The 100,016-nt window shown below is 60.9% G+C and carries 95 protein-coding genes and 9 pseudogenes; 40 read left to right on the top strand and 64 right to left on the bottom strand.

Annotated elements, in window-relative coordinates:
• Nucleotides 1–239, bottom strand: a 239-nt coding sequence (locus AC3WWH_RS27940) for a dihydrodipicolinate synthase family protein (protein WP_492377342.1), incomplete at its 3' end; no start/stop codon positions are given.
• Between the two features lie 299 nt (nucleotides 240–538).
• Here AC3WWH_RS27940 and AC3WWH_RS27935 point away from each other — a divergent pair.
• On the top strand, nucleotides 539–1,327 hold the full coding sequence (locus AC3WWH_RS27935; RefSeq protein WP_113398486.1) for an NAD-dependent epimerase/dehydratase family protein: 789 nt from the start codon (nucleotides 539–541) through the stop codon (nucleotides 1,325–1,327).
• 92 nt (nucleotides 1,328–1,419) lie between these two features.
• Nucleotides 1,420–2,157: a FadR/GntR family transcriptional regulator gene (locus AC3WWH_RS27930; protein WP_058322658.1), complete on the top strand. Its 738-nt coding sequence runs from the start codon at nucleotides 1,420–1,422 to the stop codon at nucleotides 2,155–2,157.
• Between the two features lie 23 nt (nucleotides 2,158–2,180).
• On the opposite strand, the gene AC3WWH_RS27925 is transcribed toward AC3WWH_RS27930, so the two are convergent.
• From AC3WWH_RS27925 to pcaD, 5 genes are all read right to left on the bottom strand, one after another.
• Complete coding sequence (locus tag AC3WWH_RS27925) at nucleotides 2,181–3,236, bottom strand: 3-carboxy-cis,cis-muconate cycloisomerase (protein WP_113398485.1); 1,056 nt, start codon at nucleotides 3,234–3,236, stop codon at nucleotides 2,181–2,183.
• An 89-nt stretch (nucleotides 3,237–3,325) separates the two neighbouring features.
• A complete protein-coding gene (gene pcaG, locus AC3WWH_RS27920; RefSeq protein ID WP_058322596.1) occupies nucleotides 3,326–3,940 on the bottom strand; it encodes a protocatechuate 3,4-dioxygenase subunit alpha in 615 nt (204 codons plus the stop codon).
• Nucleotides 3,940–4,689 carry a protocatechuate 3,4-dioxygenase subunit beta gene (pcaH, locus tag AC3WWH_RS27915; protein WP_058322597.1) on the bottom strand — a complete coding sequence of 250 codons (750 nt, stop codon included), beginning with the start codon at nucleotides 4,687–4,689 and terminating at the stop codon, nucleotides 3,940–3,942. Before pcaH ends, pcaG begins: the two co-directional genes overlap by 1 nt.
• A 12-nt stretch (nucleotides 4,690–4,701) precedes the next feature.
• Nucleotides 4,702–5,106 carry a 4-carboxymuconolactone decarboxylase gene (pcaC, locus tag AC3WWH_RS27910; protein WP_057251697.1) on the bottom strand — a complete coding sequence of 135 codons (405 nt, stop codon included), beginning with the start codon at nucleotides 5,104–5,106 and terminating at the stop codon, nucleotides 4,702–4,704.
• A complete protein-coding gene (pcaD, locus tag AC3WWH_RS27905; RefSeq protein WP_113398484.1) occupies nucleotides 5,099–5,911 on the bottom strand; it encodes a 3-oxoadipate enol-lactonase in 813 nt (270 codons plus the stop codon). The genes pcaC and pcaD overlap by 8 nt, the downstream gene beginning before the upstream one ends.
• A gap of 93 nt (nucleotides 5,912–6,004) precedes the next feature.
• Here pcaD and pcaQ point away from each other — a divergent pair, with 93 nt between their 5' ends.
• Nucleotides 6,005–6,931, top strand: a complete 927-nt coding sequence (pcaQ, locus tag AC3WWH_RS27900; RefSeq protein ID WP_058322659.1) for a pca operon transcription factor PcaQ — start codon at nucleotides 6,005–6,007, stop codon at nucleotides 6,929–6,931.
• Between the two features lie 79 nt (nucleotides 6,932–7,010).
• Nucleotides 7,011–7,532, top strand: coding sequence for a GNAT family N-acetyltransferase (locus tag AC3WWH_RS27895; protein WP_113398483.1), 522 nt, complete (start codon nucleotides 7,011–7,013; stop codon nucleotides 7,530–7,532).
• A gap of 15 nt (nucleotides 7,533–7,547) precedes the next feature.
• Here AC3WWH_RS27895 and pobA read toward each other — a convergent pair whose 3' ends face one another.
• A complete protein-coding gene (gene pobA / locus AC3WWH_RS27890; protein WP_113398482.1) occupies nucleotides 7,548–8,720 on the bottom strand; it encodes a 4-hydroxybenzoate 3-monooxygenase in 1,173 nt (390 codons plus the stop codon).
• 112 nt (nucleotides 8,721–8,832) lie between these two features.
• Between pobA and AC3WWH_RS27885 the strand changes: the two genes are divergently transcribed.
• A complete protein-coding gene (locus AC3WWH_RS27885) occupies nucleotides 8,833–9,720 on the top strand; it encodes a helix-turn-helix domain-containing protein (protein ID WP_093236478.1) in 888 nt (295 codons plus the stop codon).
• A gap of 29 nt (nucleotides 9,721–9,749) precedes the next feature.
• Here the strand turns inward: AC3WWH_RS27885 and vapC are convergent, their stop codons facing one another.
• Nucleotides 9,750–10,157 carry a type II toxin-antitoxin system tRNA(fMet)-specific endonuclease VapC gene (gene vapC / locus AC3WWH_RS27880; RefSeq protein WP_057251702.1) on the bottom strand — a complete coding sequence of 136 codons (408 nt, stop codon included), beginning with the start codon at nucleotides 10,155–10,157 and terminating at the stop codon, nucleotides 9,750–9,752.
• Nucleotides 10,157–10,390: a type II toxin-antitoxin system VapB family antitoxin gene (vapB, locus tag AC3WWH_RS27875; RefSeq protein WP_057251703.1), complete on the bottom strand. Its 234-nt coding sequence runs from the start codon at nucleotides 10,388–10,390 to the stop codon at nucleotides 10,157–10,159. Before vapB ends, vapC begins: the two co-directional genes overlap by 1 nt.
• Nucleotides 10,391–10,639: 249 nt before the next feature.
• Between vapB and AC3WWH_RS27870 the strand changes: the two genes are divergently transcribed.
• Nucleotides 10,640–12,088 (top strand): NCS1 family nucleobase:cation symporter-1, encoded by a 1,449-nt coding sequence (locus AC3WWH_RS27870; protein WP_058322602.1) that lies wholly within the window; start codon nucleotides 10,640–10,642, stop codon nucleotides 12,086–12,088.
• Nucleotides 12,089–12,137: 49 nt separating this feature from the next.
• Here the strand turns inward: AC3WWH_RS27870 and olsE are convergent, their stop codons facing one another.
• Both olsE and AC3WWH_RS27860 read right to left on the bottom strand, forming a co-directional pair.
• Nucleotides 12,138–13,079, bottom strand: a complete 942-nt coding sequence (gene olsE, locus AC3WWH_RS27865) for an ornithine lipid hydroxylase OlsE (protein WP_113398481.1) — start codon at nucleotides 13,077–13,079, stop codon at nucleotides 12,138–12,140.
• Entirely contained in the window at nucleotides 13,079–13,390 is a 312-nt protein-coding gene (locus tag AC3WWH_RS27860; RefSeq protein ID WP_156433110.1) for a hypothetical protein, read from the bottom strand. The genes olsE and AC3WWH_RS27860 overlap by 1 nt, the downstream gene beginning before the upstream one ends.
• A 279-nt stretch (nucleotides 13,391–13,669) precedes the next feature.
• Between AC3WWH_RS27860 and AC3WWH_RS27855 the strand changes: the two genes are divergently transcribed.
• Nucleotides 13,670–13,897, top strand: a complete 228-nt coding sequence (locus tag AC3WWH_RS27855; protein ID WP_492377341.1) for a hypothetical protein — start codon at nucleotides 13,670–13,672, stop codon at nucleotides 13,895–13,897.
• Here the strand turns inward: AC3WWH_RS27855 and AC3WWH_RS27850 are convergent.
• Together AC3WWH_RS27850 and AC3WWH_RS27845 are read right to left on the bottom strand one after the other, a co-directional pair.
• Nucleotides 13,882–14,544, bottom strand: a complete 663-nt coding sequence (locus AC3WWH_RS27850) for a sulfite oxidase-like oxidoreductase (RefSeq protein ID WP_492377340.1) — start codon at nucleotides 14,542–14,544, stop codon at nucleotides 13,882–13,884. The two genes, AC3WWH_RS27855 and AC3WWH_RS27850, sit on opposite strands and share 16 nt — an antisense overlap.
• Nucleotides 14,545–14,633: 89 nt before the next feature.
• The gene (locus AC3WWH_RS27845) at nucleotides 14,634–15,389 is read right to left on the bottom strand and encodes an IclR family transcriptional regulator (protein WP_058322606.1); all 756 of its coding nucleotides are present in this window, start codon (nucleotides 15,387–15,389) and stop codon (nucleotides 14,634–14,636) included.
• 176 nt (nucleotides 15,390–15,565) lie between these two features.
• Between AC3WWH_RS27845 and AC3WWH_RS27840 the strand changes: the two genes are divergently transcribed.
• From AC3WWH_RS27840 to pcaF, 3 genes are read left to right on the top strand one after another with little or no spacing between them, the layout of a single operon-like run.
• Nucleotides 15,566–16,426 carry a CoA transferase subunit A gene (locus AC3WWH_RS27840; protein ID WP_058322607.1) on the top strand — a complete coding sequence of 287 codons (861 nt, stop codon included), beginning with the start codon at nucleotides 15,566–15,568 and terminating at the stop codon, nucleotides 16,424–16,426.
• A gap of 12 nt (nucleotides 16,427–16,438) precedes the next feature.
• Entirely contained in the window at nucleotides 16,439–17,221 is a 783-nt protein-coding gene (locus AC3WWH_RS27835; RefSeq protein ID WP_058322608.1) for a CoA-transferase subunit beta, read from the top strand.
• On the top strand, nucleotides 17,221–18,426 hold the full coding sequence (gene pcaF / locus AC3WWH_RS27830; protein ID WP_058322609.1) for a 3-oxoadipyl-CoA thiolase: 1,206 nt from the start codon (nucleotides 17,221–17,223) through the stop codon (nucleotides 18,424–18,426). Before AC3WWH_RS27835 ends, pcaF begins: the two co-directional genes overlap by 1 nt.
• A 93-nt stretch (nucleotides 18,427–18,519) precedes the next feature.
• On the opposite strand, the gene AC3WWH_RS27825 is transcribed toward pcaF, so the two are convergent.
• From AC3WWH_RS27825 to AC3WWH_RS27765, 13 genes are all read right to left on the bottom strand, one after another.
• A complete protein-coding gene (locus AC3WWH_RS27825; RefSeq protein ID WP_492377339.1) occupies nucleotides 18,520–20,532 on the bottom strand; it encodes a beta-galactosidase in 2,013 nt (670 codons plus the stop codon).
• 126 nt (nucleotides 20,533–20,658) lie between these two features.
• Entirely contained in the window at nucleotides 20,659–21,693 is a 1,035-nt protein-coding gene (locus AC3WWH_RS27820) for a LacI family DNA-binding transcriptional regulator (RefSeq protein WP_058322611.1), read from the bottom strand.
• Between the two features lie 29 nt (nucleotides 21,694–21,722).
• A complete protein-coding gene (locus tag AC3WWH_RS27815; protein ID WP_492377338.1) occupies nucleotides 21,723–23,429 on the bottom strand; it encodes an amylo-alpha-1,6-glucosidase in 1,707 nt (568 codons plus the stop codon).
• Between the two features lie 4 nt (nucleotides 23,430–23,433).
• Nucleotides 23,434–24,246: a carbohydrate ABC transporter permease gene (locus tag AC3WWH_RS27810; RefSeq protein ID WP_058322613.1), complete on the bottom strand. Its 813-nt coding sequence runs from the start codon at nucleotides 24,244–24,246 to the stop codon at nucleotides 23,434–23,436.
• Nucleotides 24,239–25,195, bottom strand: a complete 957-nt coding sequence (locus tag AC3WWH_RS27805; protein WP_058322614.1) for a carbohydrate ABC transporter permease — start codon at nucleotides 25,193–25,195, stop codon at nucleotides 24,239–24,241. The genes AC3WWH_RS27810 and AC3WWH_RS27805 overlap by 8 nt, the downstream gene beginning before the upstream one ends.
• Nucleotides 25,196–25,214: 19 nt before the next feature.
• Nucleotides 25,215–26,444: an ABC transporter substrate-binding protein gene (locus AC3WWH_RS27800; protein WP_113398477.1), complete on the bottom strand. Its 1,230-nt coding sequence runs from the start codon at nucleotides 26,442–26,444 to the stop codon at nucleotides 25,215–25,217.
• Nucleotides 26,445–26,464: 20 nt separating this feature from the next.
• Nucleotides 26,465–27,613, bottom strand: coding sequence for a sn-glycerol-3-phosphate ABC transporter ATP-binding protein UgpC (locus tag AC3WWH_RS27795; protein ID WP_113398476.1), 1,149 nt, complete (start codon nucleotides 27,611–27,613; stop codon nucleotides 26,465–26,467).
• 195 nt (nucleotides 27,614–27,808) lie between these two features.
• The gene (locus tag AC3WWH_RS27790; RefSeq protein ID WP_058322617.1) at nucleotides 27,809–30,841 is read right to left on the bottom strand and encodes an aminotransferase class III-fold pyridoxal phosphate-dependent enzyme; all 3,033 of its coding nucleotides are present in this window, start codon (nucleotides 30,839–30,841) and stop codon (nucleotides 27,809–27,811) included.
• A gap of 13 nt (nucleotides 30,842–30,854) precedes the next feature.
• On the bottom strand, nucleotides 30,855–31,517 hold the full coding sequence (locus AC3WWH_RS27785) for an SDR family oxidoreductase (RefSeq protein WP_113398475.1): 663 nt from the start codon (nucleotides 31,515–31,517) through the stop codon (nucleotides 30,855–30,857).
• 10 nt (nucleotides 31,518–31,527) lie between these two features.
• On the bottom strand, nucleotides 31,528–33,183 hold the full coding sequence (locus tag AC3WWH_RS27780; protein ID WP_113398474.1) for an amino acid ABC transporter permease: 1,656 nt from the start codon (nucleotides 33,181–33,183) through the stop codon (nucleotides 31,528–31,530).
• An 80-nt stretch (nucleotides 33,184–33,263) separates the two neighbouring features.
• Nucleotides 33,264–34,010, bottom strand: a complete 747-nt coding sequence (locus tag AC3WWH_RS27775) for a transporter substrate-binding domain-containing protein (RefSeq protein WP_057251726.1) — start codon at nucleotides 34,008–34,010, stop codon at nucleotides 33,264–33,266.
• A 19-nt stretch (nucleotides 34,011–34,029) separates the two neighbouring features.
• Nucleotides 34,030–35,103, bottom strand: a complete 1,074-nt coding sequence (locus tag AC3WWH_RS27770; protein ID WP_058322620.1) for a LacI family DNA-binding transcriptional regulator — start codon at nucleotides 35,101–35,103, stop codon at nucleotides 34,030–34,032.
• A 194-nt stretch (nucleotides 35,104–35,297) separates the two neighbouring features.
• Nucleotides 35,298–36,053: an SDR family NAD(P)-dependent oxidoreductase gene (locus tag AC3WWH_RS27765; RefSeq protein WP_058322621.1), complete on the bottom strand. Its 756-nt coding sequence runs from the start codon at nucleotides 36,051–36,053 to the stop codon at nucleotides 35,298–35,300.
• A gap of 329 nt (nucleotides 36,054–36,382) precedes the next feature.
• On the opposite strand from AC3WWH_RS27765, the gene AC3WWH_RS27760 reads away from it, so the two are divergent.
• The 6 genes from AC3WWH_RS27760 (at nucleotide 36,383) to AC3WWH_RS27735 (ending at nucleotide 40,481) form a co-directional block, all read left to right on the top strand.
• Nucleotides 36,383–36,970 carry a L,D-transpeptidase gene (locus tag AC3WWH_RS27760; RefSeq protein WP_058322622.1) on the top strand — a complete coding sequence of 196 codons (588 nt, stop codon included), beginning with the start codon at nucleotides 36,383–36,385 and terminating at the stop codon, nucleotides 36,968–36,970.
• Between the two features lie 186 nt (nucleotides 36,971–37,156).
• On the top strand, nucleotides 37,157–37,288 hold the full coding sequence (locus tag AC3WWH_RS27755; protein ID WP_082640836.1) for an ABC transporter: 132 nt from the start codon (nucleotides 37,157–37,159) through the stop codon (nucleotides 37,286–37,288).
• Nucleotides 37,289–37,435: 147 nt separating this feature from the next.
• Nucleotides 37,436–38,008, top strand: coding sequence for a hypothetical protein (locus tag AC3WWH_RS27750; RefSeq protein ID WP_058328106.1), 573 nt, complete (start codon nucleotides 37,436–37,438; stop codon nucleotides 38,006–38,008).
• Nucleotides 38,009–38,225: 217 nt separating this feature from the next.
• Nucleotides 38,226–38,813 (top strand): protein-S-isoprenylcysteine O-methyltransferase, encoded by a 588-nt coding sequence (locus AC3WWH_RS27745; protein ID WP_058322624.1) that lies wholly within the window; start codon nucleotides 38,226–38,228, stop codon nucleotides 38,811–38,813.
• 10 nt (nucleotides 38,814–38,823) lie between these two features.
• A complete protein-coding gene (locus AC3WWH_RS27740; RefSeq protein ID WP_113398489.1) occupies nucleotides 38,824–39,606 on the top strand; it encodes a hypothetical protein in 783 nt (260 codons plus the stop codon).
• A complete protein-coding gene (locus tag AC3WWH_RS27735) occupies nucleotides 39,603–40,481 on the top strand; it encodes an SDR family NAD(P)-dependent oxidoreductase (RefSeq protein WP_113398473.1) in 879 nt (292 codons plus the stop codon). The genes AC3WWH_RS27740 and AC3WWH_RS27735 overlap by 4 nt, the downstream gene beginning before the upstream one ends.
• A gap of 76 nt (nucleotides 40,482–40,557) precedes the next feature.
• Here the strand turns inward: AC3WWH_RS27735 and AC3WWH_RS27730 are convergent, their stop codons facing one another.
• The 4 genes and pseudogenes from AC3WWH_RS27730 to AC3WWH_RS27715 all read right to left on the bottom strand — a co-directional run.
• Nucleotides 40,558–41,082, bottom strand: coding sequence for a DUF930 domain-containing protein (locus tag AC3WWH_RS27730; protein WP_492377337.1), 525 nt, complete (start codon nucleotides 41,080–41,082; stop codon nucleotides 40,558–40,560).
• Between the two features lie 327 nt (nucleotides 41,083–41,409).
• Complete coding sequence (locus tag AC3WWH_RS27725) at nucleotides 41,410–44,265, bottom strand: DNA translocase FtsK (RefSeq protein ID WP_058322626.1); 2,856 nt, start codon at nucleotides 44,263–44,265, stop codon at nucleotides 41,410–41,412.
• Nucleotides 44,266–44,824: 559 nt separating this feature from the next.
• On the bottom strand, nucleotides 44,825–45,760 hold the full coding sequence (locus AC3WWH_RS27720; protein ID WP_113398472.1) for a nucleotidyltransferase and HEPN domain-containing protein: 936 nt from the start codon (nucleotides 45,758–45,760) through the stop codon (nucleotides 44,825–44,827).
• Between the two features lie 324 nt (nucleotides 45,761–46,084).
• Nucleotides 46,085–46,317 (bottom strand): annotated as a pseudogene (locus AC3WWH_RS27715) (hypothetical protein); the annotation flags it as partial.
• Between the two features lie 381 nt (nucleotides 46,318–46,698).
• On the opposite strand from AC3WWH_RS27715, the gene AC3WWH_RS27710 reads away from it, so the two are divergent.
• Nucleotides 46,699–47,667 (top strand): EamA/RhaT family transporter, encoded by a 969-nt coding sequence (locus tag AC3WWH_RS27710; protein WP_113398471.1) that lies wholly within the window; start codon nucleotides 46,699–46,701, stop codon nucleotides 47,665–47,667.
• An 87-nt stretch (nucleotides 47,668–47,754) separates the two neighbouring features.
• On the opposite strand, the gene AC3WWH_RS27705 is transcribed toward AC3WWH_RS27710, so the two are convergent.
• The 7 genes from AC3WWH_RS27705 to AC3WWH_RS27675 form a co-directional block, all read right to left on the bottom strand.
• On the bottom strand, nucleotides 47,755–49,380 hold the full coding sequence (locus AC3WWH_RS27705) for an FGGY-family carbohydrate kinase (RefSeq protein ID WP_113398470.1): 1,626 nt from the start codon (nucleotides 49,378–49,380) through the stop codon (nucleotides 47,755–47,757).
• Nucleotides 49,381–49,390: 10 nt separating this feature from the next.
• Nucleotides 49,391–50,062, bottom strand: a complete 672-nt coding sequence (locus AC3WWH_RS27700; RefSeq protein WP_113398488.1) for a dihydroxyacetone kinase subunit L — start codon at nucleotides 50,060–50,062, stop codon at nucleotides 49,391–49,393.
• Between the two features lie 4 nt (nucleotides 50,063–50,066).
• On the bottom strand, nucleotides 50,067–51,068 hold the full coding sequence (locus AC3WWH_RS27695) for a dihydroxyacetone kinase subunit DhaK (RefSeq protein ID WP_113398469.1): 1,002 nt from the start codon (nucleotides 51,066–51,068) through the stop codon (nucleotides 50,067–50,069).
• Between the two features lie 23 nt (nucleotides 51,069–51,091).
• Nucleotides 51,092–52,126, bottom strand: coding sequence for an ABC transporter permease (locus tag AC3WWH_RS27690; RefSeq protein WP_113398468.1), 1,035 nt, complete (start codon nucleotides 52,124–52,126; stop codon nucleotides 51,092–51,094).
• Nucleotides 52,123–53,691, bottom strand: a complete 1,569-nt coding sequence (locus AC3WWH_RS27685; protein WP_113398467.1) for a sugar ABC transporter ATP-binding protein — start codon at nucleotides 53,689–53,691, stop codon at nucleotides 52,123–52,125. Before AC3WWH_RS27685 ends, AC3WWH_RS27690 begins: the two co-directional genes overlap by 4 nt.
• 75 nt (nucleotides 53,692–53,766) lie before the next feature.
• Nucleotides 53,767–54,777, bottom strand: coding sequence for a substrate-binding domain-containing protein (locus AC3WWH_RS27680; protein ID WP_113398487.1), 1,011 nt, complete (start codon nucleotides 54,775–54,777; stop codon nucleotides 53,767–53,769).
• Nucleotides 54,778–54,806: 29 nt separating this feature from the next.
• Nucleotides 54,807–55,829 carry an ABC transporter permease gene (locus tag AC3WWH_RS27675; protein ID WP_113398466.1) on the bottom strand — a complete coding sequence of 341 codons (1,023 nt, stop codon included), beginning with the start codon at nucleotides 55,827–55,829 and terminating at the stop codon, nucleotides 54,807–54,809.
• A 196-nt stretch (nucleotides 55,830–56,025) separates the two neighbouring features.
• On the opposite strand from AC3WWH_RS27675, the gene AC3WWH_RS27670 reads away from it, so the two are divergent.
• The 3 genes and pseudogenes from AC3WWH_RS27670 to AC3WWH_RS27660 form a co-directional block, all read left to right on the top strand.
• Nucleotides 56,026–57,111, top strand: a complete 1,086-nt coding sequence (locus tag AC3WWH_RS27670; protein ID WP_058328094.1) for a LacI family DNA-binding transcriptional regulator — start codon at nucleotides 56,026–56,028, stop codon at nucleotides 57,109–57,111.
• A gap of 17 nt (nucleotides 57,112–57,128) precedes the next feature.
• The gene (locus tag AC3WWH_RS27665; RefSeq protein WP_492377336.1) at nucleotides 57,129–58,190 is read left to right on the top strand and encodes an aldo/keto reductase; all 1,062 of its coding nucleotides are present in this window, start codon (nucleotides 57,129–57,131) and stop codon (nucleotides 58,188–58,190) included.
• A gap of 15 nt (nucleotides 58,191–58,205) precedes the next feature.
• A pseudogene (locus AC3WWH_RS27660) lies at nucleotides 58,206–58,547 on the top strand (IS1595 family transposase); the annotation flags it as partial.
• Here AC3WWH_RS27660 and AC3WWH_RS27655 read toward each other — a convergent pair.
• The 3 genes from AC3WWH_RS27655 to AC3WWH_RS27645 form a co-directional block, all read right to left on the bottom strand.
• A complete protein-coding gene (locus AC3WWH_RS27655) occupies nucleotides 58,509–58,883 on the bottom strand; it encodes an HVO_A0114 family putative DNA-binding protein (RefSeq protein WP_113398367.1) in 375 nt (124 codons plus the stop codon). The pseudogene AC3WWH_RS27660 and the gene AC3WWH_RS27655 sit on opposite strands and share 39 nt — an antisense overlap.
• Nucleotides 58,880–59,161: a toxin-antitoxin system TumE family protein gene (locus AC3WWH_RS27650; protein ID WP_113398383.1), complete on the bottom strand. Its 282-nt coding sequence runs from the start codon at nucleotides 59,159–59,161 to the stop codon at nucleotides 58,880–58,882. Before AC3WWH_RS27650 ends, AC3WWH_RS27655 begins: the two co-directional genes overlap by 4 nt.
• 110 nt (nucleotides 59,162–59,271) lie before the next feature.
• Nucleotides 59,272–59,571, bottom strand: a complete 300-nt coding sequence (locus AC3WWH_RS27645; protein WP_162752481.1) for a hypothetical protein — start codon at nucleotides 59,569–59,571, stop codon at nucleotides 59,272–59,274.
• Between the two features lie 619 nt (nucleotides 59,572–60,190).
• On the opposite strand from AC3WWH_RS27645, the gene AC3WWH_RS27640 reads away from it, so the two are divergent.
• Nucleotides 60,191–60,619 carry a hypothetical protein gene (locus tag AC3WWH_RS27640; RefSeq protein ID WP_113398369.1) on the top strand — a complete coding sequence of 143 codons (429 nt, stop codon included), beginning with the start codon at nucleotides 60,191–60,193 and terminating at the stop codon, nucleotides 60,617–60,619.
• Between the two features lie 384 nt (nucleotides 60,620–61,003).
• On the opposite strand, the gene AC3WWH_RS27635 is transcribed toward AC3WWH_RS27640, so the two are convergent.
• From AC3WWH_RS27635 to AC3WWH_RS27610, 6 genes are all read right to left on the bottom strand, one after another.
• Nucleotides 61,004–62,173 (bottom strand): alpha-hydroxy acid oxidase, encoded by a 1,170-nt coding sequence (locus AC3WWH_RS27635; protein ID WP_113398370.1) that lies wholly within the window; start codon nucleotides 62,171–62,173, stop codon nucleotides 61,004–61,006.
• Nucleotides 62,174–62,304: 131 nt separating this feature from the next.
• A complete protein-coding gene (locus tag AC3WWH_RS27630; RefSeq protein WP_058322630.1) occupies nucleotides 62,305–63,813 on the bottom strand; it encodes a tripartite tricarboxylate transporter permease in 1,509 nt (502 codons plus the stop codon).
• 10 nt (nucleotides 63,814–63,823) lie between these two features.
• Nucleotides 63,824–64,288, bottom strand: a complete 465-nt coding sequence (locus AC3WWH_RS27625; RefSeq protein ID WP_058322631.1) for a tripartite tricarboxylate transporter TctB family protein — start codon at nucleotides 64,286–64,288, stop codon at nucleotides 63,824–63,826.
• Nucleotides 64,288–65,244: a tripartite tricarboxylate transporter substrate binding protein gene (locus AC3WWH_RS27620; protein ID WP_058322632.1), complete on the bottom strand. Its 957-nt coding sequence runs from the start codon at nucleotides 65,242–65,244 to the stop codon at nucleotides 64,288–64,290. The genes AC3WWH_RS27625 and AC3WWH_RS27620 overlap by 1 nt, the downstream gene beginning before the upstream one ends.
• 154 nt (nucleotides 65,245–65,398) lie before the next feature.
• Nucleotides 65,399–66,082 (bottom strand): RraA family protein, encoded by a 684-nt coding sequence (locus AC3WWH_RS27615; RefSeq protein WP_058322633.1) that lies wholly within the window; start codon nucleotides 66,080–66,082, stop codon nucleotides 65,399–65,401.
• A gap of 46 nt (nucleotides 66,083–66,128) precedes the next feature.
• A complete protein-coding gene (locus AC3WWH_RS27610; RefSeq protein ID WP_113398371.1) occupies nucleotides 66,129–67,118 on the bottom strand; it encodes a hydroxyacid dehydrogenase in 990 nt (329 codons plus the stop codon).
• A gap of 180 nt (nucleotides 67,119–67,298) precedes the next feature.
• On the opposite strand from AC3WWH_RS27610, the gene AC3WWH_RS27605 reads away from it, so the two are divergent.
• Complete coding sequence (locus tag AC3WWH_RS27605; RefSeq protein WP_058322635.1) at nucleotides 67,299–68,180, top strand: LysR family transcriptional regulator; 882 nt, start codon at nucleotides 67,299–67,301, stop codon at nucleotides 68,178–68,180.
• A 249-nt stretch (nucleotides 68,181–68,429) separates the two neighbouring features.
• Nucleotides 68,430–68,783: an HU family DNA-binding protein gene (locus AC3WWH_RS27600; RefSeq protein ID WP_492377344.1), complete on the top strand. Its 354-nt coding sequence runs from the start codon at nucleotides 68,430–68,432 to the stop codon at nucleotides 68,781–68,783.
• A 231-nt stretch (nucleotides 68,784–69,014) separates the two neighbouring features.
• On the opposite strand, the gene AC3WWH_RS27595 is transcribed toward AC3WWH_RS27600, so the two are convergent.
• The 4 genes from AC3WWH_RS27595 to AC3WWH_RS27580 form a co-directional block, all read right to left on the bottom strand.
• Nucleotides 69,015–69,281, bottom strand: a complete 267-nt coding sequence (locus AC3WWH_RS27595) for a type II toxin-antitoxin system Phd/YefM family antitoxin (RefSeq protein WP_058322637.1) — start codon at nucleotides 69,279–69,281, stop codon at nucleotides 69,015–69,017.
• Nucleotides 69,282–69,417: 136 nt separating this feature from the next.
• Complete coding sequence (locus AC3WWH_RS27590; protein ID WP_058322638.1) at nucleotides 69,418–70,509, bottom strand: nucleotidyltransferase family protein; 1,092 nt, start codon at nucleotides 70,507–70,509, stop codon at nucleotides 69,418–69,420.
• A 441-nt stretch (nucleotides 70,510–70,950) separates the two neighbouring features.
• Entirely contained in the window at nucleotides 70,951–71,355 is a 405-nt protein-coding gene (locus tag AC3WWH_RS27585; RefSeq protein ID WP_113398372.1) for a transposase, read from the bottom strand.
• Nucleotides 71,356–71,395: 40 nt separating this feature from the next.
• Nucleotides 71,396–71,974 (bottom strand): DUF938 domain-containing protein, encoded by a 579-nt coding sequence (locus tag AC3WWH_RS27580; protein ID WP_113398373.1) that lies wholly within the window; start codon nucleotides 71,972–71,974, stop codon nucleotides 71,396–71,398.
• 535 nt (nucleotides 71,975–72,509) lie between these two features.
• Here AC3WWH_RS27580 and AC3WWH_RS27575 point away from each other — a divergent pair.
• Complete coding sequence (locus AC3WWH_RS27575; RefSeq protein WP_113398374.1) at nucleotides 72,510–72,662, top strand: DUF1059 domain-containing protein; 153 nt, start codon at nucleotides 72,510–72,512, stop codon at nucleotides 72,660–72,662.
• On the opposite strand, the gene AC3WWH_RS27570 is transcribed toward AC3WWH_RS27575, so the two are convergent.
• On the bottom strand, nucleotides 72,618–72,986 hold the full coding sequence (locus AC3WWH_RS27570) for a hypothetical protein (protein ID WP_162752479.1): 369 nt from the start codon (nucleotides 72,984–72,986) through the stop codon (nucleotides 72,618–72,620). The genes AC3WWH_RS27575 and AC3WWH_RS27570 overlap by 45 nt on opposite strands.
• A gap of 729 nt (nucleotides 72,987–73,715) precedes the next feature.
• Between AC3WWH_RS27570 and AC3WWH_RS27565 the strand changes: the two genes are divergently transcribed.
• From AC3WWH_RS27565 to AC3WWH_RS27535, 7 genes and pseudogenes are all read left to right on the top strand, one after another.
• The gene (locus AC3WWH_RS27565) at nucleotides 73,716–75,602 is read left to right on the top strand and encodes an adenylate/guanylate cyclase domain-containing protein (RefSeq protein WP_058322641.1); all 1,887 of its coding nucleotides are present in this window, start codon (nucleotides 73,716–73,718) and stop codon (nucleotides 75,600–75,602) included.
• Between the two features lie 514 nt (nucleotides 75,603–76,116).
• Nucleotides 76,117–76,356, top strand: a complete 240-nt coding sequence (locus AC3WWH_RS27560; protein WP_058322642.1) for a DUF982 domain-containing protein — start codon at nucleotides 76,117–76,119, stop codon at nucleotides 76,354–76,356.
• Between the two features lie 225 nt (nucleotides 76,357–76,581).
• Nucleotides 76,582–76,773, top strand: coding sequence for a hypothetical protein (locus tag AC3WWH_RS27555; RefSeq protein WP_162752480.1), 192 nt, complete (start codon nucleotides 76,582–76,584; stop codon nucleotides 76,771–76,773).
• Nucleotides 76,710–77,204 (top strand): annotated as a pseudogene (locus AC3WWH_RS27550) (caspase family protein); the annotation flags it as partial. The gene AC3WWH_RS27555 and the pseudogene AC3WWH_RS27550, both read left to right, overlap by 64 nt.
• A gap of 77 nt (nucleotides 77,205–77,281) precedes the next feature.
• Complete coding sequence (locus tag AC3WWH_RS27545; protein ID WP_162752483.1) at nucleotides 77,282–77,812, top strand: peptidoglycan-binding domain-containing protein; 531 nt, start codon at nucleotides 77,282–77,284, stop codon at nucleotides 77,810–77,812.
• Nucleotides 77,813–78,291: 479 nt separating this feature from the next.
• Nucleotides 78,292–78,516, top strand: a pseudogene (locus tag AC3WWH_RS27540) (ferritin-like domain-containing protein); the annotation flags it as partial.
• Between the two features lie 227 nt (nucleotides 78,517–78,743).
• Nucleotides 78,744–79,025: a hypothetical protein gene (locus tag AC3WWH_RS27535; RefSeq protein WP_063891487.1), complete on the top strand. Its 282-nt coding sequence runs from the start codon at nucleotides 78,744–78,746 to the stop codon at nucleotides 79,023–79,025.
• A gap of 793 nt (nucleotides 79,026–79,818) precedes the next feature.
• On the opposite strand, the gene AC3WWH_RS27530 is transcribed toward AC3WWH_RS27535, so the two are convergent.
• Nucleotides 79,819–80,226, bottom strand: coding sequence for a type II toxin-antitoxin system VapC family toxin (locus AC3WWH_RS27530; RefSeq protein ID WP_058322647.1), 408 nt, complete (start codon nucleotides 80,224–80,226; stop codon nucleotides 79,819–79,821).
• A complete protein-coding gene (locus AC3WWH_RS27525) occupies nucleotides 80,226–80,480 on the bottom strand; it encodes a type II toxin-antitoxin system Phd/YefM family antitoxin (RefSeq protein WP_058322648.1) in 255 nt (84 codons plus the stop codon). The genes AC3WWH_RS27530 and AC3WWH_RS27525 overlap by 1 nt, the downstream gene beginning before the upstream one ends.
• Nucleotides 80,481–80,781: 301 nt before the next feature.
• Here AC3WWH_RS27525 and AC3WWH_RS27520 point away from each other — a divergent pair.
• Nucleotides 80,782–81,782 (top strand): annotated as a pseudogene (locus tag AC3WWH_RS27520) (IS30 family transposase).
• A gap of 841 nt (nucleotides 81,783–82,623) precedes the next feature.
• On the opposite strand, the gene AC3WWH_RS27515 reads toward AC3WWH_RS27520, so the two are convergent.
• The 4 genes from AC3WWH_RS27515 to AC3WWH_RS27500 all read right to left on the bottom strand — a co-directional run bounded on the left by AC3WWH_RS27515 (nucleotide 82,624) and on the right by AC3WWH_RS27500 (nucleotide 84,402).
• A complete protein-coding gene (locus tag AC3WWH_RS27515) occupies nucleotides 82,624–82,860 on the bottom strand; it encodes an integrase core domain-containing protein (protein ID WP_492377343.1) in 237 nt (78 codons plus the stop codon).
• Between the two features lie 13 nt (nucleotides 82,861–82,873).
• Nucleotides 82,874–83,416 (bottom strand): IS3 family transposase, encoded by a 543-nt coding sequence (locus AC3WWH_RS27510; RefSeq protein ID WP_113398379.1) that lies wholly within the window; start codon nucleotides 83,414–83,416, stop codon nucleotides 82,874–82,876.
• A gap of 328 nt (nucleotides 83,417–83,744) precedes the next feature.
• Nucleotides 83,745–84,023, bottom strand: coding sequence for a homocysteine S-methyltransferase family protein (locus AC3WWH_RS27505; protein WP_492377335.1), 279 nt, complete (start codon nucleotides 84,021–84,023; stop codon nucleotides 83,745–83,747).
• 43 nt (nucleotides 84,024–84,066) lie between these two features.
• Nucleotides 84,067–84,402 carry a hypothetical protein gene (locus tag AC3WWH_RS27500; protein WP_492377334.1) on the bottom strand — a complete coding sequence of 112 codons (336 nt, stop codon included), beginning with the start codon at nucleotides 84,400–84,402 and terminating at the stop codon, nucleotides 84,067–84,069.
• Nucleotides 84,403–84,775: 373 nt separating this feature from the next.
• Between AC3WWH_RS27500 and AC3WWH_RS27495 the strand changes: the two genes are divergently transcribed.
• Nucleotides 84,776–85,591 carry a PDZ domain-containing protein gene (locus tag AC3WWH_RS27495; RefSeq protein ID WP_113398380.1) on the top strand — a complete coding sequence of 272 codons (816 nt, stop codon included), beginning with the start codon at nucleotides 84,776–84,778 and terminating at the stop codon, nucleotides 85,589–85,591.
• On the opposite strand, the pseudogene AC3WWH_RS27490 reads toward AC3WWH_RS27495, so the two are convergent.
• The 6 genes and pseudogenes from AC3WWH_RS27490 to AC3WWH_RS27465 all read right to left on the bottom strand — a co-directional run bounded on the left by AC3WWH_RS27490 (nucleotide 85,576) and on the right by AC3WWH_RS27465 (nucleotide 93,177).
• A pseudogene (locus AC3WWH_RS27490) lies at nucleotides 85,576–86,310 on the bottom strand (IS6 family transposase). The gene AC3WWH_RS27495 and the pseudogene AC3WWH_RS27490 overlap by 16 nt on opposite strands.
• Before the next feature lie 167 nt (nucleotides 86,311–86,477).
• Entirely contained in the window at nucleotides 86,478–87,377 is a 900-nt protein-coding gene (locus tag AC3WWH_RS27485; RefSeq protein WP_058322650.1) for an NAD(P)-dependent oxidoreductase, read from the bottom strand.
• A 95-nt stretch (nucleotides 87,378–87,472) separates the two neighbouring features.
• The gene (locus AC3WWH_RS27480) at nucleotides 87,473–88,792 is read right to left on the bottom strand and encodes an MFS transporter (RefSeq protein ID WP_113398381.1); all 1,320 of its coding nucleotides are present in this window, start codon (nucleotides 88,790–88,792) and stop codon (nucleotides 87,473–87,475) included.
• A 95-nt stretch (nucleotides 88,793–88,887) separates the two neighbouring features.
• The gene (locus tag AC3WWH_RS27475; RefSeq protein ID WP_058322652.1) at nucleotides 88,888–90,318 is read right to left on the bottom strand and encodes an aldehyde dehydrogenase family protein; all 1,431 of its coding nucleotides are present in this window, start codon (nucleotides 90,316–90,318) and stop codon (nucleotides 88,888–88,890) included.
• Nucleotides 90,319–90,345: 27 nt separating this feature from the next.
• On the bottom strand, nucleotides 90,346–91,554 hold the full coding sequence (locus AC3WWH_RS27470; RefSeq protein ID WP_058322653.1) for a mandelate racemase/muconate lactonizing enzyme family protein: 1,209 nt from the start codon (nucleotides 91,552–91,554) through the stop codon (nucleotides 90,346–90,348).
• An 18-nt stretch (nucleotides 91,555–91,572) separates the two neighbouring features.
• Nucleotides 91,573–93,177, bottom strand: a complete 1,605-nt coding sequence (locus AC3WWH_RS27465; protein WP_113398382.1) for a GMC family oxidoreductase N-terminal domain-containing protein — start codon at nucleotides 93,175–93,177, stop codon at nucleotides 91,573–91,575.
• A gap of 128 nt (nucleotides 93,178–93,305) precedes the next feature.
• Between AC3WWH_RS27465 and AC3WWH_RS27460 the strand changes: the two genes are divergently transcribed.
• The 7 genes and pseudogenes from AC3WWH_RS27460 (at nucleotide 93,306) to AC3WWH_RS27430 (ending at nucleotide 99,192) form a co-directional block, all read left to right on the top strand.
• Nucleotides 93,306–94,184 (top strand): LysR family transcriptional regulator, encoded by an 879-nt coding sequence (locus tag AC3WWH_RS27460; RefSeq protein WP_058322655.1) that lies wholly within the window; start codon nucleotides 93,306–93,308, stop codon nucleotides 94,182–94,184.
• 611 nt (nucleotides 94,185–94,795) lie between these two features.
• Nucleotides 94,796–95,176, top strand: coding sequence for a hypothetical protein (locus tag AC3WWH_RS27455; protein WP_058322656.1), 381 nt, complete (start codon nucleotides 94,796–94,798; stop codon nucleotides 95,174–95,176).
• Between the two features lie 637 nt (nucleotides 95,177–95,813).
• Nucleotides 95,814–96,110 carry a DUF1059 domain-containing protein gene (locus AC3WWH_RS27450; RefSeq protein WP_492377333.1) on the top strand — a complete coding sequence of 99 codons (297 nt, stop codon included), beginning with the start codon at nucleotides 95,814–95,816 and terminating at the stop codon, nucleotides 96,108–96,110.
• Between the two features lie 40 nt (nucleotides 96,111–96,150).
• A pseudogene (locus tag AC3WWH_RS27445) lies at nucleotides 96,151–96,425 on the top strand (SAM-dependent methyltransferase); the annotation flags it as partial.
• A 183-nt stretch (nucleotides 96,426–96,608) separates the two neighbouring features.
• The gene (locus tag AC3WWH_RS27440; protein ID WP_113399496.1) at nucleotides 96,609–97,622 is read left to right on the top strand and encodes a methyltransferase; all 1,014 of its coding nucleotides are present in this window, start codon (nucleotides 96,609–96,611) and stop codon (nucleotides 97,620–97,622) included.
• A gap of 60 nt (nucleotides 97,623–97,682) precedes the next feature.
• Nucleotides 97,683–98,122, top strand: a pseudogene (locus AC3WWH_RS27435) (IS66 family transposase); the annotation flags it as partial.
• A gap of 767 nt (nucleotides 98,123–98,889) precedes the next feature.
• Nucleotides 98,890–99,192 (top strand): DUF982 domain-containing protein, encoded by a 303-nt coding sequence (locus tag AC3WWH_RS27430; protein ID WP_058325136.1) that lies wholly within the window; start codon nucleotides 98,890–98,892, stop codon nucleotides 99,190–99,192.
• Between the two features lie 615 nt (nucleotides 99,193–99,807).
• Here AC3WWH_RS27430 and AC3WWH_RS27425 read toward each other — a convergent pair.
• Nucleotides 99,808–100,016, bottom strand: a pseudogene (locus AC3WWH_RS27425) (hypothetical protein); the annotation flags it as partial.

Below are 100,016 nucleotides of genomic sequence, written 5' to 3'. Positions count from 1 at the left end.
GCCGTTTCGCCGGCAACCTCCTTGGCGGCGGCGACGATGCCGGGGATTTCATCGGGTTTCAGCGAGAAGAACTCGCCGGTGCCGCCGGCCGCAAACAGCACCGGCGCCTTGTAGCCGGCCAGCCACTCGACATGCGCCTTGTAGCTTTCCGGCGCAAAGCGACCGTCCTTGTCGAAGTGCGTGACCGGGAAGGAAAGGAGGCCCGATCCAAGCGCGGCCTTGATCTGTTCTGGGGTCATTTCGCGCGGGTCCTCCCTAATAATCGACGCGCCCTACTAAGCAAGTCATCACATACATGTCAATATGTCATAATACAGGTTATCATATGACCTTCGAAATTCAATGACCCCGCACCTTTGGCACCGAATCTCGTTTCATCTTGCCACGCAACACAGAACCCGAGCCAGATAGGGTATTCAAACGCGCAAGCTCTCCATTCATGTTGCAGTAAACATGTATTATATGTTAGCCAGTATTGTATGATGTGATTGACTGATGACCGACGGGACCCCACCCGCCGACATGAAGGAGATGGGCGATGGAACGACTTCTGATCACCGGCGCAGCAGGCCAATTGGGCCGCGTCATGCACAAAAAGCTCGCCCCGATGGCAAAGGTGATCCGACTTTCCGACCGTTCGCCGCTCGACCCACCCGGCGAGAACGAAGAATGCATTCAGTGCGACCTCGCCGATGCCCGCGCTGTCCATGACCTTGTTGCCGGCTGCGATGCAATCCTGCATCTCGGAGGCATATCCGTCGAACGACCCTTTTCAGAAATCCTCGACAGCAACATTCTCGGCCTCTACAATCTCTACGAAGCTGCGCGCGCCAACGACAAGCCGCGCATCCTGTTCGCCAGCACCAACCACACGATCGGCTACTATCCGCAAAACGAGCGGCTCGGCCCGAATGCCCCCTACCGGCCGGACGGGCTCTACGGTGTGTCGAAGTGCTTCGGCGAAGCACTTGCCCGCATGTACTTCGAGAAGTTCGGCCAGGAGACGGCGCTGGTGCGCATAGGCTCGTGCCTGCCGGAGCCCATCAACTACCGCATGCTGTCCACCTGGCTTTCGCATGACGACTTCGCATCCCTGATCGAAGCCGTCTTCCGCGTCCCGGTTCTCGGCTGCCCGGTCGTCTGGGGCGCGTCTTCCAACGACGCCGGCTGGTGGGACAATTCGCACATTGGATGGCTCGGCTGGCGACCGAAGGACAATGCCGAAGTCTTCCGCGATAAGATTGCCGCAAGCAGCCCGAAGCCGGACCCGGGCGGTTCGCTCGTGCGGTATCAGGGCGGCGCCTTCGTCGATGATCCGATCTTTTAGAAGTAGGCCCTACGCCTTGCCAATGGATTGCGCCCTTGATCGGCAATGGCGTATCCAGAAACTCACACCAAGTCCCAGAAACGGCCATGCCCATGAGCAACGTCACCGCCCCCGACAACACAACGCCACAAGGCAAGACGCTGGTGGCCAGGGTGACCGACGCACTTGGCGGACAGATCGCCGGCGGACACTATAAGCCGGGCGATCGCCTGCCATCGGAGGCGCAGCTTACCCAGGAGTTCGGCGTCAGCCGCACGGTCGTGCGCGAAGCGATCGCGGCCCTACGCTCCGGCGGGCTGGTCGAAGCGAGACACGGTATCGGCGTTTTCGTGCTGGAACCCACGCCAGTGGCTCCGCTGCCTTTCCATGGTGTCGATCTCGCGCGCGTCTCTTCGCTGATCGAAATGCTGGAACTCAGGACCGCCGTCGAAGGTGATGCCGCCGCCCTTGCCGCCCTGCGCCGCTCGCCGGCACAGGAAGAAAAGATCGTCGAAGCCTTCGACAGCTTCTGTGCGAGTGCTGCCGAGGGTCGCCCCACGGCGGAAGCCGACTTCAATTTCCACCTGGCGATCGCCCAGGCGACCAACAATCCGCGGTTCAGCGAGTTCCTGCAGATGCTGGGCACCGCGCTTATTCCCCGCCGCGCGGTTTCCGAAAGCGGCGAGGAAACCGTGCTGGCGGCAGCGGAACTGTCGCGATTGATCTCGGAACACGAGGCCATTCTAATCGCGATCCAGGATGGCGACGAGGAACAGGCGCGCGGCGCCATGCGCCAGCACCTCAAGAACAGCCAAGTGCGCTATCGCTCGATGTTGCGCGCGGCCCGCTGAAGAACCGCGCGGCTGCCGCGGGCTCAGTCGCGGCCAAGCCGGCGTATGTTGCTCGCAAGCTCGGCCGCCAGGCGAAGTGCGGCCGCCGTCGCGCCGGCCATCTGCGGCATGATCAGCCATTCGAGCGTCCAGGCGGCACCAGACCGCTCCTGCTCGTGTATCAGCGCATGGTGCATGCCGGAGAGCTGGGTCGCGTTGAACCGCGCCAAGGACACCAGAACCTCCGCCGCTACGGGGTTCTGCTTGTGCGCCATCGCCGAGGAACCACCGCCGCCGGCAAGCTCGATCTCATCGCCTTGCTGCGCCATCAGCGCGACATCCTGACCGAATTTGCCGAGGCTGCCGGTCACCAGCGACAGCGCGCTGGCAAAATCCGCAACCTCCGAGCGCTGGCTGTGCCACTGCGGAAAATCGGCAAGGCCGAGCTCTTCGGCAAGCGTGGCGCGCACTTCGTCGGCTCGATCGTCAAGTTTATCGAGCGTCCCCGCGGCGCCGCCGAACTGCACGGCGAAGAGATCACGGTGCATCGCCTCGAGCCGATCGATATGATCGAGCAGCGGCTCGATCCAGCTGCGCAACCGATCGGATACGGTGATCGGGATTGCCGCCTGCATGCGGGTACGCCCCATCAGCGCGCGATCCCCCCATTCGCTGTCGCATTCTTCGAGCACCGAGACGACATTGCCGAGGCGCACGGCGAAAAGCTCGGCGACCGCCTTCATCCGCAACATCAGGCTGGTGTCGATCACATCCTGGCTGGTGGCGCCGAAATGCACGTATTCCGCCGCCTCGCCACCGACGGCGGCGCGCAATTGCCGGACGAGTTCCGGCACGACCACGCCATCCACCGCCATGACGCGCTTCAGTGCGATGACATCGGGCGAAAAGGCGCGACAGGCCTCGGTGATACGGTCCGCAGCGCTCGCTGGGATGATGCCGTGCACGGCTTCCGCCCGCGCAAGCGCCGCCTCGAAGGCGAGCATCGCATGGATGTCGGCGGAGGCCGAAAACTCGGCGGCAACCGCCTCATCACCCAGAAGCCCGGAGAGATAAGGATGGTCGAAGGCGGAATAGGTCATGGGTTCCCCGTTTCTGCTTGCCGAACGAAATGCCACCTGCTGCATGGGGGTATCAATCACCGCCCCATGTCCAGGCGTGACATTCCTGTTCAGATGTCGAGGAAGACCGTTTCCTTCTCACCCTGCAGGTGAATGTCAAAAACATAATTAGGCGCCGCTCCCGTCGCGACAAGCGTCGCGACGCGATGACGATGTTCAATCCGCGCAAGCAGCGGATCGGCGGCGTTGGCTTCCGCCTCGTCGGGAAAATACATGCGCGTCTGCAGGCCGACATTGATGCCACGCGCCACGATCCAGAAGCTGATATGCGGCGCCATCTTCCGGTCACGGCTGTAAGGCACGACCCCGGGCTTCACCGTTTCGAACGTGAAGACACCATCCTCGGCACCGGTCGCACAACGCCCCCAACCGGAGAAGTTCGGGTCGGCGGAGCCACGAATTTCGGTCGGCGAATTGTAGAGGCCGGCAGCATCTGCCTGCCAGATCTCAACGAGCGCGTCCCTGAGCGGCACGCCGGCGCCGTCGATCACGCGGCCAGTAATGGTAATGCGCTGCCCTTTCGTCTGCTCATTCACCATGCACGATCCGAGGTCGGCTTGATAAACGCCGCCGATCCCGCAGAAGTTTGGCGTCAGTCCGATGTGCACGTAAGGGCCGGCCGTCTGCGACGGCGTTTCCTTGAGGTAGTTCAGCTGCTGCACCATCAGTTGCCCTCCAGCCGGTTCTCGAACAGGGTCGAGCGGCGACCGCGCAGTACGATGTCGAATTTATAGGCGCGCGCATCAAATGGGATCGTGTTTGCCCAGTCGAGCGGCGCGATCAGTTGCTCGATCGCCTGGCGATCCGGGATCGTGTTGACGATCGGACACTTCCAGATCATCGGATCACCCTCGAAGTACATCTGGGTGATCAGGCGCTGTGCAAATCCGTGGCCGAAGACCGAGAAATGGATGTGGGCTGGCCGCCAGTCGTTGACGCCGTTCGGCCAGGGATAGGGGCCGGGCTTGATCGTGCGGAAAGCATAGAACCCCTCCTCATCGGTGATCGTGCGGCCGCAACCGCCGAAATTCGGGTCGAGCGGCGCGAGGTAGCTTTCCTTCTTATGGCGGTAGCGGCCGCCGGCATTGGCCTGCCAGAATTCGAGCAGCGCGCCCGGCACGGCGCGGCCGCGCTCGTCGAGCACCCGACCATGCACGATGATGCGCTCGCCAATGGCGCTTTCGCCTGCCCGCGCGAAATTGTGGATCAGGTCGTTGTCGAGTTCGCCGACGACAGAATGGCCGAAGACAGGGCCGGTGATTTCCGAGATCGTGCCGTCGAGCGACAACAATGCCTTCTGTGGTGAGCGCAGCACCGAGGTCTTGTAGCCCGGCGTCAGCGCCGGCGCATGCCATTGCCGGTCGCGGGGGAAAAAGGCACCCGTCTCCGGCTTTCCGTTCGTTCTGTCGGTCATCATCTTCCCCCGTCAGGCAGCCTTGCCGGCATCGATCTCGGCAAAGACCTGCTTGGCGATCTTGATCGCGTGATTGGCCGCCGGCACGCCGGCATAGATCGCCACATGCAGCAGCGCCTCGCAGATATCGTCGCGGCTGGCGCCCGTGTTGACGGTCGCGCGCACATGCATGGCCACCTCGTCATCCTGACCAAGGGCTGCGAGCAGCGCGATCGTCACAATCGAACGCTCCCGCTTCGTCCAGGTCGGCCGCGACCAGACGTGGCCCCAAGCAGCCTCAGTGATCAGATCCTGAAACGGGCGATCGAAATCGGTGGAAGCCGACTGGGTCCGGTCCACATGATTGTCGCCCAGAACGGCCCGGCGCGTGGCCATGCCCTGGCGATAACGGTCCGAGGGCGTGAAGGCATCACTCATGCGGCTTGTCTCCATGCATTGCGATTTCGAAGAAGGCGCGAAGCACCGCGGTCAAAGCCTCCGGGTTTTCGACGCAAGGAATGTGGCCGGCGTCGCGGATGACTTCGTAGCGCGCGCCGGGAATGAGACGAGCGGTCGTAAGCACGACGTCGGGCGGCGTCGAACCGTCCTGGTCGCCGACGACGCAGAGTGTCGGCACCGCGATGCGGGCAGCCGCCTCGGTATAGTCGGCATCGCGGATGGCGGCGCAGGTGGCGACGTAGCCGGTTACCGGCTGGCGCACCAGCATGTTGCGATAGCCGGCATAGGCGGTGTTTTCCGGCCGGCGGAAGGCCGGCGTGAACCAGCGCTCAAGCACGCCGTCGGCGATCCCCTCAATGCCATGTTCCTCGATGGCCGCGATACGTGCCGCCCACATCTCGGTGGTGCCGATCTTGTGCGCCGTGTCGCAAAGAACCAGCGCACGCACGAGATCGGGCCGCCGCTGATAGAGCGACTGCGCGATCAACCCACCGACCGATAGGCCGCAGACGATCGCCTGCTTGACGGAGAGCATGTCGAGCAGGCCGGCCAGGTCGTTGGCGTGATCCTCGATCGCGTAAGGGATCGGCCCGATATCGGAAAGGCCATGGCCGCGCTTGTCATAGAGGACGATGGCATAGTCGCCGGCGAGCCGGACGACGACGTCGCGCCAGATGCGAAAATCCGTGCCGAGCGAATTGGCAAAAACCAGCACCGGCCGGTCGCCGGTCGCGCCGATCACCTGATAGTGGATCGTGATGTCGTTGATGCGGGCAAACTGCACGGGCTCTCTCCTCCATCACCAAATTGGATATTTAATCTGGTTAGGTAAAATGATATTTCATGGCATTTCATTAACTTGAGGGTTATGAATTCCATGGTCGACGCCCGGGTTAAGTTTCGCCATCTGCAGACTTTTGTCGAGGTCTCCCGGCAGAAGAGCGTGATGAAGGCGGCGGAGCTGCTGCATGTCAGCCAGCCGGCCGTGACCAAGACGATCCGCGAGCTGGAAGAGGTGCTTGGCGTCGCGGTTTTCGAGCGCGACGGGCGCGGCATCAAGATAACACGTTACGGCGAGGTCTTCCTGCGCCACGCTGGCGCAGCGCTGACGGCGCTGCGGCAAGGGCTCGATTCCGTGTCGCAGGAACGCGCCGGCGACGGTGTACCGGTCAGGGTCGGAGCGCTGCCGACAGTGTCGACCCGGATCATGCCGCACGCCATGACGCTTTTCCTCCAGGAGGATACCGGCGCGCGCATCAAGATCGTCACCGGCGAAAACGCAGTTCTCCTCGAACAGCTGCGCGTCGGCGATCTCGATCTGGTCGTCGGGCGGCTTGCGGCACCGGAGAAGATGGCTGGCTTCTCCTTCGAGCACCTCTATTCCGAACAGGTTGTCTTTGCCGTCCGGGCCGGCCATCCGCTGCTTGCGGGCTCGCATTCCACGTTTGCGCGGCTCGCAGATTTCCCTGTACTGATGCCGACGCGCGCCTCGATCATCCGCCCCTTCGTCGAGCGTTTCCTGATCACCAACGGCATCGCCAGCCTGCCGAACCAGATCGAAACCGTGTCCGATGCCTTCGGCCGTGCCTTCGTCCGGGCGAGCGACGCGATCTGGATCATCTCCGCCGGCGTCGTCGCCAGCGACGTCGACGACGGAACGATCGCGATCCTGCCGATCGACACCAGCGAGACGAAGGGCCCCGTCGGCCTCACCATGCGCGCCGATGCGGCACCGTCACCGGCTCTCTCGATCCTGATGCAGACCATCCGCGAGGCAGCGACCAGCGTCGCCACCAAACTCTGAGGGCGCATGCCGGGAATTCGCGGCTTTACAAGCCCCGGCCAGCGACCGAGATTGCGAGTTCCGACAGACTGGTGATCCCATGCCGACCGCTCCCTTCCTCGTTGAAGCCTTTTCCCAAAAGCGCATTCCCGAAATGCTCGACTGGTTTTCGAACCTCGAAGCGCTAGTGCAATGGGGCGGCCCCGGCCTCTCGTTTCCACTGGAGGCCGCACAGCTCGAGGCGATGCTCGCAGAGACAACGGCTGTCGAGCCCGCGCGCTCCATGTTCGCCGGCCTGGTCGACGGCAAGCTCGCCGGCCATGCGCAGGTGGCGCTCGATTGGCAGAACGGCGTCGGCCGCCTCAGCCGGGTTGCCATTAATCCGCGCATGCGCGGTCGCGGCCTCGCCCGGCCGTTTCTCCGTGAGGTGACCGAGCGCTTCTTCGCCGATCCCGCCTTCGAGCGGCTGGAGCTCAACGTCTACACCTTCAACGAGGCGGCGATCCGCACCTACCGCAGCCTCGGCTTTCGCGAGGAAGGTGTGCGCCGGTCGTCGGCCAAGGTCGGTGACGTCAGATGGGACACGGCGATCTACGGCCTGCTCCGGAATGAATGGAACTGACCGCGCGGCGAAGCGTCAGAACGGCAGCCCGACATAGTTCTCCGCCAGCGCCGTCTCGGCGGCGACCGAATGGGTCAGGTAGTCGAGTTCGGCCTCCTGGATGCGCTGGTCGAAATCGCCGGTATCCGGGAAACGATGCAGCATCGTCGTCATCCACCAGGAGAAACGCACCGCCTTCCAGACACGCGCGAGCGCCCGTGCCGAATAGGCATCGACGCCGGCATTCGAGCGATCCTGATAGTGTTCAAGCAGTCCCTCGAAGAGATAGTGCACGTCGCTGGCGGCAAGATTCAGCCCTTTCGCCCCGGTTGGCGGCACGATGTGGGCGGCATCGCCGACCAGGAACAAGCGACCGAAGCGCATCGGCTCGGCGACGAAGGATCGGAGCGGCGCGATCGACTTCTCGAAGGACGGTCCGGTGACCATCGCCTCGGCATGATGCTGCGGCAGCCGCCGGCGCAGCTCGTCCCAGAAGCGCTCGTCGGACCAGTCCTCGATCTTTTCGTTCAGCGAGCATTGAATGTAGTAGCGGCTGCGCGTCTGAGAGCGCATCGAGCACAGTGCGAAACCACGCGGATGGTTGGCGTAGATGAGTTCGTGATCGACCGGCGGCACGTCGGCGAGGATGCCGAGCCAGCCGAAAGGATAGACCTTTTCGAAGGTGTGCAGGGCCTTTTTGGGAACTGACTTGCGGCTGACACCGTGAAAGCCGTCGCAGCCGGCGATGAAGTCGCAATCGATACGCCGGGTCGCACCATCCTTCTCAAAGGTGACGTAGGGTTGATGGCTGTCGAAATCATGCGGTTCGACATTGGCAGCTTCATAGATCGTCGTCGCCCCGGAGTGCTCGCGATGCTCCATCAGATCGCGCGTCAGTTCCGTCTGGCCATAGACCATGACGCGCTTGCCGCCGGTCAGATGCAACAGATCGATGCGGTGGTCGCGGCCGTCGAAGGCAAGCGAGAAACCGTCATGCGGCAGCCCCTCCTTGTGCATCCGCGCGCCGGCCCTGGCGCGATCCATCAATCCGACCGTGCCTTCCTCAAGCACGCCGGCGCGCACGCGGCCAAGGATGTAATCCTGGCTGACGCGGTCGAGAATGACGTTGTCGATGCTGGCTTCCGTCAGCAATTGCCCAAGCAAGAGCCCTGATGGGCCTGACCCGATGATGACGACCTTGGTGCGCATGCTCTCCTCCAGAATTGTCTTTTGACAAAATCTGCGCCGAGCGGGCTTCGCTCTCAATGGACAAATCCGCCATGAAATTGCACAAATCGAACATGACTTCAGGGAACGTGATATGAAGAAGACGGTTCCGACCTATGAGCTTTACGGCGAACGGACCGGCGAACGGCCGGATTTCTGGCTGCATTGCGAGACTATTCCGTCACGAAGCAGCCTCTACCACTGGGAGATCGGGCTGCACCGCCACGAAAGCTTCTTTCAGATCTTGTACATTGCCGGCGGCTCCGGCGACGCGGTCTTTGGCAACGCGGTGCACACGATCGAGCCGCCTATGGTTATCACCGTTCCGCCAGCCCTCAGCCACGGCTTCCGCTTCTCGCGCGACATCGACGGCTTCGTCTTCACCATCCTGGCGTCGCATCTGAAGACAACTCCCGGGGAACGCAGTCGTCTCGGCTCCTTTCTTGCGACCCCGCATCTGACCCGGCTCGATGGCCGCGAGGATGCGGCCTATGTCGCAGCAACCCTCACGCGTCTGGCCAGGGAATGGGAAACCAACCGCAGCAATCGCACCGACCTGTTGGATGCCTACCTTACCTCCGTGCTGACGCTGGCGGCACGTCTCGACGAGGCAAGCGACAGCCGAGACGATACAGCCGATAGCGAAAACGAACAGCGGGTCCAGCGCTTCCAGGCTCTTTTGCAGCAGCACCACCGCTCGCATCGGCCGGCCGCCGCCTATGCCCGCGAACTCGGCCTGTCGCTGACGCATCTGAACCGGATAACGCGTATCATCATGGGGCTCAGCGCCCACGAGATGATCTCGCGAAAGCTCATCGGCGAAGCGAGGCGCGAACTCGTTTTCACCAGGGCCAGCGTGCAGGAAATCAGCTTCCGCCTCGGCTTTGCCGATCCCGCCTACTTCTCCCGCTTCTTCCTGCGCCAGACGGGCATGACACCGCGCGCCTGGCGCATGGCTGAGCGGGAAAGGCTCGGCGCATAGAAGCTCCGCCGACGCAATAGACGCTGGGATTAAGGAGCGGTCGTCCAATCCTCGACCCGCAGACCGGGCACACGATCGAATTCCCGCCTGTTGTTTGTCACCAGTATCAGGCCCTGCGATCGCGCGTGACCGGCAATCAATTGATCGTAAGGGCCTATCGGCGTCCCACTGCGCGCGAGTTCGGCGCGCAACTGGCCTGTATGGGTCGCTGCTGCCTGATCGTAGTTGAGAACCTCAAGACGCGCAGAAAAGCCTTCTATGACGGAAAGGTTGCGCTCGGGCATGGCGGATCTTTCCGCGCCATAGATCAACTCCATGAGACTGATCGAGCTGATGCATAGTTGGCCGTGGTGCCTGTTGAACGCCTCGCGAACCTGCTGTGGCCGGTTCTTCACCGTAAAAATACAGATATTGGTGTCGAGCATATATTTCAGCATCAGAGAGCCTCGCGCTCCTGTGGCGCCGGCTGCTCTCTCTCTGTCATGAAATCGGTCGTTACGGACTCGCCATCGAACCAACTGTCCCAGGCTTCGCCTGCGGGCGCAATGATCCGCGTTCGCCCCACCGCGACGATATCGACGCGTTTGACATCCTCTGGAAGTGCGACGGCCTTCGGCAGCCGGATCGCCTGACTACGATTGCTGAGGAAAACAGCGCCTTGCTCCGACATCTCTATCTCCGGGATATGCTTTACGTATATCCAAGATGGTATCGGTTGCGGGATATGTCAACGGGATATACAAAATCACTCGCAGCGATAGCATCTTCATCGACGTTGGCAGGGGCCGCGTGGCCCACCGCTGGTCGCCATAGGCCCGCTCGCCTTCCCACGGTCAAAAAGATTTTTGCAACGACTCAAAACAGGAGCAGAATCAATACTCGGGTCCGAGGGGGACCCGGAGGATATACGGAGGAAGACATGGCAGTACGCGATCCGTCGCCCTCGTTGTATAACGAGGATCTGGCACCGGCCGAGGAACGCCGGTGGGGCGCTTTCAGCATCTTCAATGTGTGGACATCCGACGTGCATAGCCTGTGGGGCTATTACCTCGCAGCAAGCCTGTTTCTGCTCTGCGGCAGCTTCGTGAACTTCGTCATCGCGATCGGCATCGGATCGCTGGTGATCTTCTTCCTGATGAGCCTCGTCGGAAATGCGGGCGTGCGCACCGGCGTGCCCTTCCCCGTGCTCGCGCGCGCCTCCTTCGGCACGTTCGGCGCCAACGTCCCGGCACTCGTACGCGCGGTCGTCGCCTGCTTCTGGTACGGCGCACAGACGGCCGCCGCGTCCGGCGCAATCGTCGCCCTTCTCATCCGCAACGAAGGCATGCTGGCCTTCCACCAGAACAGCCACATGCTCGGCCATTCGACGCTTGAGGTCATCTGCTACGTCGTCGTCTGGTCGCTGCAGCTGCTGATCATCCAGCGCGGCATGGAGACCGTTCGCAAATTCCAGGATTGGGCAGGCCCTGCGGTCTGGGTCATGATGCTGATCCTCGCCGTCTATCTCGTCGTCAAATCGGGAACCTTCTCCTTCGGCTCGGAAATCCCGCGCGACGTCCTCATCGAGAAGACCAAGGACGCGGGCGTTCCCTGGGAACCAGGCACCTTCCCGGCACTCGCGGCGGTCGCTGCCACCTGGATCACCTATTTCGCCGCGCTCTACCTGAACTTCTGCGACTTCTCGCGCTACGCGACGGATGTAAAGACGCTGCGCAAGGGCAATCTCTGGGGCCTGCCGATCAACCTGCTCGCCTTCTGCCTGGTCGCCGGCGTGACGACGACGGCGGCCTTTGCCGTCTATGGCGAAGTGCTGCTGCATCCGGACCAGATTTCGGCAAAGTTCGACAGCTGGTTCCTGGCTCTGCTTGCAGCGCTCACCTTCGCGGTCGCCACCCTCGGCATCAACGTCGTGGCAAACTTCGTGTCCCCGGCCTTTGACTTCGCCAACGTCTTCCCGCGGCAGATCAACTTCAAGCGCGGCGGCTACATCGCGGCCCTCATCGCTCTCATCCTCTATCCGTTCGCACCGTGGGAAACGGGTGCGGCCCATTTCGTCAACTTCATCGGCTCGACGATGGGGCCGATCTTCGGAGTGATGATGGTCGATTACTACCTCATCCGCAGGGGCCAGCTCGACGTCGAGGCGCTCTACCACGAGGATGGCGAATTCCGCTTCCAGGGCGGATGGCATGGCAGCGCCTTCATCGCCTTTGCGATTGGGGCGCTGTTTTCGTCGATCCTGCCGACGTTCACGAACATCCTGCCGGCCTGGTGGGGAACCTACGGCTGGTTTTTCGGCGTCGCGATCGGTGGGGCGATCTACTACGTCTTAAGGATCGGCGCACGCAAGCCGGCCTTTGCCTCCTAGTCGTTCAATGCCGTACCCGGTCGGACGATCGGGTACGGCATCCGCGCCATCACGAGCCTCGGCTTGGGCGGCCGAGAATTTGGCGGACACCTTCTTTGGTGAAGGGCTGAGCCAGTTGCTTTAGAAATCCCGGTGCGATCTGTCCCTTGATGCCGATATCGATCGAGGATGGACGGTTGGGGTTGTAGTAGGTCCTGAAGATCAAATCCCAGATCACGACGTTTTCGCCGTAGTTCATGTTGCCTTCGCGAAGGTCCTTCGAATGATGCCAGCGGTGAAGGCGCGGCGTGCTGAAGACGAAATCGAAAATGCCGGTGCGCATATCGACGTTGCAATGGGTGAGGATGCCCATGAAGGCCGTAACCGCCCCAAGCCACCAGAAAACGTGGAGCGGCGCACCGAGGCAATAGAGCGGGATCTGGCTCATCGCGAGCTTGAAGAGCGAATCGGCAACATGGAAGCGGCCGGTATTGATGACCCACAGCCGGACGACACTGTGGTGCAGGGCGTGGAAGCGCCAGAAGAACAGTTTTTCATGGGCAATGCGGTGCGCCCAGTAGAGTCCCAGTTCGGCAATCACCACTGCCAACGCCACCTGAACCACCATCGGCCAATCCGAGGGCCACAATCCAAACTTCAGCGCGGCAAGCGGCTGCAGGATGTTGGCGGCATACATGGGGAAGACGGCGGCGACCAAGCCTGCCAGTTGCAGCAACCCCTTCGTCGCCAGCGTATGTCCGATATCGTTCACCGCCTCGCCATCCGACAACAACCAGCGTCGCTCGTAGGGGATGTAGCGTTCGAGAAGGAAGAGGAAGAAGACCGCGGCGGCATAGACCGTCGCGAAGGCGATCATCGGGTGGGTGCTTGCGAAGGCAAAATGAGAACCCAACAGTCCAGAGAAGAACACCAAAGGCCAGGACAGATATCGCAGTATAAGCTTTAGCAGATACCTGGCCTTCGAAAGGGCGCGGAGGCGCTCTGAAATCATCAATGACGCTCCATCCATTCCAGCAACTCGCGGCATGTGCGCGGACGGCCATCACTGACGCGCCCATCCGAACATGCATCCAGGCGAAGGTCCGGCTCCGGCCAATCGCCCCATCTCTTGCCGCCATACATGCGCCTGATCTCGGCACAAGTGCGTGGCTTTCCGTCACTTAGACGACCATCACGACAGGGATCGTACAGGTGCTGTGCTGTGCGTTGCGGATCGTCCGCAATCCACAGTCCTTTGTCGTCGGCATGCCCCGAACCCGCGCCGAACAGCAGCATCCACATTGGCAAGACGACCAACCGCATCGACAACCGTCCTTGTTTGAAACGTTATTGCCGAACTTTGGGGGGAGCGGATTACACGAGCATTGCGGGAAGCCGGAGGATGCAACCTGATGCGTCCCGAAGCAACCCTTCATTGACTGACGGCAGATGCCGGGGCTCGGAGCACGCGCGCGCCTTGCTGGCGTCTGGATCGAACAGCGGCTCGTCGTCCTCACCTTGCTTCGCGGGTCCGAAGGCACCCATTATGCCCACGTCAGAGGCGTGATGGTCCGTGCGATGACCCGGCTTGCGTGGCGATACATGACCGAAATACAGGGCGAGGCAGCGCTGTCGCCGCTGATGCCCTTCGTGCTGGAGCGCACCTTTACTCGAACCATCGACACCATTGCCGACACGCTCGGCCAATATGGGGACGGACCATCCATTCAGGCGGCGATCGACCTCGTCGGGCGCTACCAGCTGGCAGGGCTCCTCATGGCTCCCAAGCATCGAGGTCAGGGTGGGCCACGCTCTCAGTCGTCCGAATAACGCTCCTCGCGCCACGGGTCGCCGCGCATGTGATAGCCGTTCTTCTCCCAGAACCCGGCGGCATCACCAGCGCGAAAATCAATCCGCGTGAGCCATTTGGCGCTCTTCCACAGATAGAGATGCGGAACGACGAGCCGCATCGGTCCGCCATGGGTGCGGCTGATCGGCTGCCCCTCCCAGTCCGTCGCGAGGATCGCATCCTCGGACGCGAAGTCTTCAAGCGGCAGGTTGGTGGTGTAGCCGTCATAGCTCGTCAGCATGACGTGGCTCGCCTCGGGCTTCGGCATCACATGATCCAGCAGGTCGCGGGTCGCGACACCCTGCCAGCGGTTGTCATAGCGCGACCAGGTGGTGACGCAGTGCATGTCCGAGAGCCTGTCGCTTTGCGGCAGCACCTTGAAGGCGGGCCAGCCGAGCGACAAAGGATGCTCGACAAGGCCGGTAACATCGAGCCGCCAGCTTTCCGTCCGAATGATCGGTTGCTGGCCGAGGTCGAGCACTGGCCAATCCTTGACCAGGTGCTGGCCGGGCGGCAGGCGTTCGTCTTCCGGCCGGGCGATCCGTCCGGTCAGGAACTTGCCGTCTGCGGCCCAGCGTCGCTTCGTCGTCGTGAGTTTGGTTTCCGGCGGATGCGTGTCGTCGGTCATGAATCGTTACTCCCCGGCCCGAATTCACTCGCCAAGCGGAAATAAGAAGGGCGCTGCTGCAGAACGTCAAGCGCAGGAGCGCGAAGTTGCTATCTCAGGACCAAGCGCAAGGCAGCTTGCGTTTCCTTGAGCAGCGGCAGGTAACGCTCCACCATCTCCGCTGCGGCTATGTGCGCGGCCGGCGCACCGATGTTCAGCGCCGCAACGATCCGGCCGCGGTCGTTCTCGAGCGGGACGGCGATGGAGCAGAGGCCAAGTTCCAGTTCCTGATCGATGAGGGCATAGCCCTGATCGCGCACCCGACGAAGCTCGGCGATCAAGTCCTCCGGATCGGTTTTCGTATGGGGCGTGTTCGCCTTCAGGTTCGAGCGCGCCAGGATCTCGCGCGCCTCGTGCTCCGGCAGTGCCGCGAGCCACACGCGCCCCATCGACGCGCAATAGGCCGGCAGACGCGAACCGGTCGTCAGGTTGATCGACATCACCCGCTTTTGCGAGGCCCGGGCAATATAGACGATTTCGGTACCATCGAGCACCGAGGCCGAAGCGCTCTGCCCGGCGCGGTCCGAAAGCTGGTCGAGATAGGGCTGTATGATTGTCGGGAGCGGCGTCGCCGAGAGATAGGCATGGCCCAACCGCAGGATCTTTGGCGTCAGCGCGAAGAACTTGCCGTCGTAGTCGGCATAACCGAGCTCGGAGAGCGTCAGAAGCGACCGTCTGACGGTCGCCCGGTCGAGACCCGTGATCTTCGACGCCTCGGCGATCGACAGCTTCGGACGTGTTTCGTCGAAGGCTTCGATCACCGTCAGCCCCCGTGCAAAGCCGCTGACGAAATCCGTCTCTCGCATCTTTCATCCCTCGGTTTATCCATCGCATTTTGTGCGATATACGAACAAAAGTCAAATATCGCACAAAATATTTGACGGTTCGGTTCGATCGGCGCTTATTGGCATGCGGAAGAGAGCAAGCCGCCCCGCCGCCCGACAGGCCGCAGGCGCAACAAACAGCAGCGAAGAGAGGAAACATGGCGAAGATCGTTTCGCTCGCCGAGGCCGTCGGCGACAATGTCAGGGATGGCGATACCGTCGCCATGGAAGGCTTCACCCATCTGATCCCCTATGCCGCGGGCCATGAGGTGATCCGCCAGGGCCGCAAGGACCTCTATCTCGTGCGCATGACGCCCGACATTCTCTACGACCAGCTGATCGGCGTGGGCGCGGCGCGCGGCATGAAATTTTCCTGGGGCGGCAATCCCGGCGTCGGCTCGCTGCACCGCTTCCGCGACGCGGTCGAAAACCAGTGGCCGCGGCCGCTGGAGATAGAGGAACACTCCCATGCGGCCATGGCCAACGCCTATGAGGCCGGCGCCGCCAACCTGCCCTTCGCGACGCTGCGCGGTTACATCGGCGCGGACCTGCCGAAAGTGAACCCCAACATCAAGTCGGTCACCTGCCCCTTCACCGGCGAAGTGCTCGCCGCCGTGCCGGCGATCCGCCCGGATGTGACGATCATTCACGCCCAGCGCGCCGATAAAAAGGGCAACGTGCTGATCGAAGGCATCGTCGGCGTGCAGAAAGAAGCCGTTCTCGCGGCCAAGCGCTCGATCGTCACGGTCGAGGAGATCGTCGACGAACTCAACCCGCCATCCCCCAACTCCCTCGTGCTCCCGAGTTGGGCGGTTACATCTGTTGCCCAAGTTCCGGGCGGCGCCTTCCCATCCTATGCGCACGGCTACTACTCGCGCTCCAACGCCTTCTACATCGGCTGGGACGAGATCGCGCGCGACCGCGACAGCTTCACCGCCTGGATCAAGGAAAACGTGCTCGACGCCAAGCCGGAAGACTTCGCCAAGCATGCCGGCAGCAAGCCGGCAAGAGCGGCCTAAAGGGAGGATAGGATGAGCGACTTCACCCCCACCGAAATGATGACCATTGCCGCCGCGCGGGCGCTCTCCAATGACGATGTCTGCTTCGTCGGGATCGGCGCGCCTTCTGCCGCCTGCAACGTCGCGCGGCTGACGCATGCGCCGGATATCACGCTGATCTACGAGAGCGGCACGGTCGGAACCAAGCCGGATGTGCTGCCGCTTTCGATCGGCGACGGTGAACTCTGTGACACAGCCCTTTTCACCGTCTCCGTGCCGGAGATGTTCCGCTACTGGCTGCAGGGCGGCCGCATCACCACCGGCTTCCTCGGCGGCGCCCAGATCGACAGGTTCGCCAACCTCAACACCACGGTCGTCGGCCCTTACGACCATCCGAAGGTCCGTCTGCCGGGTGGCGGCGGCGCACCGGAGATCGCCTCCAATTGCGGCCGCATCTTCATCACCATGGCGCTGTCGAAGCGCGGCTTCGTCGAGAAGCTGCCGTTCATCACCTCCATGGGCCATGGCGAAGGCGGCAACCATCGCGAGCGGCTCGGCATGAAGACCAAGGGGCCGACCCGCGTCATCACCGATCTCTGCATCCTGGAACCGGATCCCGAGACGAAAGAACTGACGGTCGTTTCGATCCACCCGGGCGTGACCCGCGAGCAGATCGTCGAGAACTGCGGCTGGGCGATCAAGTTCGCCGATCATGTGATCGAGACGCCAGCGCCGACGGAACTGGAGCTGACAACCCTTCGTGACATCAATGCCCGCACCAAGAAGGCGCATCAGGGCGACAAGGAGGCTGCGTAATGGCCGAGGCTTTCATCTGCGACTACATCCGCACCCCGATCGGCCGCTTCGGCGGTTCACTCTCCTCGGTGCGAGCCGACGACCTCGGCGCGATCCCACTCAAGGCACTCCTCGAACGCAACACCGATGTCGACTGGGACGCGGTCGATGACGTAATCTTCGGCTGCGCCAACCAGGCGGGCGAGGACAACCGCAACGTCGCGCGCATGTCGCTGCTTCTGGCTGGCCTGCCGGTCGGCGTATCCGGCACGACGATCAACCGGCTCTGCGGTTCCGGCATGGATGCGGTGATCGCTGCGGCGCGGGCAATCAAATCCGGCGAAGCCGAACTGATGGTCGCTGGCGGTGTCGAGAGCATGTCGCGTGCACCCTTCGTCATGCCGAAGGCAGATGCCGCCTTCTCGCGCAACGCCGAGATCTACGACACCACCATCGGCTGGCGCTTTGTCAACCCGCTCATGAAGAAGCAGTACGGCGTCGACTCGATGCCCGAGACTGGCGAGAACGTCGCGGCGGATTTTCGCGTCGGCCGCGAAGACCAGGACGCCTTTGCCGTCCGCAGCCAGGCCAAGGCCGCCGCAGCGCAAGCGAACGGTCGGCTGGCGAAGGAAATCGTCTCGGTGACGATCCCGCAGCGCAAGGGCGAGCCTGTCGTCGTCGACCGCGACGAGCACCCGCGCGCAACGACGATGGAGGCGCTCGCCAAGCTCGGCACGCCCTTCAAGAAGGAAGGCGGTACGGTGACGGCCGGCAACGCCTCCGGCGTCAACGATGGCGCGACCGCCCTGATCATCGCGTCGGAAGCCGCAGTGAAGAAATATGGGCTGCGACCGATCGCCCGCATTCTGGGCGGCGCGACCGCCGGCGTACCGCCGCGCATCATGGGCATGGGCCCGGCCCCCGCATCGAAGAAGCTGATGGCGCGCCTCGGCCTGAAGCAGGCGCGTTTCGACGTCATCGAACTGAACGAAGCCTTCGCTTCGCAGGGCCTTGCCGTGCTGCGCGATCTCGGCATCGCCGACGACGATGCGCGCGTCAATCGCAACGGCGGCGCCATCGCACTCGGCCATCCGCTCGGCATGTCCGGCGCCCGCATCACCGGCACGGCGGCGCTCGAACTCCATGAGACCGGCGGGCGCTATTCGCTGTCCACCATGTGCATTGGCGTCGGCCAAGGCATTGCCGTGGCTTTGGAGCGGGTCTAGGCCCGTCCGAACTATCAAAAGAGAAGAGCCCGGCCGTTCAACGGCCGGGCTCTTCTCTTTCAATCAACCGGATTGGAGGGCAGGCGCTCCCAATCATTCCGACCAGATCGCAACGTCGACGGGACCGAGCTTGCGGCCGCCAACATGGAACGTTGCGCCGGCCGGCGCCGGTACATCAACGGCCGTCTTGCCGTAGTTGAAGGCAAAGCTGAGCTTGCCGCGGCGGGTGATGCGCAGATCTCCCAGATCCGCGAGCGCCTCGACCGAAGCCCAGCCTAATGCATCGCCGATTACCTTGCTCAAGAATTCGCCCCGCGCGCCGGTTGCGAGATAGCGCACCTTGTCGTTGCCGACGAGCGCCGGCGCACCGTTGCGATAGTCGCCCTCGAAGGTCGCAAGCACGGCTTCGCTTGACCTGACCGTCTCGCGCCAGACACCGGCCGGATAGGTCTCGTTGCCATAGAGCACACTTTCGGCGTGGAACTCCGGCAGGGATTCGACGCGGGCGACGCTCAGGTCGATCAGCGAGGCAAGCGGACCCGGCGGCAGACCTTCGGGGATATGCATGTCCTCGGTCTTGCTGCCGCTGCGCGGCCCGAACAGGACCTTGGCGCCCGACGCAGCAAGCTTTTCGACGAAGGCCTGATCCGGGATGACCAAGTCGGGCGCCAGCACCAGCTGGTAGCCATCGAGATCCGAGTGCTGGCCGATGATGTCGACATCGACGCCGAAGCGGGCAACGGTCGAATACCAGTCGAGAGCAATCTGCGACGCCAGATAGGTGCGGCCCTGTGGCAGCGCACGGGTCGCCCAGCGCGAATTGTAGTCGAGCACGATCGCGACCTTGGCCTTCTCGCGGCGTTCGCCCTTCGGCAGACGCTTCATCTCCTCTGCGACCTGCGCCACTTCGAGATAGCCCTGGTCCGCCTCGCTGTTCGGCAGGAGCAGACCCGCATGGAACTGCTCCTGCGCGAACGGCACCTGACGCCAGCGGAAATAGGAGACCATGTCGACGCCATGGGCATAGGCGAGCCAGGTCCAGAGGCGGACCATGCCGTCTGCCGGCGACTGGTTGTGCGAAGCCCAGTTCACCGGGCCCGGCTGCTGCTCCATCACCCAAACGCGACCGTTGCCGACGGCGCGGTAAAGGTCGTGGTTGAAGGCCGGCTGGTCCGGATCGCCGACACGGAGGTAGCGTCCCTTGTCTTCCGAGGAGAGACGGCCGTTGAGCAGTCCACCCATCGGATAGACGTCCCAGGAGGCGATATCGATGTCCTCGCCGACCTTGTAGTGATCGAAGTCGGTGTTCTGCGACATGAAGTTGTGCGTCACCGGGCGGCCCGGCGAGTGCTTGCGGATGATGTCGACCTGCGCCTTGTTGAAACTCTTCACCTGGTCGGAGGAGAAGCGGATGTAGTCGACGATATGAGTCGGGCTCGGTTCTTCGACGAGATTGTTGGGAAGTTCGACTTCGTCGAAGCTCAGATAGTTCATCGCCCAGAAGGCCGTGCCCCAAGCCCGATTCAGTTCCTCGACCGTGCCGTAACGCTCCGCCAACCATTTGCGGAAGGCGCGCAGCGCCTCGTCGGAATAGCTGTAGATCGTGTCGTGGTCGCCGTACTCGTTGTCGGTCTGCCAGGCATGCACGAAGGTGCTTTTGCCGTAGCGCTCGGCCATGGCTTCGGAAATGCGCGCTGCCTCGATGCGGTAACGGCGGCTGGAGAAGCAGTAGTGTCGGCGGGCACCGAACTTGCGCACCACGCCCTTGACGTCGACGGGCAGGATATCCGGATAGCGGTCGATCAGCCACTTCGGCGGTGCGGCGGTCGGCGTGCCCAGAATGACCTTAAGGCCGGCATTGCCGAGCACCTCGATCGCCTCGTCGAGCCATTCCCAATGGAACTCGCCCGACCGGGGCTCGATCTTCGCCCAGGCGAATTCACCGATGCGCACCCAGGCAAGCCCGAGCTCGACCATGCGGCGCGCATCCTCTCCCCACTTCGCGCGCGGCCACTGCTCCGGATAGTAGCAGACGCCGAGTTCCAGCATGTCGGTCTGCTGCTCTTTGGCGTTGAAGCGGTTTGATCTCGTCAGGGGCATGTGCACGGGTCCGGTCCTTCGTCATTTCATTCGGCCGGTTGGTTCCAGCCTCGGGTTTTGTCTGTCTCGTCTTAGATATAAACGTTTATATTCAAGAACATGAAAGGGCGCCCTAATCGGGCGAAAAGTTCGTCAACGGTTCGGGTTCAAGCGATCGTCGCAGCGTTCGATGAGGTTTGGCATCAGGAGCGTCTGCAGCGCCTCCGGCGGCTCGCCCTCCATGCGCCTCAGGATATAGGCACCGAGCAGGCTGCTCGGTTCGCTGATCGGCAGGTAATAGGTGGTGATCGGCGGCGCGAAATACTGGCTGACATTGAGGTCGTCGGTGGCATTGATCACCGCATCACGCCCATGCACTAGCCCGCGCTCGTGAAAGCCGGAGAAGGCGCCGAGCGCCGAGGCTTCATTGGCGCAGATATAGGCGGTCGGCGCATTGCTGAGCTCCGACATCGTCAGCACGTTTTCGCGCCCGAAGGCCGGCGTCAGCCGGCCATGGGCAATGAGGGCCGGATCATAGGGAAGGCCAGCGACTTCAAGGGAACGCCTGTAAGCTTCGAGCCGGGTGATGCCATAGCTCAGGTCCGAGAGCGGGTTGAGCAGCGCGATACGGCGATGGCCGCGCTCGACCAGGCGTGCCATCGCCACCCGGATCATCTGCTCGTTGTCCGCGTCGACGTAGGCGTGCGGCGCATTGTGGATGCTGGTGCCGTAGGTGACGAAAGGAAAGTCCGCCGCCTGCATGGTGCGGATGCGCGGATCGTCGGCGCGGGTGCCAGAGATGATGATGCCGTCGGCCTTCTTCAGCGACACGATCTGCTTGATGACCGCCTGGCTTTCCTCGAAATTGCGGACGGCATAGAGCGAGACGCGATAGGGACTGTCTTCCAGCGCCCAGGAAATGCCGCTCAGGAGCTGGGCGTATTCGACGCCTTCCCATTCGTTCTGTTTCGGGCCCGGCGCCGTCATGATCGCGGCGACCTGGTAGGTCTTGCCGGTGCGCAACTGCACGCCATGCATGTTGAGTTCATAGCCGACGCGTTCAGCCGCCTCGATCACGATCGCGCGCGTCTCCGGGCGAACCTGAGGCGAATGCTTCAGGGCCTTGGACACGGTGGCGATGGAAAGCCCCGTCTCCTGCGCGATGGTCTTGATCGTCGGTCTCTGCATGGCGTCTCGACTTGTCACGGGTTGCTAGATCACGATGATTTGGGTCGGCTGAGCGATGCCGCCAGCTGAAGATAGACTGCGGATGTCCAGGCGAATGCCCGATCGCGAAGGCCCCTCCCCGAGCGCGCATCGAAGTTTTCGGCCATACCGCTTTTGCTGGCAAGTGAACAGAACTTTTCCGCGACTTCATGCGCAAGTTCAATCTGCCCTTGCCGGCGAAGACCGTCCCAGAGAAGCAGCGTGGTCGGCGCCCAGATCGGCCCGCGCCAATATCCGTCGTCCTCGTAGAAGGAACTGAGCGGGCTCTCCGTCGCCGGTCCCCATTCGGTGATGAAACCGCCCGAAACAAGCCGCGCGACGAGCTTTTCGCGCATGTCGGGCGTCAGCCGCGCGCCCAAGAGCAGCGGCATGAACTGGATGAGGTTGTCTCCCGGCAGGATCCGCTCCGGATCGACGGCAAGCCGCGCGCCAAAAGTCTCGCCGGTCCACAGACGTTCGAACAACATGGTCTGCAGCTCATCCGCCTTGCGGCGCCACATCGCCTGACGCTCCGCGTCGTCTTCCAAGAGGGCCGTGAGCGTCTCGCAGGCAAGGATCAGGAAAACAGGTAGATCCGGCGAGATCACAGGGCCGCCCTCAGCAAAGAAGGTGGCGTTGTCCCAGCCGCTGTCGTTGCCGTGGAAATAGGACGGCAGGCTCGCCGCATCCTTGCGGCCATGAGTCAGCCAGTAGTCGACCTGGCGGCCGATGGCATCACGCAGACAACTCTTGCGCTCCGTCGTCAGGAAAGACGGGTCGGCGGCAGCGATCAGCGACACTGCCCAGCCGTGCACCGGCGGCTTGGTAAAGGCGAAGAGCACGTCGCGGTCGTTGATATAGTCCGGCAGCAGGCCGGAGGCGTCCTGATGGTCGAAGATCACTGCCAACTGGTCGAAGGCGAGATCCTGATCGAAGGCCGCAACGCCGAGGGCGGAAAAGGCGTTGTCCCAGCTCCAGATGTTGATCATGTGGTTCTTGGACATGTAGATCGCCGGCCGCGTCAGCGCGCCGCCGACGGGCACGCCGTTTGCCCAGAGCAGATAGCTTGCGAGACGATGCGCCTCGTCCTGACCTTGAACACCCTTCGGAACGCGCGCGTACCATTCGGCAAATTCGGCAACAGCACCCGAAAGAGCCTCGGCGAAACGGCCGGGCCGATCAACAGGCGGTACGGTGCGGAAGAAATCGACATTGCCCTCGAAGGCTCCGTCACCAGAGAAGGCGAAGGACACGTCTTCCGAATGATCGCGCTGCCAGGCGCCGGTGACCTTCAGCTCGCCAGCAATCGCCCGCGGGATGAACTTGACGTTCTCGACCGCGGCCACCAGGCAATCCTCGCCCTTGGGCGTGCGGTAGACATAGTCGTAGCGCGATCCTTCAAGATGGAAGCGCACGCCGGTCTTTTTGCCGGCGACGTGCAGCCTTTCCCCTTCACCGATGACGAAGGTGATCTCGCCTTCGCCGACGCGGGCGTCGAGCCGTTCCGGCGAAAGCACGAATACGGGCGTCACGGTTTCGCCTGCCGCATCGAGAAATTCGACACGGCAGAGGCGGCCGAGCGACGTCCGTTCGTCGCCGCCGGCCACGTGGCGCAGATAAAGCGCGCGCTCACCGTCATGGCCGGGCACCCGCATCATCGAGAGCGTCAGGAACCGGCCCCTGCGGCTGAAGGGCACGAAGTCGATATCGAACAGCATGCCGTTATCCCTTCACCGACGATCCGACCGCGCCATCCATGATGTAGCGCTGGGCGACGAAGAAGAGCGCGAGCGGCGGCAGGCAGAGGATGACGGTGATTGCGGCAATCGACGTCACGTCCACCTCGTGCAGGCCCTTGAACATCGAGAGGCCGAGCGTCAGCGTGTACTTCGACTGGTCGTTGAGGAAGATCAACGGGCCGAGATAGTCGTTCCAGGCGTTCATGAAGTGGAAGGTTCCGACCAGCACCAGCGCCGGCATCATCAGCGGCAGATGGATGCGCCAGTAGATGTCGAAGGCGTTGGCGCCATCCATGCGCGCGGCCTCGTCGATCTCCATCGGTACGGTCATGATGTACTGGCGCAGCAGGAAGACGAAGAATGCGTCGGCAAAGTAGGCGGGCACGATCAAGGGCTTCAGCGTGTTGATCCAGCCGAGCAGGTTGAACTCCATATAGAGCGGGATCATCTTTACGTCCCACGGGATCATCATGGTGGCGAGCAGCAGGATGAACAGCGGATCGCGACCGGGAAAGCGGAAGCGGGCAAAACCATAGGCAACCAGCGACGAGGAAATGAGCTGGCCGATCGTCGACAGCACCACGACGATCAGTGAGTTGGTGAGGTAGGTGCCGAATGGCTGCTTGTTCCAGGCGGCGGCAAAGTTCTCCCAATGCCATTCGGACGGCCAGAAGACCGGCGGGAACTGGTAAAGCTCGGCGGTGCTTTTGATCGCCGTCATGAAGGTCCAGTAGAACGGCGCGATGAACAGCGCCGAGAGCAGGATGAGCGCGGAATAGAGCAGCGTCTTACGCATTGTTCTCTCCATCGTTCTGGCGAACTTCGCCTTCGTAATAGACCCAGGCGGCCGACCAGCGCATGACGCCGAGGCTGAGCATGAGCACGATGATGAACATCACCCAGGAGCCGGCGGCGGCGTAGCCCATGTCGAAATATTTGAAGGCGTTGTCGTAGATGTACATGGCGAAGAAATAGGTGGAGCCGAGCGGTCCGCCCTTGGTCAGGAGAAGCGCGATCGTCAGCTGCTGGAAGGCCGAGATGATCGAGGTGATGAAGGTGAAGAGCAGCATCGGCCCGAGCATCGGCAAGGTGATGAACACCATCTGCGCCCAGCCGGGAACGCCGGAGACGGTCGCCGCCTCGTATAGTTCCTTCGGGATGGCTTTCAGGCCGGTAAGAAGGATCAGCATGGTGCCGCCAAGGCCCCAGAGGCTGGCGATGATGATGGCGACGATCGCAAGGTTCGGATCGCCGAGCCAGTTCGGCCCCTCGATGCCGACGAAGGACAGCATGAAGTTCAGAAGGCCGTATTCCCTGCTGTAAATCCAGCTCCAGATCGTCACCAGCGCGACGCCGGAAATGACGCTCGGCAGATAGAAGGCGGTGCGGAAGAAGCCGCTGGCAAAGGTGATGTGATGCAGCATCAGCGCCAAAAGGAACGACATGACGATATTGAACGGCACGTAGATCGCCGCGAACTTCACCGTGATCCAGAGGCTCTCCCAGAACTGCGGGTCCTCGAACAGCATGGAACGATAGTTTTCGAGCCCGACGAAGCTGCGTTCACCGACGACCGGCCAGTCGTAGAAGCTCATCGTCAGCGAGAAGACGAGCGGGCCGAGCGTAAAGAACAGGAACCCGAGGATCCACGGGGAGATGAACAGATAGGGCGCTGCATAGCGCGCGATGGCGGAGCGCTTGCGCCTTGCCACCTTTGGCTCTGCGCCGGCATAGGTCATATCCATCTCCCCGTACTCCCTTTTCTTACTTCATCAGACGCTTCGAGCGGTTGACCGCATCGTCGAGATGCTGCTTGGCATTGCCCTGGTCGATCATCGTCGCTTCGATGGCGCGGGCGAGATTGTCCTGGACCTTGCCCCAGTTGGCGTTCTTCAGGAACGCGTGGGTCTCGATGTTCGAGGTGGCGAGAATGTCGAAGAAGGGCTTGTAGATCGGGTCCTTGGTCATGCCCTTTTCTTCCGCAACGCTGGTGCGCACCGGCAGGTCGTTGACGCGCATGGCGACGGCTTCCGGCGAGGAGAAGAACTTGACGAATTCCCAGGCGAGATCCGGGTGGGCCGCGTCCTTGGCGATCGAGATCGCCGAGACGCCGAGTGCGGAATGGGCGGTCTTGTCGCCGAACTTCGGCAGCGGCGCGACGCCATACTTGATGCCTGAAGCATCGATGCCGGACTTCGACCACATGGCGCTCTGGAACATGGCGATCTTGCCGCCCTTGAACAGGGTGCTGCCGGTTGTGTCGTCGCCGAGGTTCAGCGTGATCGCTTCCTGCTTCTTGGCCATGTTGCCGAACATGTCGAGCACCTGAGCGGCGGCATCGCTGTTCATGTAGCCGTCGATCTTTTTGCCGTCGTCGGAGATGTATTTGGTACCGTTCGACCAGAGGAACTGCTCGAAGTCATAGGGATCGGGCTTGGCGTCGACGGCAAAGCCATAGACCTTGTTCGGCTCATCGCGGAACTTTGCCGCCTTGGCGCGCAGGTCGTCCCAGGTCCAGCCGTCCTTCGGCTCCTCGACGCCGGCCTTGGCGAACATGTCCTTGTTGTAGAACACCACCTGGGTGGTGAAGCCCGACGGCATCCCGTAAGTCTTGCCTTCGACACGAACAGTGTTCATCAGGCCCTTCGGAAAATCGTCGGGCTTCAGCTCGGCCGCATCCTTGGCGATCAGATCATCGAGCGGCTTCAGCGATGTGTAGTACTGCGGGAAGTTCCACATATACATGACGTCAGGCGGGTTGCCGGCGCCGAAGGCGGCGATCAGCTTCTGATCGTAGCCGTCCGCATAGGGTTCGACCTGGACCTTCACGCCCGGGTGCTTTTCTTCGAACTTCTTGGCGATTTCCTGCTGGATCGCCAGGCTTTCGTCCGTGTCCCAGGTCGCAAAGCGCAAGGTCTCTTCCGCGCGGGCCGTCGCGGTTCCGGCCATGGCCAGAACCATCAGCGAGCCGATGATCGACTTCCTGTTGAGCATGCTTCTCCTCCTCATTCGGGTTACGCGACCCGTTTTGCCTTTTCCTGATTGATGAGCGCCTGCGTCTCGACATCGAGCCGCCGCGCGACCGCCTGGCCGTCGCCATCAAACAGATGGCAATGCTCGGCCGGCAGGCGCAGATACACGCGCTCGCGGGCGGAGACCGGGTGCGTACCACGCACGACAGCGGTCATGTCGCTGCCATTCTGCAGGCTGATATGGACGTGGCTCTCGGTGCCGAGCCGCTCGACCAGACGCACGTCGCCGACGAGATGGCCCTCTTCAGCCGAGACCAGCTCGATTTTGTCCGGGCGAATGCCGAGCGTCACCGACTTCGCCTTGGCGATCGGCGCTGCCGCCGGCATCTCGAGCGTCAGCGGATGGGCGAGACCACCGCCATTGAGCGTCACTGACGTATCGACCTGCCCGGTGACTTCGGTCGTGATGAAGTTCATGCGCGGCGAGCCGATGAAACCGGCGACGAACAGGTTGGCCGGCTGATAGAAGAGCTCCAGCGGCGTACCGAACTGGCTGACCTTGCCCTTGTCGAGCACAACGACACGGTCGGAGAGCGTCATCGCCTCGACCTGGTCATGGGTCACGTAGATCATCGTCACGCCGAGACGCTCGTGCAGTGCTGCAAGTTCAACGCGCATGGTGACGCGCAGGCCGGCATCGAGGTTCGACAGCGGCTCGTCGAGCAGGAAGAGTTTTGGCTCGCGCACGATCGCACGACCGATCGCCACGCGCTGGCGCTGACCGCCCGAGAGCTGGCGCGGCTTGCGGGCAAGCAGTTCCTTGATGCGCAGGATGTCGGCGGCATTGTCGACACGGCGATCGATCTCGTCCCGCTTCATGCCGTTCAGCGCGAGGCCGAAGGACAGGTTCTTGCGCACATTCATGTGCGGGTAGAGCGCATAGTTCTGGAAGACCATGGCGATGTCGCGCTTGGCCGAGGCCACCTCGGTTATGTCGCGATCGCCAAGACGGATCGAGCCGCCGTCCAGATCCTCAAGACCGGCGATCGAGCGCAGCAGCGTGCTCTTACCGCAGCCGGATGGACCGAGGAAGCAGACGAACTCGCCGTCGGCGATATCGAGGTTGATACCCTTCAAGACTTCGAGCGAACCAAAGCCTTTGCGCAAATTTTCGATACGGATCGCTGCCAACGGGCCCTCCCTGCCGGCAAGCGCTTAGCAAAGGCCACCGGCACGAGCTATGCGCTTAGTTAAACGTTTATATGCACGATAAAAACGTTTAACTTTGTTGTAAAGGGGAAATTCGTATCGATCCGATTTTGCTGTTGAAGGCCGTGAGCAATAAAAAAAGGCCGCTCGGGGGACGGCCGTTTTTGATCTTTTATCTCAGGCGCTTAGACGTCCGAGCGTTTCATCGAGCGCGTTGAGGAAATAGTCGCAATCCTCGGCGCTGAAGGGCGCCGGCGGCTTCACCTTCAGTACATTGTGGTGCGGCCCCTCGCTGCTGAGCAGAATGCGGTGCTTGCGCTTCATCTCGGCAATGACGAAATCGAGTTCGCGGGCTGCCGGCTCCAGCGTCTGGCGATCGCGCACCAGTTCGATGCCGTTGAAGAGGCCATGGCCCCTGACATCGCCGATGATCGCATGTTTTCCGGCAAGCGCCCGCGCGCCGTCCATCAGCCGGTCGCCGACGACCCGGCAATGATGCATCAGTCGCTCGTCGCGGATGACGTCGAGCACGGCAAGGCCGATTTCGGCAGAAACCGGATTGCCGCCGAAGGTGTTGAAGTACTCCATGCCGTTGGCAAACGAGGCGGCGATCGCCTCTGTCGTGACGACGGCTGCCATCGGGTGGCCGTTGCCGATCGGCTTGCCCATGGTGACGATGTCGGGTGTAACACCCTGCAGCTCGTGCGCCCACATATGGCTTCCGACGCGGCCGAAGCCCACCTGCACCTCGTCGGCAAGGCAGAGGCCGCCGGCTGCGCGCACATGGGCATAGGCTTCGCGAAGATAACCTTCCGGCAGCGACAGTTGTCCGCCGGTTCCGAGGATCCCCTCGCTGAAGAACAGCGCCGGACGGCGGCCATCGGCGGCAAGCTCTGCGACCTGGCTGCGCACGTCCTCGGCATATTTGCGGCCCGCGTGCTCATCACCGTAGCGATAACGCCCGCGATAGAGATCCGGCATCTCCGCGACCTTCACATGCGCCGCCTGCCCTTCCCCGCCCTTGCCGGCGAACTTGTAGGGGCTGACGTCGATCAGGCTCGACAGATGGCCGTGATAGGCATGATCGACCGTGATGATGTCCCGATTGCCGGTATAGGCACGCGCAAGCCGGATCGCGAGATCGTTCGCCTCGCTGCCGGAATTGACGAAGAAGCAGACGCTCAAGGGATCAGGGAACTGCGCGGCAAGCCGACGGGAATATTCGACCAGCGAATCGTGCAGGTAGCGCGAATTGGTGTTGAGTTTCTGCATCTGCGTCTGCGCCGCCTTGACGACGCGCGGATGGCAATGGCCGACGTGGCAGACATTGTTGACCATGTCGAGCCAGCGCGTGCCCTCCTCGTCGATCAGGTGCGCGCCCTCGCCGCCGACAATTTTCAGGGGTGCTGAGCTGTAGGCGATGCTGAGCGACCGGCCGATGCGGCGGTGACGCTCGCGCACCAGGAATTCCTTGTCGCGCTGCACGATCACCGAAACTGGCACTGAGAGGCCAAGCACCACGCTCGGGTCCGGGCTCACTTCGCGCCACACCTGCCACTGGTCTCGCACGCCGACGCCGTGCATCTGGCCGCCGAGGCCGAGATGATCGGTGACGATCTGAAAATGCAGATGCGGCGCCCAGTTGCCATTTTCCTCAGCCGCGCCGAAGGTGGTGAAGACCTCGCCCTTGGCGATCGCCTGCCCCATAGAGAGGCTTGCGACGCTTTCGCGCGAAAGATGCCCGTAGAGCGTCCAGAACCGTACGCCACCATCGATCTCATGCTCGAGCAGCACGGTCGGGCCGAAACCGTAGGGGACGGCGTCGTCGTGAATGAAGGCGACCTTACCGGCAAAGGGTGCCGAAACCGGCTCTCCTGCCGGCGCGAAGATATCGACACCGAGATGCACCGAGCGACGCGCACCTTGCACGGATGTTTCGTAGGCGTCGCCCTGGTAGATGCTGCGGTCCTCGCCATAAAGCCCGATGCCGAAAGCTGCGCACTCGCTGCCGATCTGCGCGGCTATGCGCGCCTCGGCTTCTGCGGCATCGAGGCTCGCCCATTTCTCCGCCTCCGGTCCGGAGGCGGAGAAATCGAAGACAGCGACCTTCGGCCTGGCGACGCCGGGCCGAACGATCGGTGCAAAATCATGCGCGTTCTTCTCGAGCCAACGGACGACCGCGGCCGCATGTGGAAGCGGCGCCAAACCGCAGGCATCGCGGATGCGGGCAATGGCGATCGCCCGGTTCTCGCTCCGCAGACGCTTCAGTTCGCGCCAGACATCCTCCTGGCTGACGAGCAGGTAGGTATTCTCGGGGTTGTCGCGGATCTGCTTGGCCGCCAGGCACATGCTGACGGCGTAGCGGGTAAGCACCAGATCGAAGACCAGCTCGACTTCGACTTCACTCAAGCGGTTGACCTGATGATAAGCACCGGCAAGTGCAGCGATGGTTCCGACCGGATCGGCCGATCCAATCAGCGCATAGGCCGCGGCGACCGCGATTTCGATAACGCGCCAGGTCTCGACCATGTCGCCGAAGTCGAGCAGACCACTGACCTGGCCTTGGCCGTCGAGCAGCACATTGTAGTCGTTGGCGTCGTTGTGAATGACCTGCATCGGGCAGGCCGCCAGGCGCGGCAGCACCGTTGACGCAAAATGATCTAGGATCGCGGCGACTGCCGCACGCTTGTCGGTGCCGTCGATCAACTCCACGTGCTTGCGATGCATGTCGGCCCGGCCGATATCCCAGGCATAGAGCCGCTTGGCGCCGGCATGGGAAAAGCCTTCGAGGCTGCGGTCGAGGCCTGCCAGCAGGCGGCCGAGGCTTTCGGCACTGGCGGCGTTGCGTATCGGCGCTTTCGCCCAGATATCGCCCGGGAGCCAGGAGAGTAGCCGTGCCGTGCGCGGGCCGCGAAGCTCGATCTTGCTGGTGACGGCGCCGGAGCGATCGCGAAACGCGCGCGAGACCGACAGATCGGATGCCTTGGCGGCAAGATGTTCCAGCACCGCCACCTGCATGTCGAGCTCGTCGGCGTCGCCGGTCGCGTGCAGCTTCAGCAGGAACTCCTGGCCATCGGCGGCCGAGACCCGGTAGTTGAGATCGTGCTCGCCCGGCAGCGGCGAGAGGCTCGCCTCGATGCCGTAGGTGTCGCTGAGCCAGGCGCGGATCGTCGCCAATTCCGGCTCGGTTCTCAAATCTCTCTCTGCCATTTTCTCTGTCCTGTCACCACGAAACCTGCCGCCTGTCAAAGGCGCGAAAACTGCCGCTATCGGCCAAATCTGCCCTGTCGATGATCGCCTTCAGCCCGGCCGCACTGGACGCGACGGAAACGACGGCGTCGCTGCCGCCCATGTCCGTCTGCACCCAGCCGGGATGCAGCGACAGCACCGAAATCCCGTCGCCCTTCAGATCCTGGGCGAGCTTGACCGTCGCCATGTTCAGCGCCGCCTTCGAGCAGCGATAAGCGTAGTCGCCGTCGTCGTCGTCGAGCGTGCCCTCGGCGAGTGAGCCGGCGCGGCTGCTGATATTGGCGACGACGCGCCGCGCGCCGGCACGCAGGTTCGCAAGGAGCGCCCGCGTCACCAGCAGCGGCGCCAGCGCATTCACCCGCATAACGTCGAGAAAGCCGTCCGGCTTCAGCGTATCCAGACCGCCGGTATCGCCGCGCACCGCGGCATTGTTGATCAGCAGGTCGATCGCCACGCCCTGGAGCGCTTGCCCCAGAGCATCGATCGAGGCGGGATCGGCGACATCGAGCGGTAGCCGGTCGACCACGCCTTCGGCCGGAACGGCACCGCGCTGGCAGGCGATGACGCGCCAGCCATCCTCGGCGTAGATCCGCGCCAGTTCTGCCCCGAGCCCGCGGGAAGTGCCTGTAATCAGCACGGTCGGATGTCTAGCGGTGCTTGATGTCATATTTCCGCTCGATCATGTTGACCAGGCTGGCCGCCGCCAGCGTCAGGAAGATGTAGAAGATTGCAGCCGAGTTATAGGGTGCGAACGGCAGGAAGCTCGCCGACTGGAACTCGCGCATGCGTTGGGTGATGTCGCGGATCGACAGGATCGACAGCAGCGACGTGTCCTTGAGGATGGCGATCAGTTCGTTGCCGAGCGGCGGAATGATGATGCGGAAGGCCTGCGGCAGCACGACGAGGCGTGCCGTCTGCCAGCGGTTGAGGCCGATGCTGCGCGCCGCCTCGACCTGACCGACGGGAATGGCATTGATGCCTGAGCGGAAGATTTCGGCGAGATAGGCCGAGTAGGCAAGCGCCATGGCGACGATGCCGCGCATCAGGTTCGGCGGGTCGAGCACGCCTTGGGTCGCATCCTTGAGCGCGCCGCTCAAGGGCAGGCCGACATAGAGCACGATCACCAGCATGGGGATGCCGCGGATCGTATCCACGATGAATTCCGAACCGATCGCCAGCGGGTGGCGCTGATGCAGGTAGCCGCCGAAGGTGAGCAGGCCAAGAATGATGGCAAGCACGGCAACTGTGACACCCGCTGCCCGATCGCGATCGTTCAGTGCTTCGGTCTGCCAGAGCACGGGCATGTCGGCTGGCGCGGAGGCTGCCGGCAGCAATGCCGCCGAAACGCCTTCGCCCTTAGCGATCGAGGCAAGTGCCTCGGTCGGGCCGACAAAGGTGCGCACCGGGGTCTCCGATTGCGGCGCGCCGTCATACTGGCCGAAGCGCACGGCGCTGATCAGGCCCGCAGGCGTGTTGGTGACGATCCCGACCTTGCCCGCGAGCGTGCCGGCGAGCACGTAAGTGTCCCGCGGCTGCAGCAGGAACCAGCCCGCGGCCAGCGCCAGCACCAGCGTAGCAATGGCGAAGTAGAGGCTGGTCCTGACCGTCGATCTGAGTTGCAGCAACCCGACCCAGACAAGGCCCATGAGCGCTGCCAGGATGTAGGCCGCTATCGCCGCACGGATGGTGGTCGCGACGCCTGCGGCAAATGCGATGTGGGCGAAGAAGAAGACGAACACGAGGCCCGCGCCGTTGACCAGACCAATGATCCAGCGGGCAAGGCGCCGCACCCGGTCGTCAGGCGCTGAGCCTGAACGTTTGCTCAGGAAGAAAAGGCCGAGGCCGATCACGGTAACCGCGAAATAAAATGGGAACAACCACGCTTCGACGCCACGCACCATCAGATCGGCCGCCTCGGTCAATTGCCGTGGCGTCACGCCCTTGGCGATCAGTGTCGACTTGAACGGATCGACACCGTTGGCAACGACGGATGCGACGAAGGGATGGATGTTGTGGCCGATGACGAGGACGGCCGCCGCGGCAAGATTGAGCACGGCTGCGACATTGGCCAGTCGCGGACGCGGCGCCTTGGCGCGCGAGAAAACGAGCAAAGCGATCCCTGACGCAAACGCGATCGCCAGCGCCAGAAAGCCCGGCACGAAGGCCGATGAGCCGTTTTCGACGCCGAGGATCGCCCGCAGCGAGCGCTGGTAGTCGCCGGAGGAAATGAAGAGATAGATGATGAAGGGCAGCGCGGTCAGGATGATGAGATTGCTCGGACGCACGCTTCTCAGGAACGACATTCATTCCTCCGGGGGCATAGTAGACAGACGGAAGACCCGGAGCGCGAGCACGCGCTCCGGGTCCGATCGGCATTGTGAGCTTACTTGAGGCCCCAGTATTTGTTGACGAGCTGGTCGAGCGTGCCGTCGTCCTTGATCATCTTCAGGCCCTCATTGAAGGCCGCGACGTTTTCATCGCCCTTGCGGAAGACGAGACCGAGCGGGTCGGATTCGAGGTCCTTGATCGCAACGACGAGCTCACCGGCGAATTCGCGTTCGTAGGCGGCCGCATTGGCGCCGTTGATGACGACGCCGTCGACGTCCTTGTTCTTGAGCGCGATGATCGCGGCGCTGAAGGTATCGTAGGCGGCGACGTTCTCCTTGCCGACGACACCCTCGGCAACCTGGGCATCTGTCGTGTTCGCCTGGGCGGAAAGCTTTCTGCCGGCGTCCTTGAAGCGGTCGAGCGTGATGCCCTGGTCTTCAACGCGCATCAGCACCGCCTGGCTGTTGACGATGTAGGGATCCGAGAAATCCATCGCCTTCTTGCGCTCCTCGGTGATCGAGACGCCCGACGCGACGAGGTCGAAGCTGCCCTGGTCGAGGGCTGCGAAGATGCCGTCCCAGCCGGTCGTGACGAATTCGGCCTGGCAGTTGATCTTGGCGCAGACGGCGTTGACCACATCGACATCGAAGCCGACGACCTGTCCGGTCGCCGGATCGATGCTCTCCATCGGTGGCGAGGTCGTGTCGGAGCCGACCTTCAGCAGTTTGCCGCCGAGATCGGCAGCGTGAGACACGCTCGAAGCAAGAGCTGCTACAGCCAGGGCAATCATCAGTTTTTTCATGGTTCTCCTCCTTGGATGATTAACTTTGGACCAGACGGCCGCCGAGATTGTCGGGCTGCCGTGCGATCAACGTCGGCCTAAAGACCTGCCGGAACGCCGTGGGGTCCTCACCCTCCATAAGGCGCAGCAGGAATTGTCCGAGTGTGCGTCCGAGCACCTCGATCGGCTGGTAAAAGGTGGTGATCGGCGGCGTGAAATAGGCACTGACGTTGATGTCGTCATAGGCAATGACGTCGACATCGACGCCGACCTGGCGCCCGAGACTGCCAAGCCCGGAGAGCACACCGAGCGTGGTGGATTCGTTGATGCAAACAAACGCCGTCGGGGCGTCGTCGAACTGCTGGAAATCGATCACTGTCTGTCGGCCGAAATGCGTCGAAAGATCGCCCTCGGCGATCAACTCCACCGGCGCATCCAGGCCCGCCTCACGGAACGCCCTGGAAAAGCCATCGATCCTGTCGAGCGCATAGGAAAACCGCCGCTCCGGATTGACGAGCGCGATCCGCCGGTGGCCACCGGCGATCAACCGCGCGGTTGCCGCATGGGCCGCCCATTCGTTGTCGATATCGACATGGGCGTAAGAGAGATCCTTGCGGCAACGCCCCATCGAGACGAAGGGAAACTGCTCGGCGACGAGCAGATCGATGCGCGGGTCTTCGGCGAGAATACCGGAGAAAATCAGACCGTCGGCCAGTCCCTGATCGACGATCCGGCGCGCGGCTTCGGCTCCATCGGCCGCATCGCGGATGACATGCACCGACATGCGATAGTCCGTGCCATCGAGCGCCTGGCTGATGCCGCTCAGGGTCTGGGTATACTCGACGCCGTCCCACTCATAGTCACGCGCGGCAGTGACCGGCATCAGCACGGCGGCTTGAAAACTCTTGCCTGTGCGAAGCGCCATGCCGCGCGCATTGGCCTGGTAACCGACCTCGCGTGCTGCCTTGTAGATGATGTCTCTTGTCGCCGGGGCGACCACGGGAGATTCGCGCAGCGCCTTCGAGATCGTGGCGATGGAATAGCCCGTCATCTCGGCCAAGGTCTTTATCGTTGGCGTCGGTGCGCGCCGCGCCCTGTGGATCTCAGTCGCCATGCACCCTCCCAAGCCCCGGCCTTCTCCTGGAGATTAGAGGTAGCAGCCAATAAAAACGTTTTCAAGAAAAATAAAAACGTTTTTATTTTGGATGATACGCATGCAAAAAGAGCGCAGTCGCCACTAGCGGCACCGGCGATACAGGCCTTGACCCGCGGGGCAGTGAATTTCAACGATTGAGTGGTGCAGCTTGCTCAGTGAGCAGTATAGGCGCCGTCTACGAGGTGAACGCTTCCAGTGATGAAACTCGCCTGCTCCGACAACAGGAAACAGATCAGAGCCGCTACCTCGTCTGGCGTACCGCGACGCCCCATAGGCTGCAGCGACATCATGCGTCTACTGGTTGCCACCTCCGAATTCTCGGCGGACAGCGGCGTGTCGATCCAGCCCGGCGCCACAGCATTGATGCGAATACCCGTGCGGGCATACTCGATCGCGGCCGCCTTCGTCAGCCCAACCACTGCGTGCTTGGCGGCCGTATAGGCGGCGGCAGTGGGCAGCGCGACTGAGCCCAGAATGGAAGACGTGTTGACGATGGCGCCCCCACCCTGTGCCACCATGGCCGCGATCTCGTACTTCATACAGTAGAAGACGCCATGCAGATTTACGTTCATCAATGCATGCCAGCCATCGAGCGGATAGTCGGCCGTCGCCTTGCGGATGCCTTCGATGCCGGCATTGTTGACCGCCAGATGCAGGCCGCCGCAGGTCTGCACGGCGAACGTCACCAGCTTTTCCACAGCCTGGGCATCGGCGACGTCGGCCGCGACATCATGGGCCTTGCCCCCGTTCGAGCGAATCTCCTCGGCAACCAGGTGCACGGCGACAGCGTCAACATCCGCAGCAACCACTTCCGCTCCCTCAGCAGCGAGTTGCCGGCACACGGCTGCGCCAATTCCGGAACCGGCGCCCGTCACAAGCGCAACCTTCCCAGCGAAGCCTAGATTCATACTGTCATTCCTAACGTTTAGCTTTCGACTAATCGAGCGCGCGCGACATCGCAAGTCATTCCATGAAATGCACTCGAAGCCCCGATCTTCCAATCAAACAGCAGCAGCAACACACAAGAATCGCGATATTTTTACCCGATTCATGCACTGCACCCAGGCCCTCTTTCCAGATATACAGTCCTTTCTGTCCATTTCACCCGGAACGCGGGCGAAAAACCTGGAGTGTCATTATCTATCCTGTCGCTGGGTGTCGTTCATTGGAACTGGACAGAGAATATTGTAATGCTAAAAAACGAATCGGGGCGCACCATTTTTCTCAGCAGGTAAAGATGGACAATCACCGCATTACACGGAGATTCCTGGTCATCGGCAGCCTTGGCCTGTTGGCCGGGTGCGGCTCAAGTTGGCGGGGTGTTTCCTTCCCATCCCTGTATGGCGGAACGCCCGGCGTCGATCGCCGCTACCGAAAACAACACGTCCGATACGACGGCAACGAGCCAGCCGGAACGATTGTTGTGGACACCACGCAACGCTACCTCTACTCGATCGAAGATGGTGGATGGGCGATGCGCTACGGAATAGGCGTCGGAGAGGAGGGCCTTACCCTCAAAGGCCAGGCCGTTGTCGGCCGAAAGGCCGAATGGCCGTCATGGACGCCGACCGCAAGCATGATCAGACGCAAGCCGGAGCTGGCGCAATACGCTGGTGGAGTTTCCGGCGGTCCCCACAACCCGTTGGGGGCCTCAGCCCTATACCTTTATCGCAACGGTCAGGATACCAAGTTCCGCCTCCACGGCACGAACGCACCTTGGACCATAGGGCAGGCGGTTTCCAACGGCTGCATCCGACTTACGAACGACGATATCGTTGATCTCTACGCGCGGACGCCTGTTGGAACTCCGGTATTGATCATTTGATGATGTACTCTATCTGAGTGCGGTATTGGGGTAAGGCCGACATGCATTTAAATCTTCAAAGTTTGGTAACGATAATCCGACTGACGAGTGTGCCCTTTCCGCACTAGGCCGAATCTCGAAATGCCACTAATACTATGAATGTTGCCTTCGAATAACCATTCCGATCACAGAGGGAAGGAAATATTGATGAGCAGAATTCTAATCGTAACAGTTGCGTTGCTTTCCGTTGCCAGCCTCTCCGCTTGCGGAACAATCGGCAAAGGCAAAGGCAAGGCCCCGCCACCGGTGGCCGAAGAACCGGCGCCCGTCTACAAATAGTGACTGACGCTAATTCGGGGAGGATCTCACGGTCCTCCCCGCCCTGAATGATCGTGGCCGCCTTGGCCATGCGTCGTGGCGCGTGGATCGATAAGCCCAGGCGGCAAGTTCAAGTGCCCATTGGAATTCGGGAGATTTGGCGCAGTAATGACGCGTGTACTAGGTCGTATTCCGTTCGTCGTCTTAGCCGCCATGGCGGTTGCGGCGTGCCAATCGCAAGACAAGGGCCCGCAGCCACGCTATGTCTCAAGCGTTGCGGGCAGCCCATCGCAACAGCGCGATCAGGGCTACTTCATCGAATTCCGCTCGCGTTATGCGCTCAGTTACGGCCATTCCTATGTGGTTTTTGGCCGCCTGACCAAGTCGGGAGCGATGGTCAATCCGGAAGTGGCGGGACTTGCTCCTGCAACAAACGACACCGCTCCCTACGTGCTGGGCCATGTTCTCCCCGTCCCGGCCGAGACGGGCGTTAGCGACGGTGACCTTGAGGACCAATACAGGTCTGCAAGCTGGCGCGTCATGTTGACCGAACCGGAGTACAGAGACGTCGTCGCCAAAATCCGAAAACTCAAGGCCGAAGCCAAGTTCTGGCATGCGTCGCTCTATAACTGCAACGCGTTTGTGGCCGATATCGCGCGTTCCATGGGATACAAGACACCTGGCATCTGGCTCAGGCCCCAGGAATTCATTACAAGACTACGCGAGATGAACGGCGGGTAGGCTGACGGGGCACAGGCTCCCGGCTATCGGGCGACCAGGGTCAGAAGCGCCATGGTTGACTACCACCAACGCCGCTCATAGTTGAGGCGCCATCAGCTTTGGCGCGCACTCCTCAACTTTAGCACCTTGTCAGGTCCAAGCGGCGCATGGCAGTCTCGTCCTTTGCCGTTGCGGCGATCAGAAGCCGCAACAAAAGCTTAGGTGATTCAACGTGAACATGTCTGTCGCTTCCATTGGCGAAATCGTGTGGGTCATAGGCATCGTTGCCTGGTATGTGATTCGCTACCCATTCGAGCGCCGGGCAAAGCGTGTGCGGGTGACGAGCAGCCGCCGCTCGGTGACCGATACGATTGGCTTGGCTGCCGCTTTGCTAGGTCTTGCCATTGTGCCTGGGTTCTACGTTGCAACAGGGATTCCCGCATTTGCCGACTATCCCGCGCATGCATGGATGGTGGGGCTTGGGGGCCTCATCTTTGCTGTGGCTCTGTGGACGTTCCGTCGCACCCACAAGGAACTCGGCCGAAACTGGTCGATCTCGCTGGAAATCCGCGAAAAACATCAACTGATCAGCAAGGGTCCGTATGCCGTCGTGCGCCATCCGATGTATACAAGCTTCCTGCTCATGGCGATCGGCCAGATGTTTCTGCTGTCGAACTGGGTGGCGGGCCTCCTGGGCGTCGCTGGTTTCGCCGTGCTTTTTTTCCTGCGTGTGGACAAGGAGGAGCGCCTGATGCTGGAATTTTTCGGCCCTGAGTATCGCGCCTACATGGACAGGACCAAGCGCATTATACCCTATCTTTACTAGAGGTGGCATGATGCGGGGCCGAGCGGTCAAGCTTTCTGCGGCACGACGCCTTGTCGGGGATCTGATGCGATTTTCGATTGCCGTGCCGCGGGTCACGGTACAGCGACAGATGAATATCAGTGGATTGCAGGAAGCCAGGACGAGCCGGTCGGAACGCCCCTCCTGGACAGTGCTGTTCCTCAAGGGGTACGGGCTACTTTCCAAGGAGACACCGGAGCTCCGCCGGGCCTATGTCAAGCTGCCGAGATCGCAACTCTATGAGTACCCGGGAAGCGTCGCGTCCGTGGCGCACGAGCGCGAATACGAAGGTGAACGGGTTGTGCTTCTCAGTACGATCAAGACACCCGAGCAGCGGTCGATCCCCGAGTTGAGCGCCCTGCTTCAGGAGGCTCGATCCCGTCCCGTTCTTGAGATCAGGGAATTCCGGCGTGCGCTGAAGATTGCGCGCTTGCCCGCGCCGCTGCGCAGGCTGTTGATGTGGCTCGGCCTCAACATGGGACGTCAGCGGGGCCACCGATTCGGGACTTTCCAGTTGTCGGTCTATTCCGGCCTGGGTGCCGAGTCGCTCAATCCGCTGACGCCGCTCACGACGATCTTCAACTATGGCCCGATCGGCGAAGACGGATCGGTCACCGTACGAATTCACTACGACCACCGCGTCATGGACGGCGCCAATGTCGCGCGCGCATTGGCTCGTTTCGAGGAAATACTGAACGGGGAGATCGCTGACGAGGTGGCTAGCCTTTCCGCTGCTCAAATCCTGCCAAGCACGACGCCGGAACCGTCAGCATGATATCGGATCAAAAACCACGACTCGCAATTGTTGTAGTCGGAGCGTCACGAGGCATAGGCAGAGCCATTGCCGAGCTTGCCGCGCGAGATGGTGCACCTGTCGTATTGGTCGCACGATCACTTGGGGGGCTGCACGCCGTGGAATCCTCCATCAAGCAGGCGGGCGGCGAGGCATTCTCCCTACCAGTCGATCTCACCGCCGACGATGCGAAGACGGTTCTCGAAGAGTTCCTCGCGCGGGAAAGCCTCGTCTGCGACGTCCTCGTCAACAGCGCCGGCTATGGCCTGCGTGGCGCGGCAACCGCTTTGCCGATTGCCGACCAGGTTGGAATGATCGACGTCAATATCCGTGCCCTCGCTGACCTGACATTGCACCTGTTGCCGGGCATGGTCGAGCGAGGCCGTGGCGGCGTTATCAACCTCGCCTCTGTGGCCAGCTTCACCCCCGGCCCGTACATGGCAATGTATTACGCGAGCAAGGCGTTCGTGCGTTCCTTTTCCGAGGCGTTGTATCAGGAGACGCGGAAGGCGGGTGTAACGGTGACCTGCGTCGCGCCGGGGCCGGTGTCGACCGAATTCCTTGAAAAATCAGGCGCCAACAGGGCTGCACTGTTCAAGGCTTTGCCGAAAGCCACTCCGGAATACGTGGCGAACTGCGCTTGGCGCGGCTTCAAAGCCCGCCGACGGCTGGTCATTCCCGGCATGTCTGCCAGATTGGCGATCCTGATTTCAGGGGTTCTTCCCTCCGCGGCGCTATTGCCGCTGGTTGGCCGCCTGCAACTGCGCGGCAACGACCCTTGCCCTTGCGGATCTGGCAAGATGCTCAAGCATTGCTGCCGCGCAGGCCACCCTAAAGGCGGGACAGCTTCGGCTTGATCCGCCCCGCAGCCAGCTTCCCGTGGGATAAGGCCAAAGCACGCACCGAGCGGTCGGACATCGACCATTGCCGCGATCAGCGGGCTTTGGCGCCAGCGGAGAGGAGATGCGCCTCCCACTCACTCTCAGGAATTTCATCGCCAACCTGAAATTCGAACGCGACGACGCTCTTGATATCCGGGGCAGCTTCGCAGTCGAACTTAATATTGTACCAACGGTCGTTGCTGCGAAATGCAGCACCATCGGCGCGGAGGTTCGTACCTGCCAATCGGATATCCGCCATGGCGTAGGCAACGAGAAAATCCGGTTTGAAATCAACTCGCCAGCGATGAACCTGCTCCATAGCCTCGAGATTGCAAATCTGGATAATGCGTTCATCCGCCGCGAGCTGGGAGAGCCCCTTCAGCGCCTGCTTGCTGCGCGCGTCGGCGAGAATTGCCGCCGAAAAGAACCGCTTGGCTTGAGTTGCCGGCTGCACGTCCGGCAATGTCGCCGCCGGTACGGCCCGTTCGGGCGCGGCTTCTTGCGCAACGGCCTCACCGACCTGAGATGCACCGGACCTGGGCTTGGTTGTTCCCGCAGCAACCGTCGGCAGGTACACTATTTCAACGGAGACGCTTTCCTCCGGGAGAGGAATTGGGGCTCAGGTTCAGGAACGAAGCAGAGTGCCAGGATGACGATGGCATGAAGGACAATGGCGAGCGCAAGACTGTACCAAATCGTTGCGCCATGGCGGCGCTGCCCCTGCTGCCTGCATCGATCACATCATCCCATTGGCGACGCCCAGAGGGTAGACACGCCCGGTGGCCGCGGGGAGATTACCACCGAAATCTGCATAAGAAAGCCGCCGCCAACAACTTGTCGACGGCGGCCCTGGTTTTAATGCGATAGTGCCGAAGTAGCCCGCCGGCACACCAACCGACCGAATTCAATCCATATCGTCGTTGTCGGGCGCGCTCATGTGGTCGCGGTTGCCGTAGATGATCTCGCGCTTGCCGACATGGTTGGCGGGACCGACCAGCCCCTCCTTCTCCATGCGCTCGACCAGCGAAGCAGCACGATTGTAGCCGACGCCAAGACGGCGCTGTATGTAGGAGGTCGAGCACTTCTTGTCGCGCAGGACCACCTTGACCGCCTGGTCGTAGAGTTCGTTGCCGTCCTCGGACGCAAGTGCGCTCTTGTCGAAGACCGGCGTCTCCTCCTCGGGCTCCTCTTCCTCCTCGTCGGCCGTAACGGTCTCGAGGTATTCCGGGCGTCCCTGGGTCTTCAGATGCGCGACCACGTGTTCGACTTCCAGATCGGAGACGAAGGGACCGTGTACACGGGCGATGCGTCCGCCGCCCTGCATGTGCAGCATGTCGCCCTGGCCGAGCAGCTGTTCGGCGCCCTGTTCGCCAAGGATCGTGCGGCTGTCGATCTTCGAGGTGACCTGGAACGAGATGCGGGTCGGGAAGTTGGCCTTGATCGTGCCGGTGATGACGTCGACCGAGGGACGCTGCGTCGCCATGATCAGGTGGATACCGGCGGCACGCGCCATCTGCGCCAGCCGCTGGATCGCACCTTCGATCTCCTTGCCGGCGACCATCATCAGGTCGGCCATCTCGTCGACGATGACGACGATGTAGGGCATCGGCGCCAGATCCATTTCCTGCTGCTCGAACAGCGGCTCGCCGGTGCCCTTCTCGAAGCCAGCCTGGACCGTGCACATCACGGGCTCGCCCTTTTCGCGGGCGGCAGCGGCACGCTGGTTGTAGCCGTCGATGTTGCGCACCCCGAGCCGCGACATCTTGCGGTAACGGTCCTCCATCTCGCGCACGGCCCACTTCAGCGCCATCACCGCCTTCTTCGGATCGGTAACAACCGGCGTCAGCAGGTGCGGGATGCCGTCATAGACGGAAAGTTCGAGCATCTTCGGATCGACCATGATCAGGCGGCATTCTTCCGGCTTCAGCCGGTAGAGCAGCGACAGGATCATGGTGTTGATCGCGACCGACTTGCCCGAACCGGTGGTGCCGGCAACGAGCAGGTGCGGCATCTTCGCAAGCTCGGCGATGACAGGTTCACCACCGATCGTCTTGCCCAGGCAAAGCGCCAGCTTGTAGCCGGTCTTGCGGAAATCGACGGATTCGATCAGCTCGCGGAAGTAGACGGTCTCGCGCGTCGCGTTCGGCAGTTCGATGCCGATGACGTTACGGCCGGGAACCACCGCGACACGGGCCGAAAGCGCCGACATGGAGCGGGCGATATCGTCTGCGAGGTTGATGACACGGGACGATTTCACGCCCGGCGCCGGCTCGAATTCATAGAGGGTTACGACCGGGCCCGGGCGGACGTGAATGATCTCGCCCTTGACGCCGAAATCTTCGAGCACGCTTTCAAGCAGACCGGCATTCTGCTCGAGTTGCTCCTGGGTCATGAAGAAGCCCTGGCCGACAGGCGCCTCCTGCAGGAGTTCCTCGGACGGAAACTCGTAGGCGTCGCCGGCAAATGTGCGTTCAACCACCCCGATCGCCGGCATTGTGTTCGGCGCGCGGGTGACCTGGGCCGGCATGGTGATCGCGGTTTTCGACGCAACCGGGGCGGGCTGTTCCACCGCCACCGGCTCCGGGCTTGCAGTTTCCGGTTCAGCGGCAGCAACAGGCAACGGAACCTCAGAGATCACCGCGGGCGCTGCAGCCGCCTCGACGGCAACGGCCGCCTGCGGCGATGCCGCACCATCGTCGGCCTTTGCACCACGGACATCGACGACGCGGAACAGCGAGGTGATCCCGGTCGGCGGCATGCGGCGGATTTCCACCGGACGTACGGGTGCCGGCGGCGCGACGGCAACGGGCGTGACGACCGGGACCATTGGCAAAGGAGCGGGCGTCTCGACAAAAGGCTTCGGGTGGGCGATTTCGTCGCCGGCTGCCTCGGTGTCTTCGACCGGACCGAATTCGAAGAAGGCAAAGTCGGAGAGGAAACTCGATTGTGCCAGGCCGCGATCGGCGGCAGCCCCTTCTGGAGCGGTCTCGGACTGCGCCTCCACGACAGGCTCGGAAACGGCGAGCGGCGCCGTGAGAACCGGCACAAGCGCCACGCCGTCATCAGCCGAAGCCTCGACGCGATCGAGCATTGGCGGCTCGATCGTGTTCTGCGCCGCGGTCCAGGTCGGCAGCTGGTTGGTTAGCATGCGCAAAAGTTCGGACGGGCTGTAGGATGGCAGGGTCACTTCAGACTGCGGCGCGTCGTCTACCGCTGCATCCATGGGTGTCTCGTCAGCCGAGACCGGCACGGCAGGCACCACGGCGTCGGCGGAAACCGGCGCAGGCTCCACCGTCATCTCGACGGTTGCCGCTTCGATTTCGGCCGCCGACATTTCTTCGGTAGCCGTATCGCTTTCCTCGACCTGCGGAGCGCGCCGCTTCATGAACTCGCGCTCGGGCGTGCGGGTGAACCGCACGTTTGGTGCCAGGAAGAAATGGCTCTCCCAAGTGGAGTCACCGTAGTGGCCGGCGATCTCGGAAAGGGTCGGCAAGGGTTCGTTCGTCGTCGCCGTCACTTGTGCAGGCGCATAGGCGGAGCCCTGCCCATAGAGCCGCGTCGCGCGGCTCATGGTTTCGGTCTGCTGGTTGGCCGGCTTGCGGGGCGCCGCGGGCGCCTCGTACAACTGATAGGGGTCGGCGGTCGCCGCCTCATGAGTGGGCATACCGCTCAACGCATCATCCTGCGGACCATCGAAATAATCCGCCTGGCTTGCATCATGCAAAGCAGCCTGTGAGAAGTTTGTCCTGGGAATACGCATGGGTCCTGGAAGAGCTAGAGACATCGCCGAGGGGCCTTCTAAGCGATAGGAAATGAAGGTTAACAAGTCCCTTCCAACGCCCCGTTTCGAGCCGGCAACCGGGGTCTAACGCCGCTTTCTTCGACGCCGGAAACGCCCCGAAGGCCCGGAACACTAACGGGCTCCGCGACGTTCTGTCGTCGCGGTCACTCAGCAGAAAATATTTCTGGAGGAAGATCCAAATTGGCGCGTGGGGCCAGCGCCTGTGGTGGCGCGCTATCAGTGCCACCAGGAAAACGAATCGGGCCGGCGTGCAGTTGTCCCGTCGGCCCGATTGCACGACTTTCAGGCAAATGCCACGCCTGCATTCTGCCGCGCGACCGCCAATCGCAACGACTGGTGACGGCGGCAACGATCGCATCACGATAGACGCCGCGAGAGAGGCATCGCCGTACCTGTTTCACTCCTGTGATCCTGCACCCCCGCTCATGGACATCCATGAGGTTCGCGGCCTCTCGTCTTGCGACGGGCGTCACCGCTTTCCGGACAGAAGGTCCGTCAACGCGGCATGGTCTGCAAGTCACAACTTATCTTGAGTTTCGTCGCCCAACCGAGCCAAGTGATCTTCGCAGACCGTTTTGACCAGCGCGTGAAGAACCTGCGTGCGCTCCACCAGAAAGGACAAGGCTTCCTCGCTGATCTGATAGTGCTTGGAGTAACGCGCCTTCACGTAGGCCTCGTTGATGGTGTTGAACCAGGAAACAAAGCGTTGCTGATCATTCGGCCAAGCCTCGACGAGGCGACGATCGAGTTCCTCGGCAAGCGCCCGCAGAAAGCGCAAGTTGTGAGACGGTGGACCGTAGTTCTTTAAGGTCAGGAGAACGGACGAATAAGCCTGTTCTACCGCCTGATGAAGTGCGAATGCCGTGTCTTTTGACCACTCGATATCATCCGCTATTTTCGACTTATTTGAGACGGCCGAGATTAAGGCCCGTTGCGCACTGGGAAAACGGTGTTGAAAGTGTTCCTGCGCGAGTTTGAGTAGCTGGTCTCGGCCGAGCGTCCGTGGTTCGACCAGCGGTTCACTGTCCAACTCGTAGAGCACGATACCTTGCTGCCGGATGTCGCAGAAGAAATCCTTGCCGCGTCTCAGTTCCTCGTTCACCTCGCGGCGGGAGTGCACGATAAACGAAACTTGGATGCCCGTCAGTTCCCGGTCATTCAACAGCCGGTCGGCGGTGTTGTTCCAGTATCTGGTAAAGTCCGTCAGTTTGCGATTGTTGACAATCACCAACAGGTCGTAATCGGAGCGATAGCCCTTGCCGGTGTGCACTTCATCGACCCAGTCGCCGCGGGCATGGCTACCAAAGAGAATGACTTTAAGGATGCGCCCTTTCTTTTTGAAATCAGCCTCGCCCCCAGCCAACGCGTCCTCAAACTCCTCGCGCAGGATTTCGAGCGCTCTGGCGAGATGGCGCCGCTTGGCTTCGGGGAGGTGATCGAGGCTCGTCTTCATCAACAAACGGTCAGTCCTTCACGCGGGAATCGCGCCAGATGGTCAGTGACACCTTGCCGAAAGGTGCTGGCCAATTCAACGAAGCAACCGTGACGATCCCTTCGCAAGAACTTCACAAATGGTAGTCGAAGCGACCCGACGTTCCACTTGATTGGTCTGGATGAAATTGGCCGGCTTGAAGGACTGGGAGCTTAAGCCAATCATTCTTGAGGGCCACGTTTGTCACGAAAAGCTCAATTTCCGGGGGCGACGCCAAACCGCCCTGCCGGGTTACGCCGGCGGGGGGCACTGAACCGGCTCGGCGCCTTTCCGCATCCTAACGGGTTACGTCCAAATCGACGACGGGCAGCAATGGTCTCGATGTCGACCGCGTATCAGCGCGTCGAGACCCGTCCGACCGTCCAAGGCGGCGTGCGGCGTGACAAGGAAGCGGTAAGCCGCCCATGCATCGCCGAGGACGTCGTGCAGTTTCGGAAGCGCGGCATAAGTCCGACCGTCCCGATCGAGTTGCATGACGGAAAACGGAAGCCCCGCTTGGCGCCGTCGAGACCGAGAATCGATGCCCAACGTTCGCACCTACGGTTCGCACGGCCCCGTTGTGCGAGAACAGACACGCCTGATTATGCCGAAAAACGGTTGAGTGCCTGCCAAGCGGTGGCAATTCTCGCAAAGCCGGCACGGTTCTAAACTCGCTTGCATAGCCACCGACAGGGGCGCGCAGGATACGTTCGACGCAATCGAGAAAGGACCATCCCCGTGAGTATCGAGCTGAAAACCGGCTCCATTTTACGGGCCGCCGCGAAGGACGAAGCCGAAATGGTTCGCGCTTGCCGCGAGCGGAACGACCTCGTCCTCCCCAGGGCCGCCACGCATCCATGCTTTGCCCGCCAAGAGGCAACGGTAACCGCCCCCGATCGATACGTTACGTAGATCACACCATGGACAAGCAATTCACCATCGGCGTATTTGCGGCCCTATTCGCGGCCTTCGGCTTTTCGCTCAACTTTATCGTTCCCTTCATCATCGGCGACTATTCCACGTTCGATTTCGCCCTTGTCCGCCATCTCGTCGCGGCGATCGTGGGCGTCGCCATTCTGGTCTCCGAAAAGGATCCGTTGCGACATCTCACGCTTCGAAACTGGCTTGCCACGGCAATGTTGGCCTTCATCGGCTATGTCGGCTACTTCCTCGCGGTGACCGGCGCCGCCATCTTCTGCGGGCCGGTCATCGCACCCGCCTTTCTGGGCCTCGTGCCGATCGTCCTGGCAATCGTCGGCAATCGACGTCAGGGATCACTGCCTTGGCACCTTCTAGTGATACCGCTCGGGCTGGTGCTGATTGGCCTCCTCCTGGTCAACGGTACCGCCTTCACGGCCGAAAGCCTGAGATTGGATGAAACGCTCTGGATCGGCATTCCGTTGGCACTCACAGCTGTCGCGCTTTGGGTCTGGTTTGCCATCGCCAATCAGGCAGCGCTTGCTGTCCGACCTGATATGCCCTTGGGCACATGGTCCGCGCTCATACTGGTCAGTGGCGGCGTCGAGATGCTCGTCTTTTTTCCGATCGGTGCTGCGGTTGGGCTGTTCCAGCTGCCGGCACTCGGGTTCGGTTGGGGCTCTGCCGGCTCCCTCTACCTTTGGGGTTCATCGCTTGCGCTGATGGCGACCGTAGGCGGGGTGTGGGCGTGGAATGTCGCGTCCCGACGCTTGCCCGTGGCGTTAGCGGCTCAGCTGATCGTTTCAGAGACAGCCTTCGGCGTCATCGGCGGCCTTGTTGTTCACACGCGGTGGCCGACGGGAGTTGAGACTGCCGGCGTTGGTGTTCTGGTTGTTGGCGTCGTTTTCGCCATCCGCATCTTCCATCGCGGCCACACGCAATACAATGAAGCTATTCCGCAGGTTTCTTGATTTTCCGGCAGAATTGGCCGAGCTAAAATCGCTGCTCGCATGCCACACCCAGGCGCTGAAGTCGGAAAGCCAACAAGGCCCAGACTGTTAAAGGCCCTGCGTCGAGCGCGCGAAAGTCTGAAGATCCTCGAAGCAGCAGAAGCGTCTTTGATGCTTCTCGGCGATTTCGCCGCCAGCCGGCTCATAGGCCGCGGAGACGGTGCTGAGCGTCGCCATGGCAGCCGTAACGTCGGCAAAGGCGCCGGAGGCAACGGCCCCAAGAATGGCAGAGCCGAGCAAGACCGGTTCTTCCGCGTACGGCGCAACGACAGCCTTGCCGCAGGCATCGGCAAGGAGTTGGCGAACGAAGCCGCTACGCCCCGCCCCACCGCTAATGACTACCCGCTCGACAGAGGCTCCCTCCCTAGCCTGCGTCTCGATGATCTGCCGCAATCCGTAGCCGATGCCGCATAGACCGGCGACGTAAAGCGCAACGAGGCTATCAAAATCCCGTTCCATGCCAAGACCGGCTATGACGGCCCTTGCATGCGGATCTGCAAAGGGCGCGCGATTGCCGAGGAACTCGGGCACCACATGTAGGTCGGCAGCAAGGTGCACGGCCTCAGACAACGACGGCGCCTTGGCGGAGACTGCCTCGGCCATGAGGACAGGTAGCGGAATTCCTCGCGCTTGCGCCCGCGCGGCCGCTTCCGGTGCGGCCGGATGAAAGGCAAGCAGCTGATCGATGGCAGCGCCCGCAGCGCTCTGGCCGCCTTCATTGAGCCACAGGCCGGGCACCATGGCCGAGTAATACGGACCCCAGACGCCGGGCACAAAGACAGGATCTTGCGTCGAGGTCATTGTGCATGATGAGGTGCCGAACACATAGGCTAGGTTTTCCGTCGGACGGCCGCCGATGCCGACTGTGCCAATTCCGCCTGCGTGAGCATCGATCATACCCGCCGCTACGGCCGTTCCACGTTGCATGCCCATCGCGGCCGCTGCTTCCTGCGTCAGCCCATAACCAAGCCGCGTGCCCGGCTCGACGATACGAGTGCCAATCCGGCCAAAACCTTCTTCGGCAAGCTCCCCAAGACCTATCTTCTCAAAATAGCTTGGATCCCAACGGTTCTCATGCGCGAGATAGGTCCATTTGCAGGTGACCGTGCAGGTCGAACGGGCGAGGTCACCCGTCGCTTTCCAGGTGAGAAAATCGGCAAGGTCGAAGAACTGCCAGGCGGTGGCGAAAACCTGCGGCCGGTTTTCCTTCAGCCAGAGCAGCTTCGGCGTCTGCATTTCCGGCGAGACGCGCCCGCCGACATATCGCAGCACCTCGTGGCCCACCGCGTTGATCCGCTCCGCCTGGCCGACGGCGCGGTGGTCCATCCACATGATGATGTCGCGTTCCGGTCGCTCCGACGGGCCGACCGCGAGCGGTGCCCCCCCGTCGCCGAGCACGACGAGCGAGCAAGTGGCGTCGAAGCCGAGGCCGATCACCGCGGCCGGATCGACGCCCGCGGAAGTGACCGCCTCGCGGACGCTCGAGCAGACCGCATCCCAGATCTCGGCGCTCGATTGCTCGACGATTGCTCCCGCCTCACGGAACAGCGAAATGTCCCGCTTGGCGGAAGCGAGCATCGCCCCCGAAAGGTCGAACAGGCCGGCCCGTGCGCTGGCGGTGCCGACATCGACACCGACGACATAGCGGGAGTTGCGATCCGGGGACTGGGTCATGAGGCCATACTCACTGACGGTTGGATGACCGAGTTCTATCGCCCGTCACGAATTGCGCCATGCGACGGATCAGGAAAGCGCCGACTGTCGCGCCGGCATCCTGCAAGCCGACCGTCTTTTCCTGGAACGCCGCCGCCTTGCCATGCTGCGCGAGCATGGACTTGGTGGCCTCCAGCGCCTGTTCGGCTGCATCCGCCGTCACGTTCAGCGTATCCGAAAGCGAGACACCGGCGGACGCCTGCGCTTCCAGCGTCGTCGCGATGGGGTCGAGCACGTCAAGCAGCGTCTTGTCGCCGACCTTCGCCTTGCCGCGTTCGGCAACGCCGTCACGATAGGCGCGCCAGAAGGCGGCCATGCCGGCGGTGTCCAACACATCCTTGCCTTCGACGGCCTTGCTTGCGCGCAGGAACCCGGTCGCCGTCAGCGTGCCCATGGTGGAGGGCGCTGTGCGGGCCATGGTGGCGCCGGCGGTGCGCAGCAACTTGGCGATGCCCGCCGCTTCACCTTCGGCTTCCAGCGCTTCGGCGGCGGCGGCGAAGGACTTGCTCATGGTGATGCCGAGATCGCTGTCACCCACCTTGCCGTCGAGGGCGATAAGGAATTCGCGCTGTTCGGCAAAGAGCTCCTTCCAGCTCTTGAAGAGGTCGATGAGATCGGCTGCGTTCAATGTCTGGAGCGTCATGGCATCAACCCGCAACATGCTGGAAGAAGGGCGTGTTCGCCGGGGCGGCGATCAGGCGATCCAGCTCCTCGTCGAGATGCAGGATCGAAATCGAAGCGCCGGCCATTTCCATCGAGGTGGCGAACTCTCCGACCCAGACATACTTGGCGGTAACGCCGCGCGCTTCTAGAAGCTGCGAGACGCGGCGGAAGAGGATGTAGAGTTCTTCGAGCGGCGTGCCGCCGAGGCCGTTCATCAGCACTGCAACATTGTCGCCCTGCTTGTAGTCCGTTTCCGCAAAGACGCGCTCCATCATCTCGTCGACGACGGCATCAGCCGGCGCGAGCCTCTTGCGGCTGATGCCGGGCTCGCCATGGATGCCCATGCCAATCTCCATCTCGTCCTCGCCGATGGAGAAGGTGGCGTGGCTGATTTCCGGGACGACACAGCTCGAAAGCGCGACGCCCATGGTGCGGGTGCGCAAACGTGCCTTGTCGGCAAGGCGCGCCACCTCATCCAGCGATAGGCCCTCGGCGGCGGCGGCGCCGGCGGTCTTGTAGATGAAGAAGATGCCCGCCACGCCGCGACGCTTGTGCTCTTCGCCAACGATGGACGAGGCGACGTCGTCGTTGGCGACGACCTGCTTGACGGCGATGCCGTCGAGATCGGCAAGTTCGGCCGCCATGTCGAAGTTGATGATGTCGCCAGTATAGTTGCCGTAGATGTAGAGGACGCCGGCGCCCTGATCGATGTGCTTGGTCACCTGGTACATCTGCTCGGCGCTGGGCGACTGGAATACGCCGCCGACGGCCGCGCCGTCCAGCATGCCGTCACCGACGAAGCCGAGGAAGGTAGGCAGGTGCCCCGAACCGCCGCCGGTGGCGATGCCGACCTTGCCGGGCATGGTCTTGGCCGTCACGAGGCAGCGCAAGTCATCGGCCGTATAGGTGACGGTGGGATGCGCCTTGTAGATGCCTTCGAGCATTTCGTCGACGAAGTTGACGGGGTCGTTCAGGAACTTCTTCATAAGTTTCCTCCGGGAGTGGGGGGTTATTTCTTGCGCTGGCGCGTGACGAAGAAGGCGGCGGCGAGCAGGATGAAGCTGCCGACGACGAGCCGCTGCCAGGTGCTAGGAATGCCGACCATGACGAGCACGCTGTTGAGCACGACGATCAGGAGCACGCCGAGAAGGGTGCCGAGGACCGTGCCCGTGCCGCCGGTGATGCGCGCGCCGCCGAGCACGACGGCGGCGATGACGTTGATCTCGGTGCCGACGAGATCGAAGGGATTGGCCTGCCGGTTGGCGCAAACATGGATGATGCCGGAAAGGCCCGCGAGCGCGCCCGCATAGCCGAACAGGAAAACATGCACGGTGCGCAGGCTGTAGCCGAGGCGGCTTGCTATATCGGCATTGCCGCCGACGGCGAAGATGGCGCGTCCCATCAAGGTGCGGTTGAGGATCCACCAAGTCACGAAGGCCGCAACAGGCAGCACGAGAAAGTAGAACGGCAGCGTGATCAGCGCGCCGTTGGCGGCCTCGAACTGGACGAGCGGCATGCGGCCGAAGGCGCCCATCTGCGGCGGAAGGGACATTATCCAGACCGTGCCGATGAAGGAGAGCAGAAAGCCGCGGAACAGATACTGCGTGCCGATGGTGACGATCAGCGACGGCACCTTCAGGTGATGGACCAGCAGACCGTTGATGATGCCGAGCGCCGCACCGCCGAGCGTCGCCATGAGGATGACGACGACGATGGGCAGGTTCGGCAGGTAGGTCTGCACCAGCACCGTCATTGAATACATGGTGAAGGCCGCGATCGCCGTAAAGGACACGTCGATACCGCCCGCCGCCAGGATGATGAAGACGCCGAGCGCGAACAGGCCCATGACCACACTGGCGCGGCCGATGTCTATGAGCGTCGAGGGCTGGAGGAAAGCCGGGTTGACGATGGCGACGGCCACGCAGATCGCCACCAGCAGCAGGAAGGTGATGGTCTCCGGTCGGCGGCGAACGAGGTCACCGAAGCTGAAGGAACGCGACGGGTCGGCAGCGTCGTGGAATTCATCGGTCCGTGAAACGCTCATTGCACAGTCTCCGTCGTGGTCGCCAGCATCGCCTTGTAGAGTTGGTCTTCTGTTGCCTGTCCCGCATCCATCTCCGCGACCACCCGGCCGCTGTTCATAACGAGGATGCGGTCGGTGTTCTCCAGGAGCTCGGGCAGGTCGTCGCTGACGATGACGAGGCCCATGCCCGCTTCCGCAAGCATCTGGATGACGCGGTAGATCGTGTCCTTGGAGCCGACATCGACGCCGACGGTCGGCCCATGCAGCACGAGCAGCTTCGGTGCGATGCTCAGCCAGCGGCCGATCAGCACGCGCTGCTGGTTGCCGCCTGAAAGCGCGCCGACCGGCAGGTCGAGATTTTTCGTGTTGAGACGCATTTCCTCGGAAAGCCGGGCGGCGATCTTGCGCCCCTCCTCCCGGTCGACGACGCCGAGGGAATTGGCGAGGCGCGAGACGACGAGCGCGATCTCGTTCTCAAGGATCGACTTGTCAAGGAAGAGGCCTTCCGCCAGCCGGTCCTCCGGCACATAGCCGATGCCCTGCTCGATGGCTTTGGCGGGCGAGCGCACGGAGACGGTCTTGCCGTCGAGCTTGACCGCACCGCCGCTCGCGGGCGCGACGCCGGTCAGGGCCATGGCGAGTTCGTTGCGGCCGGAATCGGCAAGGCCGGTGATGCCGAGAATTTCGCCCTTCTTCATGGAAAAGCTGATCTCCCGCACACCATCGGCGACAAGGCGGTCGACCTTGAGGAGTTCGGCGTCGGAGGGTTTCCCGGTGCGGTAGCGCTGGGCATCGATGGAACGGCCGGTCATCAGTTCGGCCAGTTCCTTCTTGTTGTAATTCGCGATGGGGCCTTGCGCCACGCACTGGCCGTCGCGGAAGACGACGGCATGGCCGCCGATACGGTAACATTCGTCCAGCTTGTGGGTGACGAAGAGCACGGCGACGTTGTCCGAGCGCAGCCGCTCGACGACGCGGATGAGATTATCCACCTCGCGGCGCGTCAGAGATGTCGTCGGCTCGTCCATGATGACGAGCTTGGCGCGGGTCGCTATGGCGCGCGCGATAGCGACGAGCTGGCGCGAGGCGAGCGGCAGGTCGGAAACGATGGTGTTGAGGAAGCCGCGGTCGGTTGGAAGGCCGGTGGCGGCGAGCGCGCGCTCCGCCGTCTCCCTCAACCGCTTCCGATCGAAAAGGCGCGCGAGACGGCCGTTGGCGTTCACCAACTGCTCGTTCAGCGCGACGTTTTCGGCGACGGTGAGGTTCGGCAGCAGCGACAGGTCCTGGTAGACGGTCTCGATGCCGGCAGCGAGCGACTGGATCGGCGTCAGCGACGAGAAGGTCTCGCCGCCAAGCACGATCTCGCCCGAGGTCGGCACATGCGCGCCCGACATGATCTTGATGACGGTGCTCTTGCCGCAGCCGTTTTCACCCAGAAGATGATAGGCTTCGCCCGGCTGGAGCGTCAGGTCGATGCCGCGCAGGGCATGGACGCCGCCGAACCATTTCTGGATGTTTCGAAGTTCAAGGAGCGCCGCCGATTGCTGCGCGGTATGTGCTTGTGCCGCCACGGAAATTGTCCTCATGCTGACCGGCGTGTTGCCACGCCGGACGGTTCCGGCCAGAAGGTGAACCTCCCGGCCGGCTGACGGTTTGCCGGATTAGAACAGGTGTTCCTTGTAGGTCGCCTTGTCGGCAAGGACCATGCCGTTGCCGAGGATCAGCAGACCCTTGCCCGGGCCCTGCTTGACCGAGACCTTGTTGTAGCCTTCGACGCCGAGGTCTATGCCGTCGGTGACTTCCTTCTTCGCCAGCAGCAGCTTGGCGACGGCGTTCATCGCCATGCCGGCCTTCTGCGGATCCCAGAAGCCGATCGCCGTGATGGCGCCGGATTCGAGAAGGTCGGCCGACGGGTTCGGCAGACCGGTGCCGACGAGGCAAACCTTGCCGCTCAAGCCCGCTTCGTCAATGGCGCGGCCGACGCCGAGGACGTCGTTGCCCGCCGAGGTTTGGAAGCCCTTAATATCAGGGTGCTTGCGCAGGATTTCCTTGGCCTTTTCATAGGTGCCGTTGGCGTCGTCGAAGGATTCATTGTTCGGGTCGACGAGTTCCATGCCAGCATACTTCTTGGCATTTTCCTCGCCGGCGCCGACCCACTGCATATGCGTGCGGCTGCCGAGGGAACCGACGAAGGTCGTCCACTTGCCTTCCTTGCCCATGCACTCGGCCAGACGCTCGTTCAGCGCCGCGCCATAGTCGGCATTGTCGAAGGCTTCGACGTCGGCATTGGTGTTCATCTGGTTGTCGGCTTCGTGCGTCACGACCACGATGCCGCGCTCCATGGCGCGCTGGAACGTGCCTTCCAGAACAGCCGGGTCCATCGGCACGACGGCAAGCGCGTTGACGCCCTTGGCGACGAGGTCGTTGACGATCTGCAACTGCTGAGCCGAGTCCGCCGTCGCCGGACCGCTCTGGCTTGCAACGACGTCAGGATTGGCGTCCTGATAGGCGACAACGCCCGTGTTCATGCGGTCGAACCACGGAATGCCACTGATCTTGACCACGGTAGCGATGACGGGCTTTTCCTGGGCAGCCAACACGCCGATAGAACCTGCGAGCGCGACGGCCGCAACCGTGGTTCCAGCCAGTACCTTCTTCGAAAACGACTTCATGTTTTCCTCCACGAATTTTCCCTCCTGTTTCACTTCGGCGCTTGAGGGACAGGCACCGAAGGGGTTTGCGAGCGGCGCCCCGGGGACAGGAAGCCGGCGATGTCGTAGCGGCCGACGGCCAGGAACGTGAGCAGCAGCAGGCCCCAGGCAAAATCGCGCACGAAATTGGAAAGGCCGCCGAAATTGAGCAGGCTCGACATGAGCTGCAGGGCGATGGCGGAAAGCACGACACAGACGACGCGCCCGTAGCCGCCCTCCGGCTTCACGCCCGCCATCACGGCAATCAGGATAGCAATGAGCAGATAGGAGCTGCCGTAATCGAACTTTACGTTGACGTTGCGCGCCGCAATGATGACGCCGACGAGACCCGACAGCGTGCCGGAAATCGCATAGGTGGCGACGATCACGCCGTTCTTCGGAAAGCCCGCATAGACGGCGGCCTTGGGATTGGTGCCCATCAGCATCAGCCACAGGCCATAGGGCGTGAACTTCAAGATCGCGGCGATGACGCCGGCGACCAGCACGAAGACGATGAAGCTGATCGGGACAGCGGCGATCATGTCGTTGCCCACGCTGGAGAGCAGTGCCGGGCTGCCAACCGTCACGGCCTTGCCGCCGGAAACCACGACCGCGAGCCCCATGAAGGCCATCTGGGTGCCGAGCGTGCAGAGGATGGGCGTGATGTTCAGCCGCGAGATGAGAAGGCCGTTGATGACGCCGCCGGCGAGGCCGACGAGGAGTGCGCCCGCGATGAAGGCGAGGCTGAAGGCCGTGCCGCCGTCCGTCGCCGACAGAAAGGAGGAGACGATGACAGCGGACAGCACGCCTGAGAGATTGGCAAGCGCGATGCCCGAAAGATCGATGCCGCCATTGCCGGCGCACATGGCCAGCATCACGCCGATGGCCAAAAGGCCGATTTCCGGCACCTGGCTCGCCATGGACTGGAGATTGAAAACGGAAAGGAACGAGCCACCGGAGATCAGCGCGCCCGCCACAAGCAATAGGCCGTTTATGACAACCAGCATCGCCAGCTGCCCGCCGGGTTTTTGCATGATCTCCTCCCATTTGTTTACTAAACAAACTATTACTTCACTAAAACGCTATCAAAGGAAATTTGTTCTGACAAGCCCCGTTTAGGCGGCAAATCGGTTGCGATCCGCGCCAAATTGCCCTACGTCTCGCAAAGTTCATCTAAATCGTTTAGTAAACTTGTTCGCAGTCGCAGCATAAAGGGCAGCCTGTCTCCGCATGAAGAAACCGGGAAAACTGACCATCAGGGACATCGCCGAGGCGGCGGGCGTATCGGCCGCGACGGTCTCGCTTGTATTGAACGGCAAGGGAGAGATTTCCGGTGTGACGCGGGCGCGGGTGCTGGAGGCGGTAGCGAGCCTCAACTACGTGCCGCGGGCAACACGCAGCAGCGCGGAACCAGGCGAAACCCTACGCTTCCTGAAGATCGCCAAGCATGGCCACACGGTCAACCGCGACCACAGCGTCTTCATCTCCGACTATATCGACGGCATGTCGGCCGAGGCGACGCGGCGCAACTACACGCTGGAAGTGGTAAGCTTCGAGGGCCAGCCGATCAGTACCGTGGCGGAATCGCTCGCCGGCGCACCGATATCCGGCGTCATCGCACTCGGCACGGAGCTGACGGAGGCCGATATCCGCCTCATCCAGGGCCTCGGCCTGCCGACCGTCTTCATCGATACGTTCTACGACGTGCTCGACGCCAATTTCGTCGATATGAACAACGAGGACGCCGTCTATAAGGCGCTGTCGCGCTTCCGCATGCAGGGTTTCCAGCGCATCGGCTTCGTCGCTTCCCATGTCGACACGACCAACTTCCGCCTGCGCCGCGAGGCCTTCTTCAAGAACATGGCGCGGCTCGGCTTGCCGGTGAACGAGGCCGACATCCTCTCGGTGGAATCCACCTATGACGGGGCCTATACCGATACGCGCGCCCTGCTTTCCACCGGCCTCGACCTCGCGGAATGCTATTTCTGCACCAACGACATCATTGCGTACGGCTTCATCCGGGCGCTGCGCGAACACGGCGTCTCGATCCCGCAGGACGTTTCGATCATCGGCTTCGACAATCTGCCGCAGAGCGCGACCATGGAGCCGGGCCTAACGACCATCGATGTCTCGAAACGCAAGATCGGCTACCTCGCCGTCACCGTGCTCGACGACCTGATCGCCGCCGCCGAGCCGCAGCCGCCAGTCAAGATCCTCGTGGGCGCGGAGCTTGTCCTGCGTGCCAGCCACGAGCACGGCGTATCGAACACCGCGCAGGATCGCCCACGGCGGACCGCACGGCAGCAGGCGCATTAGAAACGCAGAGGAAGACCATGGAATACAGGACACTCGGCCGCACGGGCCTCAAGGTTTCGGCCATCGCCATGGGCACCTTCTCCTTCGGCGGGGTCGGCGCGTTTTCTCGCGTGGCGAACCAGAGCGTGGCGGAAGCCCGCCGCCTCATCGACTGCTGCATCGACGGTGGCGTCAACCTTTTCGACACGGCCAACATGTATTCGCTCGGCCGCTCGGAGGAAATTCTCGGCGAGGCCCTCGGCGAAAAACGTGACAAGGTGCTAATTTCGTCCAAGGCACGCATGCGCATCGGCGACGGGCCGAACGACGAAGGCACCTCGCGCTACCACGTCATCCGCGAATGCGAGCTCAGCCTCAAGCGGCTGAAGACCGACCATATCGACATCTACTTCATGCACGAATGGGACGGCGTGACACCGGTCGAGGAAATGCTCGGCGCGCTCGAAACGCTGCGCCAGCAGGGCAAGATCCGCTATATCGGCTGCTCCAACTATTCCGGCTGGCACATCATGAAGGCACTGGGCGTGGCGGAGGCGAAGAACCTGCCACGCTTCGCGACCCAGCAGATTCACTACACGCTCGAAGCGCGCGAGGCTGAATACGAGCTGCTACCGATTTCCGTCGATCAGGGCCTCGGCGTCATGGTCTGGAGCCCGCTCGCCGCCGGTCTCCTCTCCGGCGCCTTTGGCCGCGGCAGGGCGCCGGCCGATTCCCGCCAAGCTGCCGGCTGGAGCGAGCCGCCGATCCGCGACCAAGAGCGCCTGTGGACGATCGTCGATGCGCTCGAAATCATCGCAAAGGTCCGCGGCGTCACGGTGGCGCAGGTCTCGCTGGCCTGGACGCTATCGCGTCCAGCAATCGCCAGCCTCGTGGTGGGCGGTCTCAGCGAAGAGCAGTTCCGCGACAATATCGCTTCCATCAACCTAAAGCTGACGGAGGAAGAGCTGGACACGCTGAACAAGGTCAGCCGCCCGCCCTACATCTATCCGTACTGGCACCAGCACAATTTCGCCGGCGACCGTTTCGGCCCCGGCGACTGGGCGCTGCATGATAGCTACATTGACCTCGGATTGATTTAAGTGCGTCGCCCAGCGGTCGCCTCGGTGCGCCTGGCCGAGGCTCTGGGGGTGAGCCAACCCACGGCCTGGCGGATGGGACACGCGCTGCGTCTCATGGCGGCGCGCGAGCACATGCTCGATGGCACGGTGGAGATCGACCATTTTCATCTCGGTGGGCGACCGAGAATAAATCCGGACGATCCACCGCCTGGACGAGGCCGAAAAGGTCTACCGAATACCCAGAAGACGCCTGTCATGGTGATCGTGCAGCGACCAGATGACGTCACACCCGGCACTCCGGCCGGTGACGCGCGTGCTGCGGTGGTGACTGGTCTTTCGTTACGTGCAGCGGCGCGCGCGGCCGAGGCGCAGATCGAATTCGAAATGGATGCTGTCATACGGAAACTCGACACCATTCTCATGCCGATCGATGACACCCGCATTGATAAGTGTTGTCACGTCGCGATGAACGGCCTGCACATCACGGTCCACGCGCCGGGCAACCTCGCGGATGGGAAGCGGGCCCTGTCCGGCCAGAGCCTTAACGATGGCGAGACGCAACGGCGCAAGAATACGGTGCAAGTCATCATAGCTCGAAAACTCGACGCACGGTCTTGCTTCGACGGCTTTGCCGGACAATGCAAGCTTGCCTGCCGCAACAAACCGGGCCTTGATGTCGTCGATCGTGCCCAAACGTACAGTCAATGTCGTCATCCCAGTATCCTTTCCATATCCGCCTGAAAGGCATCGAAGAGAGCTTCGAGGGTGGTAAATCCTATGGCTTCCTCGCGACCCCCGATGTGACGATGATCCCCTTTGCCGCGCTCGTTGTCATATCGGAGCACACATTCTCCATTCACGACGAGCGCAAGCCTGTATTTAAACGGATGGGCGCTGCCCGGTACCGGTTCCGGCAGATGCCACAACACAACCTCGAAAAAGGCGCTGTCGTTGATGACCTTTCGGGATTTCTCAATTAGCACGGCTTTCATGTTGTTATCTATAACAACACCCCATGCCGTTGTCAATGAGAACAACACCACGGGATGAATTTTTCAGTGGCCGGTCGCGGCGGAGACGACCGCAACCGGCTTGCGGCTGATCACTCAGCCGCTGCGGGGAACTCGTAGGCTTCGATTTCTTCCTCGGTGGGTTCGATCAACGCCGCGTCGAACTCATCAGCGTTCGGGGCTGGCGTGGTGGCCGCGCCGTGCAGCGGCTGCGGCAGCCAGCCGGTGCCCTTGACGGCGTTTTCGGCATGGGCTGCGGCTTCCGCCTTCTTCATGCGCGAGAAGCCTTTCGCGAACTCCTCGCCCTTGGCCTCTGCCACCGCCGCCTCGATGGCGTCGCGGGTGAGATGCTTGAAATAGCTCTCGGCCGTCGCTTCGAAATAGCTGGTCATGTCGAGATCGAGGGCCGTGGCAAGCAGAGGTCCATTGGGTTGATGTTGACTGTACTGAGACATTACAAGAACGTTATCGCGTTGGCCAAGTGGCACGGAGTTACAACTTAACGACGACAGATTCTTCGGGCCGACAGAGGACGAGAAAGCGCTTACGGTGTCATTTCGCCCGGTACCAGAACCAACCCCTTCAGGCAGCCGCCCTGGCAGTCTTTGCCGATCACCCAAGCTTCCCGACGGCGCGCAAAGCCAAGCGAGGCCTGGTGGACTCCAGCCTCGTTGGTGAAGGGACTATCACGCCCATCTCTTACCAGCAGATTATTGGAATAGCTTGCCAAGTCGGCCAACACCAAGAGCTCTGGAACGGCCTTTCTGCATGGGTCGATCGTAAGATCGCAAAGGCAGCATCGCGCTCACCGTCGACTTGATCCCCAACTTCCTTGGTCTCGAACTGGTATTACCTCTTCGTCGCTAAACCGCCCGATCCTACACCGCAAATCGCGCTTCACGGTGGCAACTCCTCGCATGTTAACCGGCAATCCAGACAGCAACGCTAATTTAGCATTGCAGACTCGACTCTTCGATAAGTTGTGACATGATCCCCTAGGGAATTGGGGGAATGCAATTGAAATCTGTTATTTTTTCGCGGCTTAGCCTAGCCGTGGTGCTGGCGTTTGCCTTATCGAGCTGCACAACGACGCAAGCAGAATTTCGCAAAGATCCGGCGCGCGTGACCAAGTCCGCGCTCTGTCGAACGTTCATAACAAATACTGATTTAGCCTTTACGCAGGAACTCACCGGCGAGTTGGCCAGGCGCCGCATTGACCCAATCGAGTGCGTCAACATGGTTCAGCAGGAGAACCAGGCTGCGGCCGCCGTCGTCGCCGTTGCATTGGTCGGAACTGCCATCGCCGTGTGCGCGAACAATGACTGCGGTGGTGGCTACTATCCTACCTACCCTGGGAATTGCCAATACGAGTGGCAACGAGATGCCCGAGGCAACCGTTGCGGTAGAAGGAGCGCCTCCTCCAAGCCTGGCGGATGGTGAACCACGTCGAGAACTCGGGAAAACTCGGCTTTTCCACTGCTGCCAGGCCAGAGCATAGCGGCCCGGGCTGAAGCGAGACTGCAGGAGGGGCGGAGACCACAACGAAGAGACCTCTCCTCGCGCAAATCTCGATTCTTGAAGCGAAACGAACAGGCGGCGATATGACATTGCTGACGTCGACGGTCCGGATAAGGTTCCCTCGTGGCGCCAGAGTTTGCGACTTTTCTGGTGGGGCCTGTAGCTCAATGGTTGGAGCCGTCGGCTCATAACAGATTGGTTGCAGGTTCGAGTCCCGCAGGGCCCACCACGTCTGCGATCCTTCGCCTCGAGCAGAATCAAATCGCTAGCCTTTTCAATGTGACGCCCGGTCCACGACCTTAACCGTCACGCGAGGCGATCACGGCGAACGACGAAACAGTCATCGATGTCGTCTAGCGCCACGACTCCGAGGAGCGCCATGTCCTGATGGATTTCCGATTTTAGGATGTCGATAGCTTTAAGGATAGCTGGACTGCCGGCGGCAACCGCTGCGTAGAGGAAAGGCCGCCCGACAAAAACGAAGCGTGCGCCCAGCGCGAGTGCCTTGATTATATCGGTGCCCCGCCGGAAGCCGCCGTCGACCATGACAGTGGTTTTGTTGCCGATCCGCGCAACGATCTCAGGAAGCGCGCTTAAGGGCGACATGGTGCCGTCGAGTTGACGCCCGCCGTGATTGGACACGATCAACCCATCCGCGCCCACGTCATGCACGCGCGAAGCGTCGTCTGGATGCAGAACACCTTTGACGACGAGTTTTCCCGGCCAACGCGCGCGAATGCGCTCGAGGTGGACCCAATTCAGGTGATCCCGCCGCCCGAAATCGCGCATGATGTTCGACGAAATGATCGGCGCACCACGGTCCGCATAGGAGTTCTCAAAATGCGGGACGCCCTGCGTCACCAGAGTGCGTAGAAAGGTACCGATCGTCCATCGCGGGTGGGAAATGCCCTGCCACGCCAAACGCAGGCTCGGGCGCAGGGGAGTAGAGAAGCCGGCGCGAATATTGTTCTCGCGATTTGCCAGAGTGGCCGTGTCGACCGTCAGGACCAGCGTCTGAAAACCGGCCCGTTGCACGCGGTCGACGAGTGCATCAATCCGGTCGGGTTCTCCTGGAAGATACGCCTGGAACCACGAGCCCGGGGCGGCGTTGGCGACGTCCTCGAGCCGCGTTAGCGATGATCCACTCATGATCATGGGAATTCGACGCTTTCTGGCTGCCTCAGCCAGCACAACGTCACCGCGGTAGGCCATCAGTGCACTGATGCCCATAGGCGCGATCCCAAACGGCGCATCATACGTTTCGCCGAGCAGCGTTGTTTGTGTGCTGCGCCGGGAAACGTCTCGCAGCACACGCGGCCGAAACGCATACGCGTCGAAATCGACTGCATTGTAGCGCAGCGACGCATTGGTTTCGCTCGCACCCGCGATGTACCCAAATAGTGGCCGCGGAAGGCGGCGCCTCGCCGTTCTTTCGAAATCATTCAAGCAGAGATACTTTTGAAGGGGATCGCCCATTGCTTGTCCACCAAGGTCGCTCGCCGCAGCTTCCAATGATCAGGCTGCCGGGGCAATGAGGCCGTACATCATTTCGCGAAAAAAACGGCCGCGCGGAGCGGCCGTCATGGAGCGTCGTTATCGACTGGTGGTCATGCTTCTTCGTCCTGAAACGCTACCTCGCGCGTCCGACGGAAGGAAGGCAGCACCATCAGCACGAACATGCCAACCGTTGCGATGAGCAGGACCAGACTGATCGGGCGCTCGTAGAAGACGCTCGGATCACCATGGGAGATGGTCATCGCGCGACGTATGTTCGTTTCGAGAAGCGGGCCTAGAACGAACCCGAGTAGCAGCGGCCCTGCCTCACATTTCGCCTTGCGGAACGCGTAGCCAAGAAGACCAAATCCGGCTGCCAGGACCACATCGAAGATGCGGTTATTGATGCTGTAGACGCCAACGCAGCAAAAAAGCAGGATGGCTGGATAAAGCAGGCGATAGGGCACCGTCAGCAGCTTCACCCATACACCGATCAGGGGCAGGTTGATCACGACCAACATAAGATTGCCGATCCACATGCTGGCAACGAGACCCCAGAAAATCTCCGGCTGGCTCGCGAGAACCGTCGGGCCAGGCGTGATGCCGTGGATGATGAACGCGCTCAACATCATCGCCATCATGTTGTTGGACGGGATGCCGAGCGTCAGCAGTGGGATGAACGAGGACTGGGCGCCGGCATTGTTGGCTGCCTCCGGTCCAGCGACGCCTTCGACGGCGCCTTCGCCGAACTCGGACGGGTTCTTGGAGATCTTCTTCTCGACCGAATAGGCGCAGAAGGACGCAAGGGTCGCCCCGCCGCCGGGCAGGACACCAAGGAATGTACCGACGCCCGTCCCGCGCAGGACTGCAGGCCAGGCGCGGCGGAAGTCCTCACGCGTCGGCCACAGCCGGCTTAGCTTACTGACGAGCACGCCGCGCGCCTCATGATTTTCGAGATTCTCGATAATCTCCGCAAAGCCAAAGAGACCGATAGCGATGACGACGAAGTCGATGCCATCGAACAACTCCACCGCGCTGAATGTCAGGCGCTCCTCCCCAGAACTGGCGTCGATGCCTACCATCCCCAGGAGGAGACCGAGCAGGATCATGCCAATGGCTTTCAGAACGGGTCCGCGAGCAAGCACGGTCGCCGCCAGCAGGCCGAACAGCATTAGCGAGACGTATTCGGTCGGCCCGAACGACAGAGCAAAAGAGGAGAGCGTCGGACCGGCAATGGCGATGCCAAAAGTCGCGACCGTACCGGCAAAGAAGGAACCGAGAGCCGCGACGGCGAGCGCCGATCCCGCTCGTCCCTTCTGGGCCATCTTGTAGCCGTCTATCGCCGTCACCACCGAGGAGGCTTCTCCTGGCAGGTTGACCAGGATGGCAGTCGTCGAGCCGCCGTACTGAGCACCGTAATAGATGCCGGCCAACATGATGAGGCCGGCGAGCGGCGGCAGATAGAACGTGATCGGCAGCAGGACAGCGATCGTGGCAGTGGGGCCGATACCGGGCAGCACGCCGATCAGGGTGCCGAGCAGTGCGCCCAACAGGCAAAAGCCGAGGTTCGTGGGCGTCAGCGCCTCGCTGAATCCCAGCATAAGGAGGTCGATAAAGTTCATAAGTCCCTCCTCAGAATGGCCAGATGGGCATCTGAACGCCCAGGCCGACAATGAAGACCAATGCGCCAAAAGCCGTCAGTCCGGCCGTAAGCAGGATCACTTCGCGCAGTTTCGAATCACGATCGGCGATGCTGCCGACGAGCAGCAACCAAACCGACGCTGCGACAAAACCGAAGAATTCGGCAATGAACGCGAAGCCCACTACCGAAGCGAGAATGACGGCCACCGGCCAAAGCTTCGGCGTGGCGATCTCCTGACGATCACGAAAGGCACCCACTCCCCCGACTGTCACGCCGACGATGATGAGGAGCCAACAGACGATCCTGGGAAGATAGCCCGGCCCCATCGCAGACGCCGTCCCCAAGGTCAGGTCGCGCCCGGCCCAAAGGCCGAGCGCGCCAAAACCCACGAAAAGCGCGGCGGTTAGGAGGTCCGGACGATCGCCCGCCCCGCCAGCTTTGCGCGGCGCCGACATTACTGCTGTTCCTTTGCGAGCTTCCAGATGGCGCCCAGCCGCTCTGCCCGAACCGGCAATTCCTTGCTCCAGTCTTCAGAAGAGAGGTAAGAAAGGGCAAGCGACTGTTGCTTGGCTTTCGCCTGGAATTCCGGGTTATCGAGGGCTTTTCGGATTGCGTCAGAGAACTTGACCCGGATATCTTCCGGTACGTCGCAGCCCATCGCAATGCCGCGTTCCGAGCTCACCAGAACTTCAAAGCCCTGCTCCTTTGCCGTCGGTAGATCGGGGGCGATCACAGCGCGCTCTTCTGCGAACTGACCCAGATTCTTGAAGGCTGAATGATCGCTGCCAACGAACTCGCCGACATTGATGCCAATCGTCATGACGTGGCCGCCAAGGAGCGCCGTGCGCGCCTCGTTCGCACCGTTGAACGTCACCGCGGTCAAGTCGATGCCGGCCGACTTTTCGAGTTGCAGCATGGCGAGATGTTCGTCCGTGCCGAGACCAGTCGTACCAACGGTCACTGCGCCAGGATTGGCCTTCGCATAGGCCACGAGGTCCTTGAGAGAATTGAACTCGGAGTTCGCCTGGACAATGAACGAACCCGGATCCTCAACGATGCGAGCAACAGGGCAAATTTTCTTGGGGTCGAAACGGACCTTTCGGTCCATCTGCATGGTCAGGTAACCGGGCGTGTTCAGCGAGGAAGCTGTGTAGCCGTCCGGACGCGCTTCCGTCATCGCCGTGTAGGCGATTTCGCCCGAAGCGCCCGGACGGTTCAGAACCGTGATTTTCGCACCGAGCTCCTTCTCGACATAGGGCGCCAGAGTTCTGTTCATAACGTCCGTGCCGCCGCCCGGAGCGAAAGCGACAATGAACTCGATCGGCCGATCCGTCGGCCATTCGGCATGTGCGGCGCCCGCGCCCAAGAGCAGGGTCGTCGCAAGCGCGGTGTTTCGGATCAAATGCTTCATGCTATCCTCCCATTGATGACTGCTATCGAGCGCCTCAGCGCTTCGAGGTTTCATTCGGCCCGACACACAAGTGGTGTGACGGACCAAGATCGTTGTTCCGGTCGGTGACCCCTCCTCCTCCGTGAAGGCGCCGGCGCAATTCAGTCGCTCGCAATCAGAGCTCAGGCGGCAGTTCGCAGCCAGCTTTCGAGAGCGCTTCGTTGAACCAGGTCGGCCTATGGGTCCCGGCCTTGATGTTCTCCATCTGCTTATTTTCGGCGGCGTGCTTGGCAGCAGTTCGCTCGTAGACCTCAGCCACGTCATCGATCGGGATCACGACCACCCCGTCCGCATCGCCAAGGACCAGATCGCCCGGCATGACCACCATGCCGCCGATGGCGATCGGGCAATTGATTTCGCCAGGTCCGTTCTTGTAGGGACCCCGATGTGTCACACCGACGGCAAACGACGGAACGTTCATCTCAAGAAACGCGTCAGCGTCGCGAATGGCTCCGTTGAGCACGAAACCGGCCACGCCACGACCGCGCGCATGGGCAAGCATCATCTCTCCCATCAAGGCATTCGTGACATCGCCCCCCGCATCGATAACGATGACGTCGCCTTCGGCGGCCATGTCGATTGCCTTGTGCAGCATGAGGTTGTCACCGGGAGGCGCCTTGACGGTGATAGCGCGGCCGGCAAGTTTACCAGACCGATGCATCGGCCGAAGCTGCGCGCCAGCCGCATGCATGCGGTGCATGCTGTCGCTCACATTGGCAACCGGCAGTTCCCGGAACCTCTCGACCCACGCTTGCTCAACGGCCCGAGGCCGGCTGCGAACTCTGAATCCTATGGTCAACGTATTCTCCTGAATCTGGCATTGAGGATGTTGAATGTGAGAGTTGTCAGGCTGACGCCGCCAGGACCCGGAAGTTCACGATCCTCTCGCGGCCAAGAGCACGCCCTTCGACGATTGCGAGCACTCCCTCGATCGCGTCGATGCCGACACGGGCATTCGCCTCCTTTGTGACACCGCCGATGTGCGGCGTCACAACAACCCTCGGCTCCTGCCAGAACGGATGGTCGGGCGAAGGCGGCTCGGTCTGGAAGGTATCCAGTCCGGCGCCCGCGATGTGACCGCTGGCAATTGCCCGCAGCAGTGCTTCCTCATCGATGAGGCCGCCGCGCGCGGTGTTGATCACGTATGCGCCAAGCTTCATCCGAGCGAGGCCCTCGTCGTCGAGGAGGTTTCGCGTCTCTGCCGTGAGTGGGCAGTGCAGGCTGACGATATCCGAGCCTGCGAGGATCTCCTCAACCGTGCTCGCCCGGGTGACCCCGGCCTCTGCGAAGGTGGCATCGTCCGTGAACGGATCGTATGCACTGATACGGATGCCGAATGTCTTCGCAAGCATCGCCGTATGGCGGGCAATTGCTCCGAAGCCGACGAGCCCCATGGTCATGCCCGAAAGTTCTTTGCCGGAGAAGCCTGGCTTCTCCCACCTGCCCGCTCGTAGCCCACTATCCAGCGGCAAAATCCGCTTAACTGTGGTGAGCAGCAGGGCGATGGCGTGTTCCGCGACGGACAGAGCGTTCGCACCCGTCGCGACGACGACCGGAATCTCGCGACGCGAGGCCGCGTCGAGATCGATGTTGTCCACGCCGACCCCATGTTTGGAAATCACGCGAAGCGAGAGGGCTGCATCAATTGCTGAAGCGCCAAAGCGGCCCATGCGAACAATGACGCCAACCGGATCGGCGCTCGCCACGAAGCCAACGAGATCTTCTTCGCTCGTGTACGGCGGTACATAGACCAGGCTATAACCGCTTTCCTCGGCGAGCTTCACTGCCCGCTCATTGATCGCTGGGCCGGTTACAAGAATGTTTTGGCTTCGCATGCGTACCTCGATTGGCGATGGCGAGGACGCAGAGCAGCAAGGCGCTTTCTGCTGGATCCTCCCTCGTGCCCGAACTCCCGTGGGCACCTCCTACACATGACGGTAACATAAGAAATTCTTGAAAAAAGCGAATAATTCTGACAAAGATAAATAGCAAATCTTAATCAATTAGGTGGTCGTTTGGATATTCGTCAGCTGAAAACCTTCATCGCGATTGCAGAACACGGCACGTTCGCGAAGGCGGCCGACGCGGTTGGTCTCACGCCATCTGCTGTGAGCCAGCAAATCCAGGCACTGGAATCGGAAGTGCGGGCCGAGCTGTTCGATCGTTCGACGCGGCCGATCACGCTGAACAGCCAGGGACTTCAAATGCTGGAGGCCGCACAAGGTCTTGTGCGTTCTGCCGATGATATCGTTGACGCTATTTCCGGGAAATCGGTCGGCGGCACGTTTACCATCGGCTCGGTGCGCTCAAGCGCCCTTTCTCTCCTGCCGAAGGCGATCATCGCCCTCAAGAACGACTTCCCCGGCTTGAAGATCAAGCTCCACGTTGCCAACACCGATGAGCTGCTGAACGACGTCGTTACCGGACGCCTCGATTCAGCGATGGTGGCCGAATATTCCGGCGTCCCATCGACATTGCGGTGGAGCCCGTTCATCCAGGAGCCACTCTTCGCAATCGCTCCAAAAGGGACGCGTCCCAGGCCTGCAGCTGAGATGCTTACGGAACTTCCCTATGTGAAGTTCATCAGCCGGTTTCGCCTTGCAAACATTATTGAGACCGAAGTCGCGAGAAGCGGGATCGTCACGAACGTTATTGCCGAGATTGACACGATCACAGCGGTCGTCGCCTGCGTGGTCAATGGACTCGGAGTTTCAATCGCGCCCTGGAGTGCCTTAAGAGAAGCTGGCGGCGAGGTAGTTGCCGTGCCCTTTGGCGATCCGCCAATCTATCGCCAGATCGGCCTTATAGAGCGGCGGGCCAGTCCTCGAGCAGCCGTTATCGACCGGCTTCACCAACATTTGGTCAGTTTCAGCGGAGAGTTCGGGGTTGCGCGTTGACGCCATGTCCATGGCTCTAAAGGCGCGGCCGCTGTCGCCATGAGAGAATTCCAACAGCGGGCTAGGGAAATAAGCACCTCGGAAAGCCGCTCCAAGTCAAACAGCCATGGCGTCCACACACCCATGCGGCAACACGCGGAAAGAAGGATGGCCGCGCAAAGGGCAAAATTCAAAGAAGAATGCCGACGGGCCAGAGTGTGTCGGCACAGAAGACGGACTTGGGCTGTGGAAATCGTCGGAATTTAGGCCCTGCTGGCGGAGACGCCACATGACAAACGGACGCCGTCGGACGAGAATTTCCACGTCATCAAGAGGGGAAAAACAATGACAACAACCAACGAGATTGCAGATAAGATCGCGACCGAGCATGGCTTGACCAAGGTCCAGAGCAAGGCGGTTGTCGAGGCGGTCTTTGCCGCCGTGACCGCCGCCGCCACATCCGGCGCCGAAACATCGATCCCGGGCTTTGGCAAATTCAAGGTCAAGGACACGCCTGAGCGCGACGCGCGCAATCCGGCAACCGGTGCGACCATCAAGGTCGCGGCTGCGAAGAAGTTGACCTTCGCTCCGGCCAAGGCGCTTAAGGACGCACTGAACGGCTGACGGGGCCGGAAGGTTCGGGGCGTTGACGGCGGAGACGCGAAGGCTATTGAGGTCGTTATGGCCTTGATCGGTCAAAATGCTTCACCCGAACCTTCGCCGATTGCAAGTTCTGTGACAGAACCGGCCCGTCAGCGAGCCGGCTCTTTCCGCTCCTAGCAGGCAGCCAGACTGACATCAGTTTTCGTCGCAGATCTTTGTCGTTCCGCAATCGGTTCGAAGCCACCCAACGTTTCAAGATAGGTCCGCTTCGCGCGGCTCGATTGTAATGCGGCTCGGCTCGATATCGACTGTCGATAGACCAAGCATAGCAAGAGCATCGACAAGGTTGCGACGTTTGCCGCTCAATCGCTCGAATTCATCGTAGCTTTTCAGGACAAAACGAGGCCTACCGTGGTCAGTAATTATAACCGGCCCGGCTTCCGCCGCCTTTTTGGCGCGACTGATATCCCTGGTGAGTTCCCGGCTGGAAAGGGTCGTGATTTTTACGGTCGTCTCCATGTAGCTAGATATCCAACTAGTGCATCGCAGCAGGATACCAGAAGCCTCTATTCACTCGAAGGCCGAATTCGCCCATTGCCTCACCGCCTGCGTCTTGCTGGTCGCGGTTGATAGCAAGTCGCGTAGTCGCATCCCACTATTGGAACGGCACGGTAACCTCTTCGCCGATTTCCGAGGCTCCTGTCTGGAGACAGTCCCTGAGGCGGTTTCTTTCGTCGGCTGTAAGCATTCCTGCCCCGGCACGGATGCCTTCTTGCCAACCTGCGCCGCGTTCCCATGCTTCGTTATAAACCAGGGCAAGGTCGGACGTCCGTCGTGTCTGCTGGAGCGCTTCGAACAGGAGCGCGGCCTGCCGCACATCCTTGTCTCGCTTGACCGCGCTCTGGCCATCGGTGTGGCGACGCGACGCGACAATAAGCTTATGGACGGCATAGCGCTCTGGGGCTGGGACTGTCACAGGAACACCCGACTTGTGGAGCAGGATCGTCCGAATGGGGTCCCTGATCAAAAAGTCGAGAAAGCGCAGTGGATCTGCGCCCGCGCCGCCCAAGGCAGGCATCTTTGCGGGTTGATCGATGTAGTCGTCGCTGCCTCTGTTCGAAGTCAGGAACTCGACCCGATATCCGGAGCTGCTGACAAATGCAGACGAAGCTGTGGCTCCCGATCGGTGCGGGACGGGCCGGAAGGTCGGATCGACCGATTGCAGCAGATCGACGATTGGAGGTAGGCTGTCTTCGACCTCATGACTAATGGCGTAGTCTTGGGCAATGTCCGCGTCCCCTGTCAGGACTGCGGCCATTGGCAGACGCACGCCAAGGAGACCCGCGTAGCATTGGAATGCCACCGTGCCGATCAGCACGCCACGCAATCGGAACAGGCCCCCGTTCGCCAACGCCTCAACGACGTCGCCTGACATCTTATCGGGCGCGATCATCCCTCCTTCACGAGTGAGGGTGCTAACCAGGCGGCGCCGAGCGCGGAGATCATCCCTCTGAGCTTGAAAGTCTGCGACGCGCTCCGAAATCTCGGGATCATCTGCGGGGCCGACGTAACGCCGGGTCCTCCCGCCATGCCCATCAGGGATGTCGAAATACCAGTATCGACGCGCCTTTACCGTGACGGGCGTGAAGCGGCCTTCAGGTGGAAAGTCGGCTGTCCATGCCGCGTCGAGCGATCGCTGGCCGAGCTCAGCAAGCATCGTCTGATACATCAGGTCAATGGTTTTCATGTGGTTATACCCTTTTTGATAAAAGGTATAATAGATTTCGAGTTAGAAAACCAGACGCACAAAAATGAGAGTAAGCGCCGTATGCGCAGGTTGGCGACGCATCTCACGGGCGACGCGCGAGCTGCTTCACCAACTCCGTTCACGGCGGAGCAAGTCTTTCGAACTGGACCGTAGAGCGGGCCGCCCCGAAAGTGAGGCGACCCGTCCGGAGAGATGTCTGGCCTTAATTACCTGGTTCAAAACGTTGCTTTCATGAGGACGGTATGTCGTGGCGGTTCTCGCCACCCCACCAATGTTCGCCTCGCCGAGCAACGGCCCAACAATTATGCGTATTAGGATACACTAGCGCCCTTCCGGTATTCCGTGCTCTTCTGTGGCGTCTCGAAGACAAGGAGTCAGGTTGGCATCTCGCCTATGCTGGTTCTGGTAAGACGTTACCGTCTATGCGGAGGTCGTGGCGACCAATGCGGGAATGACCCGCCGTTCTCTGTAGATCCCGCCCTTTGTCAACAAGGCCCAGACAATGCGTGCGGTCTTGTTGGCCAGCGCGACGGCCGCGACTTTGAAAGGACGCCGGTTCTTGAGCCTGCTCAGCCACGGTTGTGTCTTATCGTCGGCTTTGAGATGCATGAGAACCGACATAGCGCCAGTAACAAGCAAGGTTCTCAACTGGCCGTTCCCCATCTTTGAAATACCGACCAAGGTCTGGCTTGCCCCGCTTGAATGACTCTTCGGGGTCAGGCCAATCCACGCGGCAAAGTGGCGTGCGGATTTGAAACTATCGGGATCGTGGACTAGTGATTTGATGGCAAGCGCGGTTATCGCTCCAATCCCCGGAACCGTCATTCCGTCGTCCCGCGCTCGAACGAGGATCTCGTGATCCAGTTTAGCGATACGCGATATCACGCACACCCCAGGATGGGTTTCGCTCCTTTAGAGCCGCGTCGAAAGCAGCGTTCGAGGGGGCGGTGTGTGCGCCGTCGCGCATGAATGGACCGTATAGAACAAGAAGCCCACCCGCGCGAAGCAAACGGCCAGCTCCTGCGAACGATCCTAAGCTTGAGGCCCATGGCGCGATATGGATCATATTGATCGACACGATGGCGTCAAAATGCCCCGTTTGTTCGACGCCCCATTGTTCTGAACACACGTCAATATCCCGCGGTCCCAGCACATTCTTCAGCCCTGCGAATTTAATCCAACTGGACGTGCTGGCGCGGGCGTCGTCATCCGGATCGCTCGGCTGCCAGGTGAGGCCGGGCATTGCTCCCGCAAAACACACGGCGTGCTCGCCGGTCCCGCAACCAATCTCCAGCACGGCCCCATGTGTTGGAAGGACACGTTTTAGGACCGCGAGGATCGGCGCCGAATTTCGCGCTACGGAAGGCGAGAACATGCGGTGGTCGGCAATTACCTCGCGCTGTTCCACTGCAACAGGCAAACGGTCCTCTTTTTCTTTGTGCATGGGTCTTGAATCCCCTGGGCGATGTCTCCCAGCTTATAGCTGAAGTGATGGGACTAAAACCAAGGATTTCGGACTTCCGAAGGGCGCCGGACGTCGAGTGACTGGATCTGGCGCTTCAATCGAACTGTTGTTCGCGTTCGAGTTGACGCGTTCGTCAACGAGAAGGCTTACCGCAGCTAGAGCCCTAGAGTAACGACCTTTGCCGACTGGAACTGATAACCGGCTCGCCCGCCGGCGGCCGCGCTCGTTCGGACAGATGAGACGATCGGGATTTAGCGAACGCTGCCAGTGCTAGTGGTGAAAGTCACGTTTGGTACCGCGAACGGTATTGCCTATGAGCGGTCGCGCCACCAACTCCTTTTCGGTGGCCACAATACGCCGCTTCCAGACTCGACCTCGATAGCTGCGACGATCCATGTCGACCCAATGTTTGAAGATCCGGCTCTGTTCAGTGCCGACACAGCCCGTGCTATTGTGATGGCAGCGCAGGAGGTGAAGCAAGGCCTACTCATATTGCTGCAAGGATTACCCTGGAATGGAAGCCTGCCCGGCGGCGTTCACGGCCGAGACTGAGGCGGAGCTATGGAAACACATTGAGCTCCACGGGGCGACCGCTCATCAAGAAGAACCCGACAAATGGTCCTCAGAGGACCGGCAACAGATCGAAAGCTTGATTCACCGGATATAGTCCTGGCACAAGCTTTGGCAGAATCACGTCGCTGTAAATGAGGTGACGCACTGGGTTCTGCGATCTCATGCGCACCGGGAGGCAGCACGCAGAGCGGAGCGTCCAGAATTCGAGAGACCAAAGCAGCAGAAAAATCGTGCCAGCCGCCACCAGCGTAGCGATCAAGCCGGGAGCATAAGTTGCCGAACTTCCGAGCAGAGGCTTCGCGACGGCGCCGAGCGTGGGCGATAGCACCAGCAGCGCAGCGGTCAGAAGTCCGGCGACGATGGCCTTTAACCGCAGAAACCGCATCATTGCCACGAAGAAAAACGAGTAGATGACCACCGCGATCCAACGTCGGCGATTAGCGACCACCGGTTGGCCAGCGTATGGAAAAGGAAGGAGCCGATGCCGACCGAAGCGGTCAACAGTGCCAGGACAAGTAGCTGCTTGTCCTCAAGGCCAGACCGGCGCTGGCGGACGAATATGCGGCCGCGGCTATGAGCCTATGCCGGGCGACAAAGGCTCGATGCGCCGTTTGAAACGGCCCGTTTGCATACCAGGCCATGAGCCGCCTGATCAACAGGCGTTTTCCGCAAGCCTGTCGCCACCACACTTGCGATTGTTTCCGCAACCCTCATGGTCCATTGTCATCACACTCGGGTTTCAGGGGCCGCTGTCTGGCGCGGTGGCACGCCGTCTTTGTTGGCCTCGGGTCCGGCATCGCTCAGGGCAGCTTGCCGCTCTATCTGTTCGGCTCAGCGAGCTACGCGGCGATCACGGACGAGAAGGCATCGGTGAGGCTAAAGGTCGGTGCAGCCGTTCTGCCAAGGCCGGGCTGGCCCGTCGGGCACGATGCTACGTACTGTGCCGTAGGCATCACCGAACCAGGCAGAGACATTGCTTACACCAGTGAGAGGTTACCCCAAATGCGCCACTGGAAACGGCGGTCGCCGTGTTTCCGCCCGCCGTCATGATAACAATAGGAGACGATCATCGCCGGGACGGGTGCCTGATAATGGAGTTTCATTTACAGGCGGCCAGTCCTACAATCCTTCTGGGTAGGTCAAGCCGATGGACCGCAAGCTTTCCGCAATCCTTGCTGCTGATGTCGTGGGCTACTCCGCTCTGATGGAGCGCGACGAGGCTGGCACATTCGAGCGGCTTCGCGCCGGACAAAAAGGGCTATTCGAGCCGGAGATTGCGCGCCATCGCGGCCAGATCTTCAAGCTTATGGGCGACGGGATGCTTGCCGAATTTGGCAGCGTGGTAGACGCGGTGGAATGCGCCGTCTCTCTCCAGCGCGGGCTCGCCGAACGGAATTCCGCCGTTCCTGAAGAGCAGAGGATTCTGGTCAGGATCGGAATCAATCTCGGCGAGGTGATCGTCGAAGGTGATGACCGGTATGGCGAGGGCGTCAACGTCGCGGCAAGGCTTCAGCAATTAGCGAGCCCGGGCGGAATTTGTGTCTCCAAAAAAGTCGCGAAGGAGGTTGAGAAAAAAGTGGCCCTCGGTTTTGAGCCGATGGGCGAGCAGAAGGTCAAGAACATCGCCGAACCAGTGCAGGCCTTCCGCGTCCTTCCTGAGGAGCAGGCCCGCCGCCAGCGCGCGCGGTCACCTCCTTTGCGCGGGGTTTGGGCAGTAACTGTGGCACCCCTTGTCCTGGTTATGGCCGTGATAGCCTGGCATTTCTGGCCAACTGCGGCAGTCAGCGGCAAGCCGTCTGTTGCGGTGCTCCCGTTCAACAACTACGGCGGCGACCAGGCGACCGGACGCCTCGCCGATGGCCTAACTGAGGATATAATCACCGATCTAGCGGGATTCCCTGAATTCCACGTGATCGCGCGCAACTCGACGGAACAATACCGGGACAGGCTCGCTACCCCGAAAGAGGTGGGTGACGCACTTGGCGCAGCGTTTGTGGTCGAGGGCTCCATCCAGCGTCAATCCGAGCGAGTAAGGGTCACGGCGCAACTCGCCGATGCCAACACGGGCAAGCACCTCTGGTCGCAGCGTTGGGACCGACCAGACAAGGACTTGTTCGCCATTCAAATCGAAATCTCCGAGCAGATTTCAAACCGCCTTGGCGGCGGATCAGGTTTGGTTCAGGAGGCAGGCCGCATTACCGCCCACCGAAAGCGACCTGAAAATCTGAATGCCTATGAACTTTATCTGCTTGGCACGGAGAAACTCGAACAAGTCAATCGAGCCGATGTCGAGGAGGCTGTCAGGCTGCTTACCCGCGCCGTGGAGCAGGACCCCGGCCTCGCCCGCGCCTGGGTCGAACTTAGCCATTCCCACGGCATCCTGGCAGGGTTCGGGCTTGAGCCTGACAAGAACCGCGCTCTGTCAGCCGACGCTGCCAAACGCGCCGTCCAGCAGGACCCACGCGACGCCGAGGCGCATGCCGTTTACGCCATAACTATGGGTGACAGAGGGGAATTCGAACGCGCCAAGGCAGAGTTCGATATAGCGTTGCGCCTCGGTCCCGGTCAGTTCGAAGTTCTGACTTTCTATGTCGATTGGGCCTCTACCTACGGCGAGCCTGAGCGGACCGCACAAATGGTCGACAAAGCGGTCAGTCTTAATCCAAGTTTCCCGATGTGGAGTGCCAGAATTTTCACGCACGCCTACTTCATGGCGAACCGCTATGAGGACGCTTTGCGCATGCTGGATCGTCTGACGCCGGAAAACTATGGAAAGAAACATTGGGTGATACGGTCCGGCGCTCTGTCGGCCCTTGACCGCACGGAGGAGGCGAAAGCCTCTGTAGCGGATGCAATTCGGAGGTTTCCCGATCTGACCGTCGAAGGTATCGTCAATCAGGTGGGATTCAATGAAGTGGAGCGACAGCGGTTGGTCGAAGCTATGCAACTCGCCGGGTTTCCCGTTTGCGCAAAGGCGGAAGATCTCGCGAAGATCAAGAAGCCGGCTCGACTGCCCGAGTGTGCTTCGCAGTAAGCTACGGCCAGTTCGCTAGTGCACCTCAGATTGCTCCTTTATGTTGCAGAGCGTGAAACTTGTGATCACTGGCCATCATGGCGGTGGCCTCATTTCCAGTGATACCTTCGGAGCCGGCCCCCTCCCGTTAGGCTGCTTCAGGATGGAGCGGGCCCACAGCTCATCCGTCACCTCCCCGCTCACGTCGAGCAGTGATCGCGCCGAATCCTTGGAACAAAAACCGCACGCTCGCGGTTGCCCCCGAAAGCGGAGGCCTGCATGCCAAAGTCCCCGATGCCGAATACACCAGATCCCGAGTTTTCCCCGGATGTGCCACCAGATCTGCCGGAGCCCCCTATCGAGGAGCCAGAACCCGACGTCGGCCCCGACGAGGTACCTCCTATCACTCCGATGCCAGGCGCAATTATTCCGCCGAAGATGGCCGCTTGAGCTTGCCGCCGCATCCCGAAGTGCCCACTTGGAACAGTTCTCCCCAATATACGTTTGTGGGAAAACCTGCCCGTCGGAGGACGCGATGGCCGCCAGCATCTGGGATGCAAATGTTGAGTTGAAGATAGATGAGCGTTTTCACGTTATTCGGAATGCCCGAGAGGCGGTTGCATTCCTGATCAAATCATGGCCCGAACCGAAGAGCGAGAGTTACGCAACCGCTCGCAAGATCTGCCTTGATGCAGCCAATGGAGTAGCCTCGAGCGCGGAAGCCAGGGCGGTGTTCGAAGCCGCAGCGAAGGAAGCCGGCCTGTTGCAAAGGTGATGATCTCAATCACCCCGCCTGCGCTCGACCCTTAAGTCTTTCGTACGCGGCCTTTGGCAGTCAGGGTTTCCGAGCGCGGGTTCGTCGTGGTTTTCGAACCCGCGGCAATGATATCTCACCCGCGTTCAATTCCGTTCAATACATTATGCGATCCCAGCCCCCCTCACAGCTGGAGAATATCAGAACACCCTAATGCGTCCTTTTCTGAAACGGATCGGGGAATAAATGTCGAAGATTGCACCGCTTGGCGCTTGGCCCGTCATCTTCCTGCTGGCCCTCCTGCTTGGAGGCTGGTCCACAGCCACCGCACAGGAAACCGGACGCAAACTGGCACTCGTCATCGGCAACTCGAAATATCTTTCCGCCGGGGCCCTCCCCAATGGCGTGCGCGACGCCGCCGCCTCCATGCCTTCCTGACAAAGAATGGTTTCCAGTCAACACTGATCCTCGATGGCGACCGACGGATGCTGGCGGAGGCGCTGTCGACGTTCTCGCGCGATATCCAACCTCAGGATGCCGCCCTCTTCTATTTCGCCGGACACGGCATGCAGATGCAGGGAAACAACTACCTGCTGGGCACTGAGGCGAAGCTGGCCAGCGAGTTCGACGTGCCGGGCGAGACGCTGGCGCTGGCCGACATCATCGGTTCGATCGAACGACGCGCCAAGATCGGCCTCATTTTCATCGACGCCTGCCGCAACAATCCGCTCGCTGACCGGCTGAATGCCGAGATCGGGGGCAAATCTCGCGCTCTCGCGACCCGCGGCCTTGCCCCCATACACGCCAGCGGCGCCGGCACCATGGTCGCCTTCGCCGCCGGGCCTGGTCAGCTCGCCTCTGACGGGGCCGATGACAACTCCCCCTTCACCAAAGCACTGATCGACCATCTGGCACAGCCTGGCCTGGAGCGGCGTTCAAACGGGTCATTCGCCAGGTACGCCTTGAGACGCAGGACACGCAATCGCCACAAATTCTCTCCTCGCTCGCGCTGGAGTTCTACTTTGGCAATGAAAGAGCGACGTCATCGAGTGACGTCGACTTCCTCGCGGAGATCGATTTCGCAAAGGCCGAGCGGGTTGCGACGCCCCGTGCCTGGAAGCAGTTCCTCACCAAGCATCCGGATGGCGAACATGCCCAAAAAGCCCGACAGGCCCTTCTCGATCTCGAGGGCAACATATCTGCAAGCCGGCTCTCCCCCTCAGAAGCCGAGAATAGGCTTAAACTCAGCGCAGCACAGCGCAAAGAAATTCAAGTCGCGCTCGCGCAGCTCGGCTACGACATCGGCAGCGCCGATGGCTCGTTCGGCAAGCAGACACGCCGCGAGATCGCACGCTATCAGAAGGCGCTGGGCCTGCCGGAAACCGGCTTCCTAACCGAAGTCACAATTGCCGGGCTGAACATTCCCCTTGTCGCGAGCCAGCCTCCCCGACCGCGAGATCCTTTACGGTGTTTATGATAGTCGTCTCTATGTCATCGTATACAACCGAGATCGGATCGGTTGGCAGGAGGCTGACGCCGTCGCCAAGCAATGTGGTTCGCGCTTCGCAACCATTACATCGCACGGCGAGAATATGTTCATCGCGTCGCTCGCCCACACCGACGTCCGGCTTTTAAACATCCAGAACAGATGGGACCTTGGATCGGGCTCTATCAGCTTCCCGGCGGACGGGAGCCACGTGGAGGCTGGCGGTGGGTGAGCGATGAAAAGTTCGACTTCTCCGCCTGGTACGAGGGAAAACCAAACGAACACCAGCCAGGTGACGATTTCGCGATGTACTAATGCTTTCACCACCGGTTCGGTCGACATGCAGAACGTCCAGACGACGACATATAATCAGGACGCTCCGCGCAACTACCGGTTTCTTTGAGGCCCCATAGGACGCGACAAACACTGTTTCGTCGATCAACGCGTTCGCTTTGGTCACGGGTTCACCTGCGAGCGCCGTATCGGACGCGCGCGACAAGATCGACGGAGTCGATGACAAGGATCAGGCTATCCAAGTCGATGGCAAAGCCAACATCGTGCCTTCGACACCGACTGCGATCGCCTTTACCCGCACCCCGCAGGAGGTTCTGCGCATCGTTTATCTGACCGACAAGGACGGTGAGCAAAAGGGCGGCTTCTACCCGAGCGGCATGAATGGCAAAATCAAAAGTACCTGGGCTTTAGCATTGCCCGCTCGGCAGACCACCATTTCACCTTGGCCGCATCAAGCGATCGAGGTGGTCGAAGAAGCGGGTTCGCTGCAGTAGTGGCCTGCGATGCCGACGAATGCATGGCTTCATAGGTCTTAGGTCCGATCAGCTCGCGCAAAGGTCGCCTATCGCTACCAGCCTGGAACAAAGCTTGGCTGGACGGGTTGGACTTCTACCAAGGAGTTCTGGCGATGATCCTCATCCCACCCGAATTTGACAGCCTAGGCGGCGAGGGTTCTGATGCTTCGGGGCTCATCGCCTCCATCAAGTATGCGCTTGCGGCCGAAGCACCATTCGACATCCAAAACATTTCCTTCAGCATGCTCGGCAACATCGTTCTCATCGACGGGCTGGTCGACGCGCCCGACGCCGACGAATTTATCCGACGCGTGGCGCAGGACATCGCCGGCGAGGGTCGGATTCTAGTCCGGGTGAGTTGCCCGAAGGGCGATCCGGGCGGCGAGACCCATTAGTCGGCGCTTCCTTAGGGTGATCGCGCACTGCCCTTGCTCGTCTTACCGCCGCACTGGGAAAACGATCTGACATCAAAAGGCCCCAAATTCGAAATGGGGAAGAATCCAGGGCCTCTCCTCTGAGCGTTCGATTCACAGACGCATAAGTTATGGCTGAATTTCCTTGATACCGCCTCCAGCGCAACACGCGTGCCTCTTATCGGAAAAAGGCCCCATAACGGGGCCTTGAGGTGACCGTCACCCGATGGGCAACCGGTCGAGAAGTTTCGAGCAAAACAGACCTCGGCGGGCTCCATCTTCGCGGGGACACTGGGTCGGCAGGTGGGGCCACGAGGTGCCCCGATCGCGGGTCAGTGATCGAGCGCGTATAAAACCTAGGGCGATGAATACGTTCCTCCATGGGACATCAGTCCCGTAAGGTTCCCGCAAAGGCCTGGGGTTCATTGCCGGGCAAATACGACGCTTTAGTTTTCTCCCGCAAGGCACTTTGGCCTCTGCCCTGGGTGGCATAGCACCCTAGGCCTTCCCTCACTGTTACGGGCGTTGTTGCCACACTGGAACGTTATACAATTGGAGTATTACAAGAGCAGAAGGTTACAACCGACCTTCCGATCGTGGTAATAAGTGTGTCGATACTGGCAATTCCGCGTACCTCCTGGTCGGAGGGGCTTGGACGAGCGAAACCGCCATACGGCGCGCGCGGACTGCCCTTCCATACCGCAGGATCGAAACCCCGGCGTTCAGTTGGTCCGAAAAACTATCCCTTTCGTAAGGGTGTCAGGCGCCGGGCGGCTCACGCCGACGTTTCCCAAGGATTGGTTACGGAGGCATCTGTATCTTCGAAATCCTTGACGTTGCGTGTGACAAGGATGAGATCGTGAACGATGGCAGTCGCGGCGATCAACCCGTCGATATCGCCACGGGGCCGGATTGCCGCGATGCGGCCCCATTCGACCGCGATTTGGTCAGTTATCGGCAAAATGCGGTCGCCATGGTCGTGGCGCAGTTTTCGCAGCCATTCGGTGAGGTGCGCGGCAGTCTTCGGATCCGACTTCTGTTTGAGGGCAATGCCGCGCATGATTTCGCCGAGGGTGAGCGCACTTAGGTGGACGCTGAGCGGATCGACAGAGCGCAGCCAGGACACCGCCTGCGGCGTGCCGCGTCGCGCCTCTGAGACGATGTTGGTGTCAACCAGATACATCAGAAGGCCACATCGCGGCTTGGCGTCTTGACGCGTACATTCACCGCATTAGCGAGCTGATCGTCCCAAGCGGGACCGCCAAGCAGATCATCGACCAGCGTTGGCCGGCCGGCGCGCAGAGCGTCGTAGTCATGAGCGGACAGTACGACGGCCGTGCGCTCACCGCGCAGCGTGACAATCTGCGGCCCTTCATGGCGCGCCTTCTGCACCACCTTCGAGAATTGGTTCTTGGCGTCCTGCAGTTGCCATTCCATAGTTTCGCTCCAAACTCGCTAGACTGTCTAGCTATATAGCCCTATTTATCTGCCATTGAAAGTGCCAATGTACCACGCGGCCGATCGACGGCCTGCGCGCGACGCCGCACGATCGGCGATCTCGATTGTCCGTCCGCGCGGGCGACTAATCTTCCTCACGTCATGGAACGACGGCTACCGAAATTCCCACGCCGTCGCTTCCAGACGATACATTATGCGATCCCCGACGCACAAAGGGTACATTCTAATTTGAAGTGCGACATGCCAATGATTTCAATGGTTTCCCCTTGGGGATTTTGGCATGTCCCGACGCTATTCGCAGCTGAATCTGGCCGATCGACGCCGCCTCTTCCACTTTGTCGAACGCAAGCTGCCGATCAAAGAAATGGCGCGCGACCTCGGTCGTCATCGATCGACGATCTATCGTGAGATCCGGCGCAACACCTTCCACGATCGCGAGCTGCCCGACTATAGCGGCTACTTCCCAACGGTTGCTGACGAGATCCGCAAGGAGCGGCGGCAGCGTTTGAGGAAGCGGTGCGGCACCCGCAATTGCGCGACCTGGTGATCGAGCAGTTGAAGGCGCTGTGGTCCCCGGAACAGATCGCCGGTCGTCTGCTCGCCGATGGCGTGAGCGCCGTGCGGGTCTGCACCGAGACGATCTATCGCTTCATCTACGGCAAGGAAGATCAGGCGCTGGAGCTCTATCAGCATCTGGCGGAAGGCCGCCGCAAACGCCGCCCCCGCGGCTCGAGGAAACCCCGCGACGGCACTTTTCCTGCTGCCTGCAGGATATCACAACGTCCTGACTTCATTGGTGATCGTTCGCAGTTCGGCCATTGGGAAGGCGACTTGTTGATCTTCCAACGTGACTTGGGCAACGCCAACGTCACGTCCTTGGTTGAACGCAAGAGCCGCTACACCGTCATGATCAAGAACCCCAGCCGGCACTCACGACCGATCATGGACAAGATCATCGAAACGTTCTCTCCCTTGCCAGCCTTTGCCCGGCAGAGCTTCACCTTTGATCGCGGCACGGAGTTCGCCGGATTCAGGGCTTTGGAAGATGGCATCGGCGCGCGCAGCTGGTTTTGCGACCCCAGCGCGCCGTGGCAGAAAGGCGCGGTGGAGAACGCCAACAAGCGCATCCGCCGCTTCATGCCAGGCGATACCGACCTTGCAGGCGTGTCGCAACGCAAGCTCATCCAGCTTGCTCGCCATCTCAACGACCAGCCGAGAAAGTGCCTCGACTACAGAACACCGGCCGAAGTGTTTCGGGCACATTTGCAAGAGGGAGGCTGAACCCCTACCCTGAAAACCGGCGTGTTGCACTTCAGTTAGGATCTCCCAAGCGGAAGCAAACCCAGCACATGATGGTGGCGGCTACAACGTTCGCGACAGGAAGCCGAAAAGGAGCATCAGGCCGCTGGCGCTAAACTATGCGTCGCGGACAACTCCAGTCATCGCTTATAAGGCGTAAAAAACGGCCCCGAAACGGGAAAACGGGGCTGGGAGACTTCCAATGTACTCCGACGAGGTAAGGGAGATCGGAGCTGCGATGATCCCGCATCAATGATCATCGGTAGATCAGAAACGGGAACCCGCTCGAAATGTTCCGTCAGAGCTGAAGCGCATAGCCTGAGGCTCATTTAACAGTCCTGCATGATCCGCAACGCTCGGATGATGTCCGCGGCGTCGATCAACGTGTCTCTGGCATCCTTCGGCGAAAGGTCTCTCGCGCGCGAACCCGGCGTTTTTTCGGATTGATCGTGGCTGCAACTAGCCCGTCGCGTTCTAAAAACAGGAATGCGAACTTCGGTCAGACGCGGATAGCCGTGTTGGTTTTTACATCGCTCGCCGCTGCGCCCAAAACATTCCGCCACATCCGGCTGGATGGACCAGTCTTTCCTGGAAGCAATGAACCCCTAACCCATTGTCGTCAGTGTGGCTGTGCCTGCTGGGCGGATGATCCACGCCGGAGCGTCTCTCCCTCGCGCGCCGACTTTTCGTGACAAAGCACAATCCTCGAACTCTTGATACTGGGACGCGGGCCACGAACTTGGCTTCGGGATCGGTCGTTGCGTGTCAATCAGCGTCCAAAATTCACCCCTTATTGGAGTGCGCCCCTGAGGGTGGACAGTGATCAGGCCGCTGTTTTGCCAGTCTGCCGGATGTGTTGATCCTCGAACTGCTGCGGGCTCAGATAGCCGAGCGCTGAATGAAGTCTGCGTGTGTTGTAAACCTCGTCGATGAAGTGGGGAAGGTGCTCGGTCACCTCTTCGAATGTTTCATAGGCCATCGGATAGACCGCTTCGACCTTCAGCGTCTTCATGAAGCTTTCTGCCTTGGCATTGTCATAGGGATTCCCCCTGCGGCCCATTGAACCGACGAGATCACTGCCAGACAGGGCATCCCGGTACACCTGAGCTGCGTATTGGGAGCCGCGGTCGGAATGATGTACGCAGCCCGATGGCGGCCGGCGACGCTCTAACCTTCAATGCTGCAACCGTCAGACGCGCGTCGATACTCCGACTGACGGCGTAACCGACGATCAACCGGGACCAGGCATCGAGGACGACTGCGACGTAGATGAAGCGGGTTGGCAGCGCGACGTAAGTGATGTCGGAAACCCAGAGCTGGTTGGGGCCGGTCGGCACGATGTCCTTCGCCAGGTTCGGGAAGATCAGGCCGTCATGATTGCTGTCGGTGGTGGCGACGAACCTGCGGCGAATCTTCGGATGCAGATCGTGTTGACGCATTAACCGTCTGATCTTCTTGTGGTTGATGACCAAGCCCTGCTGGCGTAGCGCGGCACCAATGCGACGGTAGCCGTAGAATTCAAATTCATCGCAGATGGCAAACATCGCCTCGACGATAGCGGTATCATCGACAGGCTTTTCCGGGCTGTCATAATAGGTCGAGCGTGCGATACCCATTAGCCGGCATCCTTCGGCGACGGAGATACCAGCGGGCCGGTGATGGCGCTGATAGGCCGGACATATGACTGCACCGTCCGAAGGTGAATTGCGCAAAAAATGCCTTGCTAACCGGGCCGTTCCACATATGAGTCAGAGCCAAATTTGCACGCCGGAACACATTTCAGCGCAAAGCGCGCCGAACTCCTGCGAGTCGCCGTCATCGCTCGGTGGCTTCGTCCAGTTCGGCATGGCTGCGGCGCGAGGCGTTTGGCCGGACCATGCCAATCCGGTTGAGCCAGCGCGATGGCAGCTGTTCGCCGAAATGCTCGGGATGGGCGCAGTTGATTTAATAACGAGCGTAGCCTCCAGTCGCGGCTTCGACCCCGCTGAGCACGGAATCGAGGTCCTGCCCGGTCGGCAGCCGCCCGTCGGACTCGACCGTAAATGAAAGAACGAAAGGCAGGCCAAGGTCGCGCGCCCGGTTGACCATGCCGATGGCCTCGCCGGGATGGGTGATGGTGAAGGCCGACGCGATGTCCACACATTCCTCCGCAAACGTCTCCAGCTGGGCGCTGTGCAGGCGGGCCGCTTCGGTCGGGGTCAGAAGCTGCTCGGGCGTAGCCATCGCCTGCCGGCCCGAGCACCCCCTCAATCAGGATATGGTCGCGCTAGGGATGGGCGGTCCGCAGATCGAAGGCGAAGGCGACGGCGCGCCGGTTGAGGTCCCGGATCCCTGCGTCGTCGAGCCCGAGCTTCGGCCCCCAGCCGCCATTGGCGCGCCATGTCGGCGTACCCATCACAAAGTCGCGACTCGCGACCTGGGCCAAGTCGAAATACGAAACCGCGTAGCGCCGCAGCATCTCGCGCCCCCCTGGGCTGTCGAGCAGGACGAAGGAGGCGAACAGCGGCATTTCGGCGCCTTCGTGGAAGATCAGGTCTGTCTCCATGCCTCCGTCGCTGATGAATGGGTCTCGCGATGAAAGCAGGCGATCAAGTATACCCATGATATCCTCCCCAACGAGACCACTGTAGCAAATTCCGGCGGCGCGGTCGAAACTTGGTAGCGCGGCGCGGCCGGCGTACTCCACGCCGCCGACGACCGGGCGTCGGACTTCTTACCGATAGACCGCAGCCAATGCTCCTCGATCCAATTGCAAGATCAAAGGCAGATTCAGCAGATTGCGACCAGCGATCGTCGACAAACGCCAGTCGTGAAAGTCTGACGGACGGTACCTAGCAACAAGCCGTCGGACGTCTAGTCAGCCCGACCGAATTTTTGACCCGAAGCCGACATTCCGAGAGCGAGCCATTGTCGTGGCGCGACTATACAACTAACCTCAGCTCAGAAGTGTTCGGTTGGCACTGGCGGATCACAGAATGACTGTCGATCTGAGGCTACAGGTAATCCGTCGTACCGTGGCGGAACTCGCCGCGTCCGAGGGTGACGTGGCAGGAAGGCTTGAGCGAGCGCAGCAACTGTCCTCCGGACACCTCGATACCCTCGCCGCCATTCAGCGCCTCCGGCCGATGGTGCAGACGCACCGCGATCAGCTTGCCACCTATCTCAAGGACTCCGCTGAAGCCGGACCGAGCGAGGAGACGACGAGCTCTCAATCAACACCGAGGGAGGCCACCGCACTCTCCGAGGTATTGCGGGACCTGTGTCTGGCGTTCCACCATTGCGCACTCAGCTATGGGATGCTGTACGAAATGGCGCTACGGCTCTATGAGCCACGTCTCAGGGCGATTGCGCCGAAACATCTGAAGGCGCATGCCGACGCCGCGTTATCCACGGCGCGGCTGTTGCCAGGGGTTGTGGCTTGGCAGCTCGCCCAGGACGGGCTTGGATGTGCATGTATCTGCCCCATGTGCAGCATCGGTGCCTGCGGCTGCGTCTCATTGGGCACCCGAACACTGACCGCCGCATGGTGCGACGCAGCCCCGGCCGAATCCGAGTCGCCCGGTGTCGTCCTCCAAAATCCCAAGCCGGGAAGCCAGCTGGCGCGGGCCGGAGTAAAAGGCGGAGAACTGCTCCTCGCGGTTGACGCTCAAGAGGTGAGCACCACCGACGAGATTCAGGCCGTAATCCGCAAGCACGCGCTCGGGGACGAGGTGCGTTTCCTGATACAGCGCGGTTCGGAATTTCCTCGCGAGCTCATCGTCCGGCATGTCAGCGACTATCCGAAGACGTGAGATCGGGGTGCCTCTAACATCGTCTTTGCTGACGAGGCAGTGGAGCTGACCACGGGCTTGCGTACGGCGTCATTTGCATTATGAGTCCTTGGACCATGGGCCGCGACTGGAGCGTCCCTTCTCTGAAGAAGCCCGCTGGGGCGCGTTTGCCTAGGTAGTAGACGCGTCGCGGATGACGAATTCGGTCTGGCGGACGCTATTCGATGCCTAAAACACGCTTTTGCAATCGATAAGTAAAAGCCACAATTGTCCAAGCCCTTGTGGGAGCGATGTTCGACACCGGGCATGACATCTCGTTTTGCTGCATCGGAGGAGCCAAACTTGTCGGTGATCATCACCTGCGGCGCGCGGCCCTTCAACAGCTTGCGCATCAGGCGCCTGGCAGCCTTTGCGTTACGGCCGATTGAACCAGAACCTCAAGGACGAAACCTTCGTGGTCGACGGCGCGCCACCGCCAGTGCTTCTTGCCCGGATCGAAACAACAGCCTCGTCGAGGTGCCACTTGTCGCCGAACCGCTCAGACGAACGACGGCGGATGTCGTAGGCAAAGGCCCGCCCGAATTTCTCCGCCCATGACCGAACCGTCTGATGTGAAACAGTGATCACACCGGCAACGACCATCCTCAGGCTGAGAGGAAGTGAAAATAGAACCAGACGGCGTGGGAAATGTTCTCAGCGGGTAAACGATGGCGGCGGTAGAGCGGGCCACGGTTCATCATAGCCCGTAGTCGCACATCAAAGTCCAAATGCCTTTAACCTGGCGGTGCCCGCGCCACGCCTCAAGCAGAGGCAACATCATCCGGGGATTGTTTCGGCATACAGCCTTCTGCGAGCGCCGCTATCGTCGCCAGCGTCCCCTCGGCTCTCGTCGCAATGCTGCGGTTCATCACTCCAGCCGGGCCGGAAAGCCCGGTGCGCGCAGGTCGGTCTTGAGCAGGTCTTCCAGAAGCTTGGCGATCATGGGCGATTCGGCGTTGCCGCCATACGCCGCCTTGGCGGCAACGTAGGTTTGCTGGGTGACACCCGCAAGGTCGAGCGGGACGCCGAATTCACGGCCGAACGCCATGGCAAATCCGAGGTCCTTCAGCGCCAGATCAATGTTAAAGGCAACATCGTACGATCCGTTGAGAATGAGCGCGCCCTCCGTCTCGTGGACGAAGGAGTTGCCAGAGGAAGCCTTGATGGCGTGCCAGGCCTGACCGAGATCAAGGCCACCGCGCCGGGCAAGCATTAGCGCTTCGCTGCATGCCTTGAGGTGGATGAAGGCCAGCATGTTGGTGATCACCTTAATGATCGCAGCATTGCCAAGCGTACCCATGTGGAAAATCTTGTTGCCCATGGCTTCGATCGCCGGCAAATGGGTGTCAAAGAGGTCCTTGTCGCCGCCGGCAAGCATGGTGATCTTTCCGTGCGCGGCAAGATGCACGCCGCCCGTCACCGGCAGCTCCATCGCTCGCACGCCATGCCTCGCCGCCACAGCAGCGAGACGAAGAATTTCATCACGGCTGAGCGTCGACATCTCAATCCAGGTCGATCCGGGTCTCAGGCCGGAAAGTAACTGGGTAAGAACCAGCTCGGAAACAGATGGTGAGGGTAGGCAGGTGATCACTGCATCGCACTGCCGCGCCATGTCTTCCGGAGAATCCGCCCAGGTCGCCCCATCTGCAACGAGGCGATCTGAAAGATATTTGTGGCGATCATGCACAACTACCTTGAAGCCGGCCTTGAGCAGGCTGGCAACGAGGTGCCCTCCGAGATTTCCTAGCCCGATATAGCCATAAATCATTGGCATTCGATCCCTGTTAAACCGAAAGGTGAAATCATAAGCGGAGGCGAAACGGCCACTTAGCAGAGCCGGAATTTACTCCGCCCGCAGCCTTACTATTCCGCGGCCACCGTGGTTGGTATTTGCGCCGCCGCTCTAAATTTCGTCCGAGACTTGAGACAACCTATGGCAATCAGACCAAAGATACCCGACGCGGCGATGAAGCCGAAGTACAGCTGATAAACTGCGAGTCCCGTATAGTGATCTGCAAGGTACCCATTCAGTTTAGGGAGATAAATGTCAGGTGTATATGCGATCAGGGAAATCACGCCGATGGCGAGCCCTGTCACCCGGTTCGGGATATTGCGACTTTCAAGGATCGACCAATATAAGCCTCGAGTGGCGTAGGTCATCACCCCGATCAGCAATACGACAAACAGCAGAACGAAACTGCCAGCCGTCGATGGCAGTAACAGCAGCGCCAGCAGCCCGAGAATGCTCAATGTCATTGTGATCGCCAGTACATTTTCCCGGCCGATCTTGTCGCCCAGAAACCCAGCCCCCAGACCACCGATGGGGCGCATCCACAATTTTGCTACGGTCATAAACGCGGCGGCGCTTGCCGTCATCGTGTATTTTTCCTGTAGGAAAGCGGAGAAGGAATAGGTCGCCCAAAACAACTGGTAGCCACAAAGAATGATAATGGCGATAAGCCAAAGCTCGGGCACTGCCAGGAGGAACCTGAGATCAGCCAGAAGATTGTTCTTGCTTGCAGCGGTCTTGACCGGGGTGTCATCCTTCAAACGCAGAAACAGGAAACACAAGACCCCTACTGCGAAGCTGTTGTAGACATAAAGCATGATGACCGATGGCAGGGTCTCTGCCGCAGCGCGGCCTTTACCATCAACGTAGTAGCTAAATAGCGCGACCGCGGCGGTAGCCAGGATAGCTTCCACAAGGCCGCGCATCCCTTCTAGCCCGCCAAAGAATCGTCCCTGTTCATGGGGTCGAGCCAGGATTTTAACGCCCTTCAGGAGCGCCGCCCAAAAAGTCAGGCCGGATGAGATGCCCCAGCCAAGAAATATCCAATACAAGGCCGACTTATCTGGAATGCTGGCATACCAAAGACCCAGCATGCCGGTGGCCATCATCGAGACGGTCAAGAGCAGGCGCGGCGATACGCGGTCCGCCAGCCAGCCGCTTGGCAGATAGGTGAGCAGAAACATCGTGCCGAGCATCGAGTAATAGGTGCCAAGTTCGGAACTGGAGATGTGGAAGGTTTCGAGAATTGTCGTTTCGAAGTTCTGGCGAAGATAAATCAGCGGATAGATCGAGCCCGCCGCGAGCAGCAGGATGAAAAACTGAAAATAGCGCCGGAGGCCAGACTGATGCGGTTGCGCATTGCCGATGCCTGTGGCCGGACTGAATTTTGCCATCGCCTTAAACTCCTCCCAAGAGTGTGAAGCTGTGAAACCGTGCGGTTAGTGAGATGGGGTGAAATAGTAGGTCGCCCGCCAAGGCGGGCTTAGGCTTAAACGCGGATGGAGCTACGAACCTTGAGTTCCTGGTAGTCCTCGAGCCCGAAGATCCCACCTTCGCGGCCATTGCCCGATTGCTTGTAGCCGCCAAAGGGAGAGCCGTAGTTCGTGGCCTGGCCATTTACTGTCACGGTGCCCGCGCGAAGGGCGTCAGCAACGCGCTCAGCCCGAGCCACGTTCCCGGTTTGCAGATAAGCGGCTAGGCCAAAATCGCTGTCGTTTGCGATGGCGATAGCCTCGGCTTCGGTGTCGAAGGGAATGATAACTAGAACCGGACCGAAGATTTCTTCGCGCGCAATCCGCATCTCGTTGGTTACGTCTGCAAAGACTGTGGGTTTCACAAAGCACCCCTTTTCCAGCCCTTCGGGCTTGCCAGTCCCCCCCGCCAAAAGGCGCGCACCTTCGTCGATACCCATCTTGATCATGGTCTGCACACGGTCGAACTGCAGTTGGTTGAACAAGGGGCCAATATGGTCGCCGGGCTTGGCGGGATCGTCGACCATTTGCGTCTCAGCAACCTTTTTTGCAATTTCGAGAACACGATCGTAGACGCTTCGTTCGACCAGCATCCGAGTGGGTGCGTTGCACGACTGTCCCGTATTATGGAAACAATGGGCAACCGATGCGGCAACACGGGTTTCCAAATCGGCGTCGGCAAAGACCAAGTTCGGGGATTTGCCGCCCAGTTCCAGCGTTACTCGCTTGACCGTATCGGCGGCGTCCTTTGAAACCGAGATGCCCGCGCGTGTGGATCCCGTGAATGACATCATCGCGATATCACGATGGCGCGACATCGCACTGCCCACCTCTTGTCCATCGCCGAAGACGAGATTGAACGCGCCCGCCGGATAGCCTGCCTCGTGCACGATCTCCGCGAACAGCGCCGCTGACAGGGGCGCATATTCTGACGGCTTAAGCACACAGGTCGCCCCCGTGGCAAAGGCGGGTACGACTTTCAGCGCTATTTGGCTGATCGGCCAGTTCCATGGAGTAATCAGCCCGCAAACCCCGATTGGTTCACGAAGCAGCGTATCACCATTGGCTAAGATCTCGCGCTCGGCCTGGCCTTTCAGTGCGGCGATAAACGCCTCGATATGTTCGACGCCGCAAAAAGCCTGTTGTTCTCGCGCCATGCTAATCGGCGCGCCCATTTCCGTGCTTATCGCCTGCGCCACTTCCTCCACCCGAGAGGAAAATACCGCTTTCAACCGCTCCAGCAGAGCAATCCGTTCTTCTTTGTTTGTCTTCGAAAAAGTGTCGAACGCAAGCTTTGCCGCTGCCACTGCTGCGTCGACATCGCGGCTGTCGCCTAAAATCACCTGACCAACAACTTCGCTGTTGGCGGGGTTTGTGATGTCAAGCGGTGTGCCTGATACGGGCGCGACCCAGGCGCCGCCAATATAGAACTTGTCCAGCTTCTTCATAGATCTCTCATTCCGTTTGGATGCAGGTCAGGGCGCGACCGGTTCGGTGATTAGGTTGAGGTGCAGTTCGGACCCCGCATAGGGACTTTGGGCGATCGCCTCGTCGTTCAGCGTCACGCCGAGACCCGGAGCCGTGGGCGGAATAACGAAGCCGTTTTCCCAAACGATCGGCTCGTTTAGAAACCGCATGAAAGGACCGTCGAAGCGGCCGATCGATTCCAGGATCAGGAAATTCGGGCTGCATGTCGCGATCTGGATGTTGGCGGCCGCCACAACCGGCCCGCAGTAAAGATGCGGCGCGATCTGCGCCGATCGCGTCTCCGCCATCCCGGCGATCTTTTTCGCTTCCAGCATGCCGCCGACACGACCGAGGTTCATTTGCAGGATCGAGGCAGCGCCCGCCTCGAGCAGGCGCGCAAATTCGTGCTTCGTCGTCAACCGCTCTCCTGCTGCGACGGGGATCGAGGTAAAGCGTGCCACCTCGGCCATGTCGGCGGGATTTTCCGGCGGGATGGGTTCCTCGAACCAGAGCGGATCGTAGGCTTCCAGTCGCCGTGCCAGGCGTTTGGCGCCGGAAACGGTGAACTGCCCATGGGTGCCGAACAGAAGGTCGGCCCTGTTGCCGACGGCTTGCCGGATGCGTTTGCAGAAAGCTTCCGACCGCCACAAATCTTCCATGCGGGGCTGATGACCGTCATAGATCGTATAAGGGCCGGCCGGATCGAACTTGACGGCCGTGAAGCCCTCTTCAACGGCGGAAGCGGCGACTTCGGCTGCGATATCCGGATCGTTATAGACGTTGGGAAGGCTCGGATCGGGATAGACGTCACCATGGGGGGGATAAAGATAGGTGTAGCTGCGCAGCCGCTCGTGAACCTTGCCGCCAAGCAATTGATAGACAGGCTGGTCGGCGGCCTTGCCTACGATATCCCAGCAGGCCATTTCGAGGCCACTCAGGACGCCCATCACGGTCACGTCGGGGCGCATCGTGAAGCCGGCGCCATAGCATCTGCGCCACATCCGCTCGATATGATGCGGATCGCTGCCTTCGAACTGGCGGGTGAACATGTCGACGGCCATCGCGGCGCAAAGGTCCGGGCCGAAGGTGGCGTTGTAAATTTCGCCAACCCCGCTGATACCACAGGCGGTGGTCAGGCGGACGAAGATGAAATACCGGCCGCCGTGTCGCGGCGGCGGGTTGGCGACAACGAAAGTCTCTATCCGATCAAGCTTCATGAACTGGGCCCTTTGCGATCACGCATCTTGTAAAATCAGCTCGGCAGCTCGCGCAGCCAACATGATGGTTGGACCGTTGGTGTTGCCGGACGTGACATTGGGAAAGGCCGACGCATCGACAACGCGAAGCCCCTTCATTCCATGAACACGCAAGCGTGCGTCCAACACGGAATCGCTCGCATCCTGGCCCATCCGGCAAGTGCAACTTGGATGGAAAACCGTGCCCGCGCGACTACGAAAGTTCTCCAGTAGCGCAGCATCGTCCATGGTGGAGATGTCGGGCTGAAGTGGCGCCTCGGTCACTGCGCGGATAGCTTTTGTCTGAGCCAATTTTTTAAGAAGTCGGCTGGCCTTGATCACCGTTTCGCAATCCTCAGAGGTAGCGAGCGAATTGGGCTGGATCAGCGGCGGGTCCGCGGGATTGGCCGAGGCAATTGTCACTTGACCCCGGCTGGTTGGGCGGCTGGGTTGGACGCACAGGAGAAATCCCGGAGCAGGATCCACGGCCACCACGCCTGAAGTGTGTGTAATGTAAGACATCGGATTGCAGTACACCTGCACATCGGGAACTTCCGATTCCGGCGATGAGCGGACGTACCCGCTAATCTGATTTACAGGTATACTCAGCGGTCCCTTGCGCGTCAGGATGTAGCGGAGCCCGGCCAACATCCTGCCCAGGCCGGTGCCCAAAGTATTGTTCAATGTAGGCTCAGTCGCGCGATAGTATTGTGAAACGGCCAAATGATCTTGCAGGCCTTTGCCGACTTCGGGCAGTTCATGCAAAACCTTAATGCCATGCGCCTCCAGCAGTGCCGCCGGGCCAATTCCTGACAATTGAAGAATCTGGGGAGAATTAATGGCGCCCGCGGATAAGATTACTTCCTTTTTCGCCCCGACAATATGTTGGACCCCGCCTGAGCGGAACTGGACGCCGGCTGCGCGCCCATTTTCAACGACGAGCTTTTCGACGAATGCCCGCGAGGTGACGCGCAGGTTTGATCGCTTCATTGCAGGCCGAAGGAATGCGTCCGCAGCCGACCAGCGTCGACCGTTGCGAACCGTGCTGCGCATGCGCATGAGGCCTTCGGCATCCTCACCGTTCAGGTTGCGAGCGACCGTCCAACCCATTTCACCAGCAGCATCCAGGAAGTTCTGCACAAAAGGGTGCATCTCCGCACTGACGTCGCTCACCACCAAAGGCCCGCTACCCTTTTCGATAGCACCCTCGACCTGACATTCTAGCGCTTCATAGGTTTTGCGGACGGCCTCCCAGTTCCATCCGGTCGCACCTGCGCGTTCCCAATCGTCAAAGTCATGTGGCAAGCCCCGCAAATAGGCCATCGCATTGATTGAGCTTGACCCCCCGATCACCCGGCCACGTGGCCAATATGCCTGCCGCCCATTCAGGCCGGGGTCGGACTCGGTCTTGTAAGCCCAGTTCACGGCCCGATCGGCAAAGGTCTTCGCATATCCCAACGGGACCTTGATCCAAAATCGCGCGTCGCTGCCTCCAGCTTCGATCAGCAACACCTTGTGACGAGGGTTTTCACTCAGCTTGTTCGCCAAGACGCAGCCCGCGGATCCAGCGCCTACGATGATGTAGTCAAATGGAGCTTCATTCATCGCCGGATCAGCCTCCCAACTGACATGTGGACATTCGCGGTTGTGGGGGAGGTCTATCGCAGGCCTAGACTTACAACACAAACAATGCTTTCGTAAGCAAAGGCATCATTTTCATTGTAGGTAGAGTTATGGCTAGGCTGCCCCATGTCACGTGGCTCCACAGTTTCGAAGCGGCGGCTCGACATGCCAGCTTCTCGGCAGCAGCAGAAGAGTTGGGGATGACCCCTGCAGCAGTCAGCCAGCAAATCCGACTTTTGGAGCGCAAGCTCGGCACAGAATTGTTCGTGAGGCTTCCGCGGGGTGTGGCCCTGACCGACACTGGCAAAGCATACGCCCAGCCCATTCGGCGATCGTTTGCAGACATGATGTCCGCCACTAACAGCTTGTTTCGAAATTCAACGATGCGAACAGTGCGTGTGCGCGCCTCCATCTCGTTTGCAGGGCTGGTAATTGCGCCGCGTATCGCCGAATTCTACGCGTTACATCCCGACATTTCAGTCCAGTTGACGTCTTTTGTTTGGGCGGACAAGTTTGACGATGATCCCGCCGACATCGATATTCGTTATGGTACAGGGGATTGGGACGATGGCGCCGTGCAGCATCTCGGCCATGAATACGCAATCCCGGTTTGCCATCCGGACTATGCTGCATCCTTCCCGCAGCCACTGACCATTCAAGCATTGGCTGCGGGCAGGATTGTCAGCATAATGGGGTCCGAATCTGACTGGGGTCAATTGTCCGAACAGCACGGATTGAATCTTCAAACAACCGGTGATTGGTTCAAGGTAGACTCCTCGTTTATTGCGCTGCAATCGGCGATCGCTCGGGCTGGTTCCGTGATGGTGCTAAAACGCTTCGCGGACCATTATCTCGAGCAGGGTATTCTAATTGCTCCATTCGAATATCGACTTCCGATCCGATTGGCCCATTTCTTAGTGCGCAGCGGTAAATCTATCCCTTGCGAGGAAGTTCAGATTTTCTGTGACTGGCTGACAACTAGTTTGTGAAAGCCGGCACGGCAAAACTCCAACGAGATCTCACGAAGAGAAAGGCATCATCAGCACCTGATTGGGTTCTGTCGCAAATCGGTATCGAGGTGAGAACAGTGATGACCGGCAAGGCTTTTTCAACGGTATTGCCGGAGAGCATTGGTGCCGGTTGATCGCCGGGACTTTTGGGTAGTTTTCATTGGTCCGATGTCCCACGCTGTATTTGCAGATAGCGATGATCGCCAAAAGGCGAGCAACAGGCTTGAACCAAAGAACGCTTCAGAAGTGTAGTGAGCCTCTGCTGAGGGCGTCCGTCCATGCCCCGTCATCCTGTCTCACCGGCTCTCAGTGGCGCTGTGAGGTCTGCATTGGGCTTTGTACGCCATCTCTATCCATGCTTCAGCTGCCACTCACGTCAGCGCTCCAAAGGGTCGAGAGCCTCGCGCCATGTCCCGCAAGCCGAATTGTTGCCGTTCGCCAGAATCATGAGTGGCCGCCATGAATGTTCAGAAGGGGGCACCAGCTCCGTCGCTTAAGCAGCATTCGGGCGCGGAACAAATGCATTCGCCTCGCCGTTGGACGTTGGAACGCCAGCAGGCATGCGCAGAAGTAAATCAGGAAGAATTCCGATGGCCCGAAGAATCAAAGATGAGAAGGTCCAGAAAATTAACCTCATGTTGAGCCAGGCCGTTACGGCAATGCGCGTTAACGAAAGGTTGCTATGCGAATTGTTGCGGTGGGCTGCCGACCAATGCGATGATCCAAACCGGTTCATCCATGACTCCGTGGAGAAAGCTAGAAACGATCTGACACGTGCCGGCACGGACGACAGTATGACGTCTTTGATCGCCACTCACGAGGCGCTCGAATACCTCGATCATCTCGCCACGGAGATCCAGGAGATTCGGGCGAAGCGCTCTCCAGCCGGAAATACCGGTGAGCGCAGCGATCTACCCCAACTATCCATATTCCAGTTCCATGACTTGCGCGGTCATGCCCCTGACACATGAGGCGGCGTGATAACGCTCTTAACCGGCCTTCCGGGACCCGAAGACTTACGGCCGGGAACAAACGCCAAGTCTGCAGGGCGAAAGCTTTCGAACGGGCCAAGAAGAGTAGCGGAAGGACTTCGGCAAAAACGCTGAAGCATTGATCGGACGTATTGCGAGTGGCGGGCCAAAATCTCGCCCGCCATAATGCCGAGAAAAGCAGCCGCCGGAGCCTCAGTGTCTATCCCTGTTTCTCAAAAATTACGTTCCGAGCCGCCTATTTCTCCCGTGGCTGTCGCAGGTTGCGGCCGGCCGATCCCAGTTTACCTGCCCGCTTTGCCGATACGTGCCGTGTTGCGGACCTCATCCTGCATGGCCTGGTCTGCATTCAACTCGGCGTGGCTCGCGTTCGAGTTGATTCGTCCGTCAACGGGAAGGCTTACCACAAGCTCGCAAAGCGACTCGACCAGTGACGACCTTTGCCGACTGGAATTGATAAGCGGCTCGCCCGCCGGCGGCGCGCTCGTTCGGCGCCGGTCGACCGATGAGACGATCGGGATTTAGCGAACGCTGCCAGTGCTAGTGGTGAAAATCGCGCTTGTATCCGAACGGGAATGCCGATGAGCGGTCGCTCGACCAACTCCTTTCGGAGGCTACAATGCGCCACCCCCCCGACCCTACCTCGAAAGCTGCGATCGAAGATTCGGCTCTGTTCTTTGTCGACACAGCCCGTGCTACTGTGATGGCAGCGCAGGAGGGTGAAGCAATGGCCTACTCATATTGCTGCAAGGATTACCCTGGAATGGAAGCCTGTCCGGCGGCGTTCACGGCCGAGACTGAGGCGGAGCTATGGAAACACATTGAGCTCCACGGGGCGACCGCTCATCAGGAAGAACCCGACAAATGGTCTTCGGAGGATCGGCAACAGATCAAAAACTTGATTCACGAGATGTAGTCCGGGCACGCACCAATGCGTCACCTCTGAGGATCCGCGCATGGGCATTTACAGCGACGTGATCCTGCCAAAGCTCAGCGATCTTTCCATGCGCAACGAGAGTCGGCCTCCCTATCGCGAGCGTGTGGTAGGCGCAGCGGAAGGTCGCTTCCTGGAGATGGGCAGCGGGTCGGGCCTGAACCTGACCTTTTACCGTGCTTCTCCACAGGAAGTTCTCGCCCTCGAACCTGACCCAGCCCTCTCGCGATGGCCCACCGCATCCCGCATTCGGAGATGCCGGTCACTTTCATGGAGGCGTCTAACAGCAGCTTGCCTTGAGGCTTAAGGACTCTTAGTGATTCTTGATTAATTGCACCCCATCGCGAAACGCTCTATTTTCCTGGCAGGGTGTCCTCGACGAGACGGAACGTCCTTTGCTTCGCAGCGCCGCCGGACCGCTTCGATTTCCGCACCAATCCCAGATGTCATCCAACGACATGATCCACGAGGAGACGAGCGATGGGCGCAACGACGCCGGACAACATCATGCAGCTCGGCATGGGGTTCTGGGCCTCCAAGGCCATGCTCAGCGCGGTCGAGCTCGGCGTCTTCACCGAGCTTGCAGCCGGCCCGGTCGACCTGCCGAACCTGCAGGCCAGGCTGAAACTGCATCCCCGCTCGGCCCGCGACTTCCTCGACACTCTGGTGGCCCTGAAGCTGCTCGAACGCGAGGACGGCCGCTATCGCAATGCCCCTGATACGGACCTCTTCCTCGACAAGGCGAAGCCGTCCTATATCGGCGGCATCCTCGAAATGGCCAACGCCCGGCTCTACGGTTTCTGGGGCTCGCTTACCGAAGCTCTGCACACGGGAGAGCCGCAGAACGAAGCCAAGCACAGCGAGGACTTCTTCGCCGCGATCTATGCGAAGCCGGCACGGCTGCGCGGGTTCCTCGAGGCCATGAGCGGGATCAGCGCCGGTGCGGCGCAGGCGATCGCCGCCAGGTTCGACTGGTCGAAATACACGACCTTCGCCGATGTGGGCGCGGCGCAGGGCATGGTGCCGGTGGTGATCGCGCGAGCCCATCCGCATCTCCAGGCCATCGGCTTCGACCTGCCCGCCGTGCAGCCGATATTCGACGAGTTCATCACCCGGCAGGGCCTCGCTGACCGCGTCCGCTTCCAAAGCGGCAACTTCTTCAACGGCCCGATGCCGAATGCAGATGTGATCGTGATGGGGCATATCCTGCACGACTGGGATCTAGCCGAGAAGAGGATGCTGCTGGAAAAGGCCTTCGCCGCGCTGCCCAACGGCGGAGCGCTGATCGTCTACGACGCCGTCATCGACGACGAGCGCCGCAGCAACGCCTTCGGCCTGCTGATGAGCCTGAACATGCTGATCGAGACCCGCGGAGGTTTCGACTACACCGGCGCCGACTGCCAGGCCTGGATGCGCGAAGCCGGTTTCGTGTCCACACGCGTCGAGCCGTTGCTGGGGCCGGACTCGATGGTGATCGGCTTCAAGCCCGACTGAACGGAAACGGCAACCGGATCGGCCACGCGGTAACAAAATCACGTGTGGCAACACGAATCGGCGACGCCGCGGCAAGGGCGTCTGGTCGAGACCGTGCGCGATCTCGTCTGGCAGTTCTACCGAGCGCTGCCTGGCCTCACCGCCGCCTCCCACCGACGCTTCGACCGCATCTTCTTGCTCAGCACGGTTACGAGGATCTCGATAAACTGCTCGCGCGCCTGTTTCGCCGCAAGGACGAACCGCTCAAGGTGCTGGAACGACCAGAAACGCGCTCCACACCAATGCGTCGGAGATCGATCTGCGCAGCTTCGTTCACCAAACGCAAGATCTCCGGCGGCACGATGAGCCGGGATGGCCGCATGGCGCGCGACACCATGCTGGGACTGATGAAGACTTGTCGCAAGCTCGGCCTGTCGTTCTGGCACTATCTCGGCGATCGCCTCGGGATCAAGGGTCAGCCCGTCCCACCGCTGGCCGCTCTGGTCGCGGCAAAGGCTTAAACACCACTTTCCGCTTTGCAAACGGACCTGGTTCAGCGTCGATGCGCGGAAAGACGAGAGAATTATCAATCAAACACTGCCGGAGGCACCAAGAAGCAGTTAACGCGATATTTCCCGTTCTGCCCCATTCCCACAGCTTCAGAAGAGTCATCTGTTGGCTGAAGGCAGATATGATAGTCAGAATCGTGAGATGGAATCTCCGTTCCGTAAGGGATCAGCAATAGGGGGGCAGCTCCGGTAGGGGGCGAAATGACATCCCAAGGGAAATCCTGTTGTATCGCAGCAGGAAGGGCAAACGTTTGAGAAAACTGAAATTTGAGATCTTGAGCCCTCCCTGCGTGCGCGCCTAGTCTAGCTGGCTGGATCGCTGCGGTTCGTGGTGGTTTCCAATTTCAACGGCCAACCTCGCCATGCTGGCCGAGTAGGTTTGCTCGGCAGTCGCTCGGCGCGCACACACACGGCTGCCGTCGCGTCGGCTGGTGATCGGACGTGGGCTTGGTGCTTGTCAATGGGGGCTCTTCCTTCGTCAGGGTTCCTCCCGACCGGTTCTTCTGTGCGAAGATCGTCAACTGCTAAGGCGGTAGCAAGGATACCCCGCGCCTACGCCGTGAACCGGGTGTGTTGAGGGGGGCGGCGATCTGTTCGCTCGGATCGTCAGTCGACGTCGATCGTGCGGTAGGTGTTTGGAAGTCTTGAAATCCGCTCTGTCCGGGCCGATATTTTCTTCACTTCTTTTTCATCCGGCTTGAATGCGAAAGGAGGACATCATGCTCAACCCGGAATTGGTTTGGATGACTCCCGTCACCGTTCACATGAAGGACGGGGCGTCCCAGGTCTTCGCTTCTGTCAATGACGTGCTCGATTTCCTCGAAGGGGATTGGGCCATCTATCGCGGCAGAAAATACAATCGGGCGGTTCAAACGTGCCGCCGTGCTCTAAACCGAGTGACGCCAGTCGCCGTCGCGCGCGAAGCGTTTATTGACGCCTGCCGAGACGCGGGCATGTCGACAGGCGTGGATGGACCGCCTGGGGTAAAGACAGGTACCGGCGGTCAACGCTCGCTTACCTAGAATGGCTGGGCTGGGGCACCTCTTAGTGCCCCAGCCTTTCGATCATTCGCTCCGGCGCACCGGAGCAATTCGCCATCACCCTTAAAGCGTTCTGATAGAGCCGCCAGACGCGATGTCCGGGCATTTCGATTGATCATGTCAGGCCCATGTTCGCCTTTACGGCCCCTGGGCCACCGTGCGGGCGGAGGGTGCGGGGCGTAGATCTCGTCATTCATGGTTGGCTGCCCCATCACGGAGACAATCGGGCTCTTGAAGATCAGTTTCCGCAAAATTACGTCGTTTCGACGCCGCCCTCGACGGGCACGGCCTTACCTGCCTGCCGTGCGACCACCTGGGTCCGCTCGTGAAGAAAGGACGGTTCATCCAGGTGCTAAGGGACTGGTGTCCCTCGTTTCCTGGATATCACCCCTACTATCCGAGCCGCCGCGTGGCATCGCCTGCCTTCGTGCTGCTGGTTGATGCCCTGCGCTATCGATGACTTCCATGGGAGGAAAGCGGATTCGGAGGCAGGCTCACTGCCGCCCGCCAGCCTACCTTGAGAACCACGCAACAAGCGCTGCTTACCGCGCTAACTAGAGAGGCCGCGAGCGCGGCCCCCCACTCTCGAAAGCCGGTTTACGGGTGTACTCGACCGCCGCCCGGTTTGGCCTTGATCATCCACGGCAAGACCGCGGGAGCCTTGACAAGGATGCCCTTCTTTTGCGCAAAGGAGCGGAGCGCATCGCGCGCCACCTGAACTGGCTTGTGTGCGCGGCGGCAATCACGGTGAGATTCAGCGTCAATCAGGATGAGACTCGGCGGCGGGGGTGTGACGAAGGGAGGGC

This window comes from Ensifer sp. EB106-03-01-XG145 (genome assembly GCF_058792075.1).
This window is presented reverse-complemented; position numbering and strand designations above follow the sequence as displayed.

Bases quoted from the DNA above. Each gene is read 5' to 3' on its own strand.
- AC3WWH_RS27680 (WP_113398487.1), bottom strand. From the start codon at position 54,777: ATGAAGTCGTTTTCGAAGAAGGTACTGGCTGGAACCACGGTTGCGGCC.
- AC3WWH_RS27465 (WP_113398382.1), bottom strand. From the start codon at position 93,177: ATGAATGAAGCTCCATTTGACTACATCATCGTAGGCGCTGGATCCGCG.
- AC3WWH_RS27705 (WP_113398470.1), bottom strand. From the start codon at position 49,380: ATGACCCAGTCCCCGGATCGCAACTCCCGCTATGTCGTCGGTGTCGAT.
- AC3WWH_RS27610 (WP_113398371.1), bottom strand. From the start codon at position 67,118: ATGCGAAGCCAAAACATTCTTGTAACCGGCCCAGCGATCAATGAGCGG.
- AC3WWH_RS27665 (WP_492377336.1), top strand. From the start codon at position 57,129: ATGGAATACAGGACACTCGGCCGCACGGGCCTCAAGGTTTCGGCCATC.
- AC3WWH_RS27455 (WP_058322656.1), top strand. From the start codon at position 94,796: ATGGCCCGAAGAATCAAAGATGAGAAGGTCCAGAAAATTAACCTCATG.
- AC3WWH_RS27515 (WP_492377343.1), bottom strand. From the start codon at position 82,860: ATGGGCCGCAGGGGGAATCCCTATGACAATGCCAAGGCAGAAAGCTTC.
- AC3WWH_RS27925 (WP_113398485.1), bottom strand. From the start codon at position 3,236: ATGACCTATTCCGCCTTCGACCATCCTTATCTCTCCGGGCTTCTGGGT.
- AC3WWH_RS27595 (WP_058322637.1), bottom strand. From the start codon at position 69,281: ATGGAGACGACCGTAAAAATCACGACCCTTTCCAGCCGGGAACTCACC.
- pcaC (WP_057251697.1), bottom strand. From the start codon at position 5,106: ATGAGTGATGCCTTCACGCCCTCGGACCGTTATCGCCAGGGCATGGCC.
- AC3WWH_RS27735 (WP_113398473.1), top strand. From the start codon at position 39,603: ATGATATCGGATCAAAAACCACGACTCGCAATTGTTGTAGTCGGAGCG.
- AC3WWH_RS27460 (WP_058322655.1), top strand. From the start codon at position 93,306: ATGGCTAGGCTGCCCCATGTCACGTGGCTCCACAGTTTCGAAGCGGCG.
- AC3WWH_RS27805 (WP_058322614.1), bottom strand. From the start codon at position 25,195: ATGGATATGACCTATGCCGGCGCAGAGCCAAAGGTGGCAAGGCGCAAG.
- AC3WWH_RS27650 (WP_113398383.1), bottom strand. From the start codon at position 59,161: ATGAAAGCCGTGCTAATTGAGAAATCCCGAAAGGTCATCAACGACAGC.
- AC3WWH_RS27780 (WP_113398474.1), bottom strand. From the start codon at position 33,183: ATGTCGTTCCTGAGAAGCGTGCGTCCGAGCAATCTCATCATCCTGACC.
- AC3WWH_RS27815 (WP_492377338.1), bottom strand. From the start codon at position 23,429: ATGCTGTTCGATATCGACTTCGTGCCCTTCAGCCGCAGGGGCCGGTTC.
- AC3WWH_RS27885 (WP_093236478.1), top strand. From the start codon at position 8,833: ATGAAGAAGACGGTTCCGACCTATGAGCTTTACGGCGAACGGACCGGC.
- AC3WWH_RS27895 (WP_113398483.1), top strand. From the start codon at position 7,011: ATGCCGACCGCTCCCTTCCTCGTTGAAGCCTTTTCCCAAAAGCGCATT.
- AC3WWH_RS27860 (WP_156433110.1), bottom strand. From the start codon at position 13,390: ATGCGGTTGGTCGTCTTGCCAATGTGGATGCTGCTGTTCGGCGCGGGT.
- AC3WWH_RS27790 (WP_058322617.1), bottom strand. From the start codon at position 30,841: ATGGCAGAGAGAGATTTGAGAACCGAGCCGGAATTGGCGACGATCCGC.
- AC3WWH_RS27850 (WP_492377340.1), bottom strand. From the start codon at position 14,544: ATGACCGACGACACGCATCCGCCGGAAACCAAACTCACGACGACGAAG.
- AC3WWH_RS27930 (WP_058322658.1), top strand. From the start codon at position 1,420: ATGAGCAACGTCACCGCCCCCGACAACACAACGCCACAAGGCAAGACG.
- AC3WWH_RS27555 (WP_162752480.1), top strand. From the start codon at position 76,582: ATGTCGAAGATTGCACCGCTTGGCGCTTGGCCCGTCATCTTCCTGCTG.
- AC3WWH_RS27440 (WP_113399496.1), top strand. From the start codon at position 96,609: ATGGGCGCAACGACGCCGGACAACATCATGCAGCTCGGCATGGGGTTC.
- AC3WWH_RS27700 (WP_113398488.1), bottom strand. From the start codon at position 50,062: ATGACGCTCCAGACATTGAACGCAGCCGATCTCATCGACCTCTTCAAG.
- pcaH (WP_058322597.1), bottom strand. From the start codon at position 4,689: ATGACCGACAGAACGAACGGAAAGCCGGAGACGGGTGCCTTTTTCCCC.
- AC3WWH_RS27760 (WP_058322622.1), top strand. From the start codon at position 36,383: ATGGACAATCACCGCATTACACGGAGATTCCTGGTCATCGGCAGCCTT.
- AC3WWH_RS27485 (WP_058322650.1), bottom strand. From the start codon at position 87,377: ATGATTTATGGCTATATCGGGCTAGGAAATCTCGGAGGGCACCTCGTT.
- AC3WWH_RS27800 (WP_113398477.1), bottom strand. From the start codon at position 26,444: ATGCTCAACAGGAAGTCGATCATCGGCTCGCTGATGGTTCTGGCCATG.
- AC3WWH_RS27475 (WP_058322652.1), bottom strand. From the start codon at position 90,318: ATGAAGAAGCTGGACAAGTTCTATATTGGCGGCGCCTGGGTCGCGCCC.
- AC3WWH_RS27855 (WP_492377341.1), top strand. From the start codon at position 13,670: ATGACCGAAATACAGGGCGAGGCAGCGCTGTCGCCGCTGATGCCCTTC.
- pobA (WP_113398482.1), bottom strand. From the start codon at position 8,720: ATGCGCACCAAGGTCGTCATCATCGGGTCAGGCCCATCAGGGCTCTTG.
- AC3WWH_RS27695 (WP_113398469.1), bottom strand. From the start codon at position 51,068: ATGAAGAAGTTCCTGAACGACCCCGTCAACTTCGTCGACGAAATGCTC.
- AC3WWH_RS27535 (WP_063891487.1), top strand. From the start codon at position 78,744: ATGATCCTCATCCCACCCGAATTTGACAGCCTAGGCGGCGAGGGTTCT.
- AC3WWH_RS27575 (WP_113398374.1), top strand. From the start codon at position 72,510: ATGGAAGCCTGCCCGGCGGCGTTCACGGCCGAGACTGAGGCGGAGCTA.
- AC3WWH_RS27775 (WP_057251726.1), bottom strand. From the start codon at position 34,010: ATGAAAAAACTGATGATTGCCCTGGCTGTAGCAGCTCTTGCTTCGAGC.
- olsE (WP_113398481.1), bottom strand. From the start codon at position 13,079: ATGATTTCAGAGCGCCTCCGCGCCCTTTCGAAGGCCAGGTATCTGCTA.
- AC3WWH_RS27525 (WP_058322648.1), bottom strand. From the start codon at position 80,480: ATGGAATGGCAACTGCAGGACGCCAAGAACCAATTCTCGAAGGTGGTG.
- AC3WWH_RS27690 (WP_113398468.1), bottom strand. From the start codon at position 52,126: ATGAGCGTTTCACGGACCGATGAATTCCACGACGCTGCCGACCCGTCG.
- AC3WWH_RS27770 (WP_058322620.1), bottom strand. From the start codon at position 35,103: ATGGCGACTGAGATCCACAGGGCGCGGCGCGCACCGACGCCAACGATA.
- AC3WWH_RS27870 (WP_058322602.1), top strand. From the start codon at position 10,640: ATGGCAGTACGCGATCCGTCGCCCTCGTTGTATAACGAGGATCTGGCA.
- AC3WWH_RS27745 (WP_058322624.1), top strand. From the start codon at position 38,226: ATGTCTGTCGCTTCCATTGGCGAAATCGTGTGGGTCATAGGCATCGTT.
- AC3WWH_RS27530 (WP_058322647.1), bottom strand. From the start codon at position 80,226: ATGTATCTGGTTGACACCAACATCGTCTCAGAGGCGCGACGCGGCACG.
- AC3WWH_RS27840 (WP_058322607.1), top strand. From the start codon at position 15,566: ATGGCGAAGATCGTTTCGCTCGCCGAGGCCGTCGGCGACAATGTCAGG.
- AC3WWH_RS27820 (WP_058322611.1), bottom strand. From the start codon at position 21,693: ATGCAGAGACCGACGATCAAGACCATCGCGCAGGAGACGGGGCTTTCC.
- AC3WWH_RS27430 (WP_058325136.1), top strand. From the start codon at position 98,890: ATGCTCAACCCGGAATTGGTTTGGATGACTCCCGTCACCGTTCACATG.
- AC3WWH_RS27450 (WP_492377333.1), top strand. From the start codon at position 95,814: ATGCGCCACCCCCCCGACCCTACCTCGAAAGCTGCGATCGAAGATTCG.
- AC3WWH_RS27835 (WP_058322608.1), top strand. From the start codon at position 16,439: ATGAGCGACTTCACCCCCACCGAAATGATGACCATTGCCGCCGCGCGG.
- AC3WWH_RS27630 (WP_058322630.1), bottom strand. From the start codon at position 63,813: ATGAACTTTATCGACCTCCTTATGCTGGGATTCAGCGAGGCGCTGACG.
- pcaQ (WP_058322659.1), top strand. From the start codon at position 6,005: ATGGTCGACGCCCGGGTTAAGTTTCGCCATCTGCAGACTTTTGTCGAG.
- AC3WWH_RS27710 (WP_113398471.1), top strand. From the start codon at position 46,699: ATGGACAAGCAATTCACCATCGGCGTATTTGCGGCCCTATTCGCGGCC.
- AC3WWH_RS27635 (WP_113398370.1), bottom strand. From the start codon at position 62,173: ATGGGCGATCCCCTTCAAAAGTATCTCTGCTTGAATGATTTCGAAAGA.
- AC3WWH_RS27755 (WP_082640836.1), top strand. From the start codon at position 37,157: ATGAGCAGAATTCTAATCGTAACAGTTGCGTTGCTTTCCGTTGCCAGC.
- AC3WWH_RS27645 (WP_162752481.1), bottom strand. From the start codon at position 59,571: ATGACCAGCTATTTCGAAGCGACGGCCGAGAGCTATTTCAAGCATCTC.
- AC3WWH_RS27510 (WP_113398379.1), bottom strand. From the start codon at position 83,416: ATGGGTATCGCACGCTCGACCTATTATGACAGCCCGGAAAAGCCTGTC.
- AC3WWH_RS27495 (WP_113398380.1), top strand. From the start codon at position 84,776: ATGACTGTCGATCTGAGGCTACAGGTAATCCGTCGTACCGTGGCGGAA.
- AC3WWH_RS27505 (WP_492377335.1), bottom strand. From the start codon at position 84,023: ATGGCTACGCCCGAGCAGCTTCTGACCCCGACCGAAGCGGCCCGCCTG.
- AC3WWH_RS27765 (WP_058322621.1), bottom strand. From the start codon at position 36,053: ATGAATCTAGGCTTCGCTGGGAAGGTTGCGCTTGTGACGGGCGCCGGT.
- AC3WWH_RS27725 (WP_058322626.1), bottom strand. From the start codon at position 44,265: ATGCGTATTCCCAGGACAAACTTCTCACAGGCTGCTTTGCATGATGCA.
- AC3WWH_RS27620 (WP_058322632.1), bottom strand. From the start codon at position 65,244: ATGAAGCATTTGATCCGAAACACCGCGCTTGCGACGACCCTGCTCTTG.
- AC3WWH_RS27810 (WP_058322613.1), bottom strand. From the start codon at position 24,246: ATGCGTAAGACGCTGCTCTATTCCGCGCTCATCCTGCTCTCGGCGCTG.
- AC3WWH_RS27640 (WP_113398369.1), top strand. From the start codon at position 60,191: ATGCAATTGAAATCTGTTATTTTTTCGCGGCTTAGCCTAGCCGTGGTG.
- AC3WWH_RS27935 (WP_113398486.1), top strand. From the start codon at position 539: ATGGAACGACTTCTGATCACCGGCGCAGCAGGCCAATTGGGCCGCGTC.
- AC3WWH_RS27655 (WP_113398367.1), bottom strand. From the start codon at position 58,883: ATGACGACATTGACTGTACGTTTGGGCACGATCGACGACATCAAGGCC.
- AC3WWH_RS27750 (WP_058328106.1), top strand. From the start codon at position 37,436: ATGACGCGTGTACTAGGTCGTATTCCGTTCGTCGTCTTAGCCGCCATG.
- AC3WWH_RS27565 (WP_058322641.1), top strand. From the start codon at position 73,716: ATGGACCGCAAGCTTTCCGCAATCCTTGCTGCTGATGTCGTGGGCTAC.
- vapC (WP_057251702.1), bottom strand. From the start codon at position 10,157: ATGCTGAAATATATGCTCGACACCAATATCTGTATTTTTACGGTGAAG.
- AC3WWH_RS27560 (WP_058322642.1), top strand. From the start codon at position 76,117: ATGGCCGCCAGCATCTGGGATGCAAATGTTGAGTTGAAGATAGATGAG.
- AC3WWH_RS27590 (WP_058322638.1), bottom strand. From the start codon at position 70,509: ATGAAAACCATTGACCTGATGTATCAGACGATGCTTGCTGAGCTCGGC.
- AC3WWH_RS27845 (WP_058322606.1), bottom strand. From the start codon at position 15,389: ATGCGAGAGACGGATTTCGTCAGCGGCTTTGCACGGGGGCTGACGGTG.
- AC3WWH_RS27685 (WP_113398467.1), bottom strand. From the start codon at position 53,691: ATGAGGACAATTTCCGTGGCGGCACAAGCACATACCGCGCAGCAATCG.
- AC3WWH_RS27720 (WP_113398472.1), bottom strand. From the start codon at position 45,760: ATGAAGACGAGCCTCGATCACCTCCCCGAAGCCAAGCGGCGCCATCTC.
- AC3WWH_RS27740 (WP_113398489.1), top strand. From the start codon at position 38,824: ATGCGGGGCCGAGCGGTCAAGCTTTCTGCGGCACGACGCCTTGTCGGG.
- vapB (WP_057251703.1), bottom strand. From the start codon at position 10,390: ATGTCGGAGCAAGGCGCTGTTTTCCTCAGCAATCGTAGTCAGGCGATC.
- pcaG (WP_058322596.1), bottom strand. From the start codon at position 3,940: ATGGTGCAGCAGCTGAACTACCTCAAGGAAACGCCGTCGCAGACGGCC.
- AC3WWH_RS27585 (WP_113398372.1), bottom strand. From the start codon at position 71,355: ATGACGGTTCCGGGGATTGGAGCGATAACCGCGCTTGCCATCAAATCA.
- AC3WWH_RS27625 (WP_058322631.1), bottom strand. From the start codon at position 64,288: ATGTCGGCGCCGCGCAAAGCTGGCGGGGCGGGCGATCGTCCGGACCTC.
- AC3WWH_RS27500 (WP_492377334.1), bottom strand. From the start codon at position 84,402: ATGGGTATACTTGATCGCCTGCTTTCATCGCGAGACCCATTCATCAGC.
- AC3WWH_RS27470 (WP_058322653.1), bottom strand. From the start codon at position 91,554: ATGAAGCTTGATCGGATAGAGACTTTCGTTGTCGCCAACCCGCCGCCG.
- AC3WWH_RS27675 (WP_113398466.1), bottom strand. From the start codon at position 55,829: ATGCAAAAACCCGGCGGGCAGCTGGCGATGCTGGTTGTCATAAACGGC.
- AC3WWH_RS27670 (WP_058328094.1), top strand. From the start codon at position 56,026: ATGAAGAAACCGGGAAAACTGACCATCAGGGACATCGCCGAGGCGGCG.
- AC3WWH_RS27580 (WP_113398373.1), bottom strand. From the start codon at position 71,974: ATGCACAAAGAAAAAGAGGACCGTTTGCCTGTTGCAGTGGAACAGCGC.
- AC3WWH_RS27480 (WP_113398381.1), bottom strand. From the start codon at position 88,792: ATGGCAAAATTCAGTCCGGCCACAGGCATCGGCAATGCGCAACCGCAT.
- pcaF (WP_058322609.1), top strand. From the start codon at position 17,221: ATGGCCGAGGCTTTCATCTGCGACTACATCCGCACCCCGATCGGCCGC.